General features: G+C 57.9%; 100 protein-coding genes and 8 pseudogenes (1 of these 108 running past the window's edge). 60 read left to right on the top strand and 48 right to left on the bottom strand.

The features are described from left to right. The 3 genes from AC2TCY_RS19110 to AC2TCY_RS19100 all read right to left on the bottom strand — a co-directional run. Positions 1–17 carry the 5' end (the start) of an acyl-CoA thioesterase gene (locus AC2TCY_RS19110; protein WP_480849828.1) on the bottom strand. It extends 397 nt beyond the left edge of the window, so 17 of the gene's 414 nt are visible here — the first part of the coding sequence; it begins with the start codon at positions 15–17; the stop codon falls past the left edge of the window. Positions 18–175: 158 nt separating this feature from the next. Beyond that, positions 176–1,708: an indolepyruvate oxidoreductase subunit beta family protein gene (locus tag AC2TCY_RS19105; RefSeq protein WP_480849826.1), complete on the bottom strand. Its 1,533-nt coding sequence runs from the start codon at positions 1,706–1,708 to the stop codon at positions 176–178. After that, positions 1,705–3,852: a thiamine pyrophosphate-dependent enzyme gene (locus tag AC2TCY_RS19100; protein WP_480849824.1), complete on the bottom strand. Its 2,148-nt coding sequence runs from the start codon at positions 3,850–3,852 to the stop codon at positions 1,705–1,707. The genes AC2TCY_RS19105 and AC2TCY_RS19100 overlap by 4 nt, the downstream gene beginning before the upstream one ends. Positions 3,853–3,968: 116 nt before the next feature. Here AC2TCY_RS19100 and AC2TCY_RS19095 point away from each other — a divergent pair, with 116 nt between their 5' ends. From AC2TCY_RS19095 to nuoG, 19 genes and pseudogenes are all read left to right on the top strand, one after another. Continuing rightward, positions 3,969–4,922: a LysR family transcriptional regulator gene (locus AC2TCY_RS19095; protein ID WP_480849823.1), complete on the top strand. Its 954-nt coding sequence runs from the start codon at positions 3,969–3,971 to the stop codon at positions 4,920–4,922. A gap of 277 nt (positions 4,923–5,199) precedes the next feature. Then, positions 5,200–5,698: pseudogene (locus AC2TCY_RS19090) on the top strand (IS6 family transposase); the annotation flags it as partial. Between the two features lie 183 nt (positions 5,699–5,881). Beyond that, on the top strand, positions 5,882–7,312 hold the full coding sequence (locus AC2TCY_RS19085; RefSeq protein ID WP_480849821.1) for an NfeD family protein: 1,431 nt from the start codon (positions 5,882–5,884) through the stop codon (positions 7,310–7,312). Positions 7,313–7,314: 2 nt separating this feature from the next. Next, positions 7,315–8,079: a slipin family protein gene (locus AC2TCY_RS19080; protein ID WP_480849819.1), complete on the top strand. Its 765-nt coding sequence runs from the start codon at positions 7,315–7,317 to the stop codon at positions 8,077–8,079. A gap of 7 nt (positions 8,080–8,086) precedes the next feature. Beyond that, positions 8,087–8,995, top strand: a complete 909-nt coding sequence (locus AC2TCY_RS19075) for a complex I NDUFA9 subunit family protein (protein ID WP_480849817.1) — start codon at positions 8,087–8,089, stop codon at positions 8,993–8,995. Between the two features lie 343 nt (positions 8,996–9,338). Beyond that, positions 9,339–9,827: pseudogene (locus tag AC2TCY_RS19070) on the top strand (NADH-quinone oxidoreductase subunit J family protein); the annotation flags it as partial. 8 nt (positions 9,828–9,835) lie between these two features. Then, on the top strand, positions 9,836–10,138 hold the full coding sequence (gene nuoK / locus AC2TCY_RS19065; protein ID WP_480806927.1) for an NADH-quinone oxidoreductase subunit NuoK: 303 nt from the start codon (positions 9,836–9,838) through the stop codon (positions 10,136–10,138). A gap of 2 nt (positions 10,139–10,140) precedes the next feature. Further along, entirely contained in the window at positions 10,141–11,601 is a 1,461-nt protein-coding gene (locus AC2TCY_RS19060; RefSeq protein WP_480849815.1) for a monovalent cation/H+ antiporter subunit D family protein, read from the top strand. Further along, positions 11,598–11,852, top strand: a complete 255-nt coding sequence (locus AC2TCY_RS19055; RefSeq protein WP_480849813.1) for a hypothetical protein — start codon at positions 11,598–11,600, stop codon at positions 11,850–11,852. The genes AC2TCY_RS19060 and AC2TCY_RS19055 overlap by 4 nt, the downstream gene beginning before the upstream one ends. After that, on the top strand, positions 11,845–13,605 hold the full coding sequence (locus AC2TCY_RS19050; RefSeq protein WP_480849811.1) for a Na(+)/H(+) antiporter subunit D: 1,761 nt from the start codon (positions 11,845–11,847) through the stop codon (positions 13,603–13,605). The genes AC2TCY_RS19055 and AC2TCY_RS19050 overlap by 8 nt, the downstream gene beginning before the upstream one ends. An 8-nt stretch (positions 13,606–13,613) precedes the next feature. Further along, positions 13,614–15,089 (top strand): NADH-quinone oxidoreductase subunit M, encoded by a 1,476-nt coding sequence (locus tag AC2TCY_RS19045; RefSeq protein ID WP_480849809.1) that lies wholly within the window; start codon positions 13,614–13,616, stop codon positions 15,087–15,089. Further along, on the top strand, positions 15,086–16,525 hold the full coding sequence (locus AC2TCY_RS19040; protein ID WP_480849807.1) for an NADH-quinone oxidoreductase subunit N: 1,440 nt from the start codon (positions 15,086–15,088) through the stop codon (positions 16,523–16,525). The genes AC2TCY_RS19045 and AC2TCY_RS19040 overlap by 4 nt, the downstream gene beginning before the upstream one ends. Before the next feature lie 202 nt (positions 16,526–16,727). Continuing rightward, complete coding sequence (locus AC2TCY_RS19035; protein ID WP_170763339.1) at positions 16,728–17,093, top strand: NADH-quinone oxidoreductase subunit A; 366 nt, start codon at positions 16,728–16,730, stop codon at positions 17,091–17,093. Continuing rightward, on the top strand, positions 17,081–17,575 hold the full coding sequence (locus tag AC2TCY_RS19030) for a NuoB/complex I 20 kDa subunit family protein (protein ID WP_480849805.1): 495 nt from the start codon (positions 17,081–17,083) through the stop codon (positions 17,573–17,575). The genes AC2TCY_RS19035 and AC2TCY_RS19030 overlap by 13 nt, the downstream gene beginning before the upstream one ends. Next, positions 17,572–18,123 carry an NADH-quinone oxidoreductase subunit C gene (locus AC2TCY_RS19025; RefSeq protein WP_480849803.1) on the top strand — a complete coding sequence of 184 codons (552 nt, stop codon included), beginning with the start codon at positions 17,572–17,574 and terminating at the stop codon, positions 18,121–18,123. The genes AC2TCY_RS19030 and AC2TCY_RS19025 overlap by 4 nt, the downstream gene beginning before the upstream one ends. Beyond that, a complete protein-coding gene (nuoD, locus tag AC2TCY_RS19020; protein WP_480849802.1) occupies positions 18,120–19,334 on the top strand; it encodes an NADH dehydrogenase (quinone) subunit D in 1,215 nt (404 codons plus the stop codon). The genes AC2TCY_RS19025 and nuoD overlap by 4 nt, the downstream gene beginning before the upstream one ends. Then, complete coding sequence (gene nuoE, locus AC2TCY_RS19015) at positions 19,331–19,822, top strand: NADH-quinone oxidoreductase subunit NuoE (protein WP_480849800.1); 492 nt, start codon at positions 19,331–19,333, stop codon at positions 19,820–19,822. The genes nuoD and nuoE overlap by 4 nt, the downstream gene beginning before the upstream one ends. Further along, complete coding sequence (nuoF, locus tag AC2TCY_RS19010) at positions 19,815–21,080, top strand: NADH-quinone oxidoreductase subunit NuoF (protein ID WP_480849798.1); 1,266 nt, start codon at positions 19,815–19,817, stop codon at positions 21,078–21,080. The genes nuoE and nuoF overlap by 8 nt, the downstream gene beginning before the upstream one ends. Continuing rightward, positions 21,077–23,554, top strand: coding sequence for an NADH-quinone oxidoreductase subunit NuoG (gene nuoG / locus AC2TCY_RS19005; protein WP_480849796.1), 2,478 nt, complete (start codon positions 21,077–21,079; stop codon positions 23,552–23,554). The genes nuoF and nuoG overlap by 4 nt, the downstream gene beginning before the upstream one ends. Before the next feature lie 22 nt (positions 23,555–23,576). Here nuoG and AC2TCY_RS19000 read toward each other — a convergent pair whose 3' ends face one another. From AC2TCY_RS19000 to nuoH, 3 genes are all read right to left on the bottom strand, one after another. Then, positions 23,577–24,017 carry a CBS domain-containing protein gene (locus AC2TCY_RS19000; protein WP_480849794.1) on the bottom strand — a complete coding sequence of 147 codons (441 nt, stop codon included), beginning with the start codon at positions 24,015–24,017 and terminating at the stop codon, positions 23,577–23,579. A 62-nt stretch (positions 24,018–24,079) separates the two neighbouring features. Then, positions 24,080–24,646, bottom strand: coding sequence for an NADH-quinone oxidoreductase subunit I (locus AC2TCY_RS18995; RefSeq protein ID WP_480849792.1), 567 nt, complete (start codon positions 24,644–24,646; stop codon positions 24,080–24,082). 8 nt (positions 24,647–24,654) lie between these two features. Next, positions 24,655–25,641, bottom strand: a complete 987-nt coding sequence (gene nuoH, locus AC2TCY_RS18990; protein ID WP_480849790.1) for an NADH-quinone oxidoreductase subunit NuoH — start codon at positions 25,639–25,641, stop codon at positions 24,655–24,657. 669 nt (positions 25,642–26,310) lie between these two features. On the opposite strand from nuoH, the gene AC2TCY_RS18985 reads away from it, so the two are divergent. Both AC2TCY_RS18985 and AC2TCY_RS18980 read left to right on the top strand, forming a co-directional pair. Further along, on the top strand, positions 26,311–26,628 hold the full coding sequence (locus AC2TCY_RS18985) for a hypothetical protein (protein ID WP_480849788.1): 318 nt from the start codon (positions 26,311–26,313) through the stop codon (positions 26,626–26,628). Positions 26,629–26,721: 93 nt separating this feature from the next. Continuing rightward, a pseudogene (locus AC2TCY_RS18980) lies at positions 26,722–26,904 on the top strand (IS6 family transposase); the annotation flags it as partial. Positions 26,905–26,930: 26 nt separating this feature from the next. On the opposite strand, the gene AC2TCY_RS18975 reads toward AC2TCY_RS18980, so the two are convergent. After that, positions 26,931–27,581, bottom strand: a complete 651-nt coding sequence (locus AC2TCY_RS18975; RefSeq protein ID WP_480849786.1) for a GntR family transcriptional regulator — start codon at positions 27,579–27,581, stop codon at positions 26,931–26,933. Positions 27,582–27,832: 251 nt separating this feature from the next. Between AC2TCY_RS18975 and AC2TCY_RS18970 the strand changes: the two genes are divergently transcribed. Genes AC2TCY_RS18970 through AC2TCY_RS18950 form a run of 5 tightly spaced genes read left to right on the top strand, consistent with a single transcriptional unit; the run spans position 27,833 to position 33,582 of the window. Then, the gene (locus tag AC2TCY_RS18970; protein WP_480849784.1) at positions 27,833–28,699 is read left to right on the top strand and encodes an isocitrate lyase/PEP mutase family protein; all 867 of its coding nucleotides are present in this window, start codon (positions 27,833–27,835) and stop codon (positions 28,697–28,699) included. Beyond that, positions 28,689–29,384 carry an isochorismatase family protein gene (locus tag AC2TCY_RS18965; RefSeq protein ID WP_480849782.1) on the top strand — a complete coding sequence of 232 codons (696 nt, stop codon included), beginning with the start codon at positions 28,689–28,691 and terminating at the stop codon, positions 29,382–29,384. The genes AC2TCY_RS18970 and AC2TCY_RS18965 overlap by 11 nt, the downstream gene beginning before the upstream one ends. A 58-nt stretch (positions 29,385–29,442) precedes the next feature. Further along, entirely contained in the window at positions 29,443–30,813 is a 1,371-nt protein-coding gene (locus AC2TCY_RS18960; protein ID WP_480849781.1) for an FAD-dependent oxidoreductase, read from the top strand. Next, on the top strand, positions 30,810–32,201 hold the full coding sequence (locus AC2TCY_RS18955) for an MmgE/PrpD family protein (protein WP_480849779.1): 1,392 nt from the start codon (positions 30,810–30,812) through the stop codon (positions 32,199–32,201). Before AC2TCY_RS18960 ends, AC2TCY_RS18955 begins: the two co-directional genes overlap by 4 nt. Beyond that, positions 32,191–33,582 (top strand): dihydroorotase, encoded by a 1,392-nt coding sequence (locus AC2TCY_RS18950; RefSeq protein WP_480849777.1) that lies wholly within the window; start codon positions 32,191–32,193, stop codon positions 33,580–33,582. The genes AC2TCY_RS18955 and AC2TCY_RS18950 overlap by 11 nt, the downstream gene beginning before the upstream one ends. Positions 33,583–33,663: 81 nt before the next feature. On the opposite strand, the gene AC2TCY_RS18945 is transcribed toward AC2TCY_RS18950, so the two are convergent. After that, positions 33,664–35,001, bottom strand: coding sequence for a nitroreductase family protein (locus AC2TCY_RS18945; RefSeq protein WP_480849775.1), 1,338 nt, complete (start codon positions 34,999–35,001; stop codon positions 33,664–33,666). 191 nt (positions 35,002–35,192) lie between these two features. On the opposite strand from AC2TCY_RS18945, the gene AC2TCY_RS18940 reads away from it, so the two are divergent. From AC2TCY_RS18940 to AC2TCY_RS18920, 5 genes are all read left to right on the top strand, one after another. Beyond that, the gene (locus AC2TCY_RS18940; protein WP_480849773.1) at positions 35,193–36,206 is read left to right on the top strand and encodes a TRAP transporter substrate-binding protein; all 1,014 of its coding nucleotides are present in this window, start codon (positions 35,193–35,195) and stop codon (positions 36,204–36,206) included. Positions 36,207–36,269: 63 nt separating this feature from the next. Continuing rightward, positions 36,270–36,779 carry a TRAP transporter small permease subunit gene (locus AC2TCY_RS18935; protein WP_480849771.1) on the top strand — a complete coding sequence of 170 codons (510 nt, stop codon included), beginning with the start codon at positions 36,270–36,272 and terminating at the stop codon, positions 36,777–36,779. Between the two features lie 45 nt (positions 36,780–36,824). Next, on the top strand, positions 36,825–38,135 hold the full coding sequence (locus AC2TCY_RS18930) for a TRAP transporter large permease (RefSeq protein ID WP_480849770.1): 1,311 nt from the start codon (positions 36,825–36,827) through the stop codon (positions 38,133–38,135). A gap of 14 nt (positions 38,136–38,149) precedes the next feature. Next, positions 38,150–39,538 carry an MmgE/PrpD family protein gene (locus AC2TCY_RS18925; protein WP_480849768.1) on the top strand — a complete coding sequence of 463 codons (1,389 nt, stop codon included), beginning with the start codon at positions 38,150–38,152 and terminating at the stop codon, positions 39,536–39,538. 207 nt (positions 39,539–39,745) lie between these two features. Beyond that, entirely contained in the window at positions 39,746–40,342 is a 597-nt protein-coding gene (locus AC2TCY_RS18920; protein ID WP_480849766.1) for a DDE-type integrase/transposase/recombinase, read from the top strand. A 233-nt stretch (positions 40,343–40,575) separates the two neighbouring features. Here AC2TCY_RS18920 and AC2TCY_RS18915 read toward each other — a convergent pair whose 3' ends face one another. Further along, complete coding sequence (locus AC2TCY_RS18915) at positions 40,576–41,472, bottom strand: AraC family transcriptional regulator (protein WP_480849764.1); 897 nt, start codon at positions 41,470–41,472, stop codon at positions 40,576–40,578. 163 nt (positions 41,473–41,635) lie between these two features. Here AC2TCY_RS18915 and AC2TCY_RS18910 point away from each other — a divergent pair, with 163 nt between their 5' ends. Genes AC2TCY_RS18910 through AC2TCY_RS18895 form a run of 4 tightly spaced genes read left to right on the top strand, consistent with a single transcriptional unit; the run spans position 41,636 to position 45,989 of the window. Further along, the gene (locus AC2TCY_RS18910; protein WP_480849762.1) at positions 41,636–42,451 is read left to right on the top strand and encodes an SDR family oxidoreductase; all 816 of its coding nucleotides are present in this window, start codon (positions 41,636–41,638) and stop codon (positions 42,449–42,451) included. A 22-nt stretch (positions 42,452–42,473) separates the two neighbouring features. Continuing rightward, positions 42,474–43,313, top strand: coding sequence for an SDR family NAD(P)-dependent oxidoreductase (locus tag AC2TCY_RS18905; RefSeq protein ID WP_480849760.1), 840 nt, complete (start codon positions 42,474–42,476; stop codon positions 43,311–43,313). Positions 43,314–43,348: 35 nt separating this feature from the next. Continuing rightward, the gene (locus AC2TCY_RS18900) at positions 43,349–43,810 is read left to right on the top strand and encodes a (2Fe-2S)-binding protein (protein WP_480849758.1); all 462 of its coding nucleotides are present in this window, start codon (positions 43,349–43,351) and stop codon (positions 43,808–43,810) included. 1 nt (position 43,811) lies between these two features. Next, a complete protein-coding gene (locus AC2TCY_RS18895; protein ID WP_480849756.1) occupies positions 43,812–45,989 on the top strand; it encodes a xanthine dehydrogenase family protein molybdopterin-binding subunit in 2,178 nt (725 codons plus the stop codon). Between the two features lie 101 nt (positions 45,990–46,090). On the opposite strand, the pseudogene AC2TCY_RS18890 reads toward AC2TCY_RS18895, so the two are convergent. The 16 genes and pseudogenes from AC2TCY_RS18890 to AC2TCY_RS18815 form a co-directional block, all read right to left on the bottom strand. Next, positions 46,091–46,771 (bottom strand): annotated as a pseudogene (locus AC2TCY_RS18890) (IS6 family transposase). 365 nt (positions 46,772–47,136) lie between these two features. Continuing rightward, positions 47,137–47,988 carry a cupin domain-containing protein gene (locus AC2TCY_RS18885; protein WP_480849754.1) on the bottom strand — a complete coding sequence of 284 codons (852 nt, stop codon included), beginning with the start codon at positions 47,986–47,988 and terminating at the stop codon, positions 47,137–47,139. Between the two features lie 21 nt (positions 47,989–48,009). Continuing rightward, complete coding sequence (locus AC2TCY_RS18880) at positions 48,010–48,564, bottom strand: TetR/AcrR family transcriptional regulator (RefSeq protein ID WP_480849752.1); 555 nt, start codon at positions 48,562–48,564, stop codon at positions 48,010–48,012. Positions 48,565–48,594: 30 nt separating this feature from the next. Further along, complete coding sequence (locus AC2TCY_RS18875; RefSeq protein WP_480849750.1) at positions 48,595–49,674, bottom strand: Gfo/Idh/MocA family protein; 1,080 nt, start codon at positions 49,672–49,674, stop codon at positions 48,595–48,597. A 24-nt stretch (positions 49,675–49,698) separates the two neighbouring features. Next, positions 49,699–50,538 carry a carbohydrate ABC transporter permease gene (locus tag AC2TCY_RS18870; RefSeq protein ID WP_480849748.1) on the bottom strand — a complete coding sequence of 280 codons (840 nt, stop codon included), beginning with the start codon at positions 50,536–50,538 and terminating at the stop codon, positions 49,699–49,701. Position 50,539: 1 nt separating this feature from the next. Beyond that, entirely contained in the window at positions 50,540–51,481 is a 942-nt protein-coding gene (locus AC2TCY_RS18865) for a carbohydrate ABC transporter permease (RefSeq protein ID WP_480849746.1), read from the bottom strand. Then, positions 51,481–52,545 (bottom strand): ABC transporter ATP-binding protein, encoded by a 1,065-nt coding sequence (locus AC2TCY_RS18860; protein WP_480849744.1) that lies wholly within the window; start codon positions 52,543–52,545, stop codon positions 51,481–51,483. The genes AC2TCY_RS18865 and AC2TCY_RS18860 overlap by 1 nt, the downstream gene beginning before the upstream one ends. After that, positions 52,542–53,477 carry an ROK family protein gene (locus AC2TCY_RS18855; protein ID WP_480849742.1) on the bottom strand — a complete coding sequence of 312 codons (936 nt, stop codon included), beginning with the start codon at positions 53,475–53,477 and terminating at the stop codon, positions 52,542–52,544. Before AC2TCY_RS18855 ends, AC2TCY_RS18860 begins: the two co-directional genes overlap by 4 nt. Then, entirely contained in the window at positions 53,467–54,267 is an 801-nt protein-coding gene (locus AC2TCY_RS18850; protein WP_480849740.1) for a 6-phosphogluconolactonase, read from the bottom strand. Before AC2TCY_RS18850 ends, AC2TCY_RS18855 begins: the two co-directional genes overlap by 11 nt. Next, positions 54,264–55,139 carry a sugar phosphate isomerase/epimerase family protein gene (locus AC2TCY_RS18845; RefSeq protein ID WP_480849738.1) on the bottom strand — a complete coding sequence of 292 codons (876 nt, stop codon included), beginning with the start codon at positions 55,137–55,139 and terminating at the stop codon, positions 54,264–54,266. Before AC2TCY_RS18845 ends, AC2TCY_RS18850 begins: the two co-directional genes overlap by 4 nt. 82 nt (positions 55,140–55,221) lie before the next feature. Further along, positions 55,222–56,502, bottom strand: coding sequence for an ABC transporter substrate-binding protein (locus tag AC2TCY_RS18840; RefSeq protein ID WP_480849736.1), 1,281 nt, complete (start codon positions 56,500–56,502; stop codon positions 55,222–55,224). Positions 56,503–56,945: 443 nt separating this feature from the next. Beyond that, positions 56,946–58,040, bottom strand: coding sequence for a mandelate racemase/muconate lactonizing enzyme family protein (locus AC2TCY_RS18835; RefSeq protein WP_480849734.1), 1,095 nt, complete (start codon positions 58,038–58,040; stop codon positions 56,946–56,948). Further along, positions 58,037–59,884 (bottom strand): ABC transporter ATP-binding protein, encoded by a 1,848-nt coding sequence (locus AC2TCY_RS18830; protein WP_480849732.1) that lies wholly within the window; start codon positions 59,882–59,884, stop codon positions 58,037–58,039. Before AC2TCY_RS18830 ends, AC2TCY_RS18835 begins: the two co-directional genes overlap by 4 nt. Continuing rightward, positions 59,881–60,810 (bottom strand): ABC transporter permease, encoded by a 930-nt coding sequence (locus AC2TCY_RS18825; RefSeq protein ID WP_480849730.1) that lies wholly within the window; start codon positions 60,808–60,810, stop codon positions 59,881–59,883. Before AC2TCY_RS18825 ends, AC2TCY_RS18830 begins: the two co-directional genes overlap by 4 nt. Beyond that, positions 60,807–61,754, bottom strand: a complete 948-nt coding sequence (locus AC2TCY_RS18820) for an ABC transporter permease (protein WP_480849728.1) — start codon at positions 61,752–61,754, stop codon at positions 60,807–60,809. The genes AC2TCY_RS18825 and AC2TCY_RS18820 overlap by 4 nt, the downstream gene beginning before the upstream one ends. A gap of 93 nt (positions 61,755–61,847) precedes the next feature. Then, on the bottom strand, positions 61,848–63,509 hold the full coding sequence (locus AC2TCY_RS18815) for an ABC transporter substrate-binding protein (protein WP_480849726.1): 1,662 nt from the start codon (positions 63,507–63,509) through the stop codon (positions 61,848–61,850). Positions 63,510–63,932: 423 nt separating this feature from the next. On the opposite strand from AC2TCY_RS18815, the gene AC2TCY_RS18810 reads away from it, so the two are divergent. The 4 genes from AC2TCY_RS18810 (at position 63,933) to AC2TCY_RS18795 (ending at position 66,891) form a co-directional block, all read left to right on the top strand. Next, positions 63,933–65,096, top strand: coding sequence for a M20 aminoacylase family protein (locus tag AC2TCY_RS18810; RefSeq protein WP_480849725.1), 1,164 nt, complete (start codon positions 63,933–63,935; stop codon positions 65,094–65,096). A gap of 12 nt (positions 65,097–65,108) precedes the next feature. After that, positions 65,109–65,303: a hypothetical protein gene (locus tag AC2TCY_RS18805; protein WP_480849723.1), complete on the top strand. Its 195-nt coding sequence runs from the start codon at positions 65,109–65,111 to the stop codon at positions 65,301–65,303. Positions 65,304–65,315: 12 nt separating this feature from the next. Then, positions 65,316–66,410, top strand: a complete 1,095-nt coding sequence (locus AC2TCY_RS18800; RefSeq protein WP_480849721.1) for an alcohol dehydrogenase family protein — start codon at positions 65,316–65,318, stop codon at positions 66,408–66,410. Between the two features lie 139 nt (positions 66,411–66,549). Then, the gene (locus tag AC2TCY_RS18795; protein ID WP_480849719.1) at positions 66,550–66,891 is read left to right on the top strand and encodes a hypothetical protein; all 342 of its coding nucleotides are present in this window, start codon (positions 66,550–66,552) and stop codon (positions 66,889–66,891) included. Between the two features lie 263 nt (positions 66,892–67,154). Here the strand turns inward: AC2TCY_RS18795 and AC2TCY_RS18790 are convergent, their stop codons facing one another. The 5 genes and pseudogenes from AC2TCY_RS18790 to AC2TCY_RS18770 form a co-directional block, all read right to left on the bottom strand. Then, a complete protein-coding gene (locus AC2TCY_RS18790; protein WP_480849717.1) occupies positions 67,155–68,141 on the bottom strand; it encodes a GlxA family transcriptional regulator in 987 nt (328 codons plus the stop codon). Positions 68,142–68,330: 189 nt separating this feature from the next. Then, entirely contained in the window at positions 68,331–68,723 is a 393-nt protein-coding gene (locus tag AC2TCY_RS18785; RefSeq protein WP_480849931.1) for a hypothetical protein, read from the bottom strand. After that, positions 68,724–69,170 (bottom strand): annotated as a pseudogene (locus tag AC2TCY_RS18780) (ABC transporter substrate-binding protein); the annotation flags it as partial. Continuing rightward, positions 69,136–69,573, bottom strand: coding sequence for a hypothetical protein (locus tag AC2TCY_RS18775; RefSeq protein ID WP_480849715.1), 438 nt, complete (start codon positions 69,571–69,573; stop codon positions 69,136–69,138). The gene AC2TCY_RS18775 and the pseudogene AC2TCY_RS18780, both read right to left, overlap by 35 nt. An 815-nt stretch (positions 69,574–70,388) precedes the next feature. Further along, entirely contained in the window at positions 70,389–71,267 is an 879-nt protein-coding gene (locus AC2TCY_RS18770; RefSeq protein ID WP_480849713.1) for a LysR substrate-binding domain-containing protein, read from the bottom strand. A gap of 353 nt (positions 71,268–71,620) precedes the next feature. Here AC2TCY_RS18770 and AC2TCY_RS18765 point away from each other — a divergent pair, with 353 nt between their 5' ends. The 6 genes from AC2TCY_RS18765 to AC2TCY_RS18740 all read left to right on the top strand — a co-directional run bounded on the left by AC2TCY_RS18765 (position 71,621) and on the right by AC2TCY_RS18740 (position 80,295). After that, positions 71,621–74,074 (top strand): GcvT family protein, encoded by a 2,454-nt coding sequence (locus AC2TCY_RS18765; protein ID WP_480849711.1) that lies wholly within the window; start codon positions 71,621–71,623, stop codon positions 74,072–74,074. 15 nt (positions 74,075–74,089) lie between these two features. Beyond that, positions 74,090–75,607 (top strand): trimethylamine methyltransferase family protein, encoded by a 1,518-nt coding sequence (locus AC2TCY_RS18760; RefSeq protein WP_480849709.1) that lies wholly within the window; start codon positions 74,090–74,092, stop codon positions 75,605–75,607. Positions 75,608–75,661: 54 nt separating this feature from the next. Then, the gene (locus AC2TCY_RS18755; protein WP_480849707.1) at positions 75,662–76,675 is read left to right on the top strand and encodes an Ldh family oxidoreductase; all 1,014 of its coding nucleotides are present in this window, start codon (positions 75,662–75,664) and stop codon (positions 76,673–76,675) included. A 16-nt stretch (positions 76,676–76,691) separates the two neighbouring features. Further along, positions 76,692–77,936, top strand: a complete 1,245-nt coding sequence (locus AC2TCY_RS18750) for an NAD(P)/FAD-dependent oxidoreductase (RefSeq protein WP_480849705.1) — start codon at positions 76,692–76,694, stop codon at positions 77,934–77,936. Positions 77,937–78,023: 87 nt separating this feature from the next. Next, positions 78,024–79,130 carry a mandelate racemase/muconate lactonizing enzyme family protein gene (locus AC2TCY_RS18745; RefSeq protein ID WP_480849703.1) on the top strand — a complete coding sequence of 369 codons (1,107 nt, stop codon included), beginning with the start codon at positions 78,024–78,026 and terminating at the stop codon, positions 79,128–79,130. A gap of 205 nt (positions 79,131–79,335) precedes the next feature. Then, positions 79,336–80,295, top strand: coding sequence for a GlxA family transcriptional regulator (locus tag AC2TCY_RS18740; RefSeq protein ID WP_480849701.1), 960 nt, complete (start codon positions 79,336–79,338; stop codon positions 80,293–80,295). 309 nt (positions 80,296–80,604) lie between these two features. Here the strand turns inward: AC2TCY_RS18740 and AC2TCY_RS18735 are convergent, their stop codons facing one another. Together AC2TCY_RS18735 and AC2TCY_RS18730 are read right to left on the bottom strand one after the other, a co-directional pair. After that, the gene (locus tag AC2TCY_RS18735; protein WP_480849700.1) at positions 80,605–82,116 is read right to left on the bottom strand and encodes an aldehyde dehydrogenase (NADP(+)); all 1,512 of its coding nucleotides are present in this window, start codon (positions 82,114–82,116) and stop codon (positions 80,605–80,607) included. Between the two features lie 91 nt (positions 82,117–82,207). Then, the gene (locus AC2TCY_RS18730) at positions 82,208–82,885 is read right to left on the bottom strand and encodes a GntR family transcriptional regulator (protein WP_480849698.1); all 678 of its coding nucleotides are present in this window, start codon (positions 82,883–82,885) and stop codon (positions 82,208–82,210) included. A gap of 164 nt (positions 82,886–83,049) precedes the next feature. Here AC2TCY_RS18730 and AC2TCY_RS18725 point away from each other — a divergent pair, with 164 nt between their 5' ends. Next, positions 83,050–84,066: an Ldh family oxidoreductase gene (locus AC2TCY_RS18725; RefSeq protein ID WP_480849696.1), complete on the top strand. Its 1,017-nt coding sequence runs from the start codon at positions 83,050–83,052 to the stop codon at positions 84,064–84,066. Here the strand turns inward: AC2TCY_RS18725 and AC2TCY_RS18720 are convergent. The 12 genes from AC2TCY_RS18720 to AC2TCY_RS18665 form a co-directional block, all read right to left on the bottom strand. Continuing rightward, complete coding sequence (locus AC2TCY_RS18720) at positions 84,063–85,106, bottom strand: trans-3-hydroxy-L-proline dehydratase (RefSeq protein WP_480849694.1); 1,044 nt, start codon at positions 85,104–85,106, stop codon at positions 84,063–84,065. The two genes, AC2TCY_RS18725 and AC2TCY_RS18720, sit on opposite strands and share 4 nt — an antisense overlap. 8 nt (positions 85,107–85,114) lie before the next feature. Next, complete coding sequence (locus tag AC2TCY_RS18715; protein ID WP_480849692.1) at positions 85,115–86,218, bottom strand: cis-3-hydroxy-L-proline dehydratase; 1,104 nt, start codon at positions 86,216–86,218, stop codon at positions 85,115–85,117. An 11-nt stretch (positions 86,219–86,229) separates the two neighbouring features. After that, positions 86,230–87,471 carry an NAD(P)/FAD-dependent oxidoreductase gene (locus tag AC2TCY_RS18710; protein WP_480849690.1) on the bottom strand — a complete coding sequence of 414 codons (1,242 nt, stop codon included), beginning with the start codon at positions 87,469–87,471 and terminating at the stop codon, positions 86,230–86,232. Positions 87,472–87,480: 9 nt separating this feature from the next. After that, positions 87,481–88,791, bottom strand: a complete 1,311-nt coding sequence (locus AC2TCY_RS18705) for a TRAP transporter large permease (RefSeq protein WP_480849688.1) — start codon at positions 88,789–88,791, stop codon at positions 87,481–87,483. Between the two features lie 3 nt (positions 88,792–88,794). Then, a complete protein-coding gene (locus AC2TCY_RS18700; protein WP_480849686.1) occupies positions 88,795–89,328 on the bottom strand; it encodes a TRAP transporter small permease subunit in 534 nt (177 codons plus the stop codon). A gap of 55 nt (positions 89,329–89,383) precedes the next feature. After that, positions 89,384–90,448 carry a TRAP transporter substrate-binding protein DctP gene (dctP, locus tag AC2TCY_RS18695; protein ID WP_480849684.1) on the bottom strand — a complete coding sequence of 355 codons (1,065 nt, stop codon included), beginning with the start codon at positions 90,446–90,448 and terminating at the stop codon, positions 89,384–89,386. A gap of 92 nt (positions 90,449–90,540) precedes the next feature. Next, positions 90,541–91,473: a 4-hydroxyproline epimerase gene (locus tag AC2TCY_RS18690; RefSeq protein ID WP_480849682.1), complete on the bottom strand. Its 933-nt coding sequence runs from the start codon at positions 91,471–91,473 to the stop codon at positions 90,541–90,543. After that, positions 91,464–92,423, bottom strand: a complete 960-nt coding sequence (locus AC2TCY_RS18685) for a dihydrodipicolinate synthase family protein (protein ID WP_480849681.1) — start codon at positions 92,421–92,423, stop codon at positions 91,464–91,466. The genes AC2TCY_RS18690 and AC2TCY_RS18685 overlap by 10 nt, the downstream gene beginning before the upstream one ends. Positions 92,424–92,460: 37 nt before the next feature. Next, positions 92,461–93,183: an amino acid ABC transporter ATP-binding protein gene (locus tag AC2TCY_RS18680; protein ID WP_480849679.1), complete on the bottom strand. Its 723-nt coding sequence runs from the start codon at positions 93,181–93,183 to the stop codon at positions 92,461–92,463. Beyond that, positions 93,180–93,842 carry an amino acid ABC transporter permease gene (locus tag AC2TCY_RS18675; protein WP_480849677.1) on the bottom strand — a complete coding sequence of 221 codons (663 nt, stop codon included), beginning with the start codon at positions 93,840–93,842 and terminating at the stop codon, positions 93,180–93,182. The genes AC2TCY_RS18680 and AC2TCY_RS18675 overlap by 4 nt, the downstream gene beginning before the upstream one ends. Positions 93,843–93,852: 10 nt before the next feature. Continuing rightward, positions 93,853–94,515, bottom strand: a complete 663-nt coding sequence (locus AC2TCY_RS18670; protein WP_480849675.1) for an amino acid ABC transporter permease — start codon at positions 94,513–94,515, stop codon at positions 93,853–93,855. A 64-nt stretch (positions 94,516–94,579) separates the two neighbouring features. Then, positions 94,580–95,380, bottom strand: a complete 801-nt coding sequence (locus tag AC2TCY_RS18665) for a transporter substrate-binding domain-containing protein (protein WP_480849673.1) — start codon at positions 95,378–95,380, stop codon at positions 94,580–94,582. 576 nt (positions 95,381–95,956) lie between these two features. On the opposite strand from AC2TCY_RS18665, the gene AC2TCY_RS18660 reads away from it, so the two are divergent. From AC2TCY_RS18660 to AC2TCY_RS18620, 9 genes and pseudogenes are all read left to right on the top strand, one after another. Further along, positions 95,957–97,540, top strand: coding sequence for an ABC transporter substrate-binding protein (locus AC2TCY_RS18660; RefSeq protein ID WP_480849671.1), 1,584 nt, complete (start codon positions 95,957–95,959; stop codon positions 97,538–97,540). 71 nt (positions 97,541–97,611) lie between these two features. Further along, positions 97,612–98,706 (top strand): M24 family metallopeptidase, encoded by a 1,095-nt coding sequence (locus tag AC2TCY_RS18655; protein ID WP_480849669.1) that lies wholly within the window; start codon positions 97,612–97,614, stop codon positions 98,704–98,706. Further along, positions 98,706–99,716 carry an ABC transporter permease subunit gene (locus tag AC2TCY_RS18650; RefSeq protein ID WP_480849667.1) on the top strand — a complete coding sequence of 337 codons (1,011 nt, stop codon included), beginning with the start codon at positions 98,706–98,708 and terminating at the stop codon, positions 99,714–99,716. The genes AC2TCY_RS18655 and AC2TCY_RS18650 overlap by 1 nt, the downstream gene beginning before the upstream one ends. Beyond that, positions 99,713–100,627, top strand: coding sequence for an ABC transporter permease subunit (locus AC2TCY_RS18645; RefSeq protein ID WP_480849665.1), 915 nt, complete (start codon positions 99,713–99,715; stop codon positions 100,625–100,627). Before AC2TCY_RS18650 ends, AC2TCY_RS18645 begins: the two co-directional genes overlap by 4 nt. Positions 100,628–100,631: 4 nt before the next feature. Further along, the gene (locus AC2TCY_RS18640; RefSeq protein WP_480849663.1) at positions 100,632–101,609 is read left to right on the top strand and encodes an ABC transporter ATP-binding protein; all 978 of its coding nucleotides are present in this window, start codon (positions 100,632–100,634) and stop codon (positions 101,607–101,609) included. Continuing rightward, on the top strand, positions 101,606–102,568 hold the full coding sequence (locus AC2TCY_RS18635; RefSeq protein ID WP_480849661.1) for a dipeptide ABC transporter ATP-binding protein: 963 nt from the start codon (positions 101,606–101,608) through the stop codon (positions 102,566–102,568). The genes AC2TCY_RS18640 and AC2TCY_RS18635 overlap by 4 nt, the downstream gene beginning before the upstream one ends. A gap of 90 nt (positions 102,569–102,658) precedes the next feature. Next, positions 102,659–103,368, top strand: a pseudogene (locus AC2TCY_RS18630) (IS6 family transposase). 197 nt (positions 103,369–103,565) lie between these two features. Next, positions 103,566–104,063, top strand: a complete 498-nt coding sequence (locus AC2TCY_RS18625) for a MarR family winged helix-turn-helix transcriptional regulator (protein ID WP_480849659.1) — start codon at positions 103,566–103,568, stop codon at positions 104,061–104,063. 204 nt (positions 104,064–104,267) lie between these two features. Continuing rightward, positions 104,268–104,977 (top strand): annotated as a pseudogene (locus AC2TCY_RS18620) (IS6 family transposase). 480 nt (positions 104,978–105,457) lie between these two features. Here the strand turns inward: AC2TCY_RS18620 and AC2TCY_RS18615 are convergent. Beyond that, positions 105,458–105,925, bottom strand: a complete 468-nt coding sequence (locus AC2TCY_RS18615; RefSeq protein WP_480849657.1) for an Lrp/AsnC family transcriptional regulator — start codon at positions 105,923–105,925, stop codon at positions 105,458–105,460. A gap of 153 nt (positions 105,926–106,078) precedes the next feature. Here AC2TCY_RS18615 and AC2TCY_RS18610 point away from each other — a divergent pair, with 153 nt between their 5' ends. From AC2TCY_RS18610 to lpdA, 5 genes are read left to right on the top strand one after another with little or no spacing between them, the layout of a single operon-like run. Next, the gene (locus AC2TCY_RS18610; protein ID WP_480849655.1) at positions 106,079–107,152 is read left to right on the top strand and encodes a Leu/Phe/Val dehydrogenase; all 1,074 of its coding nucleotides are present in this window, start codon (positions 106,079–106,081) and stop codon (positions 107,150–107,152) included. Beyond that, a complete protein-coding gene (locus AC2TCY_RS18605) occupies positions 107,149–108,384 on the top strand; it encodes a thiamine pyrophosphate-dependent enzyme (protein ID WP_480849654.1) in 1,236 nt (411 codons plus the stop codon). Before AC2TCY_RS18610 ends, AC2TCY_RS18605 begins: the two co-directional genes overlap by 4 nt. 3 nt (positions 108,385–108,387) lie before the next feature. Then, positions 108,388–109,401: an alpha-ketoacid dehydrogenase subunit beta gene (locus tag AC2TCY_RS18600; protein ID WP_480849652.1), complete on the top strand. Its 1,014-nt coding sequence runs from the start codon at positions 108,388–108,390 to the stop codon at positions 109,399–109,401. 3 nt (positions 109,402–109,404) lie between these two features. Next, positions 109,405–110,661: a dihydrolipoamide acetyltransferase family protein gene (locus AC2TCY_RS18595; RefSeq protein WP_480849650.1), complete on the top strand. Its 1,257-nt coding sequence runs from the start codon at positions 109,405–109,407 to the stop codon at positions 110,659–110,661. Continuing rightward, a complete protein-coding gene (gene lpdA / locus AC2TCY_RS18590) occupies positions 110,662–112,023 on the top strand; it encodes a dihydrolipoyl dehydrogenase (RefSeq protein ID WP_480849648.1) in 1,362 nt (453 codons plus the stop codon). Positions 112,024–112,254: 231 nt separating this feature from the next. Here the strand turns inward: lpdA and AC2TCY_RS18585 are convergent. From AC2TCY_RS18585 to AC2TCY_RS18575, 3 genes and pseudogenes are all read right to left on the bottom strand, one after another. Further along, positions 112,255–112,964, bottom strand: a pseudogene (locus tag AC2TCY_RS18585) (IS6 family transposase). Between the two features lie 68 nt (positions 112,965–113,032). Beyond that, positions 113,033–114,502, bottom strand: a complete 1,470-nt coding sequence (locus AC2TCY_RS18580) for a sulfatase family protein (protein WP_480849646.1) — start codon at positions 114,500–114,502, stop codon at positions 113,033–113,035. 150 nt (positions 114,503–114,652) lie between these two features. Further along, positions 114,653–115,207, bottom strand: a complete 555-nt coding sequence (locus AC2TCY_RS18575; RefSeq protein WP_480849644.1) for an IS6 family transposase — start codon at positions 115,205–115,207, stop codon at positions 114,653–114,655. Between the last annotated feature and the right edge of the window lie 136 nt (positions 115,208–115,343).

The raw sequence follows: 115,343 nt of genomic DNA, 5'->3' as shown, positions 1-115,343 counted from the left end.
CGGCGGCTGGTTAGCATGTCGGATCTCCCGGAATCGGCGCAATGGCCCGTTTCAGTTCACCATAGTTTCCCTAGCGTACGAGGGAAAATGACTTTTCATCGTATTTGGTTATCATTTCTAGCAACAAAGTGCAGCAACCTGACGCGTTTGGCATCGCTGTGAAGCAACGTTCACGCTAAACGGCCTGTTTCAGGTTGGGAATTGGGGCCGCGACCGGTGATCCATTATCGAGGGCCTGGTCGAGCTTGGCATGGCTGTCGTCGGCTAGCGCCGCGCCGATGGCCGCGCGCAGAGCTCCTGCAGCTTCGCGCTCGGTCCCGTCGCGCAAGGCGGGCAAGACGATTCCGGCCATGATCCTGTCATAGGCGGACTTACCTCTCAACAACGTGTCGGAATAGCCTTTTAAAACCCGGGGCAGCTCTGCCAAGCCCGCAGCAAACTCGGGGGCACGACCAAGCGCCGTGGTCATCGCGCTCATCCAGTTCTCGATGGCGTGCTGTTCGTTCGCAAACCGGTACGACCGCCGCCGCATCCGGCGGAGGCTCGCCACGCCGCGCAACATCCAATACCCGGCAATCCCGTTCGACCGGACATGAATACCCTTGCCGAGAAACGGAAAGGAGCCACCGTTTTCGACCCGTTTCATGACGCGCGCGCCCAGCGATACCGGCAGAATGTCGGCAATCTCTTCGGCGCGCGGCTTCATGTATTCGGTGATGGTCAACACTTGACCTGGTTTCAGCTGAGCCTCGGCATGGATGCGTTCGAACCGTTCAGGCCGGGTCTTCAGATCGGCAACCCGCGCCACATCCTCATACGCCATCCACAGTGCCAGACGGCGGCAACCTTCCTTGACCGCATGCAGGGCCTGGTGGTTCGACAGGTCGGCGGCCGTCAACAGCTGATCAACCCGATCCAGATATTCTTCGCCATACTGCGTGTCCTGATAGTCCGTACAGCGGTTATGGCCATGCCCGATCACGGCACTCAGGTCGTCAGGCAGGTGCGACAGGTCCCGAGGGCTAATCGGCCTCGGGGTGATTTCCGCCTCGGGCTGCACTTCTATCCTTTCTCCGGCTTGCAGCTTTCGTACCGCGGCACAGGCAGTGTCGAACCCGGCAAGGCTGGCCGCCGCCGATTTACCGGTGCCGAACACTTTGCGGGAATGATCCAGGTTCCAAGGCAGAACCCCACTGCCCGCCAGCGCGCCGAACATGGTGGCACTGACGAATGTGCCATTGTCCGTTGCCATCTGCCCCAGATCGAGCAAGTAGCTTTCTTTCGCCATCGCCTCGGCAGTGCGGCGCACGTTCTCTTCGGAATAGCGGCCATCGCCCATCGCGATCTTTTCTGCGGTCGAGTAGAACCGTGCGGTCGAGCTTATGAGCGTTGTGACTTTGGGCGAGACGTATCCCGCTGCCATTGCCCGCGCGCTTTCAACCAGTTCGCTGGACAGAACCACATCCACCCGACCCGGCATGGGAACCAGGCTGAGCACGGGCGTTTCTGCCGTCGCAGGGGCGATTTCGATGTAGTAACTGGTGGACCCGGTGCGCTGCGCCACTCCGGGGACGGATGTGGCCTGTGCGACCAACCCGGCGTCGCGCGCGGCACCGACAATCCAGTTCATCAGCACCCCGCCGCCTTCGCCGCCAAGAGCGGCCAGCAGGATACGAAGCGGCGGGGTCTGTGTGTATTGCATGCTCATGCGGCTTTCACTCCGGTCATCAGGCTGCGGAAGCGGGCTTTGGTTCGGTCCCACCAGTTTGGGTTAGACACGATCTCGGCCCGCCAGAACGAGGGGCACAGCGTGGCGGCATGGGCTACCTCACCGCACAGCCCGCAACCGACGCAGCCATTGTTCACGTGTGCCACCGGATCGGTTTTCAGCGGATCGGTCGATGATTTGATCGTCAGCGTCGGACAGCCCGACAGACGGATACAGGAATGATCCCCGGTGCAGGTGTCTTCGTCCACTCCGAACCGGGTACGCGCAACCCGTTCGCCGGCAGCCAGGGCCTTGGCGCGGATCGGCTTGATCCGGCGTTGGCGTTCCAGCTGACATTCGCCCTCGGCTACGATCACCTTGAGTCCATCGAATTTGGTGCTGAAAGCGTCCTTGAGCGTCTCGCGCATTTTGGACACATCGTAGTTATGCACCGTGCGAAGCCACTTCACTCCAACACCTTTCAATGCGTCTTCGATGGTGGTTTCGCCATCGGTGGCACTTTTCTCGGCCGAGGCCAGCTTCAGCGTCTTGTCCGGAGAAGAGATCACCTCCTGCGTGCCTGTGGCCGAGGTATAACCGTTCTTCATGATGACAAGGATACCGTCCCCGCCATTCAACAAACGCGACGTGACCCCGGACAAAAGTCCGTTGTGCCAGAACCCCCCATCGCCCATCACGGCGATGGGGCGTTTCTCTTGAAAGCTCGCCACTGACGAGTTGGAAGCAAGGCTCATACCGTAGCCCAAAATGGAGTTGCCGAAGTTGAACGGGGCAAAGGTGGCAAAGGCGTGACAGCCGATGTCGGCGGAATAGTGGACTTTACCGATCTCCTGCTCGGTCAGTTTCAGGGCTGAAAAGAAAGGCCGTTCCGGGCAACCGGTGCAAAAACCGGGCGGACGCGGCGGCACTGGATCGGCCAACAGTGCCTTCGCCTCAGACCGAAGCTCTGCGATTTCCTCGGCATAGCTTACGTCACCCAGGAGGTTGCCGACATTTGGCAGATGCTGACGCAGGAACTTGCCCACCCCGGCGCCCATGACTTCGGAAGTGTATTCCCCCGCCATCGGCAACACATCCTTCCCCGCCAGTATCACAGTCGATCCGGCGCGGCGCAGGATTGTGCCGATTTCATTCTCAATGTATTCAGGCTGACCCTCTTCCAGAACCAGTACCGCGCGTTTGTCTTCCGTGAACTTCAGGATCTCGTTGGGCACCAACGGATAAACCACGTTCAAGGCCAGGATCGGCAACTCACAATTACCGTGCGCATCCGCAAGCCCCATCTCGGCCAGCGCGCGGATCAAGGCGTTATATAGCCCGCCCTGCACGATGATGCCCACATCCTTTTGCGCCCCATCAAACCATTCGTTCAGCTTGTTGTCTCGGATGAAGTCACGTGCGGCCTGCATGCGCTCGCCTGATTTCAAACGCTCATGGCCAAAGGTGACAGGCGGGTGTGCCAGTTGGTCGTAGTTGTGCGGCGCAGGTTCCGACAAAACCTGCTTCATCGAAATCGCGGGCGCGATGTTGTCCTTGGTTTGAAACGCGCCTTGAACATGGCAGGCGCGGATGCGCAGCTCCATCATCACCGGCGTATTCGACGCCTCGGACAGTTCAAAGGACTTTTCGACACAATTAACAATGCTGGGCAGGTTCGGGCGCGGGTCCATCAGCCACAGGGTCGATTTCATCGCATACGCATGGCTGCGTTCCTGAATGACACTGGACCCTTCGCCGTAATCCTCGCCGATTACGATAAGAGCCCCACCCATGACGCCCGGCGAGGCCAGATTTGACAATGCATCAGCGGCCACATTGGTGCCGACGATGGATTTCCAAGTGACTGCACCCCGCACCGGATACATGATCGACGCCCCCAACATGGCGGCGGCTGACGCTTCGTTGGTGCAAGGCTCCACATGCACGCCCAATTCGGACATTTCCGGAGCTGCCTGAACCATCACGTCAATCAGGTGAGACACCGGAGAGCCCTGATAGCCACCGACATAAGAAACGCCCGATTGCAGCAACGCTTTGGTGACCGCGAGAATCCCTTCGCCGTGAAACGTCTCACCGTTGCCGAGTTTCAGCTTTTCAATTTCTTTGGAGAATGAAACTTCCACGGCTGTATCCCTTGTCGTCTGGCGTTTTCACTACCGGTCCGAAACCGGAGTTGCCGAAACTATCGCGACAAAGTAATTATGCGTCCAACGGATATTCCGAATGGACTATATTCACGATGTCAATAAATCTGCGTACACTGGATCTTAATCTTCTCCGCGTTCTAGTAGAGCTGGGTGAAACCGGTTCGGTTTCCGTAGCAGCAGCGCAACTTGGCCTAAGTCAGCCTGCCTCCAGCAATGCTCTGTCCAGGCTACGTCACGCTCTGGGTGATCCTTTGTTCGTGCGGTCACGTACAGGGATGGTGCCAACACCATTTGCCGAGCGGATCATTCCAGATGTCCGGCGCCATCTGGATGGGCTTTTCGAATCTCTTGGCGAGGGGAGCGAATTTGATCCTGCCAATTCCAAACGAGTGTTTCGCCTGTCGTTATCGGGATTGGGAGAAACTGTATTTCTGCCGCAATTGGCCATTAGGGCGCTGCGGATCGCACCGGGCATTAAGTTGTTTAATCACTCGACTCCGCTGCCAATGCTGGCTCAATCATTGGAGGATGGCGATGTAGATCTCGCGATTGGCATGGTCAATATCCGCGAGCGGGGTATTCGGACGGTTACATTATTTGAAGAAAACTATGTGGCGATTGTAGGCAAAGGGTTGGATCGACGCCCAAAAAGTTTGGATGAATTGAGGAAGGAAAAGATCGTTCTTTCTGTTCCCGAAGCAACTTATGCCAAAGATATCAACGATTCAATTTCACGCCTCGGTCTATCTGGCAGCGTCGTCCTGCGCGTAGGATACTTCGGAGCCTTGCCCCAATTGCTGTCGCAGCTTGACGTCGTGGTCATCGCTCCTCGGCAATATGCCAACGATCTCAGAAGAACACATCAGATAGAGGTTTTGCCGTTTTCAATTTCGAGGACAGCCGCAAGCATCAAAATGGTCTGGCACACAAGAACAGAGTCGGAATCCGCCTGCGTCTGGCTTCGGTCTCAAGTTGCCGACCTGTTTTTAACATCAAAGTCAGACCTAGAGGGCTCAGTACAATCACGCAGCGCTCGGCGACAGTAAGCAGTTGTGTCGAAAATTTCGGCTTCAGATTGACGAGAAAGGTATTTCGATAGTTTGCAATCGGATCTGTCCCGTTTCAGCAATTCGCAGAATTGGCTGTTTAACCCGTTAGCCCGGCGAAGTTTCTACGGTCAGCAACAAACTTCGCAACAGACCCTTCCGGTGTCTATGTCGCTAACTTTCGGCTCCGACGCCTCAGTGCTAACGGCGTCTCGATACTCGAACGAGGCGGGCAGTGACAATCTCATTCAAAGGCGCACCATTGATCGCAGACTGAGCATGTCGTCAGAAGCGTTGCTGCGAACGATTCTGGCGAATGGACTAAACCTATGCGCGCGTCAAAGGAGAATGGGTCTACCAATACTGAGCGGTCGACAAACTCGATAAGACTCTTGATTTCATGCTGTCTAAACGGCAGGAACAAACCTGCTGCGACGAAATTCTTCGCACTAATGTTGGAATGCAGCGGTCTTTCGCGAAATATCGTCATAGACAAGAACGGTGCGAACACCGCTGGTATCAAGACCATCGACAAGATGCTGAAGGGCTTTGGTTGCCCAATTCCAGTCGAGATGGTCAGGCGGAAGTATCTGAACAATCTCGTCGAGCAGGACCACCGTTTCATCAAACGGCGCACTCGACCGATGTTGGGGTTCAAAGCGTTTGCTTCAGCAGCGGCAACGCTGAACGGAATCGAAGTCGCTAACAAGGTCCGCAAAGGTCAACTCACGTCTGGACTCTGCCCGTTTCAGCAGTTCGCCCGATTGGCAGGATAATCGGCTCATCAACAGCAACTGTGCTGCTCTCAATAAAGTTTGCGACAAAACCCAACCAGACGGTACCCGCCAGAGAAACAACGAGGCGGCACAATCGGTTCCGACGCTGCCAACCGGCAGTAAGGGGGATCAGAATTTGAGCAAGAGGCGGATTGTGCTACCTTCTGTTGTGAGGAAGCAAATATGGAGACTGCGAAGCAACGGTTACAACTCCTCTGCCTCATCATCCTGAGCTTCCTGTCGGCGGACCGGTTAAACGGCCAGGTTGATATGGCAGACGTGCCTGAGAACCGGGTGTTGCACACGGTGATCGAGGGGCCAATTGGCCCGGCAACCGTGCATCATATTACGCGCGTGCTAGAGCATTCACGAAATTCGCCGACGTCCGCGGTTGTATTGCAACTCAACACGCCCGGCGGGCTCGCCGACGCAATGCGCGAGATAATATCGGAAATACTGCTGTCGCCGGTACCGGTGATCACCTATGTCGCCCCGCCCGGTGCCCACGCGGCCAGCGCGGGCACTTACATCATGTACGCAAGCCATGTCGCAGCGATGGCGCCGGGAACGAACCTTGGCGCGGCCACTCCGGTTGCGATTGGAGGTATGCCTGGCGGTTTGCCGGAACAGCCGCTCGACGAGGCGGATGAAAAGGACAAGAAAGCCAAGGAAGAGGCTGAGAGCGACCCGCTGGCGCCAAAGGATGCCATGTCGGCCAAAGCCACAAATGATGCCGCTGCCTTGATCCGCAGCCTGGCCGAAATGCACGGGTGCAATGCGGATTGGGCTGAACGCGCCGTTCGGCAGGCCGAGAGCTTGTCGGCGGAACAGGCACGCGAACTGAATGTTATTGATCTGATTGCCGCAGATCTCAGCGCGCTTCTGCGGGATGCGGACGGGCGCAGCGTGGTGATGGGTGAATCCCGACTGACTCTGGATGTCTCCGGTCAGCCTGTTGAACGGATCGAGATGGGGACGGTCACCCGGATTCTCAGCATTCTGTCGAACCCAAATGTGGCGCTGGTTCTGATGATGCTTGGTGTTTATGGCCTGATCTTCGAATTCTGGAACCCTGGTGCGATTGTTCCCGGCGTTGTCGGCGCAATATGTCTGACGCTGGGGCTTTATGCGCTTAATCAGTTGCCGCTCGACTATGCGGGGCTGGCCCTGATCGGACTGGGCATCGCCTTTATGGTGGCCGAAGCCTTTTCGCCAAGCTTTGGAGTGCTGGGTCTTGGCGGGATTATCGCCTTTTCGCTGGGGGCCGCGATGCTGGTGGACACGGATGTCGAAGCCTACCAAATCTCGTGGTGGCTGATCGGGGTCATGGCGCTGGTCAGTACGTCGATCCTGGCCGTGCTTCTGGGGTACACGGTCCACACCTACCGACAAGCGCCGGTATCGGGTTCGGCCCGCATGCTGGGGGCGCCGGCCCGTGTGCTGGACTGGTCCGATGGGACTGGCTTTGTCTGGGTCGAGGGTGAACGGTGGCAAGCCATGGGAATACCCGGTCTCCGGCCCGGACAGGACGTATGCGTTCTGGGGATCGACGGTCTCACATTACAGGTCGGGCCAGAGACCGGAAAGAAATCAGCTGCTGACGAAGGAGCATGATGATGGAAGTATTCCAGTTCGAATGGGTCGCCTATCTCATCGGGCTGGTGCTGGTGTTCCTGTTCCTGCAGGCGGCGATCTACATTTTCCGGGAATATGAGCGCGGGGTTCTATTCACGCTGGGGCGGTTCACGCGGGTCTCAGGGCCGGGATTTGTCCTGATCATTCCGGTTGTGCAGCAGCTTGTACGTACCGACCTGCGCATGTTCGTCGAAGATGTGCCCAGTCAGGATGTGATCAGCCGCGACAATGTTTCGGTCAAGGTCAACGCGGTCATCTATTTTCGCATCGTGGACCCACAGCGCGCGATCATAAACGTGGCCGATTTCCGGGCCGCCGTCAGCCAATTGGCGCAGACCACCTTGCGGTCGGTCCTGGGAAAGCACGAGCTGGACGAGATGCTGGCGGAGCGTGACAAGCTCAACGCTGATGTTCAGGAGATTCTGGATCGCCAGACGGATGCCTGGGGCATCAAGGTCGCGAATGTCGAGATCAAGCATGTGGATATCGATGAAAGCATGGTTCGCGCCATTGCCAAACAAGCCGAAGCTGAACGCCTGCGCCGGGCGCGGGTTATCAATGCGCAAGGTGAGTTTCAGGCGGCGTCGAAACTGGTGGAAGCTGGCAAACTTTTGGCGACCCAGCCAAACTCGATGCAGCTGCGCTATTTCAACGCCCTCAATGACATTGCCGCCGACGGTACGACGACGGTTGTGTTCCCGCTGCCCATCGATCTGCTTCCAAAAGCGCATAAGAAAGACGAATGAGGCGCATGTGACCACAGCGAAAACCGGAAAAACGGTGATTGTCCTCGGGGGTACAGGGTTCCTCGGGCGCCGGGTGGTTCAGCAATTGCAGGGCAGGGGGTTCGCCGTCGGCGTCGCAACGCGATGTCCGGACAAGGTCGCCCGGTTTGGCAATGATCCGGACGGTGGGGTCCGTGTGGTTCATTGTGATTTGAAAAGCCCCGATACAGTGCAAAGCGCGTTGCAGGGCGCTACTGTGGTCGTCAATTGCATTGGCCTCTATGTTGAAACCCGGACGGACACCTTTCGGGATGTGCATGTCGGCGGAGCCCGCACGGTCGCCGAAACAGCGAAGTCAGTTGGTGCCCGCTGTCTGGTGCATATCTCGGGGATTGGAGCTGACCGAGCCTCTCCATCCGCCTATGTTCGCGCCCGTGCGGAAGGCGAAGATGAGGTCTGCCGTGCCTTTCCGGAGGCCACGATATTGCGACCCAGTGCCATGTTCAGCCGCAGCGGCGCGTTTTTCGGGGAGTTCGACGCGATTGTTCGGCGCATGCCTGTTCTTCCGTTATTCGGTGACGGTAGCGTTCGGTTGCAGCCGGTTGATGTGGGCGATGTGGCCAAGGCGGTGGCTTCCATTTCGGAAATTTCCGGGCCCCGCGGACACGTTTACGAGCTGGGCGGGCCGGATGTGTTTACCTACAAGGAAATACTGCAACGATTGGAGCGGCGCGGTGGCAAAAATCGGTTGCTGCTGCCGGTGCCGTATTGGTTCTGGTGGTCTCTTGCCGCAGCGTTGGTCGTATTCCCCAGACCGCCGATCACACCTGCTCAGGTCGCGCTTATGCAGCGGGATAACGTGGTCGGCGGGAATGTTGCGACTTTTTCCGATCTTGCGATCAATCCGCAGTCCGCCGTCGGCTTGGGTCTGGTCTGAACGAACCACAGTGTCCGCACCATTGTTGACACCAGATCGGGGCCCTGTGCGGCGCGTAGCTTTTCACGGGAAAACCGTGAAGAACGGCGTTTCGGAGCCGCGGTTCCGACCGACCGCAAGAGAGCGCGATCCGCCGCTCCGGAGCTGCTAAAGGGTAGCTTGCATATTCGCAAAATGGGCATGAACAGATGGTTCGGGTTCGGCCCGACGACACCCAACACCGAGAAATCCTTGTTAAAAAAGGCCATTTGAGGCACAATTCATTGGTACATTGAACATTACCACAATCCGAATTCCGGCTGTATCGGGCCGGATTGAAAACGTACGTCGGGAGTCGACGTCGATGGAACAGGGGTTTTTTCTGATATTTGCAATTGGGGCCGTGGCGGCGGCCCTGGGGGTGGTGTTGGCGCGCAGTCCGATCCACAGCGCGGTGGCGCTGATGGCCTGTTTCGTCAATGTCTCGGCAATTTTCGTGCTGCTTCAGGCGCCGCTTCTCGCGGTTATCCAGATCTTTGTCTATGTCGGGGCGATCCTGGTTCTGTTTCTGTTCGTGACCATGATGTTGGATATCCGTGAAGCAACGCTGCGGCGGTTTCTACCAGGAAGCAACTTCGCTGCTCTCGGACTAGTGGCGTTGCTGGGGTTTGAGATGTTGGCACTGGTCCTGATGGGTCAGAAGTTTCCGGAAACCGTTGCGGGGACCTCAACCGGCGGTGAGATCCGCGAGCTGGGCACCACTCTGTTTGCCGATTACCTGCTGCCCTTCGAAGTGGCTTCGGTCATCCTGCTTGTCGCTCTGATTGGTGCCATCGTGTTGGCACAGAAGGAGTCGCGCTGATGGTGCCGCTGTCGTGGTATATCGTATTGGGCGTTGTCCTGTTCGTCGTCGGAGCAGCCGGGGTTCTGGTGCGGCGCAACATCCTGGTGGTTCTGATGTCGCTTGAGTTGTTGCTGAATTCGGTCAACGTCAACTTCATCGCTTTCGCCCATTTCCACGATGATTTCCGGGGCCGAATTTTTGCGATCTTCATCATCGCGATCACCGCGGCAGAAGTTGCCATTGCTCTGGGCATCCTTGTTGCTCTGGTGCGGAACAAGGCCACGCTCAAGGTTGATGAAATCACGATAATGCGGGGGTAGGGGTGGAGGCGGTATTATCCATAAGGCCGCTTCTGGCCATCGCAGTCGCCGGTCTTGCGTCAGGGCTGGTTCTCTATCTCCGTGACCGCGTTGGGCCACGGGACCTCGTGTCACCCGTTGCGTCCGTGGTGCTGTTCGCCTTGGTGGCTTCCATGGCACCCCGGGTTTTGTCGGGCGGAACCTACGAACTCGTTCTATTCGAAATCCTGCCGGGAATTAATTTTGCTTTCCGGGTGGATGCATTGGGGATGGTGTTTGCCACTATTTCCTCGCTGCTGTGGATTTTTGCGTCGATCTATACCATCGGTTACATGCGCAGCCTCGGTGAACATGCGCAGACGCGGTTCTACATTTGTTTTGCAGCCAGCCTTGCCGCCGCCGTTGGCGGAGCGTTTGCGGCCAATCTCTTTACGCTGGTGATCTTCTACGAAGTGCTGAGCCTCGTGACTTATCCGCTGGTCTATCATCACGAAGACGACGAAGCCTGGGAGGGGAGCCGCAAATACCTCGTCTATCTGATGGGTGCATCAAAAAGCGTTTTGCTGGCAGCTATCGCGTTGACCTACCATCTGGCAGGCACGCTGGATTTCGTGCAGGGCGGCTTGCTGTCCGGGGTTGAGGCCACGCCGATCCTGCTGACGATTGTCTATTTCTGCTACCTCTTCGGGTTCGCAAAGGCGGCGTTGATGCCGTTACATGCCTGGCTGCCCGCCGCGATGGTGGCCCCGACCCCGGTCAGCGCGCTTCTGCATGCCGTGGCGGTGGTTAAGATGGGGGTCTTCTGCGTATTGCGTGTGGTGTTCGATGTTTTCGGCACCGGGTTGATGGAGGCGCTGGGGCTGGCAATCGCTACGGCCTATCTGGCCTCTTTCACCATTCTGACAGCCTCGATATACGCCCTGACCCGCGACGACCTGAAGGCGCGGCTGGCCTATTCCACCGTCAGTCAGCTTTCCTACATCATCCTCGGGGCAGTTCTGTTTTCACCAATCGCAATGGTCGGCGGTGTCATCCATATCGCTGCGCATGCCTTCTCCAAAATCACGTTGTTCTTTTGCGCGGGGTCAATCTATTGCGCCACGGGCAAACGGAAGATCAGCGAGATGGGCGGCATCGGGCGGCAACTGCCCTGGACCATGGCCGCATTCTTTGTAGCGTCGCTCGGCATGATCGGCGTGCCACCGGCCGGTGGATTTGTGTCTAAATGGTATCTGGCATTGGGGTCTGTCGAAGGGGGGCAATTCGTATTTCTGGTCGTGCTGCTGGTCAGCTCAATCCTGAATGCGGCCTATTTCCTGCCGGTCAGCTATATTGCCTTCTTTGGCAAGGAGCCGGATGGGGAAAACCACGTCCGTGAAATCCCGCTGGTCACGGTTCCGCTGATCGCAACAGGGGTTCTGTCGCTTTTGATGGGTATTTTCCCGGGTTATTTCATCACATTGGCAGAGGAGGTGGTCAGATGATCGCTCGTATCGTCGGATTCTTCGGCAATCCGAAATATGCCAATCTCCGCCTTCGCCTGTTCTATCTGGTGCTGAGCCTGATCGTCGCGGCGGATTTCCTGGTTCCTCGTGAACATGTTGAATACCTGTGGGAACGGCTGCCGGGCTGGTCGGCTGTGTATGGGTTCGGCTCCTGCGTGGTGATCATTTTCGTTTCCAAGTTCCTCGGTCATCAGGGCGGGCTTATGCAGCCCGAAGATTACTATGACTGAGTTCCTGCACCCAACAATTCTGTTCTTTACCGGAGCTCTGGTGATTCCGTTTCTGAACGGAACGATCCGCAAGCTCTGGTTGCTGTTGATCCCGGCCCTTGCCGTTGCCGCCGTTGCGATGTCCCAATCAGGCTCTTATGGCGAGGTCCGGTTTCTGGGGCAGGAGTTGTTGATTGCACGGGTCGACAAGCTGAGCCTTGTCTTTGCAACCGTTTTTACGATCATGGCGCTGATCGGCATGATCTATGCCCTGCATCTGACGCGACCGGGCCAGCATGTCGCAGCCTTCCTCTATGTCGGCTGCGCCCTGGGGGTAGTGTTTGCCGGCGATTACCTGACGTTGTTCGTGTTTTGGGAGGGCATGGCCTTTGCTTCGGCCTATCTCATCTTCGCCGCAGACGGTGAACAGGCGGTGCAGGCCGGGTTCCGCTATCTGATGGTGCATCTCACTGGGGGTGTCGCGCTTTTGGGCGGGGTAATCCTGCACGGGGCGGCGACAGGCTCGGTTTTTTTCGGCCCGATCGGGGGACCGCTAGGGGCCGCTGCCTATCTTATCCTGATAGGTTTTACCCTGAACGCCGCCGTGCCGCCCTTGAATGCCTGGCTGACGGATGCATACCCCGAGGCCACCGTCACCGGCGCAGTGTTCCTGAGCGCCTTCACCACCAAGACCGCCGTCTATGTGCTGGCGCGAGGTTTTCCGGGGACGGAACTTCTGGTCTGGTTCGGCACCGCGATGGCGATATACGGGGTGATCTACGCGGTGATGGAAAACGATTGCCGCCGCCTGCTGGCCTATCACATCGTCAGTCAGGTGGGATACATGGTGGCCGGTATCGGTATCGGAACCGAAATGGCGTTGAATGGCGCGACCAGCCACGCCTTCGCCCATATCCTGTACAAGGCACTGCTGTTCATGGGCGCGGGCGCGGTGATCTATGTCACCGGGCGGCGCAAACTGACCGAGCTTGGCGGGCTCTATCGGACCATGCCTCTGACTGTGATGCTCTACATGATCGGAGCTTTTGCGATCTCGGCCTTCCCTTTCTTCTCGGGTTTCGTGACCAAGTCGATGGTGGTGTCTGCTGCCGGGTACGATCATCGGGCGGCCGTAATGTTGCTGCTGACTCTGGCGTCGTCGGGGACATTTCTGCATACCGGCCTGAAACTGCCCTATTACATGTTCTTCGGCAAAGATTCCGGCCTGCGCCCGCCTGAGCCGCCACGCAACATGTTGGTCGCCATGTCCATCGCCGCGGTGCTGTGCATCTGCATTGGCGTCTACCCCGCGCCGCTTTATGCGCTGTTGCCGTATGAGGTTGATTATCACCCCTATACATGGGCGCATGTGAGCGAAAGCCTCGGCATCCTGATGTTCACAGCGCTTGGCTTTGTGTTGTTCCTGAAGGCGCTCGATCCCGAGGATACGGTCAGCATCGACACCGACTGGTTCTATCGCAAGGGCGCGCGGGCGTTCATGCGCTTCGCTGAAAAACCGTTCGCGCGCTATGAACAGGCGGTAAGCACGGTGTCGGAAAAATCGCTACTGCCCTTCATGCACCGCTCGGCGCAGGCAGGGCTTCGAGCCGATCTTGGCGGGGTCGATGCAATTGTGAACGGCGTTGCCCGCAGTGTCCTGCGCAGCGGCGAGCGGCTGCGCAGGGTCCAGACCGGCATCGTGACCCATTACGCGGTGGGAATGATCGCGGGCGTCATCGCTGCCATCGCCATTTTCGCCGTTGTGTGGCTTTAGGGGGTGGCATGGGGTTTCCGCTGCTCAGCCTCATCATCTTCCTGCCGGTGGCGGGGGCGGTTGCTGTTCTGTGTATGCGGGATGTGAAGACGATAAAATGGACCGCGCTTGCCGTCACGCTTGTCGATTTTGCTCTCTGCCTGCTGTTGCTGCTGGGTTTCGACACCACCACGCCCGAGATGCAGTTCGCCGAGCAGCGGAATTGGATACCCGCGTTGGGGATCAAATATGCGGTGGCGGTTGACGGGATATCGGTACTGTTTGTCTTTCTCACTGCGCTTCTTGGCTGGATCTGCGTTCTAGCGTCATGGAACGCCATCGAGACGATGGTCAAATCCTTCATGGTCAGCCTGCTAGCGATGCAGACACTGATGCTGGGAGTCTTTTCGGCGCTCGATCTGTTTCTGTTCTACGTGTTCTGGGAGGCGATGCTGGTGCCGATGTACGCGATCATCGGCATTTGGGGTGGCGAGCGGCGCGTGTATGCGGCGTTCAAATTCTTTCTTTACACATTGGCGGGCAGTGTGCTGTTCCTGATAGGAATCATCGTGCTGTATTTTCAGGGCGGCAAGACCTTTGACATTCTCGCCCTGATGAACGCGGATCTGGCGTTTACCACGCAAGCCTGGCTGTTCTTTGCCTTCCTCATCGCCTTTGCCGTGAAAGTGCCGATGGTGCCGGTGCACACCTGGCTGCCGGATGCCCATGTCGAGGCGCCGACCGCAGGCAGTATCATTCTGGCGGGTGTTCTATTGAAGATGGGCACCTACGGATTTCTGCGTTTTTCACTGCCGATGCTGCCCGAGGCGTCGGTGTATTTCTCCACCTTGATGCTGGTTTTGTCTGCAATTGCGATTGTCTACGGAGGTTTGCTGGCGCTGGCGCAGGATGATCTGAAAAAACTGGTGGCCTATTCCAGCATCTCGCATATGGGCTTTGTCACGCTCGGTATCTTTGCCTTGAACAGCCGGGGGGTGACGGGTGGTATTCTGCAGATGTTCAACCATGGCATCACCACCGGGGCGCTATTTCTGTTTGTCGGGCTGATGTACGAACGCACGCACAGCCGCAGCATCGCTGATTATGGCGGGCTGATGAAAATCGCGCCGCTATGCTCCATCTTCCTCGGGTTGTTTACGTTGTCATCAATGGCGCTGCCCGGGTTGAATTCTTTTGTCGGCGAGTTGCTTATTCTGTCAGGCGCCTTCGCCGCAAATCCGCTGCTGGCGGGTATTTCGATCCTTGGCGCCGTTCTGGCAGCTGCCTATCTGCTGAGCATGTTCAGGCGCGTGGCTTTAGGCACTGCGCGGGTCGGCGAGCGGTTCGATTTCTGGGATCTTGACCGGCGCGAGATTACCGCGATCCTGCCCCTTGCCATACTGGTGATCTGGATTGGGCTTTATCCGAAACCGTTCCTTAGCATCATCCAGCTTTCGGCCGATCACTTGCTGACGCAGGTGTTTGGAGAGGGGGGTGCGGAGTGAATCAGACCCAACTCCTCCAGTCGGTTCTGGCCAGTCTGCCCGAGATCGTGGTGATCACCGGGGCCTGTGTTCTGCTGATCCTGAGCCTGTTCGTTCGGCCCGAACGCGGGTATTTTCTGGATCTGGCCGCGATTGGTGTGGTTCTTACCGCTGCCGCACTGACCTGGGCCTTGGCGGATCAGAACCTGTTGGTCTATTCTGGTATGTTCGCGTCCGATCACTTCTCGGCCTTTTTCAAGGCCATCTTCTACATCGCCACCGTGCTGACCCTTTTGCTGTCGCGCCGCTATGTCGAGATCGAGCGGGTCCAGCGCGGAGAATACAATGTGCTTCTGCTGTTCGCGCTGTCCGGCATGATGATCATGGCCTCGGCCACCGATTTGCTGTCCATCTATGTCGGGCTCGAGCTGATGGCGCTTTGCACTTATGTGCTGACCGGGCTGCTGCGGCGCGACGTACGTTCGAACGAAGCGGCGCTGAAATACGTGATCCTGGGTGCGGTTTCGACGGGTGTGTTCCTGTACGGCGTGTCGTTGATCTATGGATTGACCGGCACCACGGATCTCGATGGCATCGCCGCCGCCGTAACCGGCAGCCAGCGCGATCCCGGTCTGCTGTTGGCGGTCGTGTTCATCGTTGCCGGATTGGTTTTCAAGGTCGGCGCGGTGCCGTTTCACATGTGGGTTCCTGATGTTTACGAGGGCGCACCTACTCCCATTACCGCCTTCATGTCCGTGGGGCCCAAGGCGGCAGGGTTTGCTGTAATCCTGCGGGTAGTCCTGAACCCGTTGCTGGCGTCGACAGAGGTCTGGATCGTCGTTGCCGTGATTGCTGTCTTCACAATGGCCCTCGGCAGTTTCGTGGCACTGGTGCAGGACAACATCAAACGCCTGCTGGCCTATTCCAGCATCGCCCATTCCGGTTTTGCGCTGTTGGGTATCGTAGCAGGCGGCCCGGACGGTGCGGCAAGCGTGATGCTTTACTTGTTGATTTATACCTTCATGAATATCGGTATGTTTGCCGCCATAATAGCTATGCGCTCTGAGACAAGCCGGGGCGAAGCCATCAATGACTATTCAGGACTTTCTACATCGCATCCCGCGCTTGCCTTGTCGATGTTACTGTTTCTGTTCGCATTGGCCGGTATTCCGCCTACGGCTGGGTTCTTTGCTAAATTTTATGTGCTGATCGCGCTGATTGAACATGGGCACGTGGCAGTCGCAGTAATTGCTGTGCTGCTGAGCGTGGTAGCGGCCTATTTCTACATCCGTATCGTCATGGTGATCTACATGCGCAAACCGGCGGGAAAGTTCGAACTGGCGTTTACGCCCGGTCTGAAGCTGACGTTGGCGATTGCCGCCCTAGGGACCATCGTGATCGGCGTTCTACCCGCGTGGTTCCTCGAACTGGCACAAGTGTCGATTCCGGGTGGATAAACTGGGGCCAGACACATTGGCGCAAAGTACCTTCGATACTGCTTACTGACATACACACACATGTTTTTTATTTGAAAAACAGACGTCGACGGTTATCATTTCAGCTACAAGGAAAGCTTTCGAACTTTCCCTGGGGTTGGTAAGCCCTTGATATTTGGGCGGGTATTACGAGCGCAAGGTCCGGAGCACTGGGTTTTGCGATATGACTGGACTTGAATTTCTACCTGTTCTCATCATGGTCGCCGGGGTAATCCTCGTGGTGACGGCGACACTTTTTGTCTCATCATTGCTGCGCCCTTCCAACCCGTACCCCGCCAAGAATATGCCTTATGAATGCGGCATGGACCCGGCAGGCGAGGCCGCCGCAGGTCAGTTCAAGGCGCAGTTCTTCCTGATTGCGATCCTGTTCGTCGTTTTCGATGTCGAGGCGATGTTTCTCTTTCCATGGGCCGTCGTGCTGAAAGAAATCGGCATCGTCGGCTATATCGAGATGTTCGTTTTCATCGTCCTGTTGCTGGTGGGATTTGCCTACGCCTGGCTGAAAGGAGCGTTGGAATGGGAAACGTAATCCGCGACAGCGTGTTGTTTACCACAACCGACCAGATCGTCCGCTGGAGCCGCAAATCGGCACTCTGGCCAGAAACCTTCGGTATCGCCTGCTGCGCGATCGAGATGATCTCGGCGGGATGTGCACGCTATGATCTGGACCGGTTCGGGATTGTGTTCCGGCCATCACCGCGCCAGTCCGATGTGATGATCATCGCTGGCACGGTGACACGAAAATTCGCCCCGGTGATCCGCCGCCTTTACGACCAGATGCCCGAGCCGCGCTGGGTCATCGCTATGGGCACCTGCGCCATTTCCGGTGGAGTTTACAACACTTATGCCGTCGTACAGGGGTCCGAGACCTTCGTGCCGGTAGACGTGCACGTGCCCGGTTGCCCGCCGCGACCCGAGGCGCTGATGCACGGGTTTCTACTGCTGCAGGAGAAAATTAAGAAATCCGAGGCGCTTGCGGATACACCGCTTGGCCGGGTTGCGGGTCCATGACCGGTGCTGCGGTCCCCTTCATAGCCCGGCTCGAAAAGCGGTTCGGCGATACGGTTTCCTACACCGGCGTGTCACATGGCATCCACGTTTTCACCACTTCACCCGAAACCATCGTCGATCTCTGCCGGTTTCTGAAAGACGAATTGGGTTTCAATTTTCTCTCTGATATATGCGGGGTCGATTACCTGCCGGACACTCCCAGATTTGAGGTTGTCTACCATCTGTATTCCCTGTCCGACAAATGGCGCGTCCGCCTGAAATGCCGGTTAAGCGAGCCACCACATATCGCCAGTGTCGCCGGTGTCTGGCGCACTGCCAACTGGCACGAGCGCGAAGCGTGGGACATGTATGGCATCACCTTCGACGGCCACCCGGATTTGCGCCGCATTTACATGTGGGAGGGGTTCGAAGGGTTCCCGCAGCGCAAGGACTTCCCGCTCAGGGGCTACAGGGATGAGCTGAACCCCTTTGGCGCAGAAGGCGTGCCACCAACACGGCCGGATCTTGAGACCAAAGACATCCCCGGCGGCACCGGAGGAAAACCATGACCGAGGCCACGGAACTCAGGCCGCCTCCGGGCGGGCCGCCGGATACCAAGGAGGTACTGCTGAACCTCGGGCCGCAGCATCCCAGCACGCACGGGGTTCTGCGCCTGGTGCTGGAAATGGATGGTGAATATGTCGAGCGGGTTGATCCACATATCGGCTATCTGCATCGCGGGACGGAAAAGCTGTCCGAGAATTTCACCTACACTCAGATTTTTCCGCTGACGGACCGGCTGGATTATGTCTGCCCGCCGTCCAACAATCTGGCCTTCGCGCTGGCGGTGGAAAAGCTGCTGGAAATTGATGCACCTGTTCGCGCGCAATATATCCGGGTCATCATGGCCGAGCTTGCCCGGCTGTCGGGGCATCTGCTGATCACTGGCGCGTTGCCGATGGATCTCGGTGCGATGACTGCGCTGCTTTACGCGATGCGCGAACGGGAAATGATCATGGACCTGATGGAGATGGTCACCGGCGCGCGGATGCATACCTCGTATTGTCGGGTGGGTGGCGTGCGAGAGGATCTGCCCGAGGAGTTCGCGGGCAAGATCAGAGAGTTCTGCGACATCTTCCCCAATCGAATCCGCGATTACGAACGCCTGGTCGAAAAGAACCGGATGTTCATCAAGCGTACCAGGGGCATCGGCGTGATTGAGCCCGAGGATGCGATCGACCTTGGGCTCAGCGGCCCAAATCTAAGGGCATCGGGCGTGGATTGGGACATTCGCCGGGATGAACCCTATGAGATTTACGATCAGGTCGAATTTGATGTGATTACCCGTGAAGAGGGCGATTGCTACGCCCGGTGGCGTTGCCGGGTTGAAGAGATGCGAGAAAGCGTCAGGATTATCGAACAATGCCTCAAGCAGATGCCCGAAGGTCGATTTCTCGCGGATATTCCCACGGTGGCCTTCCCGGTCGACAAGGACCGCGTGCACAGCTCCATGGAGGCGCTGATCCAGCATTTCGACCTGTCGGCCTATGGCTTCAAGGTTCCTGCGGGCGAGGTCTACTCGGCCATCGAGGCCCCCAAGGGTGAACTTGGGTTCTACATTGTCAGCGATGGTAGCCCAAAACCATTCCGGATGAAGGTTCGGGCGCCGTCTTTTGTCAATCTTCAGGCACTCTATGGGACCAAAAACGCCCATTACCTTGCCGATATGATCGCAGTTCTGGGCAGTTTGGACCCTGTGATGGCGGAGGTGGACAAGTGAACGCGCCAATGGACATGCGCATGCGGATTGAGGCGGCGGCGGCGCGCTATCCCGACCAGCGTTCGGCCATTATGCCGGCGCTGTATATCGCGCAGAAGGAGCACAGCGTTCTGACCGGCGAAGTGCTGGAAGAGGTGGCCGACATTCTGGGCGTGGAGCGGATCTGGGTCTATGAGCTGGCGACTTTCTACACGCTCTACCACACCAAACCCGTGGGCCGGTTCCACCTGCAACTTTGCAACAACCTATCCTGCATGTTGCGCGGGTCCGAGGCATTGCAGGCGCATATGGAACAGGTACTGGGCATCGCAAAGGGCGATACGACCGAGGACGGGTTGTTCACTCTGTCCACAGTGGAATGTCTGGGTGCATGCGAAATGGCACCGGTGATGCAGGTTGGCGACGATTATCACGGCAATATTGATACGGCGCGGATCGACGACTTGTTGGCGGCATTGCGGAACACCGGGAGGACAGGTGATGACTGAGGCTGTCCTTCTCAGGAATATCGGCACCTCCGACAGCCAGAGGTTGAGCGTCTATCGGACCACAGGCGGATATTCGGCGCTTGCGAGGGTGTTGAAGGACTATACTCCCGATGAAATCATCGAAACAGTCATGGACTCGGGTTTGCGCGGGCGGGGCGGAGCGGGATTCCCGACCGGGCTCAAGTGGAGCTTTGTTCCGAAGGGCGGAGAGAAGCCGAAATACCTCTGTTGCAATGCGGATGAGGGTGAGCCGGGCACATTCAAGGACCGGATCATCATGGAGGAGGATCCGCATCTGTTGATCGAAGGGATGGCCATCTGTGCCCGCGCGATAGGAGCTGAGACAGCGTATGTCTATGTGCGTGGTGAATATGTGAAGGCGATCCGGACATTGCGGGCGGCGATCTCTGAGGCGCGGGAACAGGGGTATCTCGGGGGTCGAATATTGGGGTCGGATTTCGATTTCGACGTCCATATTCACGAAGGCGCCGGTGCCTATATCTGCGGCGAGGAAACCGCGATGCTAGAATCCCTTCAAGGCCGTCGCGCGCAGCCAAAACTGAAACCGCCTTTTCCGGCGGTGGCGGGGCTTTATGACTGCCCCACGGTGATCAATAATGTCGAGACGCTGGCTTGTGTGCCCGCAATCATCGAACGCGGCGCATATTGGTTTCGCGGGATCGGGCCCGAGAAAAGTCCGGGACCCAAGCTTTACTGTCTGTCCGGGCATCTGCGCAAACCCGGCCTTTACGAGCTTCCGATGGGCATTCCATTGCGAGAATTGATCGTAGAACACGGGGGCGGACCGCCTGAAGGCCGCCAGATCAAGGCGGTTATCCCCGGGGGCGTGTCGGCGCCGATGATCCCTGAGAGCGGGCTGGACGTCGGCATGGACTTTGACTCGCTGGCTGCTGTCGGGTCCATGCTTGGTTCAGCAGGTGTAATCGCAATTGATGACAGCACCTGCATCGTCAAGGTTGCGACCCGGATCATCGAATTTTTTCATCATGAAAGCTGCGGCAAGTGCACGCCCTGCCGAGAAGGACTGGACTGGGTGGTGAAGATTCTACGCCGGATCGAAGCGGGCGAAGGCGAACCGAAAGATCTGGATCAGTTGGAGGGGCTGTGCAACGGCATTTTCGGCAACACGTTCTGTGCTCTGGGTGATGGCGCGGCAATGGGGTTGCGTGCGTCGCTGGAGCATTTTCGCGATGAATTTGTCACCCATATCGACGAAGGGAGGTGCCCGTTTCATTGAGCGATACCAGCGATATCACCACCCTGACTATAACCATTGATAACCACGAGGTGCGCGTACAGCAGGGAACCACAATCCTGAGCGCTGCCGAAGGGTTGGGCATCGACATTCCCACTTTCTGTTTCCAGAAGCGGCTGCCGGTATTGGCCTCGTGCCGGATGTGCCTCGTTGAGATTGAAGGACAGGGTAAGCTGCAGCCCGCCTGTGCAACGGCGGTCATGGATGGCATGGTGGTGCGGACGACAACCGAGCAAGTCGCGGAAACACGTTCGGTCATGCTCGACATGTTGCTGGCCAACCACCCGCTCGACTGTCCGATCTGCGACAAGGGCGGCGAATGCGAATTGCAGGACATGGTGATGGAATACGGCCCTCGGGAAAGCCTGTTCCGCGATCCCAAACGGGTGTTTCATTCCAAAGACATACAGCTCAGCCCGGTTGTTATCATGAACGTCAACCGCTGCATCCAGTGCCAGCGCTGCGTGCGTATGTGCGAAGAGGTGGTCGGCGCGGTGGCCCTAGGGACGGTCGAAAAAGGCATGGACACCGCCGTGACCGGGTTCGAAGGCAGCCTTGCCAGTTGCGACCAATGCGGTAACTGCATCGAAGTCTGCCCGGTCGGGGCGCTGATGAGCTTTCCTTACCGCTACAAATCGCGGCCCTGGGATCTGGTCGAAACCGACACGATCTGTGCCCATTGCGGAACCGGTTGCCACCTGACGGTGGGTTCACGTGATGGCGAATTCATGCGGGTGCGGTCGAAATGGGATACGGGACTGAACCTGGAAACTCTGTGCGTGCGCGGGCGGTTCGGAATGGACGTCTTCGCCAGCCCGGACCGGATCAAGCGTCCGATGATCCGGCAGGGCGATGCCTTGACACCGATGTCCTGGGAAGACACAGGCGCCCATCTGCGCGCGCGGCTGGCCCGGACCGGGGGCCGCGCGGCCGGGATAGTCTCGCCACGACTAACAAACGAGGCGCTGTTTCAGTTCGGGAAGCTCATGCGCACAGCCCTGGACAGCGATCTGGTCACTATATCCTCGCGTTTCGACTTCCCCGGTGCGCTTGGTCCGTTGCTGCGCGATTTCTATACGCGCGCGCCCTTCGAAGAGGTCATCAGGACAGATTGCACGCTGGTCATTGGCAGCAACGTGACCGAGGAAAACCCGGTCAGCGAGTACCTTCTGCGCGGCGCGGCGCGACAAGGTGCGACGCAACTGTATCTGCTTTCGGCGCGCCCGTCCCGGCTTGATGCCGACGCACGCGTTGCTTTGCGCATGCTTCCGGGAACAGAAGCCTCCTTTTTGTCGGCGATGCTCGAAAGTCTGCATGATCAGCGCGAAGGGTCGTCCGACCCGATCATCTCTGAAATAGAGGCGGGGAGTGCGCGCGGTCAAAACGAGCAGGCGAAGGTGGGGCTGGGCGCTCTGACTGCGGCTCTGTCCGCCGCCCCAGGTATAACGGTTCTGATCGGTATGGACCTGTTCAGAACCCCGGATGCCGAAGCAGTCGTTTCTTTGCTTCGTTGTCTTTTGCATCGCTTGCGGGGCCTTGGAAAAACTGTTGCATTGCAGGGACTTTTTGACCGTCCCAATCAGATGGGCGCGCTGGACATGGCCGCGGTCTCGGACGGGAAACCGCGTGTGACGGTCGATGGGTTGCTCGATCTGTGCGCCGAGGGGCGGATCGGCGCGCTCTATGTTGCGGGTGCGGATCCCGTCGGTTCCTACCCGGATCGTGCCCGCGTTGTGGATGCGCTGAAGAAGGTGAATCTGTTGATCGTGCAGGATTGGGTTCGGACGGACATTGCCGGGCTGGCCGACGTGGTGCTGCCTTCGGCGGCACATGGTGAAGAGGCGGGAACATTCACCAATAATGAAGGGCGGGTCCAGACCGTGCGCAAGTTCCGTACACCGGTATTCGGAGCGCGGAGCAATCTTGAGATATTCGGATGGTTTGCGGCGCTTGGCGATACGCCTCTGAAACTCTCGGATCACGCGGGGGTCTTTGGCGAAATCGCCGGCACGTACCCCGCCTATTCCGGCCTTTCGATGGAAAAAATCGGACCGGATGGGGCATTCACGTCCGCGCTGAAACGGCCCTTGGATAGATCGCTCAAAGCACCGGAACCGGCCAGAATTGCAAGCGGGGACGGGCTGGCTCTGATTACGGGCAACGGGCTGTTTTACGGGGGGAATTTCTCTGAACACTCGGCCACGCTCGCCACGGTGGCGGAAGAGCCTTACGTAGAGATGAGTGCCCGGGATGCCCAGGAACGGGGACTTGCAGCCATGCAGATGGTGGTTGTGACATCACCTGCGGGGCACCTGACGGCCCGTCTAAAGATAAGTCCGCGGTTTCCCGATGGGCTGGTCTTTGTTCCGGAAAGTTATAGGAGCTTGCGGCTCAACAGCCTGATGAAGAAAGGTGAATATCCGTGCCGCGTCGAGGTCCGCACAGCGGACGGCTGAAACTGTTGCGACAGGTTGCAGGTCAGTGATATCCGGTCCCTGCGATATATTCATGCAGTTCCTTCTGCGTCCTCAATGCTTCGTCCAGACGCGCCTTGACCACGTCGCCGATGCTGATCACCCCGGCGACCGTTTCGCCGTCCATCACCAGAACGTGCCGTGTCCGCTGTTGAATCATTGTCGCCGAGACCTTTGGCAGCACGTCATCCTTGGAACAGGTGGAAATATCGCCCCGCATGATGTCCGACACCGGCAATCTGGCGACCTCGGCGCCCCGCTCGGCCACGGCATTGCAGAAGTCGCGTTCCGACACCGTGCCAAGGGCGTGCGCCGGTGTCGTGCCCACGACGGCCAGGCCAATCCGTCTTTCCCTGAAGAGTCTGAGCACCTCGACCATCGTCGTGCCCGGGGTTACCGAAATCACCTCGGAATTCTTCGATTGCAATACGTCAGAAACGAACATCCATACCTCCTTGGCGATGTTCCCGCCAGTTGCCACATGCGTGTCTCCGTCCTCTAGCAACTTCACTTGCGCCGAATGTTCCGCCACCAGTTGTATCCCGCGTCCTGCGCGGTCTGCACGCGTACACCGTCTGTGGTTTCCAGCCGGGCGTTGACCACGCCGCCACCGGTTTCGGCCTTGCCGGGCATCGTCAGGAGCGTATCCCGGTCCACTACCAGAAGGGCCGAGTCGTAGCTGGAGAATTCGTATTGTTGACCCAGCGCGATGGCGTCCGCCGGGCACGCGTCCTCGCATAGGCCGCAAAACAAGCACCGCGCGGTGTCGATGTCGAACACCTTGGGGTGGCGCGCGCCGTTTTCATCCTCGTACGGAACCACGGTGATGCAGTCGCAGGGGCAGATCTTGGCGCAAAGTTCACAGGCGACGCAGTTTATTTCGCCTTCTTCGTTGCGCTTGAGGAAATGGTGGCCGCGATAGCGCGCATAGGGCAGCCATTTTTCCTTGTCGGGATATTGCTGGGTCACCGGTCGCGACAGCATGTAGCTGAACGTCAGCATCAGCGCATCGCCAAGGTCGGCGAAGAACGCCCACCCGATCCAGCCTTGCCGTTTGTTTTCGACGTCAGTCATGGTTGCCCTCACAGGAAAACAACCCCGGTTATCATTATGTTCGCGAGAGACAGCGGAAGCAAGACTTTCCACCCGATCCCCATCAACTGATCATAGCGGTATCGCGGGAAAGTGAAGCGGAACCACATGAAGACATAGATGAAAAAGGCCACTTTCAGAAAGAACCAGAGGATCGGCGGCAAGGGGATCAAAATACCGTTCCAGCCGCCAAAGAACAAAATCACCGTCAGGACCGAGACCAGTACCATCACCACATATTCGCTGACCATGAAGAAGATGAACCGGATGCCGCTGTATTCGGTGTGAAACCCCGCACCCAGATCGCCTTCGGCCTCGGCAAGATCGAAGGGAATGCGCTGCGCCTCGGCCAAACCGGCGACGAAGAAGACGAAGAACCCCACAGGCTGATACACCACGTTCCACATGTCGGCCTGCGCGCGCACAATATCGACAAGGCTCATGGACTGCGCCAGCATCACCACCCCAATGACGGCAAATCCCATCGGAATCTCATAGCTGATCATTTGGGCGCAGGTCCTCAGCCCGCCCAGAACGGAGTACTTGCTGTTTGAAGCCCAACCGCCGAAGATGACCCCGTAAACTTCGATCCCGATCACCGCGAATACGAAAAGAAGGGCTACGTTCATGTCTGAAACATAAAGCGTGATCTCGTGGCCCAGGACCGAGACGCTTTCGCCAAAGGGTATCGCGACAAACACGACAAACGGAGGCATCATCGCCAGAACCGGGGCGAGTTTGAATATCAGCCGATCCGCGTCGGCGGGAATATGATCCTCTTTGGTCAGAAGTTTGATGCCGTCCGCCAAAGGCTGCAACACTCCATGCCAGCCAACCCGCATCGGACCCATGCGTTGCTGAATGCGCCCGGCGATCTTGCGTTCAAGCCAGACCAAAGGCAGCGGCAGCAACAGCAGCGCCGCGATCAGGATGGCGACCTTCAGGACGATCAGACCAATAGCGATAACGAGTTCCATGACTATAAGTTCGTTCAAAGTCGGGACCGAGGCGCTCGGCGGCTGCTATCCCGGAAAAAAAGCACACAGCCAACACTAGCATATTTTCGGAGATCTTGTCAGAGCAGCTTGCTGGGTGTTGTCACGTCAACGGTTCTGTTGTGAAGCTTTGAATGCGACGCGTTCTATCAGCGATCGGATCGTACTCACCCGACGAAGGTCAATAATGAGCTGCAAGGCGCAAACATCAAAAGGTTCGGCACCCTTGCCCGTCTGTCGCCGAGTGACATGCAAGGCATGATGCTCGTCCGCCGCGCGGAACTTCCAGTCGAAATTGTATCCTGTTCAGGCTTTCAACACTGTCCTAAATGCACGCAAAAAGTGCCTGGAATTTCCCTGCGTCATTGGCGCTACGCTTGGTCTTTGATCTGCAAATCCTGCGGTTCTAGCCTATTACCTCTCGGCACCTCACCAAGCGAAGAGTTTCGAACTCCCACACGGTTGGAAGCCCGAGCTTCAATGGGCGCAGCGTGGTTGGAGCAGCTGTATTGGCGCGGAAGTCAGCATGTTGGTCGGCAATTGGACTTGGCGCTACAAGTCATCCGAGTTCTTGTGCCAGAGCTTTGTCAAGCTGGACTCTGCTCCAAGACACGCCATGATTAGTATTTTATGCTCGCAGCGGTGCATCTAATGATTGCGAGACCATTGGCGGCTGTATCTATTGCAATGCGTCGTGATCCTACCGCACAAGAAAGGTTAGGCATGGCATTCCCTAGTCAACGTAATTTATTGGATCACCTGATTCACTTTTCATGCAGTTCGACGACACTGGCGAAAGATGATCACAAAACTCAGAAGGCTTGGTTCCCGGCACGAAAATCCGACAACACAACTAAACCCGATTTTCTGGTGGCGGCGAAACAAGCAATCGAACAACTCGGTGTAAATGCGGACCGTGCAGAGTTGCTCCGACGTGCTGACCGAACGCTTGAAAAAAGCCGCCGCTAGCCTGCCGATAACCGAGAATTAAGGGCGCAAATTCGAGGCAAGTGCACCAGGAAGTATCTGCGTCCAGCAATTAAAGGCACAATGACAAATGCAAATGGATTGCCGAGGAAGATTGTGATCGACTAGAGCGGGGCCAACACCGCGAACCTCAAGGCCATCAACAAAATGCTTGCGGGCATTGGCTGTCCGATCCCGATCGAGATGGTGAGACGGAAATCCCTTAATAACATTGTGGAACAAGATCACAGGTTCATCATGAGACGAACTCGACCAGTGCACTTAATTTTTGCTACAGAGCCTATCTAAAGACTTTTCAAGCTGTTTTCTCGAGCTGCACGAATATGTTCGCGCATCGCTTCCTCGGCTCCATCCGGGTCGTGCGCCGCGATACGGTCGAAAATCTGGTAGTGCTCCTTCAATGCCTGATCGGCGCGACCGGGGCTTGTCGAGGATCGCAGGCGGTGAATGCGAAGTTGGTAGTACACTTCGTTCAGCAACAGACGTTCAATATTTGCACATGTCGATGCTTGCGCGATAGCAAAATGGAAGTCCTCGTCCGGCGTCTTTTGCAGATAGATGCGTTTTCCAGACTCCTCCACGCTCGAGGTGTGCAGTTTGAGGAGGTTCTCCAGTTCCACCAATCGTTCATCCGAAATATGTACGGCCGCTAGGCGTGCCGCCATGCCTTCCATGGCCTCCCGTAAGTAGAACAGTTGGCGCATTTCTTCTGCGCCAAATTCAATCACGCGAACACCGATGCGCGGTACACGGGATACCAGGCGCCCTTCGAGGCGATGAAGCGCCTCTCTCAAAGGACCGCGGCTGATCCCAAGCTGACGAGCCAATTCCGATTCCGATATCTTTTGCCCGGGTTCGAATTCGCCTGAGGTTATAGCTTCAACCACACTTTCGAAAGCCTCTGAGACCAAAGAGGTGCTTTTTATTTGTTCCATCGTCTACCTTTGTTTGGATCGACACGATTTCGAGCATTTGCCTAGCCAGCGTCACTTTTTATCGCTCTGTCGCGGAAACCCGGCAATTACAGTTCACTGAAGAACATACTGGCTGACGCGCAGATCTGTCGAGACAGTAAATCGTAATCTGTTTTCCGTCAACTGTTGACAGTTGTCATGTTTATGAGTTAGCCAAGATGTCAAATAGGATTAGCGGGGCCCACCCGCTTACCCCGGAGATTTGTTTGACTATGAAGAATACGACAAAGCTGAAGGTGCTTATTCAGGCTCGCGAGGCTGTTACAGTGCCGGGCGCGGCCAATGCTATGTTTGCCCGCGTTGCTGAGGAACTTGGCTTCCAGGCAATCTACGCTACAGGCGCTGGAATCGCGAACATGAACCTCGGCGCCCCCGATATTGGCCTGACCACCATTACGGAGGTCGCACAAGCGGTCTCGGCAATGGCTGAAGCGGTCGATGTACCAATCATCGTCGATGCGGACACCGGCTTTGGCAATGCGGTCAACATGGTCCGCACAGTCCGAATGCTGGAGCGTGCTGGCGCTTCGGCGATACAAATCGAGGACCAAGTCTTCCCGAAGAAATGCGGCCACTTCAACGGCAAGGCCGTCATTCCGCAATCGGAAATGGTCCAGAAGGTGAAGGCGGCGGTGGACAGCCGCGTGGATCAGGATCTCTTGATCATCGCGCGCACCGACGCACGCGCAATCGAAGGACTGGACGCCGCGCTTGAGCGTGCCAATGCCTATATCGAAGCAGGCGCAGATATGACGTTTGTTGAGGCGCCGCGCAGTTTCGACGAGCTTGCCAGGATCGGCAAGGAGTTACCGGTCCCGCAGGTCGCAAACATCGTTTTCGGTGGTAAGACGCCCGATCCCGGGCGCGAAGAGTTGGCTAAACACGGATTCGGGGTCGTGCTTTACGCCAATGCAGCACTTCAGGCTGCACTCAAAGCCACGCGCGAGGTACTGGGCAGCTTGAAAGATGAAGGATCTCTCGAAACGGTCGCCAACCGTTTGGCGTCCTTCGAGGAACGTCAACGTACCGTCTCCAAGGCACGTTGGGACGCTCTAGAGGAGAAATACAATGACCAATAAAACTGTTTCGCGCCCGTGGGATGGCATCATCAGCGAGGAAGAAAAGCGCGCTTACGCAGCGGCAGGTTTCGGCGCACCGACCGGGCTCGGCAAACGCCCGGCCTTGTTGATCATAGATGTGCAGTACCGCACTGTCGGCACAACGCCCAAACCCTTCTTCGAAGCCGTGAAGGAATTTCCAACCTCTTGTGGGCAAGTCGGTTGGGATGCGGTGGCCAATATTGCGCGCCTGGTGAAGGTTTTCCGCAAGAACAACTGGCCAATCCTTTACCCCTACGTTGCACCCAAGCAATCTTTCGACGTCGGGCGCCTGGCCGAGAAGGTGCCGGCACTGATGGGGGTTTCGGCAAAAGGCTACGAATTCGTTCCGGAAGTTGCGCCAACTGAAGACGACATCCTGTTGCCCAAGAAACATCCAAGCGCCTTCTTCGGCACTCCGCTCGCCAGCTACCTGATCGATCTCAACGTTGATTCCCTGATCGTGACAGGCTGCACCACCAGCGGCTGCGTTCGCGGGTCGGTAGTCGACGGCTTTGCCTACAATTTCCATATCACCGTACCCGAAGATGCCTGTTATGACCGATCGCAGACCTCGCATGCGGTGAACCTGTTCGACATGGCGTCCAAATACGCCGATGTCATGCCGACAGATGATGTGGTTTCGGTTCTGGCGGATATCGCCTGACTAAGTTGGCCACGCTTTGTCGTGCGTGGCCTCAATTTTCTAGCTTCAAGGAGAGCCCATGGCCAATGATGTGGATTTCTTGGTAATCGGAGCAGGTGCCTGCGGTTTATGTGCGGCGATTGCCGCATCAGATGCCGGTCTGACTACCGCTATTGTCGAAAAGACCGACCGGCCCGGCGGCAATTCCGCCCTCAGCACCGGGTCCGTTCCTGCGGCTGGAACCCGTTTCCAGAAAGAGGCTGGGTTGAAGGATGATCCTGAAACCTACTTCCGCGACCTGATCGCCACAGCCGGCGAAACCGACGACGAGGCGCTTGTGCGACGGATGACGGACATTTCGGCGGAAACCGTCGAATGGCTGGTCGACACTGTTAAGGCGCGGATCGAACTCGTCACTGCTTACAAGCACATCGGCCATTCCGTACAGCGCCTGCATGCGCCGAAATCTCGCCGCGGCATCGACCTGGTCAACGATCTTGTTCGCGCGGTCGAAGAGCGTGATATTCCGCTGGCGGTGGGCAACAGCGTCAAGCGATTGATCATTGAGGATGGCGCAGTCCGAGGCGCTGTCGTGGACACTGGCGATGGCGAGCCTGTGGAGATCCGCGCCGCCGCGACACTGCTGGCCTTGAACGGATTTGGCAACAATCGGGCGCTTGTCGAGCGGTTTTGCCCGGAGATTGCGGCAGCCCAGTATTTTGGCGCCGCAGGCTCCGATGGCGAGGCCGTGGAATGGGGCGAAGAACTGGACGCGCAATTTGACAATATGGCGGCCTATCAGGGCTATGCCGCTGTCGCAGATCCACATGGCAGCATCCTATCCTGGACGACGATCGAAAAAGGCGGTGTTCTGCTGGGTGAGAATGGCGAGCGGTTCGGGGACGAAAGCCTTGGCTATTCTGGCTATGCCAAGAACGTACTGGCACAGGGAAAATATGCCTACGCGATTTTTGACAAGCGTATCTTCGACATCGCCATGCAAGAAGAAGAATTTGCCGAACTCTATGAACATGGTGGGCTGAAGCAGGGTGACACCGTGGCTGAAGCCGCTGCCGCCCAAGGGTTGGACGGAGCTAGAGCCGAGGCGTCGGTCGCCGCGTATCAGGCGGCCGTCAAGGCCGGCGGCTCCGACAGCTTTGGCCGCACGAATTTTGGGATCGCCCCATTGCAGGCGCCGTTCTATTCTTGCCGGGTCGTGCCCGCATTATTCCACACCCAGGGCGGACTGCATGTTGATGCCGACGCCCGGGTCCTGCGCAATGATGGCACACCGGTTCCCGGTCTATTTGCAGGTGGGGGCGCGGCCGCCGGCATCTCCGGGCGCGCCGGGGCCACAGGATATGCGTCAGGCAACGGCTTATTGACCGCCGTAGCATTGGGAAGGCTGGCCGCGCTTGCCGCAGCCGTGGACCTGAAGGCTCTCGCATGACTTTGCTTGAGCGATTGTTGGACAAGGTGGCGTCGATCACGGAACTGCCATCTAAGGTCGAAAGCTGCGCTGCTTTGCATTTGATGGATATCGTCGGTGTAGGGACGGCGGCGGCCACCACATTGGCCGGGCGTCCCTGGCTGCATTATGCCGAACAACACATGTCTCCTAATGGCTTGTCCACGGTTCTCGGACTCGACGGTGGTACGGTTCCAGCGGAGGCCGCGCTGGTCAACGGTGGGCTGATGCATTCGCTCGAGTATGATGATACCCACACCGGTTCGATCGTGCATGGCAGTTCGGTTCTGGCGGCCACTGCGCTGGCCATGGCCGAGGCTACCGATTGCTCAGGTTCGAAGATGATCCGTAGCTACGCGATCTGGTACGAGGTGCTCATCCGCATCGGACTTTCCGCTGCAGGTGGGTTCCAAGGCAGGGGCTTTCAGGTCACCTCCGTCGGCGGTGCCTTGAGCGCAGCTGCAATATCAGCGGACCTGCGCGGGCTCGATCGCGAAAGCACAGGAAACGCCATCGGCATTGCCCTGTCGCAGGCGTCGGGCGTTTTTGCTTTCCTGTCGAACGGAGCAAATGTGAAATCTATGCATCCCGGCTGGGCCGCCCATGCCGGAATCAAGGCCGCCGAGTTGGCCGAAGCCGGGATCACAGGCCCCGACCGTCCTTTCGATGCTCCCTACGGCCTGTTCAGTGTTTTCGCCGGGGATCGCGCCGCCGCAGGGCGTTTCGAGCAAAGCCTCGACGATCTCGGCTCCAAGTGGCACCTGTTGGATGCGGCTTACAAGTTCCTGCCTTGCTGTCACTACATCCATCCGTTTGTTGAGGCTGCGCAAATCCTGTCCGACGGAATTGCCCCGGCAGACATCGAAGAGATGTGCTTTTTTGTGCCACAAGGAGCTGCGGCCATCATATGTGATCCTTGGGAAGCCAAGATCCGCGCAGAGGGGCATCAGGCGCGTTGGAGTCTACCAGTCGTGACCGCGATGCAGATGGTTGAAGGCGCGGTCGGCCTTGATCAATTCGACCGTCCGGTGGCCGACGGAGTGCATGATCTGGCCGCACGGAGCACTTGGGAGATTCTGGAAGACAGCGCTTTTCCAGTCAAATTTGACGCCCGGTTATGCCTGCACCTGAAAAATGGCGAAAAACACAGCCATAGTATCGATGATGTGTTCGGTAATTATACGCGCCCACCATCCGAAGCAGCGATCCATCAGAAATTCGAAAACAATGTTAAGCGAATGGGGGGTACGACCGGCGCGACGAGCCTCGTAGCGCCTCTTTGTAACCTCACTCGCCTGCCGACCCTCGAGCCGGTGACGCGGAGTCTGCGCGCTGCCGCTAGTAACATGGAGATATCTTATGTCCTATGATCTTATCATCAGAGGCGGTGAAGCGGTCTTACCGGATACTGGCAGGACGCGTTGCGACATCGGTGTGACGGACGGAAAGATCACCGCGATCCTCGAGCCCGGCACCGAGGCCCGCGCTGTCAAGGAACTGGTCGCGGACGGAAAAGTCGTTTTGCCCGGCGTCATCGATGGTCATCTCCATCTCGGCCACGGAAAGGACATCTCGCGCCCTCGTGTGGCGGAAGATGCGGCCCGCGAATCTGCGGCGGCGGCGATTGGTGGGGTCACTTGCATGATTCCCTACCTGTTGAGCAGCGATCCCTATGAGAAGATTATCGAAGACGTGATCGAGGTTACCGAGGCCGGGGCGCGTATCGACTTCGGTTATCACTTCATCATCTCGACCGAAGACCAACTCGCCTCGGTGCCCAGCTATATCGTTGATCACGGCGCGCCAACGCTGAAAATATTCATGAACAACCGTGGCGGCGAAGGCGAACGGCTCGGTCTGCCCGACATCGATGACGGTTATCTCTTTCGGCTTGCCGAGGCGGCTGCTGAACACGGAGGCATGGTCAATCCGCACCCGGAAAATATCGAAGTGGCCTGGGTTATGCGGGAGCGGACGATGAAAGCTGACCCGGACGGGACCGGCGGCCTTGACTCGTGGGATGCTTCCCGCCCGGGATTCATTGAGGGTGAGGCGGTGCAGCGCGCCTCTTATATTGTAAACCAGGCCGGTGCGCCGCTCCACGTTGTGCATACCTCGTCGGTCGAAGCGGTGGAGGCCGCGCTAACCCGGCGGGCATCTGGCGATACGGTTTACCTTGAAACCTGTCCGCAATACCTGACGCACGACACTGACTGGGAGGGTGGGGTAGTCGGCAAGATCAACCCTCCGCTGCGCCGCGCCGAACATTGTGAGCGCCTGTGGCAGGCGATCTTTGATGGAGACATCGACACGGTTGCCACCGACCATGTGCATCGCGACATCAGCAGCAAGAATGGAGGTATCTGGAAAGCTTCACCCGGTTGCCCCGGGATGGAAACGCTGCTGCCTGTCATGTTGAGCGAGGGCTATCACAAGCGCGGGTTGCCGTTGGAGCGGGTGGTGGAACTGCTGTCTGAAAATCCCGCTCGCCTCATGGGGCTATCGCATCGCAAAGGGCGTATTGCGCCAGGGCTCGACGCTGACTTTGTCCTTGTAGACCTGGACGCGGAACGCGAGTTGCGGCGCGAAGATGTTGTTTCCTCAGCGGGTTACTCGATCTACGAGGGCTGGTCGCTCAAGGGGGTGGTTACGGACACCTTCGTGCGTGGTCGGCATGTCGTTGTCGACGGAACACTCGTCCAAGATGCCGTTGGGAGCGGCTGTTACATGCACCGCAAGCTGGACTTCTGACATACCGCGCCAGTGTGGCGCAGGCCCAGAAATACTTGTGAGGCAGGAGCATGGTTCCTGCCTCACTCACATCTGCACCATTTAACTTTTCCGTCCCAGCACCGCGTAGATCCGGCGCCGGTACCGCGGCCATCCCCGGCTGACTTCGGTGTCATGTGTCGCCTCCGCACCGATTCCAACCGCGTCCGCGACTTTGAACCGGGTCCCGATCATCTCTGCCAGGCGCCGCGCTGTCAGCGGCGTGAATGGCCCCTGAAGTGGCACCTGTCCGCGACTTTCCTCTTGCTGCCACAAACGCCCGTATCGAGAGCACAAATTCCGGCTGCTGGCCAGAACAGCCCCACCCGGTTTCAAAATGCGCTGGACTTCATCAAGAACTGTCTCGGGATCCGGCATCTGTTCCAGAACTTGTGGCATGTAGACGGCGTCGAGAGCAGCATCTTCGAACGGTAGGCGCCCTCCGGCCCAAAGGTGATAATCCGAAGGACGCGCGCCCAGCCCCTCGTTTTCGAGGCGGGTGCGGATGAATTCGAGATTGTGCCGCGACAACTCCACGATTTCCAGCCGAGCAGTCTCGGGCATCGCTCTGCGCAGAACGACGGTCGACGTACCGCCCCAACCCATCAGTTCGGCTACCCGGGCCGAGGCGGGCAGCTCGGGCATAATCTCCATGTCGCATTCGAAAGCCATACCGTTGCGCTGAGAACGGTAAACCCCCGCCAGCGGCGACTTGGCCCAGACAGCGAAGGCCCGGTAATCGGCAAGCTGCGCCCAGCTCCAGCGCGTAGGGTCCCATTCCGCAAAGGGGTTGTCGTCATTCCCGATCTGCGCCATCGGGTAAGCTTCGGCGGGCTTGGCCGGATAGATCGTGTGAGCCGGACGGACAAACCGGTTGACGGACATTATGCTGTCGGGATCGCGGCGCGGGGCCTTGAGACGCGGTGCGTCCGTTCGGGCACGCCCGATCGCCAGTGCACCTTGAATCTCGAACAGTGACGGCACACCAAGCATATCGCGCAATGCAGAATCCGACCCAATCCCGGCGTTCCAGATCGTCGCGAAGCCGCGCAGATGTGCGCTGAGAATCATGTGGTAGCCGGCAGCGGCGACCGACTGGATCACCGAGTAATTGCGGTGCGCCCAGCCTTTCTGGAAACACAGGTAAACCAGTGCACCGCATTCGGCGAAATGTGGGTTGCCTCCCGCAATCCGAGCAGCCTCTTGTAGAAGAGTGCGATCGGTCACGATTACAAAATGCCAGTGCTGCTGATTACAGGAGGATGGGGCTTGGGTCCCGTCCGAAACGATCTGTCGCAAGACGGCTACATCTATACTGCTTCCATCAAATGCGCGGCAGGATTGTCGTTCCGCAATTTTTTTAAGGATGTCGGTCTGCAATGTGTTGTCGGAATTCCCCATGAATTACAGGCCTCTTTCTTGTTTTTTCATTCTCATCGGATTATTGAGCACGTTTTATCGCACTTTTGTAGAAAGTAAACTGTTGACAGATTGCAGATTTGAATGCAATTTGCCCAAAGCAATAAGATGAAGGGCTAGACACGTCGTTCGCGGCACAACCAAAGCAATTCAAGACAAGGACCAATGAACTCATGAAACTGAATACACTGGTGCTCGGCGCCGTCTCAGCTATCGCTCTCGGATCGGCCGCCCAAGCCGCCGACTATCGACTGAATTGGGGTCACTACCTCGCAAACGGTCCCTTCCTTGAAGTCGAACAGCAATTCATTCAGGCGGTCGAGGAACGCAGTGAAGGCCGTGTCGAATTCAATGTGGTCTATTCGGGCGGCCTCGGCTCCGGCGGTGAACTTTTGCCTCTCGCCGGTCGCGGTGCCATTGACCTGGCTGCCGTCGTGCCCGGCTACTATGCCGACCAGCTGCTATTCGCCAAGGCTCTGCAGCTGCCCTTCGTCTTCGACAGCCCGGCCGAAGCGATCGCCGTGGCGGAGTATTCCTATAACAACATCCCGGCGTTTGAAGATGAGTTGAAGCCGCTGCGCGTGCGTCGACTGTTCCACCAACCGATTGGTTCGTATTACCTCGCTGGCCCTTCTGATGAATGCAAGACCGTCGAAGGCCTGCGGGGCAAAAAGGTTCGAACCTTCGGTTCCGACATTCCTAAAGTAATGGCCGCTGCCGGTGCCGTTCCGCAATCGGTGGGCGCGGGCGATCAATACGAAGCGCTTGAGCGCGGAACGCTCGACTATGCATTCGTCAATATCGGCAACATCGAGGCTCTGCGCCTAAGCGAACCCGGCCCAAACCTGTGCGGCCCTGGCATTTCCATTTCGGGCCACATGATCGTCATCGGCGAACGCGCATGGCAGCGTCTGCCTCAGGACATCCAAGAAATCTTCTTGGAGGAAGCGAGCAAAGCGCAGCAACGCTACGTGGAATGGGTCGACGCGAGCGAAGCTGCAGCCGCTGAACGGCTGGTCGACGAAGGCGTGACAATTCACACGTACACCAACGAACAGATCAAGTCGTGGCACGCCGCCGCACCCGACATTCTTGAGGCATGGGTCCAAGAACTGGAAGGCCGAGGTCACGGTGAAGCAGCCGCAGCCGCTGCAGAGGCTTGGCGCGCGCAGACCGCCGCAGAATAGTCGACGAGCATAGATTGTAACGGGGGCTGCCCAAACGCCCTCGTCCATCAATGGAGGAGTCCGATGCTAGACAAAGTACAAAATGCCTTGGAGAAACTTGCGTTCTTCGCAGTTCTCCTCGGCGCATTAGGGCTTCTAATCTCCATGTTTTTCGGGGTTGGGGATGTTGTTGGCACTTTGTTCAACCATCCGTTGCCCGGCGCCCTTGAGGTCACAGAAAGCACGATGGTGTTGATCGTCTTTGGCGGTCTGGCCCTTGGCCAGATTCGCCACCGGCACCTACGAGTTGAACTGGCGTACCTGAAAGCCGGACCTCGGCTGCGGTCTGTCATGGACGTGGTGGCCTCACTGGCCGGAATTCTCTTTTTTAGTCTGCTGCTCTGGCAAAGTTACGACGAAGCCATGTTCAGCTATGCCATCTCGGAAAAAACATCCGGCCTTGTGCGGATGCCGCTTTGGCCCGCCCGCTTTGCCCTCGTCGGCGGCACCGCGATTATGATCCTGCAACTCGTCCTCGATCTGATCCGGAATATCGTCAGATTTGGTGTCGAGAAGGAATTCGAGCTCGGCTGAACCGACGAGTTCTTCCCTGCTCCTATAGTTAAAAGGAAGCAAACTTTGCTTGATCCAGCCTCAGCCGCTCTCCTTGTTATCGGCCTCGTCGCTTTTCTCCTGCTGTTCGGCGCGCATATCGGTGTGTCGTTGGGCCTGGGAGGTCTTCTGGGGATGTATCTGACCGCCGGGCCTGACGCGTCGCTCGCGCAGTTGGCGACCGTTCCATTCAGCACAACCAACTCCTTCACGTTGGCGGTAATCCCTCTGTTCATTCTGATGGGGTCGCTCGCGACCCAAGCCGGGCTGACAACTGAACTCTACCGCGCTGCCTACAACTGGATCTCGCGCTTGCCCGGTGGCCTGGCCATGACCACGACCATCGGCTCGGCTGCTTTTGGCGCGGCCTCCGGCTCAACCATCGTGAACGCGGCTGTTTTCACTCGCATGGCGATGCCGGAAATGACCGCCTTGGGTTATGACAAGAAACTCAGCGCAGGGGCCATCGCCGCTTCTGGCACGCTGGCTGCAATGATCCCGCCAAGCGTTTTGATGGTCATCTACGCGCTGATCACCGAACAATCGGTCGGCCGGCTGCTGGTCGCAGGACTCGTACCTGGCGTTCTGACAGCTCTGGTCTTCCTCGCTGGCATATACGTAATGGTAAAGCGCAAACCCGAAATCGCGCCTATGCCGACCACCCCGATTCCGATGTCCGAAAAGCTGGGATCGCTCAAGAACGTTTGGGGCATCGTCGCTCTCTTCACGCTGGTCATCGGCGGCATCTACGGTGGCTACTTTGTGCCGACCTATGCCGGCGCTGTCGGTGCATTCGGGGCCTTCCTGATCGTTTTCCTGAAACGCCGGAGCCAAGGGCCAGTGCTGGCGGAAACCTTTCGCGACGCCGTAGTCACCTCTTCGACCATCTTCACGGTGATCATCGGCGGTATGCTCTTTGCGCGCTTTCTTACCTACACCGGCCTGGTGACCTCTATTTCAGAGATCGTACTGGCCTACGAGCTTCCCCCATTTGCCTACCTTCTGGCTTTTGCGCTGCTCTTCCTCGTCCTCGGCATGTTTATTGAGCCGATTGCGATCATGATCATGACCTTGCCAGTCATGTTCCCGGTAATGACCGAGGTCGGCTACGACCCCATTTGGCTGGGGGTCATCGCGGTGAAGATGGCGGAGATCTCACTGATTACGCCACCGGTTGGTCTCAATGTCTACGTCGTACGATCAGCCTCACCCGTGCCACTGCAATTGGGCGACGTGTTTCGAGGGGTGACGCCGTTCATCTTCATGGAAGTGTTGATCCTGATCCTGTTGATCCTATTCCCCGAAATCGTGACCTTTCTGCCATCAATGGCAGCCTGAGGCGGAGCACTGCCATGAACGTTCTACCGGAGCAAACCGCTGATGCGCTCGAAAGATTAACCGAATTCACTTCGGCGCTTACCTGGACAAAAGTGCCTACAGAGATCCAGCGTCGCGCAGGGCTGATCTTCCTGGATGACTTTGCCGCAATGGTCGCCGCGCGAAATGAGCCAGAGCTAATCGCCTTGCGCCAACAGTTGGCGGGAAGTGCCGGCACCGGAATGTCCAGTGTTTTCGACGGATCGGGCGACCGGCTAGATCGATATAGTGCAGCGCTCGGCAATGGCGCCGCGGCGGATTGGTGTGAACTGGACGGCGGGTTCCGCCCTGTTGTCTGCCATGCTGCTCTCTACTGCCTGCCAGCCATATTGGCGGAGGGAGAAGAGACGGGCCGGACGTTGCAGGAAATGCTGTTGGCACTGGTCGTTGGCTACGAAACAGTCGCCCGGATCGCTATGTGCTATTCCTTTCCGCATTTGCGGCTTCATCCCCACGGTGGCTTAGCAACGATAGGTGCCGCCGCCTCAATCGCCAAGTTGAGAAGGCTCTCTGGGTCGGACGCGGCACTGGCCATCCAGACAGCGTCGACCATGGTCTTACCGGGGCCTTTCAATCATGCCGTTGAAGGAGCATTGGTCCGAAACGTGTGGCCCGGTCTTTGCGCCCAAATGGGTTTGCGCGCCGTCGATTGGTCGAGCGTCGGCATTTCCGGCACATCCAACAGCCTTGACCTCGTGCTCAGCAATATCTTGGGGGCGACCTCGACGCCACCTGCCCTCGACAATGCGCTCGGGGTAGATTGGGCCATGGCCCACGGATATCACAAGATGCACGCGTGTTGCCAATACGGACACTCTGCGGTCGAGGCTATTCTTTCGGCGCTGCAGCCGACGGGACCTCTGTCGGCGACGGACGTGCAGCGCATCGAAATTGAAACTCATGCACATGGGCTCAAGCTCGACAATGCGGCGCCAAAAACGACGCTGGCAGCAAAATTCTCGATGCAACATATTGTTGCCGCGACAGCGGTCTTTGGAAACGCTGGCGCGCCAGCGTTTCATGCTGACACACTTTTGAATCCCGACTTGGCCGCTCTGCGTGCCCGCGTCGTTCTGAAATCGTTTGTACCGGAAATGCAGCCTCCCAATGATCGACCTGCCCGCGTCTGCGTGACACTTTCAGACGGGAGCAGCCTGACCGGGGAATGCCTTAGCGCACCTGGCGCCGCAGATAAGCCGTTTTCGACCGAGGCAATTGTGGGAAAGGCAAGGAGTAACCTTAGCGTGGCGTACCCCGCAGCACTGGACGTCTTGCGCGGATTGCCAACCGCGGATTCAACTCTGCTCGCGAAAAGTTGGGCTAAACTTGTCGAGAAATTCAGCACAAGAGTGGTGTCACGTTAACTCTCCCGCCCAATGAGATTGAAGGTGTCGCAAACTCTGGACTTTGATTGACTAGAATGCCTCTATCGGTGCCGTTTGCCGCCACAAACACAATGAGCAAGCTTTAGTTTGTTCTCCTTCAAGGGCGCGCACTTCCCAATGACGCGATCCTGTATGCCGTATTTTTTTCTCCGGTACACGGCGTCCTATCGTGATTTGGAAGAGATCATGGCCGAACGCGGTGTGCGAGGTGACCGCTCAACTTTGATTGAATGGGTTGTGAAGTACCCGCCGACAGTCGCTGCACGGACGCAATCTAGAACGCGCCCAACACTGAAATCCCGGCGTATGGACGATACCCGTCTACTGTTCGTGACAGACAAGTGGATGTACCACTATCGAGTGGTCGACAAAGCGGCAAGCGCCCTTGATTTCGTGCCGTCGGAGCGAAGAAGTAGTCCGGTTGCAACCAAGTTCTTTGCCAAAGCACTGTCAACAAACGGAATCCCAGACAAGATCGTTATCAACAGAAGCAGGGCCAATACGGCAGGTTTTCATGAGATAAACAAAATCCTGAACCGTTCCGGTTGTCCGACCAAAAGTGCAGACGATCAGGTCCAATTACGTAAACAACATAGTGGAATAGGATCACAATTTTACTGGTCGGCGCATGCGACACATGTGTGGGTTCAAACCCTCGCTTCTGCGTCGGCTACCCTGGATGGTATCGAAGTCGCCACCATGAGCCGTCGAGGCAACTCCGTGAAGCGACAAAGTTCGGCTTTCGACTATTTCGACAATTGGCGGGATAGGTGTGCCGGGTGAAATGATAGAACAGGCCGTTCCAAAAAGATTGCGGCATATCGGATTGCTTTCGTAGGCGGAAAGTGGAGTTTCGCCGCGTATGTACGATGTACTCGCTTTCAAAAAACTCGTATCCGTTCAGGTTTTGGATCGCAAACAATGAAGCTGGTAGGCAAGTACATCCAGACAGGCCAAGACCATCCCCACCTGCCATTATTAAAAATGCGAAATAGGGGTCTTGCTGTTTTTCACATTCACGAAACGGCAATGAGAGGAGAGGCTAATTTTTCGTCACTGGGAGAGAGGCCGAATTTGCGGGAGTATTCCCGGCTGAACTGGGTCGGGCTCTCATATCCGACTTCGAACGCCGTTGACGCAACGGACTGGCCGCCGGTAATCAAAAGCCGCCGAGCCTCCAGCAGGCGCAGTTCTTTCTGGTATTGCAGCGGCGTAGTCGAGGTCACCGACTTGAAATGCCCATGAAAGGCCGACGGGCTCATCCCGGATTCGGCCGCCAGATCGGCGACCGGGATGGGCCTGCGAAAATCACTGCGGATGAGGGCAATGGCCTTGGAAATCCGGCTGGCCGGGCTTTCGTGTTGAAGCAGCTGGCGTAACATGCCGCCGTGTCGAGCACGCAGCAGGCGGAAATGGATTTCCCTCATCACCAGCGGAGCCAGCGCATGTGCCTCGACCGGATCGCGCGACAGCCGGAAAAGCCGAGCCACCGCGTCGACCAAAGCCGCGTCACTGGCTGCAACATCCAGAGAATGCAGATTGCGTTCCGTTTCTTCCATTTCACCGATCTCGTCACACAGGCTGCGTGCCAATGCCAGATCCAGCCTTAGGGCAAGCGAAGTATATGGGGCCTCGGGGCTGGACTGGATAACCGCTGCGTCCACCGGAACCGCATGGCTGACGATCAGGGTCTGGCCCGCGCAATAGCGGATAACGCGCCCGCCCATATGCGCCTCTTTCGCACCCTGAAGCACCAGACACATGATGGGTTCGTAAAAGGCTGCCGAGCAGGCGGTCGTCCCCAGATTGCCAAAGGCATATAGACCGTCAACTCCCGTCTCGCACCCAGTTCCCAAGGCGCCTTGCGCTTTCACGTGGTTGAAAACATCGGTTACCAGATCTTGCGGTATCATCGGCGGGCCTCCCATTGTCAAACAAATATAGGTGGGACAGTGCGGATCATGAACTCAAAAACCCGCGCATTTGGAGGATTAGGCAGATCATTCGGAGGATAAGGCAAGGCGGGATGCGGCCCTGTTGCTAGTTAAATAGACACAAACGAAGCAGGAGTTCCCCATGCCTCAGACCATACTCATCACCGGCGCGTCTACTGGTATCGGCAAGGCTACGGCCCGGTTTTTTCTGTCAAAAGGCTGGAACGTTATCGCCACGATGCGCAACTCGGAGGACGGTCAGGAATTCGAAGCCGCCGAAAATGTGATTGTCGCTGCGTTGGATGTGACCAAACCAGATACGATTACCGCAGCCGTTGCCGAAGGGATCGCGAGATTTGGCGGCATTGACGTACTTCTGAATAACGCAGGCTACGGGGCCTATGGCCCGTTGGAGGCGTTTTCGATGGCACAGATCGAACGGCAGTTCGACACCAACGTGATCGGGTTGCTGGCAGTGACTAAAGAGGTGCTGCCTCATTTTCGCGCCCGTAAGTCAGGCACCATCGCCAATATCTCTTCTATCGGCGGCCAGATGACCTTCCCGCTAGGCACTCTTTATCACGGTACAAAATTCGCCGTGGAAGGCCTCTCCGAAGCGCTGCATTTCGAACTTGAGCCTTTTGGTGTGAAGGTCAAAATCGTCGAGCCCGGCATGATCAACACGGATTTCGGCGGACGGTCGTTCGAATTCGTGGTGGATGAGACCATGGCTGAATATCTGCCTACTGTCGCAGGGATGCAGGCGGCCATGGGAACCTACGCCGCTTCGCCGTCCGAGCCCGACCTAGTGGCCGATGTGATCTGGAACGCAGTGACGGATGGCAGCAAGCAACTGCGTTATCGCGCTGGTGCAGATGCCGAAGCGCTTTTGGACGCGCGTAAGGCGCAGGACGATGACACTTTCATCACTTCATTAAAGCAAAACATGGGGCTTTAGCCCCTGACAGGGAGGACGCCAAATGTACACACAAACACTCGAACACGGTGGATTAGCCGTCGTAACCGGTAGCGCAAGTGGAGTCGGTCTGGCGGCGGCGGAACGTTTTGCCAAGGCCGGGCTGGGCGTGGTTCTGGCCGATCTGCCAGGCGAGGCGCTCGACAACGCAGCCGCCCGAATTACCGAACTGGCATCTGAGGGAGCAACGGTTCTGTCCGTTCCCACCGATGTCAGTGACGCGGCTGCCGTTGGGGCGCTGGCAGACGTCGCCTTCGCGGCCGGTGAGGTCGCGGTTCTGATGAACAACGCGGGTATCGGCCGCCTCAGCGGCAGTTGGACCAACCCCGAAGCCTGGCGGGCAACGATCGAGGTCAATCTTTTTGGTGTGATCAACGGCGTGCAGGCTTTTCTACCCCGGATGATGGCCGCAAACCGACCCGGCGTCGTCATCAACACCGGATCAAAACAGGGGATCACCACGCCACCCGGCAACCCGGCCTACAACGTATCAAAAGCCGGGGTTAAGGTCCTGTCCGAGATGCTGGCCCACGACCTTCGCGAATCCAAAGCCCCGATCTCAGCGCATCTTTTTGTACCGGGTTTCACTTATACCGGCATGGTCGCCCGTCATATTCCCGAAAAGCCGGCCTCCGCCTGGACTTCAGACCAGACGGTCGATCATCTGATCGACCGCATGTCTGCGGGAGATTTCTACATTCTGTGCCCTGACAATGACGTAACGCCCGAACGCGACAGATTGCGGATTGAATGGGCCTTGGGCGACATCCTTCAAAACCGTCCCGCATTGTCGCGCTGGCATCCCGATTTCGCGGATGCTTTCGCAAAACACGAACAATCCTGAGCCAAAACAATCAGCCAAAAGGGAGGCCCACAGCCGTGGCAATATCTCTGAAACTCAACGGCCAGACACATTCTGTCGAAGCCGAGGCCGGAACCCCGCTTTTGTGGGTGATCCGGGATGAACTGAAACTGACCGGTACCAAATTCGGCTGCGGCGTGGCATCCTGCGGGGCCTGCACCGTGCATTTGGACGGAGAGCCCGTGCGCTCCTGCCAGACCTATATCGAAGATTTGGAAGGCTCCGAGGTCACCACGATCGAAGGATTGAATTCCAACGTGTCGGCAGCAGTTCAGGCGGCCTGGGTCGAGCTGGACGTGGTGCAATGCGGGTACTGCCAGTCAGGGCAGATCATGTCTGCCGTTGGCTTGCTCAGCGAGAACCCCAGACCGACCGTCGAAGAAATCGACGATTACATGAACGGCAATGCCTGCCGCTGCGCCACCTATCAGCGTATCCGCGCCGCTATTCAGCGCGCATCCGAAATCATGGAGGCCTGAAATGATACTCAACCCATCCCGCCGCGGTTTTCTGAAAGGCGCTGCTGCAACCGCCGCAGTTCTCTATGTTGGCACCCGCCCGAACGGATCGCTCGCCGCCGGGTCCGCGCCCGCGCACCTCAATCCCTTCGTCAAAATCGACGCTGATGGCACCGTAACGGTTATCGTCAAGCATTTCGAAAAAGGGCAGGGGCCCGCCACGGGCCTGACCACGCTGATTGCAGAAGAACTGGGTGTTTCGATGGAGGACATCCAGTACGAATTCGCCCCCTCCGACCCTTCCATTTATAACAACCTGGCCTTCGGGCCATTTCAGGGAACCGGCGGGTCGACCGCCATGGCCAACTCTTTCCTGCAATACCGGCAGGCCGGTGCTGTTGCGCGCGAAATGCTTATTGCCGCCGCAGCGCAGGACTGGGGTGTCGCCCCGGACGTGTTGGTGATCGAAGACAGTGTTATCAAGGGGGCCGGGCGCTCTGCGCCGCTGGCCGATTTCGTAGGGGCGGCTGCCCAACTGGAGGTTCCAGCAAAACCACGTCTCAAGGACGCAAGCGATTTTCGTCTGATCGGCAACGCCTCGGTTCGCCGCAAGGATTCACTGCCCAAAACAAATGGCACCGCAAAATACGCGATGGATCTGCACCTGCCGAACCAGATGGTTGTGGTCATCGCCCGCAGCCCGCGCATGGGCAGCGTCGCTGTAGGTTTCGATGACACAGAGGCCAAGGGTGTGAAGGGGTACATTCGCGCCGCTGTTCTGCCCAACAAAGCCGGTGTGGCGGTCTATGCCGAAGACACGTGGTCCGCGCTTCAGGCGCGTGAAGCCATCTCGGTGGACTGGGATTTCTCGGCCGCTGAAAACCGGAGCTCCGATCAGATTCGCGACGAACTGATTGCTGCTGTGAATGCCGATCCGCAGTTTAACGTGACCGGTGCGGATCAGAACGCGACCGCCGCATTGATCGACTCGGCGGCGAAGGTGGTCGAGCAGACTTTCTATTTCCCTTTGCTGGCGCATGCCCCGATGGAGCCGTTGACCTGCACGATCGAAGCGGATCAGGACGGTGGCGTCACCCTGCATGACGGGGCACAGATGCCCACCGGCCCGCACATGGCGATGGCGGAAATCTTCCAGTTGCCGATGGAAAAAATCCGCATCAACACGATGTTCGCGGGCGGCTCCTTCGGGCGGCGGGCAACGCCCACTGCGGATTATCAGGTCGAAGCCGCGCTGGCCTTTGCCATGACTGATCGCTCGCGTCCGGTGAAACTGGTTTGGTCGCGCGAGGATGACATCACCGGCGGATACTACCGCCCCGCCGTGGCGCATCGCGTCCGCGCAGGGCTGGACGGGGAAGGTAATATCATTGGTTGGGATCACCGGATCGCCGCGCAGTCAATCATCAAAGGAACCGCCTTTGAACCGATGTTGGTGCATGACGGAGTCGATCACAGCTCAGTCGAGGGTGTTACTGAAAATCCCTATCAAATCCCCGGTCAGTTTATCGGATTGTCCGATGTGGCAAAGGCCACGACAGTTCTTTGGTGGCGGTCGGTCGGGCATACTCACACGGCTTATGTGATGGAAAGCATGATTGATGAGGCCGCACGGGCAGCAGGCCGCGATCCGGTCGAGTTCCGCATGGCACTTCTGCAGAACGGCGGCAAGGATCAGGATCGGCTTGCCGGTGTCCTTAACCTCGCCGCCGAAAAAGGCAACTGGGGCAACGCACCCGACGGCCGCAGTCAGGGGATCGCCGTACACAAGAGCTTTGGCAGCTACGCCGCAGAAGTCGTCGAAATTTCGGGCACGGCTGAGGATGGCGTCAGGATTGATAAGGTCACTTGCGCTGTGGACTGCGGTCTAGCGGTGAACCCAGATGTCATCAAGGCTCAGATGGAGGGAGGTATCGGCTATGGTATCGGTCACGTGATGCGCGATGAGATTACTCTGACGGGAGGTGTGGTGGATCAATCGAATTTCCCCGACTATGAACCCCTGCGCATCGGTGACATCGCAGCGATTGATGTTCATATAGTTGCCTCAGCAGAACCTCCGACCGGTGTCGGTGAACCCGGCACACCGCCTTCTGCCCCAGCACTGGCAAACGCCATCGCGCAACACGGACCGCGCGTCACCCAATTGCCGATGAACACCAACGGGGTCGACTTTTTCTGATGCCTCATCAGCGCCGGAGTGTTATCTCCCGGCGCTGAGTTTTCTGGGGATCTGTTACGAAGTTTTGAACGCAACGCGTCGTTTCAGTGATTGGATCGTGCTTAGGCAGCCAGTTCGGCGAATTGTTTGAAAGAACAGATTCCGGGCGAGAATTGGCCTTTGCGGACCATCTGTACCACTTCGATTCCGTCGAGCGTTGCCGCCGCTGAAGCGAAGGTCTTGAACCCCAGCATTGGCCGTGTGCGCCTCTTGGTGAAACAGTCGTCCTGTTCAACGATGTTGTTCAAGTATTTCCGCCTCACCATCTTCATTGGTATCGGGCAGCCGAAGCTCTTCAGCATTTTGTTGATGGCCTTGAGGCCCGCGGTATTGGCGCCGCTCTTGTCGATCACAATCTACGTCGGCAAACCATTGGTCTCCAACATCCGAGCGAAAAACTTCGTGGCGGCTGGCTTGTTTCGGCTTTGGGAAAGCATGAAATCAGGTGTCCGGCCTTACTTATCGAATGCGCGGTAGAGATACACCCACGCTCCTTTCACGCGGATGTAAGTCTCATCCATTCTCCAGGAGCGGTCACATAGACGATTGCGGCGTCACTCTGTCTCTGCAATCGCGCCGGAATACCGTGTGACCCATCGGTTCAGCGTGGTGTGATCAATAGAAACGCCTCGCTCGCGGATGATCTCTTCCAGATCCCGTTTTGGCACGCCGTATCGGACATAGAAAATCATCGCGAACAGGATCACTTCCCTGGGATATTGTGCAACTTTGAAAGAGATCATGGGCTGACTTTCGACTTGACGATATCGAAATTCAATCATCCGCTGGCGATGCGGGCGTCAATGGCCCAAAACTTGCAGCGGATCCCTATGGATTCAATGGATCAGGATGGCTAGTCTTCTGCGCGGGGGAGATTGGGAAGGGTACGACGCCTTGCCACTGATTTGAGTATTGACGCCGCAGTTTGCTGAGAACGTAGGATAATTGACCCAATAAAGACGCTCACTCTGGTCGTTCCAATAATTTTCGACACGCCCCTTTTTTCATAAGAACGCTTACCTGAACCCAACAAAATACGCATCGGCCCAAAAATTTTGATGGAACCCGTACCGAAAATCGTACTTCGGTCCGGGTTCCAATTCACCAGTTAAAGTTCGGGCGCAACGCCAAACACAAACTTTGTCGGGGTGGCGCTGGTGTTGTGGTATTGATGTTCGAACCCTTCAGGAACAAAAAAGCCGTCACCGGGCTTCAGTTCGAACCACACTTGCCCATCTGCACCGGGCGCATAAACATTCAGGATGCCCTCCGTCACGTACAGACATTCGTCACCCTTATGTGTCTCCATTACTGTTTTGTGACCCGGCAATACTGTCATCTCGCCCGAGGTCAGATGCTCGGTCGAGCAGAATATGCGCGTGAAGGCTCCGTGGCTTTCCGCATCCAGCGTCCAGATGGCATCTGCTGGCGAAACCGGGATTATGGTGCGCTCCGCTTTTTGTTCCTCAAGACCCATCGGCCAGTTCCCCAGCCATTTGTCCTGACAGTAACGGCTGTCTGCAGGCTCCAGAAACGGTTTTGTTCGTGCATAGGGGCCCGACGTTCCCTGCGACGGGGGCGGCGAAAAATACTCCAGGATACGAACCTGATCGTTCCCGAGATTGAAGCCGTGGTGCCAGGTGCCGGCACGGAAGAACAGCGTGTCGCCAGGTTTGGCGACGTGAAACTCACCGGTTTGCGGGTTAGCAAGGCCAAACGTCCCACTGATGACGTACATCAACTCGTCGGCACCAAAAATCGTGCGAAAGCTCTCGCTGTGGGTAAATTTCCCGCCGGGTGCCAGCCCAAAGAGCAACTGGTGAATTTTGTCGGTTGAAGCATAGATCCAGTCATCGACCTGACCAGCGTCCGGTTCGCCCCAAAGGTGTCGGGTGACATCTTCGTAGGCGATCTTGCTCGGCTGATCAAAGGTTGGCCGCGGTGAGGCTTTGTATCCCATATTTACTCCATTTCAGGCGATTTAATCACCAGTCGTCATGGCGATGAGTCTTTCGATCACATCGCGTTTCATTTGCGGGTTCAGTTTCATTACGTCGAAAGCTTCGGCCAGCCACATGCCTTCGGCGGCCAGCCGGATGATGGTTGCCAGAACCGGGTCCAGCCCGTCATTTTCAACACCGTGCTGGCACCGAATATTCTGTTGCCGCACAATCTCGAGATAGTCCGGGAAGGATGACAGGGCAGTCGTAATCGGAGCGCCGAGCCGATCGAAATCTGCTCCGGTGGTAGCCGCCCCGCCAAAGGTCGCGCGCAGATAGGCCCTTGAAAACCGGCCCTTATCCGTGTCGTCGGCTTCTTTCAGCTCGTCGATACCGTTTTCGAACCTGGACACGAACTGCTCGACCATCGCCTTGATCAGCTCATTCTTGCTGGCAAAGTGATAGAGAATGCCGCCTTTGCTGAGACCGGACACCTCTGCGACTTTGTCGAAGGTCAGGCTGCTGACACCGTTCTTCGCAACGATGTCTTCGGCGGTTTTCAGAATAAGGGTTCTGGCGTTCGGTTTGCGTCCCACTTCGGTCTCCCTGAATTGAAGGCAACTTTCCTAGCTGCGATTCATTGCTTCGGCAATCTGCGCCAGCAGAACAAGATCTTCGCGCGAATCTGACAGAGATGTCTTGGGCGTCGTGCCCTCGGTCACATGGCCGTGGAACACGTCGAGCTCGACCTGAAAAGGGTCAAGGAAGTCCGGACCGTGCAGCGTGGTTCTGGTTTCGTCGTCATCAGACGTGACCACTTTCAGTTGGGTCGGCAGGTTTCGGATATATGGCGTGTCATAGCTGACCTCGAGGTGTTGGCGGTCAGACAGCACGTCGATCCGCGCTTCAAAGCGGGCAATATTGTCGATCATGGCCTCGTAAACTGCCAGGAAAGGGCCGTAATCAAACACCACAACGATCGATTCACCGCCCTGCCGCCAGTTGGCGGAGATCACACGTTTTGGCAGACCAATCAATTCGCGCATTGCCGACAGCGAATGCGACGACAGTCCCGTCAGCACCTGATACGCGCGTTTCAAACCGTCCGGTGCGTCCTCTCCGACAACTGTGCGTAGCAGGGCATCCGTTTCGGCCCTCCCCTGTGCGATGATCTCGGGATCAACGTCGCTGGAATAGTGAATCCGACGCGATTGCCCGATGAAGAACGGCCCTTCAGCAATCAGATCGCGAACCCGTACCGTGCGGATTTCAGAAGGATCCGGCATCATGTCCCTGGCCTTGATAAACGGCCGTGAGTAGCGGCGCATATAAGCGACGAAGAGTGTTTTGTTGCTCTGCTCTGCCAACGGCGCTGCCGCGTCGATTTCGCCTACGGTCAGGCACGCAGGTTTCTCCAGAAAGATGTGCTTGTCGGCTTTCAGCGATAATTCCAGTAGGCGGCCATGCGTGTTGTCCGGCGTCAGAATGAAGACAGCGTCGATATCCTGGTCGGCTATCAGCGCTTCTGCGCTCTCGAATGCTCTGGCGGTGGGGTAGCGCGCGCAGGCGTTGTCGATTGCGCTTTGTGATACGTCGAAGACACCCGCGATGGTGAAATTGTGGGCGTTATCCGCCAGGATCGGCAGGTGCATCAACTGACTTACTTCACCAAGTCCGAGGATGCCGACGCGAATGGGATTTGTCATATTATTCTCCGATGAGATCGAGGGTCAGCCTTTTACCGCACCTGCTGTAAGGCCAGCCATGATGCGCTTCTGGAAGATGAGGGCGAGTATAACCAGCGGGACGGTAACGATCGTCGACGCCGCCATGATCGCGCCAAACGGTGTCTCAAAGCGACTGTCGCCAGAGATAAGGGCGATAGCCACCGGAACAGTCCGGTTTTCGTCCGTAAGGATGAAGGTCAACGCGAACATAAACTCGTTCCATGCGGCGATGAACGCCAGCAGGCCGGTAGAGATCATGGCCGGGACCATCATCGGCAGGAAAATGTGAGTAAGGATTCGCAGCGGTGAACAGCCGTCCATGATCGCTGCCTCTTCAACCTCTTTCGGAAGGTTGCGCATGAACGCCGTCAATACCCAGATGTTGAACGGCAGCGTGAAGATCATATAGGCCACGATCAATGAGCCGATATGGTTGTACAGCCCCAGCCAGGTGATCAGTTCAAACAGGCCGGACAGCAACGCGACCTGAGGGAACATAGATACTGCAAGGACTGTCATCATGATCGAGCTGCGGCCGCGAAAATTAACGCGGGCCAAAGCATAGGCCGCTCCAATGGCCAGTCCCAGCGAGATGAAGACGACCGACGTGGCCACAATGAACGAGTTCAGGATCGATCCGACAAAGACCTTGTCTTCCAGCATGATCTTGAAATTGGTCAGGTCGAAATCCGGCAGAAAGCTGGAGTCGAACAAGGCCTGGCTGGATTTCAGCGCGGATGCGATCATCCAGTAGAATGGAAACAGGGTGTAGAGTGCTACGACGCCGAACAGGACGTAAATCGCGATTATGCGGGCGCGCTTTGTACCTTTTCCTCTTACCATCTCAGGCCCCCATGGTTTTACGGTTGACGCGGAAGATGGTCAGATAAACGACCGTGATGAACGCCAGCAGGAAAAACACCGCAGTCGAGGCGGCCGAGCCGTAGCCCATTTCCTGAAAGTTCACCAAAGTTTCGCGCGCGTAGATCGATACCGTTTTGGTGTCGTCACTGTTGGCTGAAAGCACATAGGCCAGATCGAACATCCGAAGTGCATCGAGCATCCGGAAGAGTGCTGCCACCGCAATGCCCGGCCCGACCAGCGGCAAAGTGATCGAGGTGAATTGCTTCCACGCGGGCACACCATCGACGGCGGCCACTTCGTAAAGGTTGCGGGGCAGCATTGTCAGCGCAGCCAGGATCAGCAAAACCATGAAGGGCGTCGTGATCCACACGTCAACGGCAATGATAACAGGCATGGCAAGGCTGGCCTTGGCAGTCCATGCGATCCCGCGCTCGATCAAACCAAGATTGATCAGGATGTTGTTGATAACGCCAAACTGGTCGTGCAGCATCCATTGCCACATCCGGGCACTGACGACGACAGGGATAGACCAGGGGATAAGAATGATCGCCCGCATCAGGCCACGTCCGCGCAGGTGCGACGACAACAGCAACGCAATCGCCAGCCCCAAAGCGGTTTCAATCGTGACGGAGACACTGGTGAAAATCAGTGTATTGCCGACCGATTTCCACCAAAGGGCGTCCGTTGCAAGGGCGTAGTAGTTGTCGAGACCGACCAGCGAGTAGTCTCCCGGGAGGGTGAGAATGGCATCCGTAAAAGAGAAATAGATGGTCCGGACAAGGGGCCAGAGGGCGACGGCCGACAGCACAACCAGGCTGGGCAGCAGGAAAAGCCAGGCCGTCCGGGTTTTCTTGCGGGCCAGCACGCTGGGGGCGTCATCCGCCAATGTGGGTTCTGCGGGAATTTGCTCGGTCGCGGCCATCAGCCCAGCTCCCGCTTCGGCCAGATCGCTGTATCGTCAGCACCAAAGACATAAGAATTGGCAAAATTGGCTCCGACGGTGATCGTTTCATCTTCGGCAAAAGCCGGCATACCGGTGTGGCGCGCCACAAGCTTCTGACCGTCATGAAGTTGGAGGTGGACCAGTGCTTCTCCGCCCAAAGGCTCAACAAGAACCACTTTGGCACCAAAGTTGATGTCCGCTGGCCCAAACACAACGGACTCCGGGCGGATTCCGAAATTGACCGTGCCTTGGTGCAAGATCGGGAACTCGCGGCTCTCACCGGCGACCGTGATCTGTGTACCTTCCATTTCGGCCGTCAGAAAGTTCATTCTGGGTGATCCGATAAAGCCGGCGACAAACTTGTTGGCCGGAAACGAATAGAGTTCCATCGGTGATCCGACCTGAGCGACCTGACCGTCCTTGAGCACAACGATACGGTCGGCGAGTGTCATCGCCTCCATCTGATCGTGGGTCACATAGATTGTGGTTGCATCAAGCCGTTCGTGCAGTTTTGCGATTTCAACACGCATCTCCATCCGAAGGTCCGCATCCAGATTGGACAGCGGCTCATCGAACAGAAACAATTTCTGACTGCGAACCACTGCGCGCCCGATTGCGACGCGCTGTTGCTGCCCACCCGAAAGCTGGCTGGGTTTACGTTTCAAAAGATGTTCGATCTGCAAAATTTTGGCTGCGCGGTGCACCCGATCTTGAATCTCACTTTTCTCCATTCCGGCGGTTTCAAGCGCAAATCCGAGGTTTCTCTCGATATTGAAATGGGGGTAAAGCGCGTAGGATTGAAACACCATTGCGATGCCCCGCTTCGACGGTGGCACGTCATTTACACGATCTTCGCCAATCGCAAGGTCGCCGCCATTGATTTCTTCTAGGCCAGCGATCATCCGCAACAAGGTTGACTTGCCGGAACCCGATGGTCCGACGAATACGATGAACTCACCGGGGCGGACATCCAGATCAACGCCTTTGATTACGTCGACTCCACCGAATTTCTTCCGGATCTGCCTGAGCGTCAAAGAAGTCATTTGCTAACATCCTTTTCTTGAAGTTCGGCTAGAAAGACAGCGCCAATTGCAGCAGCGTTGCCGTTAAGATTGCTGGCGGCGATGGGCAGGTTGCGCGCGCCTTCCGCCCAGATAAAATCTCTCGTCCGCCGAGACAGACGGTCAAAAACATCTGGCCGAGTGCCCATTCCCCCACCAATCACCATCGCGGCAGGATCAAGAGTATTGATCAGCTGACCGAGATAGGATGAGAGGGAATCTATGACCTCATCGACTAATTTTCGGGCACCATCGTCATTTTGGCTGGCTTCGAACAGGTCCCGGGCCGAGAGATCCGGGTTGCCTTTCAACTCAGCATACCGTTCCCCTAGCGCCCGGCCTCCGGCAAAAAGTTCCAGATTAAATGGCGACAGGGTTTTGCACGTGTCGCATTGGGTCAGCAGATCACTGCCGGCAAAATGGAGGGCGTAACCGTTGGCTCCAGCATAAGGCTTTCCGTCGATCACCAGAGTATGGGCAATGCCCGTGGACAAGGTGACGTACAAAAACGGATCGGCATCTGCCAGCCTGGACAGGCGGCTTTCAGCGAAGGCCGCGGCGCGGACATCGCTGACAATACGAACAGGCAGGCCTAGATCGAATGCGGTCTCAGGTTCCAGACCCCGCCAATCGAAATTCCAGTCAGAAGCGGGCTGGCCATTGTTGTCGACAAGTTCCGGTACAGCTACCCCAAGACATTGAACTTTCTGATCTGTCTCAGAGCAAAGTGTTCGGGCAAGTTCAGACGCCTGATCCAGAACCGCCTGTCCCCCTTCGCGCCGGGCTGTTGGCCAGGTGATCGACTTGACCGGTGCCTGCATGTCTCCGTCGAAAAGGCACCCCAACATCTTAGTGCCACCGATATCGATGCCGATGCTGACGCCGTTTCGCTCTTTGCCATAATCAAGCGCCATTTTGCACCTTCCCGGCGGCAGCGCGATCAGCATGGATCGCCGCGCGTTTACAAACGCTGGCTATTGTGGCGGGCCAGCTCGGTTCATAGGCTTTCGCTCGGGTGATCCTTTGAAAGGCGTCCGTTTTGTCAGCACCCCAGAGGATCAATCCGACTTCATGGGATTGGTCTGCAATCGTTCCGATACCGACAGTCAATCCGTGTTCGGGCACGTCGTCGACGCTGCAAAATTCCGGAAACGTGCTGAGATTGTCGATCTGAGTTTGGCGGGCAAGCCGTACTACGCGCGTCCGGCTGGCACGCTCCGCACCGGGAGGATTAAATGCAATGTGCCCGTCGCCAGCGCCAGATGCGAGGATGAAGTAATCCACCCCGCCCGCATCAGCGATCTTCTGGTCATAACCCAAAGGGTCGGAAAGATCAGGCAGCCAAAGGTTCCGTGCTGGTATCTGACACGATTCCGGAAGGCTGGCATTTATGAGCCCCAGAATGTCCCGCTCACCGAAACCACGGCAGGAAAAATGCGCGTTTCGGTCCGGTAGCTTCTGATCATCATCATGGCCGAGAACGTATTCATCCATCATGACAATGATCAGGTTTGACAGATCCAGACCCTGTTGGGCTGCCTTGTCGGCCAACGCATTGTAAACGGGTTTAGGACTGCGCCCGCCCGGGCACCCAAGCAGAAACGGCTTGCCGTGCCCCTTGGCTTCCAAAAGCAAGAGGATACGATCTGCAATCGCTTCACCGGCCATCCCGGGAGTGTCATGTGTGAATACAGCGGCAGTCACAGCTTTGCCTCCGCGGATTGCGGAGTGGTCAGAAACGCCAGGTTTGATCTGGCGATCACTTCCGGGCTGCGGGGGTTTTCGTCCGACAGGTCCTGCTCGACAACAACAAGACCTTGGAAATCCGTCTTTTTCAGCGCGTCAACGACTGCCCTGATGTCGACACTTCCTTTATCCAGATCGGTCATTACGCCGATTTCAAACGCAGTGTCGCAGTGTATGTTTTCCGCGTGAACGCGATCCAGTACATCCGGATCGACGTTCTTCAGGTGAACGGCAGAAATACGGTTGCGATGTTTGTCGAAGAATGCAATCGGGTCAGCGTTCCAGTAGGCGTGATGCCCCGTATCCAGACACAGTTTCACCAGATCCGGATCGGTGTCATTCAGCAGCTTTTCGATCTGAAGTTCCGTTTCGACACAAGTTCCGACATGTGGATGGAACGAAAACTCAAGCTGGTGATCGCGGGCAATCTGAGCGGCTTCATTGACCTGAGTAACAACGTTTTTCCATTGCTCCGCAGTGACAACGCCCATTGCGTCCTTAGGATAAAACTCGGATTCGTCCATCAGAATGAATTGCGACGCACCGCAGGCAGAAAGCAGTTCGCACAATTCAGTCGTCTGCTGGCGCAGCTTCTCCATTGTTTCAATGTCGGCAAGTGTGTGTACATGCGCTGCGGCAACGATTTCGATACCCTTTGCCTGGACAGAAGACTTCAGTTCATCTGCACTGGTTGGTCCGAAACCCAAAGGGCCCAGTTCAGTTTGCCGGTATCCCGCCTCGTGGATTTTCGACAGATACTCTTCCCAGGTCAGAGTATTGCCTTCAGGCCAGTAGACACCCCAACAGCAAGGAGCAATCGCAAAATTCATCGCTATTTCCACCTGATTAAAATAGAGTTTTTTAGGGTGCTCCGGCCATCACGACGGCGGCCAGAGCACCCTCTGGGAGATTCTATCTCCAGCCGCGCGACTTGATGCGCTCCAGATCGCTTTCGGCCTGCTCAACACCTTCAGCAGCCGTCACTTTACCGCTCAGAATATTGTGGACAGCGTTAAAGATTCGCTGTGAAGAACGGTTATAAGATGCACCAGTCACCTGCGAGGGCCGCGAAGCACTTTCAGCATAGGCCTGTTCCGCATCCTTCAGGAAAGGATTGGTTTCGAGAATTTCCTCGTCCTGATAAAGCGCCTCGATCGTTGGGCTATAGGCTTCCATTGCGCGTCGCTTCTGCTCGCGCGCGTTGGTCAGGAAAACTGCCAGGCTCGTCGCGGCTTCTGGGTCTTTCGAGTATTTCGAAACGCCCAGCATACCTGCGCCGTAACAACCGCTGGATTTTTCCCCTTCCGCTCCTACCGGCAGGGCCATTACGCCGACTTTATCCTGCAGCAGCGCGCCGTCTTCCTGCGATGTGCCCCAGACATAGCTCCAATTCCTGTGGAACACGGCATTCCCGGTTTCGAACACGCCGCGCGACGCTTCCTCATCATAGTTCAGAACGCCTTCAGGGCTGATCGTGCCGACCCATGAAGCCGCGAGGTCTAGCGCCTCGATGGCTTTAGGGTTGTTGACAGTAATGTCGCCATCCGGCGAAACGAAGTTACCGCCGCCAAAGGATGCAACCAGTTCGAGCGCATCGCAGGTCAAACCTTCATAGGCACGACCCTGCCAGACGTATCCCCACATATCCGGGTTTCCGTCTTCGCGCTCAGCATTCTGTATGAACTCAGCGGTCTCGGTCAGTTCCTGCCAGGTTGTCGGCACCGGCTTGCCGTGCTTTTCCAGCAGATCCTTGCGATAGAACATCATCCCTGCGTCGATGTACCAGGGCATAGCCAGCAATTCGCCGTTGATCGTCGCGTCCGCAAGCGCGGAGTCAAAGTGTTGGTCCAGCTCTTCTGCTGGGACGTGTTCGCGAAGGTTCAGAAGATGCGGCGCAAGCGCGCCAACCCAGATATTGTCTAGCGTCATCAGGTCAATGTCACCGGACTTTCCCGCCAAAAGTTGCTGGTAAAGCGGTAGCGCTTCGCCCCAGCTGGCCGGCATCTTGTTGATCTTGACCGTGTTGCCGGTTTCTTCAGCCCATGCCTTGGACGCAGTTTCACAGAGCTCAAGCTCTGTGCCCGCAGAGCTGCAAAAAATCGATACTTCGGCCGCCGATACAGCGGTGCCGCCGGTGGTCAGGGCGACAGCTCCGGTGACCCCCCACAGAATGTGCTTCGCCTCTGGTCTCATCTGAATTCCTCCCTTGCTGAAACTTGGCGCCTCCTCTGCCAAGTTGATTCTTTACTATACCGTCTGGACGGTATAGTCAATCGTAAGTAATCGCGCTGTTCACTCCCGCTGCTGATGTGGTCGTGCATCAAGCGGTGAGGGAGAAGTTATCGGGGGTTCTGATGGAAAGGACATCCCCTGATCTCTCCTCTGGTAAGTCTTGGAGATGGAGGCCATCAGGAGGTTAGCAAAAGGTTCTAAAGGTGTAGTCGCCCCTGCAGGCCCCAATGTGCTGCTGTGGGTTTGCAAACAGCCTAAATGAGGGCGTCTGTACCTTCAGAACCCGTCTACCATGAGTGTCGCCGCCGGCCCTAATCATGTCTTAGTTGGGGGAACAGGCGACCGCGCCAGCGCCCGGCGCAGTCACCTGTTTCACAGCGGCCGGTGGAGCTGCAGCCGAAACCTCAGCTGAATACCGCAATCGGTTCGCCCAGAACCTCAAGGATCGGACGGGTGCCGATGCCGGGAAGATCAGGCGCGGAGACAAAACGGCCCTCGCGGCGCGGGGGGTTGGTCACGGTTTCCTTCTTTATTCCCATCGGCATCAGGGCTGTCATCAAGCTGCGCGACGGGGTCGCCTGACCCATGTGGGCAACCACAGCGCAGGCCAACTCGCTCCAGGAGGAATCCTGCAGGTCCATCGGCACCTTAAGCGCCGAGCAGACATCACGGATCACCCGCATCTTGGAAACACCGCCGACTTTGGCCAGCTTCAGGTTCAGCCCGTCCAGCACCCCGTCTGCCTTGGCGCGCAGCACAACATTCAGGTCGGAGGCACTTTCATCCAGGATCAGCGGTACGCCACTGCTGCGGCGCACGTCGCGGCATTCTTCGTAGGTGGCACAAGGTTGTTCGAACAGGACATCCACCTGCCCCGCCATGCGGGCGATCCGCAACGCTTCATCCACGCGCCAGCCGGCATTGGCGTCATATTTCAGGGACTCACCGGGGCGCATCAATTCACCAATGGTGCGCAGGTATTCGATATCTGCTTCCGGGTCGCCGCTGGACTTTGACGAGAACCGCTTGTGGCCTTCATCTCGCAGCCGTTCTATCGCTTCGGCCAGTTCGGGGCCAACCGTGGGCGGAGCCGACCCGTAACATCCCAGTTTGGGCGTAAGCTTGCCGCCCAGAAGCATGTACAGCGGCGTGTTCAAGGCATGCCCCAGAATGTCCCAGCACGCCACATCCAGCGCGGTTTTGACATAGGGCTGCCCGGTCATTTCCGCGTCCATCAGCTCGTTGATGGCTCCGGTCATGCGGGGGTCTTTGCCTATAAGCCCGGGGGCTAGCTCCATTAGGCCTGCACGCGCGCCAGCAGCAAAGGCCGGAATGAAATTTGACCCCCAGGGTACACTGTCGCCCCAGCCTTCGATCCCGGAGTCTGTCTCGACCCGGACGATGGTCTCATCGAAGTTCTCCATGACCCGCCCATGGGAGATCTTGAAGGGCTCGATCGGGACATCGATCTGGTAGATGCTGATACGGGTAATTTTCATGCGATCTCGGTGCTTTCTTGTAGGTTGGAGGCGAGGCCGTTCAAGTCCTCCGCCTGGAGGTGGCAGGCAATTGCATGTCCGGGGCCTGTTGCCCGTTCCGGCGGCACGGTGCTGTCACAGGTGCCTGGGATCGCCAACGGGCAGCGCGCAAAGAACGGGCAGCCCGCCGCGTTGAGGTCAACTCCCCCGGAAATGCCCGCCTGGCTTTCACGCGACGCCATGGTGTCTTCCAACCAACCGGTGCGCATTTCGGGGACCGAGCCGATCAAAAGCTTGGTATAGGGGTGGAAGGGCGGTGCCAGAACCTGGGCGACCGGCCCCTTTTCTACCACCCGTCCGGCGTACAAAACCACGATTTCTTCCGCAAAGGACGCCACGGTGCTGAGATCGTGACTGATGAAGACGAAGGACACTCCGGTTTTTTCGCGCAAGCCCGACAGCAGCTTGATCACCGATGCGCCCACTATCGTATCCAGCGCCGAGGTCACCTCGTCGCAGAGAATGACCTCCGGATCCGCCGCCAGGGCGCGGGCCAGGTTGATCCGCTGTTTCTGCCCGCCCGACAACTCTCCTGGAAGGCGGTTGGCGAAACTGGGCGGCAACTCCACCATTTCAAGTATCTCTCCCACCCGCTGCTTGCGCTGACGGGCATTCAGGCCGGCATAAAATTTCAGCGGGCGGCCGATGATTTCGCCGATGGTCTGATGCGGGTTCAGCGCGGTATCGGCCATCTGGAAGACGAACTGTACCCGGCGCAGTTCTTCTCGGCTGCGGTTTTTCAGGTCAGCGGGCAGCTGCCTGCCCGAGAGCGAAACCGTACCATCCGCTGCAGGCAGCAGCCCGGCGATTACCCGCGCCAAGGTGGACTTGCCGCAGCCGGATTCTCCGATTACTCCGACCGCCTTGCCACGTCCGACAGTGACATTGATGTCCTTGAGAACCGGGAACTGCGGCTGGTGGTCGGTGATCGCGCCATATCCCGCAGTGACGGCTTTCACATCGAGAGAATCCTCGTCTCCTCCGCCTGAGTCATTTGCGCTGTCCTTTGACTCCGGCATTGGATGCGCAGCGGCCATCAGCTTTTTCGTATAGGGGTGGCGCGGGTTGTTGATGATCTGTTCAACCGGCCCCTGTTCCATCACTTCGCCGCCATACAGCACGACGATATGGTCAGCGATCTGTGCCACAACGGCCAAGTCGTGGGTCACGTAGATCGCCGCCGAACCTTCCTCGTGGATCACTTTTTTGAAGGCCTTCAAAACCTCGATCTGCGTGGTGACGTCCAGCGCGGTCGTCGGCTCGTCCAAAACCAGGAGGTCAGGCTTTTCCACGAGTGCCATGGCAGCCATCAGCCTTTGCAACTGCCCGCCAGAGACCTGATGCGGGTAGCGCTCGCCAATGCCCTCCGGGTTAGGAAGTTCCAGCGCGCGGTAAAGCTCCAGTGCGCGGGCGTCGGCCTCTTCCTGGGTCATGGTGCCGTGCAGCATCACGCTTTCGGTGACCTGCTCGCCGATTTTCAGCGAGGGATTGAATGTAGCCGCCGCGGATTGTGCCAGATAAGCCACGTGCTTCCCGCGCATCAGGCGGCGCTCTTCGCTCTCGACCGTTAACATGTCGGTACCGCGCAGCAGCGCTTTGCCGCCGGCAAAATGCAGCCCCGGTTTGGTGTAACCAAGCGAGGACAGCGAAATGGTAGTCTTGCCCGACCCGGACTCGCCGATCAGCGCCACGACCTGACCTGCGGGCACATCAAAGGAGACACCTTTAACAATCGGAACTGGCGGCACCCCGAACGGCCGTGCTTCGATTTTAAGGTCTATGACCTGAAACAGCAGTTCGTTCATGTCATCTTCTCCGCCAATGCACCGCCGCTTTGGGCGGAAATGTCATCCACGATCAGGTTGATCGAAATGGTCAGGATCGCGATGGCGGCAGCCGGCGCTAGACAGGCGATGCCACCGTTCCAGAACCCATTGCCGAGGCCAGTCATGTTCTCGCGCATCATTGTGCCCCATTCGGCAAGGGGCGGACGCACACCCAGCCCAAGGAAGCTGAGGCTGGTGACGAAAAGGATTACAAAGACCAACCGCAGGCCAAAGTCGGTGGCCAGTGGCATGATTGCGTTGGGCAGCACCTCGCGAGTGATGATCCACCACAACCCTTCGCCGCGGGCGCGGGCAGCCTCGACAAAGTCCTGCACCATGATGTCCAGCGCCAGCGCGCGGGCGATGCGGAACACGGCGGCGGCATAGACCACCCCGCCCAGAACGATCAGCAGCGGGATCGATGATCCGATTGCAGCAATCATGACAAGCGCCAGCATGATACTGGGGAAGGCCAGCACCGCATCATCGGCACGGCTGAGGATGGAGTCGGTCCAGCCGCCGGCCACAGCGGCGCCAATTCCCAGGGTAATTCCGATCAGGTAGGCCAGCACTGTGGCGGCCAGGGAAATACCAATAGTTGTTCTTGCGCCGAAGATCAGCCGGGACAGCGTATCGCGGCCAAGATAATCGGTTCCCAGCCAGGCTTGTTCATTGGGTGGGCGATAGCCCGGGTCCAGAATGAACTCGCCAGTCAGGGTCTCTTCAATGAAATAGGCCTGATCGTAAGGAGCAATCATCGGGCCAAAGATCATCAGGAAGACAAAGCCCAGCAGGATACCTGCGCAGACCTTACTGGAATGAGAAAGGCGGATGCGTTTTTTGGGCGGTGCATCGGGTAGATCACCGAATTGCGCTGCATCGTCTGTACGTGTCGGTTGGGTCATTTCGGATGCCTCAAACGCGGGTTGGATAAGATGGAAGCCATATCGGCGATCAGGATGAGGACGATGTACGAGACGCAGAAGATCATCGCGCAGGCCTGAACCAGAGGCAGATCGCGCGACAGCACCCCATCAACCATCAGTTTCGCCAGACCCGGATAGGCAAAGATCGTTTCGACGATCACCACGCCGGACACCAGATAGGCCAGATTTAGGGCAATTACGTTCACGATTGGCCCGACGGCATTCAGCAGCGCGTGGCGCAATACGATACGTCTGCGCGGAATACCCTTGAGGATCGCCATCTCGATGTAAGGAGAGCCCATGACGTTCAGCACACCCGCGCGGGTCATCCGGACCATCTGGGCAGAAACTACGATCACCAGCGTCAAGATCGGCAGTGACAGAACGTAGAGAGATTGCCAAAACCCTTCGGTGCCGCTGAGATAGCTCACCGCAGGCGTCAGCCCCAGTTGAATCGCCAGCACGAAGATCAGGATCGTGGCGATCAGAAAGTCAGGCACCGAGATCAGCCCGAGGGTGGTGAGCGTCACCAGACGGTCAATCCGCCCGCCGGGGTTCATTGCCGCGATCAGGCCTAAGGATACGGACAGCGGAATGGCGATCATTGAAACCACCAGTGCCATGAAGGCCGTATTGCCGATCCGGTTGGCGATAAGGCTGGAAACGGTCGCCCCGCCGGCTTGGGAAATGCCTAGATCTCCGGTCAGAAGGTTACCCAGCCAGCCAAGATATTGTAGGGCCAGAGGCCGATCCAACCCCAGTTCTGCTCGCAGCGCCGCCAGGTTTTCCGCAGTGGCCTGTTGGCCTAGCCGGATTTCGGCAGCGTCGCCCGGCAGAATCTGGGTTGCGATGAAGATCAGCACCGACACAACCCAGACAAGAAGGGCGGCAATGCCTATTCGTTTCAATATCAGTCCAAACATTTCCCTGACCTAAAATAGATCATCCATGCCGCTGGCGGCGCGGATAAAGACGGTCGCAGGACTCTCCTGCGACCGATCGGATTTTCAACAGGTTCAGCTGTCCAGCCAGGCGAACTCGGGCCATTCGTTGCCGCCAACCGGGCCGAGCGGCACCTTGGTCAGGCCGCGAACGTTTGAGGCAACGGCATCCTTGTAAGGAATATGCGCCGGAATGACCGAGCCGGAGCCATCCGCACACAGACGCTGCAGTTCGCAGTTCATCTCATAGCGTTTGGCAGGATCGGTGACGCCCCGCGATTCTATCAGGAGCTTATCGAACGTCTCGTTCTTCCAGGCGGATTCATTCCACTTCGCGTCCGAGATATTGCCCAGCGACATCATGATGTTGGCGGTCGGGCGTGCGTTCCAGTTCGTCACGAACAGCGGCTCTTTATTCCAGACAGCACCCCAGAAGCCATCGACTGGCACACGTTTCAGCTGCAGGTCAAACCCGGCCTTGGCCGCTTCGCGCTGAAGGATGACAGCCATATCCGTGAGGCCTGCGCTGACTTCCGCGACATTCAACTCAGCACCGGTTATCCCTGCTTTCTTGAAGTAGTGCTTGGCTTTATCGAGATCATAGGGGTGCATGACCGGGTCGTTGATCTCTTTGCACCAGGACGCGCCGTAGGCGGGACCAATGGGCTGATCGTTGCCGATATCGCCAAGCCCGCCGCTCGCAACCTGTAGGATTCGGTCGCGGCGCTGCAGGTGCTTCAGACCCTTGAGGAAATTGTAATGCTCCTTAGTGCCGCCGGCCGGGCTGTTGTCGTAGCGCGCAGCAATGCCGATATACTGGCCCGAGCTTACAACATAAGGCTCGACACCGGCGGCGGCCTCAATCTGGGGCACGGACTTGGTGTCCAGATTGGTCATGATCTGGACGTCGCCATTGATCAGCGCATTGACGCGGGCAACGGGATCGGTGATGCCGAACGTTTCGATCTCGTCCAGATAGGGGCCTTCGGACCCCCAGTAATTGTCGTTGCGCACCGCAACCGAGCGCACGCCGGGGACAAATTCCTTCAACTTGAAAGGACCGGTGCCGTTTGCGGTCGAGAAATCGGTGGTGCCGTCTTTGATGATCTTGAAGTGGTAGGTTGCCAGAATGATCGGCAACTCCGCCTGCGGTTCGCTCAGCACGGCTTTGACCGTGTGTTGGTCAACCTTCACCCATTCAGAGACCGGTTTTACCAAGATTGCGGCAAGAGATTTACTTTCGTCGCCCATGTGGCGATTCATCGAATAGATCACATCGTCAGCGGTCAGTTTGGAGCCATCGTGGAACTCCACGTCGTCGCGCAACTGGAAGGTCCATTCGGTGGCTCCCTGGTTGGCTTCGAAGCTATGCGCCAGCTCCGGTCCGGCAGTCAGGTCGTCCTGCATGCGGGTCAGGCTGTTAAAGTGCAGGCGCCCCCGGATATAGTCGATCGATCCGTTCTGCAGGATCGGGTCCAGCGTGTCAGCCGGGCCGTGCTGGGCAAAGGCCGCACGAATCTTGCCGCCGCGCTTGGGCGTTGCGGCCACGGCTTCAGTGGCACTGGCAACAATAGAACCAGCGCTGGCGGCCGTTGCGCCCATCGCCATCAGCCAGCCCATTACCTGACGCCGCGATGCGCCTTGTTTCAAGGACCGACCGGCAAACTCCCGGTCCGCCTCGCCCATGTCCCCAAAGCGGATACTGCTGGAGATGTCTTTCCCAGGTTTAATAGTCATTCTGCTTGCTCCCTATGGTCTGCTGTGTGGCACCGGAAGCCCTATGATTAAGAGCCTCCCGCATGCCGGGTCCCTCTTAATAGGGGCGGGGATAAGCTGTTCTATCTACCCTTTTTGCGCGAAAATTTACCCCAAAATGGGTGCTCGAATTAAGAATCCGGAGCATTTCTTGCGGCGCGTTTCATTGATCTGCGCTCTTGTGACGAAGGTGAAACACCGCACTGCCGACGTTTTCAGATGGTTCCTGTTTCCGCTGGGCTGAGGTGAATTTTTTCCTAAAAAGGAAACTTGTCAGCGCAATTGGGGCAGCGGGAAATCTGGTTCGGCAAAAGGGTACATTATGGATTGAAAGCGGTCTGATCCGCCGCGGTTGAAGAAACGGCACCACACTTTGGGCGTGCCGGTTTTTTGGAGTTCCTGATAATGCCTGTGAAAAACAGATTTGCCGAATTGCACGATGAAATCACTGCCTGGCGGCAGGACTTCCACAAGCACCCGGAACTGGGCTTCGAGGTCTACCGCACCGCAGGCATCGTCGCCAAAAAGCTGCGCGAATTCGGCTGCGACGAAGTGGTCGAAGGCATTGGCGAAACCGGCGTTGTTGCTGTTATAAAGGGCAATTCGAACAGCTCTGACATGGTCATTGGCCTGCGCGCCGACATGGATGCACTGCCGATTCCAGAGGAGACCGGAGTGGACTATGCCTCTATCCACGAAGGCAAGATGCACGCTTGCGGTCATGACGGCCACACGGCGATGTTGCTGGGAGCTGCGAAATATCTGGCCGAAACCCGCAACTTCGACGGCACCGCAGTAATGATCTTTCAACCCGCCGAAGAAGGCGGCGGCGGCGGCGAGAAGATGGTGCAGGATGGCATGATGGACCGTTGGAACATCCAGGAGGTCTACGCGATCCACAATATGCCGGGCTTCCCCTTGGGGGAGTTCCGTTCGCGAACAGGGCCGGTTACGGCCGCGGGGGATTCGTTTGAGATCTATCTGGAGGGCAAGGGGGGCCACGCCTCAGAGCCGCACAAGTCGGTCGACACCATGATGATCGCCTGCCACATGGTGCTGGCGCTCCAGACCATTCCGGCGCGCAACATCGATCCGGTAGACCCGATAGTGCTGTCAATCACCTCGATCGAAAGCTCGTCGAAGGCGACGAACGTGATCCCGCAGAAGATCACCGTCAAAGGTACCCTGCGTACCATGTCACGCGAGACCCGCGCTGTGGCCCGCCAACGCATTAGGGAACTGGCCGAAGGCACTGCCGCCATGTTCGGCGGCACCGTGACGCTGGATATGCCGTTGGGCTATCCGGCATCCATCAATACCGCCGAAGAAGTCGGCCACGCCGCGCAGATGGCGGAAATCGTCAGTGGTCAATACACTGAGTTGCCGTTGCTTATGGGATCCGAGGATTTCTCTTACATGCTGGAGGAACGCCCCGGTGCCTTCCTGTTCATGGGTATCGGCGACGGGGCGGCGCTGCACCATCCGGAATACAACTTCAATGATGAGGCCATTCCCTATGGCTGTTCCTGGTTTGCAGAGATGATTGAACGCCGCATGCCGACGGCTTGAAGAGACAGCCGTATGAAAATCAAAGAGAGTCATATCTACGCCCATGACCTGCCGGTCCGGGACGGCCCTTACACGATGGCGAGCGGCACGGTCTGGTCTTTGGATACGACCCTTGTGAAGCTGATTGCCGAAGACGGTACATCCGGCGCCCGGCTAGGCGTTGTGCGGGACGACAGTCTCTTTGGCGCCCCTGTGGCCTCATTCTAAGAAGGAAAAGAAATGATCCCTGAAACGATGCATGCGGTCCAGCTGACCGGGCACGGCGGTCTGGAAAAACTTGAGTACCGCACGGATGTACCTGTACCCCGCCCCGGACCGGGAGAAGTCCTGATTCAGGTCACTGCCGCCGGTGTGAACAACACCGATATCAACACCCGCATCGGTTGGTATTCCAAGGCCGTGACCAGTGACACCGACTCGGGCGGTGCGGGCGGCTATGACACATTGAACGATAATGATGCCAGCTGGTCTGGCACGCCGCTGACCTTCCCGCGCATCCAGGGGGCCGATGTCTGCGGCTATGTGGCCACGGTAGGCGAAGGCGTGGATCCGACCCGGATCGGCGAGCGGGTGATCGTGCGCAACATGCTGCGGACTTATGTGGACTACCGCCCCTACGAGTGCTGGACGATTGGTAGTGAATGCGACGGCGGTTTCGCACAGTTCACAGTTGCACCCGCCCGCGAGACACATACCGTTGCGTGCGACTGGGAGGATGCGGAATTGGCGGCGATCCCCTGCGCCTATTCTACCGCTGAAAATATGCTCCACCGGGCGCAATTGAAGGCTGAAACAGTTCTGATCACTGGGGCGTCGGGTGGCGTGGGGTCGGCTGCGGTGCAGTTGGCCAAGCGGCGCGGCGCGACAGTTATTGCGCTCTGCTCTCCGGCCAAAGCAGAGGCAGTCCGCGCGCTTGGCGCCGATAAGGTGCTGGATCGCAACGCCGATCTTGTGGCTGAACTGGGCGAAGGCAGCGTCGACGTTGTGATCGACCTTGTTGCCGGTCCCGGCTGGGGAAGTTTGCTGGACGTGCTGCGGCGTGGCGGACGTTATGCCACCGCCGGGGCTATCGCAGGGCCGATCTGCGAGATCGACATCCGTACTCTCTACCTCAAGGACTTGACCCTTTTCGGGTGCACCTTCCAAGAGGACGAGGTCTTTGCCAATCTGGTGAAGTATATCGAAGCCGGAGAAATCCGCCCGCTGGTCGCCCAAACCTACGCGCTGAAGGACATCGCTCGGGCGCAGGAGGATTTCCTGGCGAAATCCCACACCGGCCAGTTGGTTCTGCTGCCGCCGCAGGCCCAGTCATGACACCGAATAGGGCATGATGCTCTGATCTCTTACGGCCGGCGGTATCGGAATGACTCCAACCGCCGCCCGCAAGGAGCGACGAAAGAGGCAAGCCATGTGCGAATATTTTTGATTTCTGCTCCTCAAGGGCTTTTCTCATATGGCCTTTTCTTGCGCGGTCGAGCCGCTGCGCCTGGCCAATCATGTCAGCGGGCAGGAGCTTTATCGCATTCGCCTCGCCTCGGAAGACGGTCGCTCTGCCGTCTGTCTTCAGGGTCTAGAACTCGCGGTTCCCACGAGTTTTGCAGACCTGCCGAAATCCGACCAACATGCGGCGCGCAGTGCAAAGCGGTGGTACGCCCAGAGGTTTCTGTCTGCGCATGACCGGATCAACTTAATCTTCCGTCTTCGCCGATACCAACTCACCGCAATCTCGTACCGCCACACACGCTCAAATGCGTTCATTCTCTGGGAATGTTACACAGCAGAAATGGAACCCTGAGAGCCGCGCAATAACACTTTTCATACAGCCTCAATTGCCTTGTCTATACTCCTTCGACAGCAGAGTTTTCGAGCGCGAACGGACAAAATTTTTGCACTAAAACTGCGGTGCACACTGATGCCAGTGGGGATAAAGAAGGAATCCGTGACCAACCCGCCGCGAGGGCCGCTTTGTCTCCGCGCCCGATCTTCCTGATTTCGGCACCCGTCCGATCCTCGAGGTTCTGGGCGAAGCTATTGCTGTCTTCGGCTGAAGCTTCGGCTTCAGTTCCACCGGCCGCTGTGCAACAGGTGGCTGCGCCGGGCACTGGCGCGGTCACCGGTTGGAGAGCGGCCGAACTTCTTTCTATAAGCCGCGGAAAACTTTGATGCACTGGAATAGCCGCAGGCCGCGGAAATTTCCGCGAAGGACATTGTGGTCTCTGCCACAAGATCTTTCGCTTTGTTCAGCCGCAGGGTGAGGTAGTAGACCTTTGGGGTCATTCCTGCGCGTTCGGAAAACAATTCCTCTATCCGGCGACGGGACAGGCCCGCGTGCTGGCAAAGCGTTTCGATGCTCAGGGGTGTTTCGATGTTGTCTCGCATCAGTGCAACCACCGTCTGCAACGCCGTTGGAAGCGACTGCTGCAATTGCTGTTCGCCCAGCGGGTCTTGTTGTTTGTTGCTGCCCGGCAGCCCGCCGTGAAGTACGGTACGGGCTACTTCATCCGCGATGCGTTGGCCCGAAATTGATGCCAGAAGGTCGAGAGCAAGGTCAATTGTCGCCAGCCCGCCCGAGCTGGTCATAATATTGCCGTCGGCCGTAAAGCCCGCGGCGGTGACCTGCACTTTGGGGAACATCTCAGCAAAGGGCGCCAAGAAGTCGTAATGAACGGTCGCCTGCTTGCCGTCCAAAAGCCCGAGAGCGCCGAGGATGAAACCGCCCGAACTGATGCTGACCAAACGGGTACCACGCGACAGCCACCGGGTCAGCAGCGGACGGAGCCTGTCAGCAGGAAAATGGTGCGGCACAAGGCTCGCGGAAAGGATCATAATATCTGGCCGAACGTCCAACCCGTCAATCGCACAGGTCTCAACTAGAACCCCGCTGGAGGCCTTCACTTGCCCGCCGTCAAGTGAGACAAACTCCCACGCAAAAACTTCCCGCTCGGAGCGCAGGTTGCAGATCCGGAAAGGATCAACAAAGCCGAGCGTGGTGAAGAGGTTGAACTCAGGCAGCACTAAGATCGTAATTCTGGTTTGTTCTACCATTCAGCTCCACATTGGCAGGCTATTGCATGGGTCTGCAGCCTATCGAAAGGGGGCTGCAACTGGAAGCACGCAGCTACCCTGTTTCTTTCGCAGATTTTCCACTGCTTCCGGCTCGAAGTGAACTTAGTTAAAGAAGTTATGTACTGTGAGTATATTTGCACTGCGCAGGTGGCTAGGTTTTGATGGTAATCAGCAGAGCCAATGGTGGAATTGCGTGATGATGTTGGATCCCAAGAAGCCTTCTGCAGTTTTAGTGTAGCGAGGGGTACTGCCATTTGTGGACGGCCCCGATTTTGCAAGAGCAATCGAAGTGATGATGATCAATGCAGCCTCAATCGGAACACCCCGTGGTATTGCCAGGGCGTAGCAGCCCGTCAACTTGATAGGGATCCGGTCTGCGGACTTCATCAAGGCCAGCGGGCATATGCACCGCGTAAACAGGTCGGACAAATGAGGGCTAGCTAAAATCTCAGGCACTAACAAAACTCTTGCAAAATCGGGGCCGTCCACAAATGGCAGTACCGGTTCAACATCTTCCGCGGCCTTTATCTGTTCTACGGATTTCGGATCGAGATCTGCCATTGCCTGAATGTCGCCAGAAATAAGTGCGTTTACACGGGCAACCGGGTCTTCGATGCTGAAAACTTCGAACTCCTCAAAATAGGGCCCGCCATTTTCCCAATAATTGTCATTGCGGGTCTGAACAGAACGAATTCCTGGTTTGAATTCTCTCGAAATGAAGGGCCCGGTCCCGACAGGTGTTTGGAACTCGGTTTCGTCTGCCTTGTGCACCTTGATGTGGTAAGTGCCTAGGATAATAGGCAGTTCGGCGTTTGGCGAATTCAGCTATGCTTTAACTGTATGGTTATCGACCTTGATCCATTCATCAACATCCTTCACCAGCGAATTGGCTAGGTATTTGCTTTCCTCACCCAAATGGCGAGACATGGAGGCAACAACTTCGTCTGCGGTGAGTTTGGATCCGTCGTGAAACTCAACATCCTTGCGGAGCTTGAATACCCATTCCATCGCGTCTGCATTGGCTTCGAATGAAGCCTGCAAGCTCAGGCGAGGCGGTCAAATCATCATTCAACCGGCAAAGGCCGTTATACATCGCTTTTGCGCGCGAGTAGTCTTGGGCCCCGTTTTGTAGAATGGGATCCAATGTGTCCGATGGACTTCCGCCGTTGTTGGCAAACTGGACGCGTCCACCAAGTTTGGGCGTGGCGGCAATAGCATTGGTGGCGCCGGTTACAATGGTGCCGGCCGTCGCAATTGTTGCCCCCATCGATATCAACCAGCCCATAACTTGCCGCCGGTTTGCACCTTTCTTGAGAGCATTGACTGCAAATTCTTTATCTGCTTCGGGCAGACTTCCGAATTTTGGTGTATCACCTATCGGCGCACTTGTTTTTACTTTCGTCGTTTTCACTTTTCTTCTCCCTGTACTTTTACCCAGTTTGAGCAAGGCTCTTTCTCAAAGTCCGGTTCTGGCGCTCCCACGATAGAGTGGTTTGTTCGACGGTGTGCCCGGGGCACTAGTTGTGCAGCAGAGGAAATTGACGCGCTCTTGGGGTACGTATTCACCGCCCGCGAAGATCCAGTCACAGTTATCCGCTCCTTGATTGTTTGAGAGCGCATGGAGGTGTCTGGAAAAGCGATGTCAGGTATACCGTCCGCTAGGAGATCATCGGTTCCGTCAATGATTGTCGCATTGCCGATGGCTCTGTTTTTGTTACCATAACGTGCATTTAGGTCCGTTTTTTTGCAAAGAAAACAGCGGCCCGCGGCGAAACGCACACCTCACCTGGTACCGGCGGCGGGACAACTTCTGGGCTAGTCGGCACCTCATTTCCGCTGTTTGAGATGGAGCTCACAGAGGTTACTTTTTGGGGGGCATACTTCGCCGCTCACTTGTCGGCGCTCCAAGGGTCATTGACAACGACAGCATCGGCCATGCGTGAATTCTCACGCAAACGATGTTTTCTCCGGTCTTTAGGCTTAAAAAAGTAATACAACACCCTAAACCTGTGCGTTCGAATGAACCCTCAGAAATTGTTTTTCAATCTGCGCTCGGCGCTGATTAATAAGTATTTGGTATCAATGCGTTAAGAACACGATTTAGGCATCTGAAGGATGCGAAATACAAATCGACGCCAAAAAACGGCAACCAACCCTATCTAAGCTCAAGCATATCGCCCCACCTAAATTCAATGGATACGCCGACCCGTGCGAAGTGGTGAAGTGTTACTTGGAATTACTGCCTGAATCCCGACCCGCGGTCTCTGACAACCACCTGAATAGAACCCTCGTTCGATCAGACGCTTGATTGTGTAACTTGACGTAAAAATCCAAAGGCGACGACACGGTTTCTGGTAACAGCTTAACCAGCTTGCCTGAGGCAACCAATTCCGAGGTCAATCCTTCCCAGCCGAGCACGGCACCCATGTCATCTCGCGCTGCTTGAAGCGCAATCACGTAGTTGTTCACACGGTGCCCAGATCGCAGTTGAAGGGATTGGCCCAATGCGTTTGCCCAAGCTTGCCAATCCGTCCAGCCGGATTCAGCTGCATCGAGATGGATGAGCGGAATGCGCGCCAGGTCCTCGACGCTGGCAGGCTTATGCTCACGGGCAAATCGTGGGCTGCCAAGAACCATTATCCGATCATGAAACAGGGCACGACAGTTGCTCGAATCTTCATCCATTCGACCATAATGAATGCTTAGGTCGCAATCCGCCGCGTTTGTGTTCAGGTCGCTCACCACCTGCGCCACAGAAATGTGGGGGTGGCGCTTCCAGAATTGCGCCAACCTTGGAGTCAGCCAGAGTGAACTGACGGCGGTTGTAGATCGTATGGTGACCGAACTACGCCCGTGCTGAGCGCGCAGTTGTCCAATCGCTTCATTGATCCCCTCAAAGCCACGTTGCAGCGCTACGAGCAAATATGCCCCACTTTCCGACAGTTCGACTCCGCGATGGAAACGGTGAAACAGGCTGCATTGCAACTCTTGTTCTAGCGCCTTGATCTGATGGCTGATCGCAGCGGACGTGACATTGAGCTCGTTGGCGGCTGCCTTGAAACTGACATTACGCGCTGCAGCTTCGAAGCTGACCAATGCAGTCATTGGAGGCAGGTCATATGGGTGAGAACGGCGGCCGTTGGACAATTTATTCTCGCATGACATTTTCCAGTTTGACCGCTTTTCAGTACAAACAGGAAGGTTTGGGTTACTTCAAATAATTCATGCTGAATTTTTTTGCAATTGTGTGATGAGCCAATTGATACAGAATAGCCTGATTCGAGATCTGGTGCGCGAAAAGGAGCCCGCTGGTTATGAGTGTTACTCCAATCCGGCCCCAATCCGTCCCAGAGGAAAAGTTGACCGAACTCAAAAACAGGGCGGTCGCCCTTAACGCGGCAAAAACGGAAACACTAAACGACGATGCCGCCCACCGGCATTCCTGAAGGAAAAACACGATGAAGTCACATTCGAGAGTTGTGGTTGTTGGCGGAGGGTGCGTTGGAGCATCTATCCTCTACGGTCTTACGGAACATGGTTGCTCGGACGCGGTGATGCTGGAACGCACCACCTTGACCTCTGGTTCGACCTGGCACGCGGCGGGTCTTTTGGTGACCTTCGTGCGTTCGCACAATGTCTCGAAGATGACGATGGAAACCATCCGCATCTACACAGAGGTCGAGAAAAAGATCGGCAACTCGGTGGGTTTGCGCAAGGTCGGGCAGCTGCGGGTCGCCAACACCGAAAAGCGCTGGGATGAGTTTCAGTCCTATATTTCTATCGCCGAAGCCGCCGGGGTACCGTGCAAGCTGGTGACGCCGGAAGAGATTGCCGAGATTCATCCGCTTCTCAACCAGTCAGAGAGCATTCGCGGCGGGATCCTGCACACGGAAGACGGCTATGTGAACCCGGCCGATATCACCATGGCGATGGCCAAGCTGGCGCGCGATGCAGGCGCCCAGGTCTATCAGAATACCGAAGCCCAATCCTATGAAAAGCTGGAGAACGGTCATTGGAAGGTGACCACCAACCAAGGCGAGATCACCTGCGAGCATCTGATCTTTGCCACCGGCAACTATGCCCGTGAAAACGCTCGCCGGGTTGGCCTAGACCTGCCCTGCATTCCGATCGTCCACCAATACTGGACCACGGATCACGTGCCGCTTCTTTTGGAGCGCAAAAAGCAGGGCCTGCCAGAATTCCCGATCCTGCGTGACGAAGATTATGGCGCTTACCTGCGTGAGGACGTGGGCGGCATCCAGTTCGGCCCGTACGAGTTCGAAAAGGACCTGAAGCTTTTTGCCGAAGACCGGGTGCCACCCGATTTCGGTGCCGACCTGCTGCCCGAGGATTTCGAAGCAGTGGAAACCCAATGGGAACGTGCGCTTGAGCGCGTCCCGGCGCTGGGTGAAGTGGGCATCAAGGCCAACACGCGCGGGCCGTTCCAGATGACCCCCGACGAGCTGCCGCTGGCAGGTCCCGCGCCGGGCCATGACAACCTGTGGCTGGCCGAGGGCATGCCCGGTGGCATCCTGTGGGGTGGCACCGTGGGGGAACGTCTTGCGCGCTGGATCGTCAATGGCGATCCGGGCATGGACATGTCCGAACTCGACCCGCGTCGTTTCTCCGACTACGCCTCCAAGCGCTGGACCATGGACAAGGTGCGCGAAGCCTGGGGAGTGCACATGCACGCCCACGTACCAGGCGAAGACCGTCCCTCGGCGCGCCCGATGAAGACCATGGGCAGTTACGACCTGCTGACCGCACAGGGCGCGGTCTGGACCAGTTTCAACGGCTATGAATTCCCACGCTGGTTCGCCAAATCACCGGAAGAGGCGATCCCCGAGCATTCATTCCGACGCACCGACCACATGGAGCTGGTGCAGGAAGAGGTCCGACGCACCCGTGAGGAGGCCGGGTTCATCGAAATGTCGCCCATGACCAAGTTCATCGTGCGCGGCCCCGGGGCAGCTGCGTGGCTCGACCGCATCATGGCCAACAAGCTGCCCAAGGTGGGCCGCATGACGCTGTCACTGATGCTGAACGAGAAGGGCGGCATGGACGCGGAATACACCATCGTGCGCTATGCCGAGGATGATTTCTATCTGATCTCGACCCCGAACTGGCGCGCCTACAACTGGGATCAGCTGCAACGTCTGGTACCCAAGGACGGCTCGGTTGCGATCGAGGATATTTCGGAGCAACTAGGCGTGATCGGGCTGGCCGGGCCGAAATCGCGTGAGATCCTGCAACCCCTGACCGACAACGACCTGTCGAACGAGGCCTTCCCGTGGTTGTCGGCGCAGATGGGCGAAGTGGGTTACGCCAAGGATGTGCACCTTTTGCGCGTCTCCTATACCGGCGAGTTGGGTTGGGAACTGCACCACCCGGTCGGCTACAACCGTCACCTCGTCGATCTGCTGCTGAAAGCGGGTGTGAAGCCCTTTGGTTTGGAAGCGCTGGAATCCATGCGGCTTGAGAAATCCTATCGCGCGATCAATCGCGAGATCTGCAAGGACATGACCCCGCTTGAGGCCGATCTGGATCGTTTCGTGGCCTACCGCGAAAAGATCAATGGCGAATTCACCGAGCGTGACTTCATCGGCAAAGAGGCCCTGCTGGAGCAGAAAAAGGCGGGCGATCATCATACGTTGGTCACACTGAAACTGCCCTTCTGCGACACCTCGGTGATGTTCGATGAAGGCGTCTATGCAGACGGCAAGCTGATCGGGCGCGTCACTTCGGGCGGGTTCTCGTACTACTGCTACCACGACATCGCCATGGCGCTGGTGCCGCAAGGCATGACCGCACCGGGGACCAGGATGCAGGTGCAGGTCCACAACGAAATGCGTGACGCAGAGGTCATCGACATCTGCGCTGTCGATCCTTCCAGCGCCCGCGCGCGCGCCTGATCAGAGGTAAGTCACATGGCTGAAAGAAAAGCACGAGGCGGCCGCGCCGCACGGGTCAGTGCCCGGACCAACCCGCCCCCTGTCTACCTGCCGCACCTGAACTGTCAGGTCGGCCCGATCGATCTTCTCGGTCCCGAAGGGGTCGAGAGAATCCACAACGCGGCCATGACCATTCTGGAAACGACGGGCATCGAGTTCCGCGACCCGGTCGCCCTGGCCGACTGGAAGAAATACGGCGCCGATGTTCAGGGCGAACGGGTGCGTATCGGTCGCGACATGCTTATGGACCTGATTTCGACCGTGCCGTCGGAATGGGGTTACGCAGCGCGCAACCCCGACCGCTCGTTGCGCGTGGGCAACCGAAACTCGGTTTTTGCCAACGCATATGGCGCCCCTTTCGTCTATGATCTGGACGGTAAACGCCGTCCGTCGATGCTCGAGGATGCCCATAACTTCTTCAAGATGAGCCAGATGAGTCAGTCGATGATGGTTCCGGGCATCCTGCCGGTCGAACCGCAGGACGTCCCGGTCCCGGAGCGCCATCTGGATCTGGTACATGCGGCGCTGACCCTGACCGATAAGCCGATCAAGGGGTCTGTGCTGTCGGAACAGGCGGCGATGGACACGGTCGAGATGGTGCGCATCGTTTTTGGCGAAGAGTTTGTCGACAACAATGTGGTGCTTGCAGCTCTGCTGAACTGCAACACACCGCTGGTTTGGGACGAAACCATGCTGGAAAGCCTGCGCGTTTACGCCAAGGCCAACCAGCCTTGCCTTTTGTCGCCCTTTGTTCTTGCTGGCGCGTCCACGCCTGCCAGCCCGCAAGGCGGTGTCGCGTTGTTGATCGCGGAATCGCTCGCTGGCATGGCCTATAGCCAGATCATCCGCCGTGGCGCACCAATGGTGCTGGGCGTGGCGATCATGGGCGTCTCGATGAAGACCGGTGCACCGATGATGGGTTCGCCAGAACCGGGTCTCATGAACCTGCTGGTGGGTCAGATGGCCCGTCACTACGGGGTGCCCTGGCGCACCTGCACCATGTGGACCGGGTCAAAATCGCCAGACATGCAGGCCGCTTTCGACACCGCCAACACCATGTGGCCGGTGCTTTTGGGCGGGGCCAATTATATCGTGCACTCGGCCGGATTCCTCGAAGGCGCGCTGGGGGTAAGCTATTCGAAATGGGTGCAGGACACCCGACAGCTGGAAAACTTCCACCGTTTCTTCTCGGGGCTGCAAGCGGAAAACCTCGACGCCCTGCTGGCCGACATCGAAAACATCGGCCCCGGCGGCCACTTCCTGGGCACCGACCACACCCGCGAAAACCCGATGCACATGAACCCGCTTCAAAACAACGACAGTTTTGAACAGTGGGAGGCAGAAGGCTCGAAAACCGCCGAAATGGTCGGCACCGAAGAGGCGCAGCGGATGCTCGATAATTACGTCCAACCACCCATGGACCACGACATCCGAGGAACCCTCGACGAGTTTGTCGAAAAAAAACGGATGGAATACCGCCCCGACGCGGCTTGACACCAATAAGGGGCGCTTGCGCCACCGACCCCTATACAAGGACAGGGATGGTCCATGACTAATATCTCGACGAAAACGCTCTCACTCGACGAGGTCCGAGACCTTGCCACCTCTGTCCTTGTGAAGGCGGGAATGAATAAGGAAGGCAGCGCAGTTCTAGCCGACATTGTCACATTGTCGGAACGCGATGGCCCGCGCAGCCACGGCCTGCGCATGTTGCCAGTCTACGAGCAGAGTTTCACCTCGGGCTATGCCAATCCCATCGCCAACCCAACAATAAAACGCCTGGCCCCCGGTGTACTGCGCGGTGATGGCGACAATGGTTATTATCAAATTGCTGCCCGGCAGGCCCACAAACAACTGATCGACATGGCCCGCGAAAACGGTATCGCATCCTTTACCTGTGCCAATTGTCACCATCTGTCAGGTCTGCGCTTTGACGTAGAACCATTGGCCGAAGCTGGGCTGGTCGCAATCGCTGTCATCAATTCGCTGTCAATGGTCGTGCCCAAAGGTGGCGTGCGCCCTGTGTTCGGTACAAACCCGATGGCCTTTGCCTGTCCGCGGGATGGGGCCGCACCAGTGGTCTGGGATCAGGCAGCCTCAGTTGTTGCACTAATGGACGTGAAAATGGCCGCAGCAGAAGGTCACGACTTGCCGCGGCCAGGCGGCATTGACCCGGATGGGAACGAGACCACTGATCCCAACGCCATTCTGGAAACCGGTAGCTTGCTGCCCTTCGGTGAACACAAGGGCGCATCCATCGCATTTCTGGTCGAAGTTCTTGGCGCAGCGCTCGCTGGTGGCACGCTATCCGTCGACAATGACGAACGTTTGTCCCACGGCGCTCTTAACATCAAAGGCGGTGCCACGCTGATCGTCATTGATCCGACAAAATTCGGCAACGGCCAGTTTGGTGAGTACGTCACCCGCATATGCGCGGAAATCGAAGGCAACGGTACCGCCTTTGTGCCTGGTGACAACCGGCTGTCTGACCGTGCTCGCGCAGAACGGGACGGGGTCGCCGCCAGCACGGATTTACTTGAACAGCTCGGCTTTCAGGGTTGAAGAAAGGCAAGAGGCGATGGTTGATGTGTTGGTGATCGGCGGGGGCATCGTTGGAATATCCTGCGCGCTTGCGTTGCAGGCCGAGGGGCATAGCGTCACCGTGATCGAGCCCGGCCCGGTAGGAGAAGGCGCCAGTTGGGCTTCGTGCGGCTGCATTGCGGTAGGTGAAATCGTGCCGCTGTCACAACCCGGCATGTTGACCAAGGTGCCCGGCTGGCTGCTGAGTCCCGAGGCACCGTTGGCCATGCGTCCCGCCTCTTTGCCAAGTATCCTACCCTGGGTGACGCGGTTCGCCCTCAACGCTCGCCCCAGCAAGATGCGCGCTATCGCTGCCGACCTCGCGCGGCTGACGTTTTCCGCCACCGAGGATTTCAGGGCGCAGCTGGTCGATATCGGTGCGCCCGAGCTTTTGGTGGAACGCCCTGTTCTCAAGCTGTTTGACGATGATCAAGACAAGGCCACTATGGGCGCTGCCTTTGGTCTTGCACGCGACCTCGGCTGCACCATCGACGAGATTTCCGGTCCAGAGGCGCATGAAATAGAACCGGCCATCGCGCCCGATTTCAAACATGCGGCCGTGCTCAGGGATTGGAGCTATATCACTGATCCCAAGCGATTGGTCGAAGCACTGCATCAAGCATTCCGCGCCCGAGGCGGCACGGTCGAAAATGGGACTGCGGTCGGGGTCAAACGCGAGGGGCGCGAAATTCGCGCCGTACGTCTCGCCGACGGTCGAGAGCTGAGCGGCACTGAGATCATTCTGGCAGCGGGGACGCATTCGCGGGCACTGGCCAAAGGTATGGGCGTGCCTCTGCATCTTGAAGGGTTGATCGGGTACTCTACCGCGCTCAGCGACGCGGGTGCGGATCTGACCCACACCGTATTCTACCCCAAGGGTGGCTTTGGCATTACCCCCTATGACGGCGCGCTGGCTGTGGCTGGAACCATCGAGTTTGCAAGCCTCAATGCCACACCAAACTGGAAACGCGCTGAAGTTCTGGTCAAACGCGCACATCGGGTGCTGCCGGGACTGAACGCAAGCAGGGCTGAGCGTCGCATGGGCCGCCGCCCCTTTACGCCGGACACAAGGCCCATCATTGGTCGCAGCGCACACTTGGCAAACGTAACTTTTGCCACTGGTCATGGCCAGTTGGGCCTGACGCTGGGCGCCACAACAGCACGCCTCGTCGCGGCGGAAATCGCAGGTCGTGCGCGGCACATCGATATCCAGGCCTTCAGCCCGGACCGTTTTTCGCCATGATTAACCGCATCAAGAACAGAAGCGAAGTCTCAAAATAAGGAAACCTGTGCCGTCCTTGAAAGGCACTCGAAAACCAGGTTGCGCGCGATGAAAATCAAAGAAATTCACATCTATTCCCATGGACTTCCCGTCAAGAACGGTCCCTACGTAATGGCCAGTGGTGCGGTTGATACGCTTGATACCACTCTTGTGAAACTGGTGGCTGATAATGGCAAAGTAGGCTGGGGGGAGACCTGCCCCATCGGTTCGACCTACGCCGAAGCGCATGCAGAAGGTGCGCGGGCCGCGCTAAAGGTTCTGGCCGCGGGGCTGTTAGGTGCCGACCTCTGGCCTGTAGCACTTGGGCGAAAGATGGATTCAATCCTGAATGGGCACAACTACGCCAAGGCAGCGATCGACATTGCAGCACATGACCTGATTGGGAAATCGCTCGGGGTGAGTGTGGCAGACCTATTGGGAGGTGCGATGAACGACCGCATTCCATCCTATTATGCAACTGGCGTCGGAGCGCCGGATGACATTGCTCTGCTTGCAAAAGAAAAGCTCGCCGAAGGATTTCCCCGCCTTCAGGTTAAAGTCGGAGGTCGTCCGGTCGAAATTGACATCGAGACAATTCGAAAGGTGTGGGAAGTCGTAAAAGGCACCGGAATGCGCATTGCGGTGGACGGAAACCGCGGATGGCCAACCCGCGATGCGCTGAGGGTCAGCCGCGAATGCCCGGACGTTCCCTTTGTTATGGAGCAACCCTGCAATACCATTCAGGAACTTGAAAAAATCCGCCCACAGATTCAGCACGGAATCTATATGGATGAAAACGGCGTAGACCTAAACACAGTGATATCCGCAGCAGGGACAGGTCTGGTGGATGGGTTCGGTATGAAGGTCACTCGAATAGGCGGTTTGCAGAATATGCGTGCGTTCCGCGATATCTGCGAAGCACGTAGCCTGCCGCATACTTGCGACGACAGTTGGGGGGGCGATATCATCGCAGCAGCATGCACTCAAATAGGCGCCACAGTGCGTCCCGACCTCTGTGAAGGTGTTTGGCTTGCCGCTCCCTATATCGACGGAAACTACGACGAGGAAAACGGCATCCGAATTGAAGGAGGCTACATCAAGCGACCGACTGGAACTGGCCTTGGTGTGACCCCGGATGAGGCCAGATTTGGTGTACCGGTCGCATCTTTCGGGTGATGTCTGAAACAGGTTGAGGGTGTGCGAAGTCTGACTTGGATTGAAACTAGAGAAAATGCGTAAAGAACAATTGGGTCACTCCCAAGTCACGAAAACAAATGACGCGGCAAGGTAGACATGTTCCAAAAGTCGGTCAATTTGGCAGGCTAAACCAGGTTTTTTGTTTGCGCCCATCATAAGGTGAGGCTCGGAGGTCCCAGTCGCTTTGAAAAGTGAAGAAAAAAGTCAGCGATTTTGCTTTTTGCTTGTCGACGGGTTTTCCCATCTCGCCTTTTCTTGTGCGATTGAGCCATTGCGACTTGCTAACAGGATCAGTGGAGAAAACCTGTATAGCTATAGCCTCGCTTCCGAAAGCGGTGCCTCTGCAACCTGCTTGAGCGGTTTCGAATTGGCAGTCCATTCGAGATTTGACAATCTGCCCTCCTGCGACAGGCTGTTCGTGCTGGCGAGCCAATCTATGAGTGCGCGGGCTTCCCGGACACTCATAGCGGCACTGCGTCGGGAAAGAGCACACGGGATACCGGTCGGCGCGCTATGCTCAGGTACATGGATTTTGGCCGAAGCCGGTTTTTTGGACGGCCGCCCTGCGGCAATCCACTGGGAATACCACGAAGGTTTCAAAGAAAAATTTCCCGAGGTAGACCTCGTTGAAACGGTTTTTGTTGACGATACAAAACACCCAACAGCAGCTGGTGGTACGGCAACCGCAGACTATATGCTACATGTGATAGAACAGGATCACGGACCAGACTTGGCAACAACAGTCGCTGATCAAATGGTCTACAATTCTGTACGCGGTTGTTCCGCAGAGCAACGTGTTTCATATCAGACGCGAATAGGCATTCGTAATTCTCACATCGACAAAGCAATAAGGATAATGCGCAAAACCATTGAAACACCGGTTTCACCCTCTTCGATTGCTGGACAAATTGGGATTTCCACACGCCAACTTGAGCGCTTATTTGCCAAATTTCTAGGCGCCACTCCAAAAAAACACTATTTGAAGATGCGGCTGGATCGAGCCAATAAGCTATTGCTGCAAACTGAATTTTCGGTAATCGAAGTTGGTCTTGCTTGTGGCTTTAACGATCCCGCGCATTTTTCGCGATTGTATAAGTCCCAATATGGTGTCTCGCCGGCGCAGCAAAAAAACAAGATCACTTGATTATTTGCGCGCTGATCATCAGCCAAGTTTGGAAGTGAGTTTTGGTTTACTGGTGAATTTCGCAAGTTCTTGCTCGTGCCATGATTGCGATGGGTAAATTGTTTTGGTCGAAATGACCGAAAAACTCAGGGACATGATCAGATTCAGTTTTCCAAACGACGCCTGAGTAATTTCGGGTGAAGAATTCGTTACAGAGACACACCGTACAAATCTTTGGAACTCTTGGAGAGGTATTGCCAAGTTACTCGAGGCGCGACATCTCCTCGGGAAAGATCATGCTCCGCGCCTAACTCACTGCAAACACGTAATCTAGATGGCAATATCCGACAGCAGGGCGGGGTCGATATTCTGATAGCAGACGGGTCGCAGGAAGCGTCTGATCGACAGGGTTCCGACCGAGGTTGCGCCAAAATTGGTTGAGGCCGGATAGGGGCCGCCGTGGACCATGGAATCCGCCACTTCGACCCCGGTGGGGAAACCGTTGGCGAGGATCCGTCCCGCTTTGCGTTCGAGGATCGGCATCAGGGATTGCGCGGCCTCGATATCTGCCTCGTCCATGTGGATCGTGCAGGTCAGCTGCCCAACGAGCGATTTGGCAATGGTGCGCATCTGGTCGAAATCGTCGGCCTCGACGATGAGACCCAGCGGTCCGAAAACCTCTTCGGCCAGCGCTTCGTTGGCCAACCAGTCGGCGGCCGAGACCCGGTAGAGATAAGGGGTGGCGTCGCGTTGGTCGCACATAGTGGTCAGAACCTCCTGCACACCGGTACCTTTGGCCACGCGGGCCTGGCCGTTGCGGTAGGCGGCGGCGATGCCGTCTGTCAGCATGGTCTGGGCGCCAGTGACCTTCAGGGCAACGGCGGTGCTGGCGGCGAGCGTGTCGGCCTGCTCTTTCAGCACCACGGCGATGCCGGGATTGGTGCAGAACTGGCCTGCGCCCATGGTCAGCGATCCGGCCCAGCCGGTGCTGATCTCGGCGCCGCGCGCCTCCATGGCGGCGGGTAGCAGGAACATCGGGTTGACCGAGCCCAACTCGCCGAAAAATGGGATAGGCTCGGGGCGCTGTGCGCAGAGATCAAACAGCGCCCGGCCCCCGGCGAGGCTGCCGGTGAAGCCCACGGCCTTGATCAGCGGGTGCTGCACCAGTCGGGTGCCCACTTCGCGCTTGCCGCCCTGCACCAGAGAGAACACGCCTGGGTGCACGCCGCATCTGGCGATAGCTGCTTGGATCGCCTCGGCGACGATCTCGCCGGTGCCGGGATGGGCGGAGTGGCCCTTGACCACCACCGGGCAGCCCGCGGCCAGCGCGGCGGCAGTGTCGCCACCGGCGGTCGAGAAAGCCAGCGGGAAGTTGGAGGCGCCGAACACGGCGACCGGGCCGATTGGGCGCTGGATCATTTTCAGATCCGGGCGGGGCAGGGGCGCGCGATCCGGCAAGGCTTCATCATGGCGCTGATCGAGATAGTCGCCCGCGAGGATATGCGAGGCAAACAGGCGAAGCTGGCCGGTGGTGCGACCGCGTTCGCCCTGAAGCCGCGCCTTTGGCAGGCCGGTTTCGCTGGTGCCGATCTGGGTGATCACCTCGCCGCGCGACTCGATCTCGTCGGCGATGGCGTTGAGAAAGTCGGCGCGGTCCTGACGCGAGGAATAGCCATAGGACCAGAATGCCTCTTCCGCAGCTTCGGCGGCGGCATCCACATGCGCCGGTGTGCCGACCGAGAACTCCTGCGCCGCGCCATGCGCCGGCTCAGAGGTGAATGTTGCTTCGCCTGCGACCCAGTTGCCGGCAATCAGGTGGTGTCCGCGTGGTGTGTAGGTCATCAGGGTCTCGCTGTGTCAAGAATCATTAACTGGATAATGTATCCAAAAATCTTCCTTGACAAGCTTTCTGTCGGCAAAACCTGCCGCTTCTTCAGTCGTCCTTGGCCCGTTTGGCTTCAACCATCTGAAGCAACTGGTCCTTTGTACGTTGAATGTGGTTGGAAAGCACTTTGCAACCTTCATCCACCCGACCTGTTCGTGCGTATTCAAGCAGTTTTCGGTGCTCTTCCTTGGCCGGTTCGCGCTGTTTCATCACGCTCAGGTGCAGACGGACATACCTGTCGGCTTGAAGGTTGATCCGGTCCAGAAGCTCTTTTGTCAGGCTGCGCCCAACGGAGGAATAGAGGGCCGTGTGATATTCGTGATTCAAAACCCCCCAGCGCGCCACATCGTCTTCGTCGTAGGATGTTTCCATCTGTTCCAGAATCGACTCACATTTGTCGAAATCCGTGCTTGTCATAAGGGGGATTGCTCGGCGGAACAGATCGACTTCGATCAGGATGCGAAGATCGAAGATCTCTCCGATTTCATCCAATGAGTGTTTCGTCACCGACCCGCCGCGGTTGTTGGCCCATTGGATCAGGCCTTCGGCATTCAGCCGCTTCAGGGCTTCGCGGACTGGCATCCGCGACACTTCGTATTCGTCGGCCAGAGCTTCCTGGCGGATCGCCTCGCCTTCGGCCATTTCGCCGCTCAGAATGCGTTCACGCAGATCGTCAGCGATGATTTCCGGCAGACTTCGTCTGGATACCGCCCGTTTGCCAACCATGCCCAACCCTTATGTGATGCGTTGAATTTTGGATACGTTTACTCTTTGCGCCCTGTTTTTCAAGGTCCTTGATATCAGTCGGGTCGAAAGATTTGAATTGAATGTCTAGGTTTGCTAAGTGTATCCAGTATCCAAAATATGACAACCGGCACGGAGAATTCTGGATGACACCTACCGTTCAGGTCGCTTTGGAAGATGTCAGGACGTTAGCGGATCGTGTGCTGATTGATGTGGGGTATGGGTCCGAACACGCACGGGCAATCTCGGATATGCTGTACACCTGTCAGCTGGACGATTGCCATTCGCACGGGCTGTTCCGGTTGTTCATGTGCTGCGAATCCATGAAGGCCGGAAAGATCGACGGCCATGTGCAGCCAAAGATGCAGGACACGGACAGCGCCGTCGTGCGGGTGGACGCAAGAGGTGGCATGTCGCTGCTGGCCGTGGACAAGGCCATGCCCGCCCTGATCGACAAGGCGCGGCGTTTCGGCATGGCCGCGATGGCGGTGAACAACTGTTTCCATTTTTCCGCTCTGTGGCCCGAGGTTGAACGGCTGTCGGTCGCAGGCCTGGCCGGTTTGTCCATGGTGCCGAGCCACGCTTGGGTGGCGCCGGCGGGTGGCGCGCGTGGAACGCTGGGTACGAACCCGCTGGCCTTTTCCTGGCCGCGAAACGGCAAGTCCCCCTTTACCTTCGATTTTGCGACCAGCGCCTTTGCGCGCGGCGAAATCGAGCTTTACCTGCGCGAGGGAAAGCCGCTGCCGGACGGGGTGGCCGTGGATGCCGACGGGAAACCGACCACAGATCCGCAGGCGGCGCTGGGTGGCGCTATGCTGACTTTCGGAGGCTACAAGGGTTCGGCCCTGTCGATCATGATCGAACTGCTGGCCGGCCCCCTGATCGACGATCTGACAAGCCAGGAGAGCATGACCTTTGCCGAAGGCCACGGCGGAGCGCCTTATCACGGCCAGATTCTGCTGGCCTTTGATCCGGCGCATCTGAGCGGTGGGCGGGTTGCCGAAAACGATGCCCGCGCGGAACGGCTTTTTGCCGACATTCTGGATCAGGGTGCACGGTTACCCTCGCAACGCCGTTTCGAGGCGCGCAAGCGCAACCTCGCGCGGGGGTTTGTCGAGGTGCCGGAAGCGCTGCACAGGGACTTGCTGATGCTTCCGGCCTAAGATGTGGGCTTGTTCCCCAGGCCCCAGGTATCGCTCAGGCGGTAGCCGCCGGGCCATGGGTCATCGGGGTCCAGCATGTGCTGATGAATGCCGGTAACCCAGCCCCTGCCGCTGATCTCGGGTATGATGGCGTCGCGATCGCCAACTTGGGTGGTGCTGGCAATGCGCCCGGTAAATCGCGAGCCGATGATTGAAACCGCCTCGAAAACCTGACCGGGCTGCATCTGGCCTTTTGCGGCCATCAGCGCCAGACGTGCGGATACGGCTGTTCCCGTGGGCGAACGGTCAACCTTGCCGGGTTGGATCGCTACGGCGGATTTGCCGGTAAGCCCGGTCTCGGTCTCTGACAGCGGCCCGCAAAACGCGCAGAACGAAATGTGGTCCCAGTCCGGGATTTCGGGATGCGAAAAGCCAAGCTGCTGATTGGCGGCATTGGTGATCGCTACGCCCAGGCGGGCAATATCCCTAGCCTCGGACTCGATGATTTCAAAACCCAGCGACGCGGCATCCACGACCACGAAACTGTCGCCGCCATAGGCCGTGTCTACGATGATCGTGCCCAGGCCCTCGACCTCAAGCGACACGCCGATGCGGTCGGCAAAGCTGGGTAAGTTCTGCACATGGATACGCTCGGCCTTACCGTTCCGGCATTCGGCCCGCACCCGCACCAGCCCGCCGGGGGCTTCCAGCGTCAGGTGGGTTTCGGGTTCCTGCATTGGGACCAGCCCGCCATCCAGCAGCACGGTCGACACGCAGATCGAGTTCGATCCCGACATCGGCGGCGTGTCCTCGGGCTCCATGATGATGAAGGCGGCATCGGCCTGCGGGTTCTTGGGCGGTACCAGCAGGTTTACATGGCGAAATACTCCACCGCGCGGTTCGTTCAGAACGAAATTTCGCAAGGTTTCGTCGCGGGCGATGAAGCTGCGCTGCTCCCACAGGGTGTCGCCGGGTGGTGGAAGAACCCCCCCGACGATGACGTCGCCCACTTCGCCCTCGGCATGGGCCGAAATCACATGGATTGTCTTGTTGCTACGCATCATGCACCTCAAGAATAGCTTGCGACCGGCGCACCCAGCGCATCAAAGACCGGGCTGATCCCGAGGCCAGGGCGGTCAGAGGCCGTCATGCGGCCGTTGACCCGTTCCGGTGCACCCTCGGCAATAGTGATCGTGCCATATGAATTGAAATCCGTCGCTGAGAAAGTGAAATCGGACGGTGTGGAGCGCGCCAGATGAGCGATCGTGGCCGTGGTGATGTCGCCGCCCCAGGTGTCCTCGATGGTCATCGGGATGCCGTGGGCAACGCAGAGATCGCGCATCAGCCGGGCGCGACTCAGCCCGCCGACTTTGGAGATTTTCAGGTTGATCACGTCCATCGCATCCTCGGCAATGCCGCGCACCAGTGTGTTGGGAGTGTCGATCACTTCGTCCATGACAAACGGCAAGGCGGTGCGGCGGCGGATTGACACGCTTTCCTCGTAGGTCAAGCAGGGCTGTTCCACATAGACATCCAGTCCCGAGATTGCACCGACAACGCGGGCGGCCTCGTGGCGGGTCCAGCCGGTATTGGCGTCTGCTACCAGCAGGTCGCTTTTCTTCAACACCGCGCGGGTTGCGTGGATCCGGTCAATATCGTCATTGGCATCACCGCCGACCTTCAGCTGGAACTTGGTATAGCCCTCTGCGGCATAACCTTCGATCTTGGCGGCCATGATCTCGGGCGCTTCCTGGCTTATGGCGCGATAGAGCACCACATCATCCTGCGCGGCGCCTCCCAGCAGCGTGTAAACAGGCTGCCCCGTCGCTTTGCCCAGCAGGTCCCAGCAGGCGATGTCAACCGGCGCTTTGGCATAGGGATGCCCGCGCAGTGCCGCATCCATCGTGCGGTTGATACCGCCGATATTCAGCGGGTTCTGCCCGATCAAGTGCGGCGCAAGCTCGGCCAGTCCTGCCCGCACGCCGAGCGCGAAGGAGGGCAGATAGGCCGACCCCAGCGGGCAACATTCCGCGTATCCTTTCAGCCCGTCGTCAGTAACGACTTCCAGAACCGTGCTGTCGAACACCTCGACGAAATTGCCATTCGACCAGTTGTAGCGGCCTTCTTTAAGGGGAAGATTGACCTGATAGACATTGAGTGCGGAAATTTTCATGCTGGTTCCTTTCAGAAACGTGTAGGAGAGTAAGCTTCGACCGGCAGGGCGGGGGGTTTGCCGGTGATCAGATCGCACACCAGTTCGGCGGTGCCTGCCGACTGAGTCAGGCCAAGGTGGCCGTGGCCAAAGGCGTAAAACACCGATGTCGCGCGGGGCGAGCAGCCGATCACCGGCAGGCTGTCGGGCATCGAAGGGCGAAAGCCCATCCACTGACGGCCACCATCGATTTTCAGCCCCGGCATGAAGCGGGCCGCTTTGTTCAGCAGGACCTCGGCGCGCTTGTAGTTGGGCGGCAGGTTCAGACCGCCCAGCTCGACCGCGCCGCCGACACGCACGCCGTCGGCTATTCTGGTGACGACAAACCCGTGGTTGCCGAATGTCAGATGTGTGCGCAGATCAAAGGCGCCTGGCGGCAGGGTGGTGTTATAGCCACGTTCAGTTTCCAGCGGGATGCGGTCCCCCAGCGTCCGGGCCAGGTGATGCGACCACGCGCCGGCGGCAATCACGACCTTGTCGGCGACGAGGCGCCCGCCTTGCGTGGTCAGAACAGCCTGACTCTCTGCCTGCGACACGGCAGTGACATCCGCCTGTTCGATCGTGCCGCCGCCCTCGCAGAACCGCCGGGCCAGATGTTCCGTCCAGGCCTTCGGATCAGTGGTGTTCATCCAGCCCGGGGTAAAGGCGGCGTGGGTAAAGCGCGGGTCCAGCCCGGGCTGGATTTCACCAATGGCTCCGGCGCTTTCCAGCAGGGAAAATGCGATGCCGTGACGTTTGCGCAACTCCCAGCCCTCAAGGCTGGCGCGGAATTCCTTTTCGCCTTCGTATAGCTGCATCTGCCCGTCACGCTGCATCAGCTCTTCACCGCTCACGGCAATGATCTGGCGCTCCAGCGCTTCGCGGGACAACTCCATCAGCCGGGTTTGCGCCTGCACGGATTTCTCTAAACCGTCACGCCAGCTCGCGCGCCAGAAACGCAACATCCAGGGGGCGATCTGCAAGGCATAGGCCGGTGGCACGGATAGCGGCCCCATCGGGTCAAGCAGCCATTTCGGCGCCTTGCGCATTACTCCCGGCGTCGCCAATGGGACGATGTCGGTAAAGGCAAAGGCTCCGGCGTTGCCTTCCGAGGCCTCGGCTGCCACGCCCTTGCGGTCAAGGACCCGTACTTTCATACCCCGGGCCTGCAATTCCAGCGCCGCGCTGATACCGACAATTCCGGCGCCGACGATGATGATGTTTAGCGGTTTCATTGATTACCTCTAAAGCCCGACAAGGATCGACGGTAGCCAGGTGGCCGCTGCCGGAAAGAGAAGTAGTACGACCAGCACCAGCATTTGTGCCGCGACAAAGGGCAGAACCCCGCGATACATTTGCCCATAGGTCATGCTGCGCGGCGCGATGGAACGCAGGTAGAAGATCGACGGCGCCATTGGTGGGGTCAGATACGAGGTCTGGATCACCACCAGCACCAGCATGGCAAACCAGATCGGGTCGATCCCTGCGCTTTTGACGATGGGCGAGAAGATCGGGGTGAAGATCAGCACGATCGACACCCAGTCCAGAACGAATCCGGCAAAGAACACCACCAGCAGGAAAAAGGCGATCACGCCAGCATTGCCATATCCGACCGCAGCGACCGTATCGCGGACAAGGTTGCCGCCTCCGGTCACCGCGAAAATGCTGGTGAACATGGTTCCTCCCGCGACGATTAGCATGATCATCGAGGTGACGCGCAAGGTGACCCCGAGCGAATCCAGCAGCAGCTTGAAGTCGAGCTCGCGGAACAGCAGCGTCAGAACGATGGTGCCCGCTGCTCCGACGGCCGCGGCCTCGGTGGCGGACGCAGCACCCGCCAGCAGTGAGCCCAAGACCATTACGATCAGCGCCAACGGCGGCAACATGGCTGTCACGGTAATCCGCAATTTCTGCGGCAGCGGCACCGCGCGTTCAGCAGCCTGCAACGGGGGCGCATCCTGCGGTGACCGCGTGCTGCGCAGCAAAACATAGCCTACGAAGAACACCACCATCAGGGTTCCCGGCAGGATTGAGGCGGCGAACAGTTGTCCGATGGAAAGCTGGGCGATGGACGCATAAACGACCACGATCACCGAGGGCGGAATGATCGTTCCCAGCGACCCGCCCGCACAGATCGTCCCGGCGATCAGGTCGTTCTTGTAGCGCGCCTTGGTCATTGCCGGAATCGCCATCAGGCCGACGACGATCTCGACCGCACCGACAACGCCCGAAGCAGCGGCGAAAATCGCGCACATGGCAATGGTCGACAGGGCCAAACCGCCGGGCAGCCCGCCCAGCCAGAGCTGCAGCGCCTGAAACAGGCGCCTGGCGATGCCGGAGCGTTCCAGCACCGCGCCCATGAAGATGAACAGCGGGATCGCGGCCAGAACGAAGTTCGACGCGGTGTGCAGCAACGGGCCGTAAAGCTGCAGGAAAATCAGGTCTCCGAACACCGCATAGCCGAACCCAACGGCCACGATGATCAGCGAGAACGCAACCGGGATGCCGGAAAACACCAGCACGAAAAGGGCAGCGAACATCAGAAGGGGGATCATGTATCAGATCTCCAGCTCTTGAATTTCGGATTCGGTATCACCGGGAATTCGTTCTCCCAGCAGGTATTTCAGGGCCTCGACGGCGAATTGCAGGGCAAAGGCCAGCAGCCCGATGGCGATCGCCGTGTAAAACGGCCAGACCAGCGGCGCCCAAGGGCTGACGCTTTCAACCTCGCCCGTGGTGAACGCCTTGATTGCCTTGGAGCCGGAGACCCAGGCGAAGGCGAGCCCGATCGGGGACATCACCAGCAGATAGACCAGACCGTTCAGGACCTGCTGTACCCGCGCCGGTAGTTTCTGTGACAGGAAGTCGATGCGCACATGGGCGTCGTTACGCAGGGAATAGGCTGAGCCCAAAAGGAATATGGACCCGTTAAGCATGTAGGAGATGTCAAAGGCCCAGAGCGTCGGCGCACCGAACGCATACCGCGCGATCACTTCGTAGAGCATGGCGACGATCAGCGCGAAAATGGCCAGCCGACCAATACCGCCAAGGATCGTCGAAAAACCCTCGATGCTGTTCCTGATTAAAGTCATGACGCCCTCCGGTACGGGATGGCGGGCAGACGCCGGCCACCCCGATTGCCTTGTGTTAGTTAGCGCTGTCGCGCACCAGGTAGCCTGAGTTCTCGGCCCAGTTCGCCTGATAGGTCAGGTAGCTATCCAGAACGGTCTGCATGCGCGGGTTGCCGGCATCTGACAGCTCTTTCGCCTTGGCCCGCGCCCAGTTGCGGCCAGCCTCGCGGATCTTTTCGGATTCGGCGCGCTCCATCAGCACCAATTCGACCTTGGTGTCGCGGTACTTTGCCATCGCCGTGATGTCGCTGTCGCCAAAGTGGGTGTAGCTTTCATAAGTGCTGAGCTTGGCGGCGGCCTCGATCAGGTTTTGCAGATCTTCCGGCAGCGCGTCCCAGGTTTCCTGCTTGACGAAGACTTCCCACAGGAAGGATGGCTGATGCACGCCGGGCATGATCATGTAGGGGGCCACTTCGTGGAAGCCTTCGGTGATGTTTGCACCCGGTGTCGACCATTCGATTGCGTCAACGCCCTTGCGTTGCAGCAAGGTGTAGATCTCGTTGCCCGGAACCACGGTGGGGACCCCGCCGAACTCCTCCTGCAGCACGGCGGCAAAGGCTCCGGAGGTTCGGTATTTCACGTTGTTCAGGTCCGCGACGGTTTCGATCTTGACGTTGGAATGCGCCATGATCTCGGAGGTGCCGATGCCAACCACGAGGCTGTGCAGTCCCATTTCAGCGCTGCGGAATTCCTGCAGAAGCTCTTCGCCGCCGCCCTCATAGACCCAGTGCAGGGTCGCCTCGGGCGACATGCCGCCGGGGAAGCTGGCAAAGATCGCATTGGTCGGGTCCTGGTTCACCAGGTAGGAGGGCGTAGAGTGACCGGCTTCGACGATTCCGTCCTGCACGACCTCGAACGCTTTGAACGCGGGGGCCAGAACCCCGGCACCAAAGGGCTGGATCTCGACCCGGCCCTGGCTGATCGTTCCGACATTGTCGGCAAAACGCTGCATGAAGTTCTCGTACAGGAAAGAGCCTTCGCCAATGGCAGCGGTCATTTTCCATTCCACCTCTGCGGACAGGACAGGTCCTGAGACAGCGGTGGCGAGAGCCGCCGCGGCAATTGTTGAAAAAAGTTTCATTTTCTTCCTCTGTTTTGGATATGACGGACCGACCCGGTCACTGGAAAACATATCGAAGGGGTGACCCGGTTTGGCCGGGTTCTGTGGTTTCTTCAGGGAACGATGCCGTTCCTGAATGGATCACGATCACCGAAAATCAGTTTGCTTTCGGCCATCACGAAGGCCTGCCCGGTGATCGACGGGATCACACCGCCATTTGGACCAAGCTGGTAAGACAGGCGATAAGGGCTGCCGATCACGCTTTGCTGCACGATCTCTTCGCCTGGCGTCAGCTTGCCGTCCGCTGCCAGGCACGCCAGCCGTGCCGAACTGCCTGTACCACAGGGCGAGCGATCATAGGTGTCATCAGGGCACAGCACGAAATTCCTGCTATGTACCGCGGCATCGCCGGATGCATCCTGAAAGATCACGTGATCCACGGGCTCGCCGTTCTCACCGCCCAAGCCCGCTGCGAGGGCTGTCTCGCGCACGGCGATGGCGGCATCGATGAGGCTCTGGATGTTGCCGGGCTTCACCGGGATCGGGCTGGGATCAACGATGAAAAACCAGTTGCCGCCATAGGCCACGTCACCGGTCACGATGCCAAGCTCGTCGACATCAATGGAGGCCGCGCCCAGAACCCGGCGGCATTCGACATTGGTCACGGTCACGGTGGCCGCGTCGGTCAGTTCTATCGTGACCACTCCGGCAGGGGTATCAATGCGCTGCCGGCCGACATCAATCCGGCCCAGATGCGCCAGCGTCACGGCCAACCCGATCGTGCCGTGACCGCACATCCGCAGGACCGCTTTCGCATCAAAGAAAATCACACCGGCGGCGCAATCCTCACCCTGCGGCTCGACCAGTAGGGCGCCGACCATGCCGGGCTGCCCGCGCGGTTCCAACAGGACGGATTTCCAGAACCCTTCATGCTCCTCCGCCAGTCGGCGGGCGCGTTCGGCCAATGACCCCGACCCGAGGTCGGGTCCCCCGTCGAGGATCACCCGCGTGGGCATGCCACCGGTATGGCTGTCGATCACATGCATTCAGCGATGATCCCGCCCTGCGCGGACCAATCGGCGAACCAAGCGCGGAACAGCGCGTATTGCTGTTCGCAATAGTTGCGCTGTGCGTCTGTCAGGGCATCACTTTCGTTGAAATGCAGGCGGTACTCTTCTTCACCGTTCAGCACCAGCAGGTACTTGTAGTAGAGGACCAGGTCAGTGCCTTCATCGAAACTGGCCAGAACGCCAAAAGCTTCCTCCAGCTCACGCGCCCGCATACGGGCTTCGGCGTGACCGGCGGCGGCCTTCTGGGACAAGGCTGCCAGCAGCAGGGCTTCCTTGGGCAGGGCCGTGCCTATACCGGTGATCGACCCTGTCGCGCCGCAATTGACAAACCCGTGATAGACTTCGGTATCGACGCCGACCATCAGCGTGACCTGATTGTCCTTCGAGGTGATGTGTTCGGCGGCGTAGCGCAGATCGCTCTTGCCGCCGAATTCCTTGAACCCGATCAGGTTCGGGTGTTCAGCGCGCAGCGTCAGGAACAGGTCGGCGCGGGTAGCAAAGCCATATACGGGGCTGTTGTAGATGATCGCGGGGACATCAGGGGCTGCCCTGAGGATGGCTTTGAAGTGGTTCTTCTGCGCTGTGGGCGAGGACCCGCGCGACAGCACACGGGGGATGACCATCAGGCCGGCAGCGCCGATCTTTTGTGCATGGGCCGCGTGGGCAACGGCCGATTTCGAGTTGATCGCACCAGTGCCGACCACAACCGGAAGACCGGCGGCGACCAGTCGTTCCACGCCCTCCATGCGCTCGGCATCGGTTAGCAGCGGCCAGTCACCCATCGAGCCGCAGTAGACAACGGCGGACATGCCGGCCTCGATCATTTCGCGGCCCTTTTTCACAAGGGCGTCATAATCCGGTGTGCGGTCGGCCATGCAGGGGGTCATGAGCGCCGGCATGGTGCCGGTAAAGATGTTCGTGATCATTGTTCAGGTCCTTTGAATCTAAGTGCGGGCCGCGGGATCAGCGCACGTTGGCCAGGAATTTGCGGGTATGTTCGGATTGCGCCTCGCCGAAGATTTGTGCGGGCGGGCCGATCTCTTCCATCACGCCCTGATGGAAGAAGGCCACCCGGTCGGAAACATCGCGGGCAAAGCCCATCTCGTGGGTGACGCAGATCATCGTCATACCTTCCTCGGCCAGCATTCGCATGGTCTCGAGCACTTCGCCAACCAGTTCCGGGTCCAGCGCCGAAGTGGCCTCGTCGAACAGCATGTATTCCGGCTCCATCGCCAGCGCGCGGGCAATGGCAAGCCGCTGCTGCTGGCCGCCGGAAAGGGCCGAGGGATAGACATCCAGTTTTTCGCCCAATCCCACGTGGCCCAGTTGCCGGGCCGCAATTCCAAGCGCTTCGGCCTTGGTCTTGCCCTTGACGATACGCGGGGCAAGCGCGACGTTTTCCAGCGCGGTCAGGTGCGGAAAGCTGTTCCATTGCTGGAACACCATGCCCAGCTTTTGGCGCAGCTTGTTGATGTCCGTTCCTTTGGCGTGGACGTCGGTTTCATCGACGACCACATGCCCGCTCTGGATCGGCTCCAGCCCGTTGATACAATAGAGCAGGGTGGATTTGCCCGAGCCGGACGCGCCGATAACCGAGAGAACCTCGCCTTTCTCGACGTCCAAATTTATACCTTTCAGCACGTGCAGCGCGCCGAAATATTTATGCAGGTCACGAATTTCGATCATTGGGCCCACTTTCTTTCAAGCGTCGCGGCATAGCGCGAAATGGGGAAGCTGAGTGCGAAGTAGAACGCACCGGCAAGAGAGAGGATGAGGAAGGGTTCCTGAGTGCGGGTGATCAGGATCTGGCTGGCCTTCAGGAGTTCGACATAGCCCAGAACCGAGACCAGCGCGCTGTCCTTCATCACGCCGAGCGCCACGCCGACCCAGGCCGGGAACACCGCGCGGCCACCGATCGGCAGCACCACATATCGTAGATCCTGCCAGTAGCTCATGCCGAGGCTGCGCGCGGCGCGGCGCATTGGGGTGCCGACGGCTTCGATGCCGCCGCGGGCCACGTTGGCAACGAGAGCTGCGGTATAGATCGTCAGGATCACCACGCCAGAGGCAAACGGGTCGAGGTTCAGCCCGACGATAGGGGCGAAGTTGTAGAACAGCACCAGCTGGATGATCAGTGGCACCGAACGGAACACGTCGAGGATCGGTGCAACGGTCAGGGTCGCAGTCAGTTTGCCTTCGTAGAGGATCCAGCCGAAAACGGCCCCCAGAACGGTGCCGATCGAGATCGACAGGACGGAAATCCAGAGTGTGCGCAGTGCGGCCTCGCCCAGAAACCACAGGTCATTGATGTTGAAGCCGCTGAAAAAGCTGACAGAGGGTTCCATTTGAGCTTCCTCAGTAGCGGAACAGCCGGGCCGCCATCAGGCGTGAGGCTATAAGGATGATTTTGACGATCACGTAGTAGATGACTGCGGTGACCGCGAAATATTCGAAGATGCGGAAGGTGCGGCTGGCGAAGAACTGGGTCTCGCCCGAAAGCTCGCGGAAGCCCACCAGCATGCCCAGCGAGGACATCAGCACGGCCCAGACCATCTGGTTTGTGATCGGGTGATAGACGATACGGAACACCTGCGGGATCACGATGCGGGTGTAGGCCTGCCATGCGGTCATGCCGAGCGAGCGCGACGCGCGCAGCTGGGTTTCCGGCACCGCCTGAAAGCCGCCGCGGAAGTTTTCGGCGAGATACCCGGCGCAGTTGAAGGTCAGACCTGCCAGCACGATCATGTAGGGCGACAGGTGCAGTCCGAACGCGCCTAGCCCGAAGCCGAAGAAGAACAGCTGGAACAGGGCGGGCGTGTTGCGAGCCAGTTCGACCCAGGTCGAAGCGAACCAGTAGAGCGGTCCCTTTAGATGGAGCCGGGTCAGCGCCAGGCACAGGCCGATGATGATGCCCAGGATCATTGCCAGCACTGCCACCTGAAGCGTCAGAAAGGCCGCATCTATCAGGTCCGGCAGGCTCTTAAGTACCGGCCGCCAGTGGAAGTTATAGTCGAACATGAGTTCTGTTCCCGTAGCCCCCGCTCGACAGGCGAGCAGGGGCAGGTTCCGTGAGTGGGTTAGATCAGTACATCACGCCGGGGATGCGCAGTTCGGGCGCTTCGCCGCCGACATACTTGCCCCAGAGCTCGGCGTAGCGACCCGAACGCGCCTGATGGGTGACAAACAGGTTGAGGAAGTTCAGCCACGTTACGTCCTCACGCTTGCCGACGACCGAGGTATAGTCGGTGGTCCAGGGCATACGCGGCCCGGCATCGACGGTGTCATACTGCTGAGTGATCGGCAGCACGGCGGTGTTGGTGGTGATGCCAATGTCGGCCTTGCCCTGTGCCACGGCCAGGAACACTTCATTCTCGGACTGGTAGCCCTGATAGTTGCCTTCCTCGCCCCATTCTGCCGCGATCTTCAGCCATTCCTGTTCCGGTACGGTGCCGATGGCGGCGGCAACGCGTTTGCCGCGGATGTCCTCAAAGCTTTCGATGCCGCTGTCTTTGTTCACCACACCCTGGGCGTAGTATATTGCGTAGGGAATGGTGAAGCCGACCGTGCGGGCGCGGGCCAGGCTGTCCGAGGTGGCGCCGAACACCACGTCTGCACGCCCGGTGACGATCACCGGCAGACGTTCGGCCCAGGTTACCGGCAGGATTTCGGGCTCGACTTCAAGTGCCGCGGCCAGATCGTTGCAGTAGTCAACGTCAAAACCGGCAGGTTCGTTGTTTGCATCGCGATACCCGATTGGCGGGAAATCCAGAACGACGCCACAGCGCAGGGTGCCGCGGTCTACAACGTCGTCCAGCGTGTCAGCCAGTGCGGGGATGGCCGCAAATGTGGTGAAGGCCGCGGCCGCGGCGAGTTTCTTGAGCATGGTTTCCTCCCGAAAAAAGATGATGTACCGTGCTATAGGTCATTTTGTATCCAAAATCCAATATAAAAAATAGAAACGCACAGCATTGAGTGATCTTCGCGGAAAGAAGAATTGACTAAGACGTTGTAAAAGGGGGGAAATCGACTGAGGTGAGTGTAAGTGTGCTGCTAGCCGAATAGTGCCCGGCTGGTTGTGGTAATCCGAATTTGGGTCCGAATCCCCCGGAATTGAGCACCTCGCGGCCGCTCATTTTTCCCGAATTTCTCTTACGAGTCGCGTGCTGCGCTGTGGAGTTCCAAGGGGGTATGCCTTCGTGGTTCCACGCGGGGCGCGAAATACTCAACAAACAGAGTTTCCTCGCAAGTGTCAGAAATCAAACAACTTTACGGAAAGTGGTGCTTAGTCTGAGGTGCGTCGCATGGGTGCTTTTGGTATTGGTCCCGGTTTCGAGCGGTTGACTGGCAACGCGCGATACGGATATTGTATCCAATATATGAACCCACACGTTCATACGCCTGACCGTTCGGCGAGTGGGGACATTCTTAAGAAGCGAACGGGTCCACTTGGGAGGAAATAATGAAATTCACAATGGCAGTGGCAACTGCGGCGATCGCGTTTTCGGCGACGACGGCATTAGCCGGCAATCTGGTATATTGCTCGGAAGGATCGCCCGAGGGGTTTGATCCCGCGCTGTTTACAGCGGGAACGACTTTTGATGCTTCTTCGCATCCGATCTACAACCGGTTGCTCGAATTCGAAACCGGTACAACCAACGTCGTTCCCGGTCTGGCAGAAAGCGTCGAAGCCAGCGATGACGGACTGGAATACACTTTCTCCCTGCGCAAGGGCGTCAAGTTCCATTCCAACGACGATTTCACCCCCAGCCGCGACTTCAACGCGGATGACGTCGTCTTTTCCTTCGCACGTCAGCAGGACGAGGCGCACCCCTACCATTCAGTGTCCGGCGGTACCTGGGAATACTTTCAGGGCATGGGGATGCCCGGCCTGATCAAGTCGGTGGAAAAGATCGACGACTACACTGTGAAGTTCACGCTGACCAAGCCCGAAGCACCATTCGTCGCCAACTTGGCCATGGATTTTGCTTCGATCGTTTCAGCGGAATACGGGCAGGCGATGCTGGATGCCGGCACGCCCGAAAAGGTGAACACGGCACCGATCGGCACCGGTCCGTTTGAATTCGTTGCTTATCAGAAAGATGCCGTGATCCGCTACAAGGCCAATGCCGAGTATTGGAAGGCACCGGCCGAGATCGACAACCTGATCTTTGCGATCACGCCTGACGCCTCCGTTCGCTACCAGAAGCTGAAAGCGGGCGAATGCCACGTCATGCCGTATCCGAACCCGGCTGACATTCAGGCAATGACGGATGATCCTGACATCAACATGATGGAGCAGGAAGGACTGAATGTCGGGTATCTTGCCTACAACACCACCATCGCGCCCTTTGACAATCCGAAGGTCCGCAAGGCTCTTAACATGGCGATCGACAAGCAGTCGATCGTCGACGTCGTGTTCCAGGGGTCCGGGCAGGCTGCCAAAAACCCAATCCCGCCGACAATGTGGAGCTACAACGACTCCATCGTGGATGATCCCTATGATCCCGAAGCGGCCAAGGCAGCGCTCGAAGCCGAAGGTGTCAGCGACCTGAGCATGAAAATCTGGGCAATGCCCGTTCAGCGACCCTATAACCCGAACGCCCGCCGTATGGCCGAGCTCATCCAGGCGGACTTCGCCAAGGTCGGCGTGGGTGTCGAGATTGTCTCCTACGAATGGGGCGAATACCTGTCCCGCTCTAAGGCGATGGACCGTGACGGCGCCGTGCTCCTGGGATGGACCGGTGACAACGGCGACCCGGACAACTTCCTGGCCGTTCTGCTGGGTTGCGACGGTCGCGAGGCTTCCAACCGCGCCCAATGGTGCCACCAGCCGTTCGAGGACCTTATCCTGAAGGCAAAGCAGGTTACCGATCAGGCAGAACGGACCAAGCTCTATGAAGAGGCGCAGACCATCTTCAAAGAGCAGGCACCCTGGGCCACCATCGCACACTCGGTCGTCTTCATGCCGATGCGCAATGAAGTGAAGGGCTACAAGGTGCATCCTCTGGGTGGCCACATCTTCTACGGCGTAAGCGTCGAATAACCCTCCCCTCCCTGCCGGGGCTACCGTGTTCGCATGTGTGGCCCCGGACCTTTGTTGAATACGAGGCGCTGATGTCTTCTCTTTCCGAATACCGCCAGGTGGCCCGCGCGCTTTCCGTGGACGCCGTGGCGCTTGTGCCGGGGCCGAACTTCAACCGGGCCTTCGGCAAACCCTTCATGAGCCACGAGCGCCCGTTTCTTGTCATCTTCCCCGCCGACGGAGAGCCCGCCGCCATCGTGCCGAACCTCGAACTGGGCAGCTGGGCGCTGGTGGATTTTGATGGCGCGGTTTTTGACTGGCGTGATCAGGATGGATACGAGGCTGCTTTTGATGCGCTGGCCGGGCACCAGAAGCTGAACTCGCTGGCCGTCGAAGGGCAGGTGATGCGCGTCTTCGTGCATCACGCGCTGAAAAAGGCGATGCCGGATCTGAAGATCATCGACGCAGAAAAGGAAATATCGGGCCTTCGCGCCATCAAGACCGAGCAGGATATCGCGGCGATTCAAATGGCGATTAACATTTCTGAACGCGCCTTGCTCCGGGTGCTGGATGGGGTCCGCATCGGACAATCCGAGAAACAGGTCGAACAAGCACTGATCCAGGCACTGTTTGCCGAAGGGGCGGACGACCAGGCGTTTTATCCCATCGTGGCGGCCGGCGATAACAGCGCCCGACCCCATGCCAAGGCCCGTAGCAATTATGAGATCCGCGACGGTGACGCCTTGCTGTTCGACTTCGGCGCGCGCAAGGACGGATTTGCCGCCGACATCACGCGAACCGTTTTTGTGGGAAGTGTCTCGGACGAGGGTCGGGCCGTCTATGAAACCGTTCTTGCCGCCAACCTGAAAGGGTTCGAGGTAGCGCGCCCCGGCGCGACGGCCCATGACATCGACGACGCGGTGACGAGCGTGCTTGAAAACTCGCCCTATGCCGACCGTATCCGGACCAAAACCGGTCACGGACTCGGGCGCGAAGTTCACGAAGCGCCCTATATCATGCGCGGCAACGACGAGGTTATGCAGGCCGGGATGGTTTGGACCAACGAACCGGGGCTCTATAAGCTTGGCAAGTTCGGCGTACGCATCGAGGATGACGTTCTGGTCACCGAGAACGGATGCCGGTCCCTGACCGCGTTCCCGAAAGACCTGATGGTTGTGGCGCGCTGATGATACGCTTTATTCTGACCAGGCTTGGGACCTTCATTCCGACCTTCATCGGCGTCACGCTGATTTCCTTCATGTTCATCCGCGTCCTGCCAGGTGATCCGATCATTGTCATGGCCGGAGAGCGCGGAATGACCGATGAACGCTATCAGGAGATGGTCAAGAAACTGGGCTTCGACAAGCCGGTGCTGCAGCAATATTGGGATTACCTTGTCGGCGTTCTCCAGGGCGATCTCGGGGAATCCTTCATTACCAAAAAACCGGTCTGGGACGAGTTTTTCGCGTTGTTCCCTGCGACGCTCGAACTGTCCATCTGCGCGATGATCTTCGCAATCATGCTTGGACTGCCAGCCGGTGTCATCGCGTCGGTCAATCGCGGAAAGTTCTTCGATCGCGCGCTGATGTCCTCTGCGTTGGTGGGGTATTCGATGCCTATTTTCTGGTGGGCGCTTCTGCTGATCATCGTGTTTTCCGGCAACCTGGGCTGGACTCCGGTGTCGGGCCGGATCGACCTGCTGTACTTTTTTGAACCTGTCACCGGTTTCATGCTGATCGACAGCGTGCTTTCAGGGCAGGAGGGGGCGTTCAAATCCGCCGTGCGCCACCTGATCCTGCCGACGATCGTCCTGGGCACCATCCCACTGGCGGTGATTGCACGGCAAACCCGCTCGGCCATGCTGGAAGTTCTCGGCGAAGACTATATCCGCACAGCCCGCGCCAAAGGGCTTTCTCCAACGCGGATTAATGGGGTTCATGCACTGCGCAATGCGTTGATACCCGTTGTCACCGTGATCGGCCTCAGCGTCGGCACGCTGCTGGCCGGTGCCATCCTGACCGAAACGATTTTCAGCTGGCCGGGCATTGGCAAGTGGATGGTCGACAGCATTTTCCGCCGGGATTATCCGGTCGTTCAGGGCGGTTTGCTGATGATTGCGGTCATTGTGATGATCGTGAACCTCACCGTCGACATGCTTTATGGCGCCATCAATCCCAAAATCCGGAGGCGGTCATGACCAGCCAAGCGGCAAGCCCACTGCAGACCAGCGGCCAGTCGCCCGCGCGCCCCAGCGCATTGCGCGAGTTCTGGTACTACTTCAGCGAAAACCGCGGGGCGGTAATTGGTCTGTGGTTCTTTGCGGCCTTCACCTTTCTTGCAGCCTTCGGACCGCTCATCGCGCCCTATGACCCGACCGAGCAGTTCCGGGATCACATCCTGCAACCGCCAGCCTGGCAGGAGGGCGGCAGCTGGGCCTTCCCGCTGGGGACTGATCCGCTGGGCCGCGACATGCTTTCGCGTCTGATCAACGGCGCGCGGTATTCCTTCTTTGTCGGGATCGTGGTTGTCGTTGTTGCGGCTTCGGGGGGCATCATTATCGGATTGCTGTCCGGCTTTGCGCCGAAAATGATCGACACCATCATCATGCGTGTGATGGACATTATCCTGTCCTTTCCGTCGCTTCTGCTTGCATTGGTTTTGGTCGCCATTCTCGGCCCTTCCCTGACAAATGCGATGATTGCTATCGCGATCGTGTTCCAGCCCCATTACGTGCGCCTGACCCGTGCTTCGGTTCTGGCGGAACGGCAGAAGGACTATGTGACTTCGGCGCGTGTGGCCGGTGCCGGAAAGGCACGGCTGATGTTTATATCTGTCCTGCCAAATTGCTTGGCACCGATCATCGTGCAGGCGGCGCTCAGCTTTTCGACCGCCATCCTCGATGCGGCAGCGCTTGGGTTTCTGGGGATGGGTGCCCAGCCGCCGACGCCGGAATGGGGCACGATGCTGGCCGAAGCCCGTGAATTTATCCTCCGCGCTTGGTGGGTCGTGACCTTCCCCGGCCTAGCAATCCTGGTCACGGTGCTGGCAATCAACCTGATGGGCGACGGGTTGCGCGATGCGCTTGACCCGAAGTTGAAGCGGAGCTGAAGACATGAACCTGTTACGTATCCGCAATCTCTCGGTCGATTTTGCCACGGCCGCCGGCAAGTTCCGGGCCGTGGACGGCGTGGACCTGACCGTGGACCGCGGCGATATTCTGGCCATCGTTGGGGAAAGCGGCTCTGGCAAGTCCGTCTCGATGCTGGCGCTCATGGGGTTGTTGCCCTGGACAGCGACGATCACCGCGGATGAGATGAGTTTCGAAGGCCGTGACCTGAAAACCATTTCGCCCCGACACCGACGAGAAATCATTGGCAAGGATCTCTCGATGATCTTCCAGGAGCCGATGTCGTCGCTGAATCCGTGTTTCACCGTCGGTTACCAGATTAAGGAGGCGCTGCGCATCCATCTGGGTCTCGACCGGGCCGCGCGCCAAGGGCGCGCCATCGAGTTGTTCGAACAAGTCGGGATCCCCGCCCCCGAAAGCCGGCTCAGGGTCTTTCCGCACCAGATGTCCGGCGGCATGAACCAGCGGGTGATGATTGCCATGGCCATCGCTTGTCAGCCCAAGCTGTTGATCGCCGACGAACCGACTACGGCGCTGGATGTTACGATTCAGGCGCAAATACTCGATCTTCTGGTGTCCCTGCGCGACGAGTTCGGGATGGGCCTGGTGCTGATCACCCACGACATGGGGGTGGTTGCCGAAACCGCCGAGCGGGTCTGCGTGCAATACGCCGGCCAAAGAGCTGAGGAACAGCCGGTTCGGGATCTGTTCGAGCACCCATTTCACCCGTATACGTCGGCGTTGCTCAGCGCGTTACCGGAACGCGCAACAAGCAAACTGCTGCCAACGATCCCCGGCGTCGTGCCCGGCCAGTTCGACCGTCCCAACGGATGCCTTTTTGCGCCGCGCTGCCAGTTCGCGGACGAAAAATGCCTCAAGACACCCCCTGCACCCTGCGGCCCTGAGGCAGGTCGGGCACGGTGCCATTATCCGCTCGCCAATGTCCAGGGAGATGCACGATGAAAGCTCCGATTGTCCGGGCCAGGAACCTGGCCCGCCATTATAACCTAGGCGGAGGATTGTTCGGCAGGGCCAAGACCGTGCGGGCCCTGTCCAACGTCGATTTCGAAATGTCACCGGGCAAGACCCTTGCCGTTGTTGGGGAATCCGGATGCGGAAAGTCCACGCTTGCCCGGCTGGTCACGATGATCGAAGAGCCGACCAACGGAACCCTAGAAATCAACGGTGCCGAAGTGACCCCGCGACACTGGGCGGGGCTGCGAAGTTCCGTGCAGATTGTGTTTCAGGACCCCTACGGGTCGCTCAATCCGCGCCAACGGATCGGTTACATCCTTCAGGAACCGCTGATCATCAACAACCCCGAGCTTTCGGCCCTGGACCGTGAAGTACGGGCGCGGCAGATGATCGAACTCGTCGGTTTGCGCGCCGAGCATTACGACCGCTACCCGCACATGTTCTCGGGCGGGCAGCGTCAGCGCATTTCGATCGCGCGCGCCCTTATGCTGAATCCCAGGGTTCTGGTGCTGGACGAGCCGGTTTCGGCGCTCGACCTGTCCATTCAAAGCCAGATCCTCAACCTGCTGGTTGAATTGCAGGATCGGCTGGGTCTAGCCTATCTGTTCATCTCGCACGACCTGTCCGTTGTGAAGCATTTCGCCGACGAGGTGATCGTGATGTATCTGGGGCGCGCGGTTGAACGCGGCAGCAAGGAAACCCTTTTTGCTGCGCCCCGTCATCCCTATACCAAGGCGCTTCTGTCTACGACTCCGCGCGCCGATCCAACGGCAACCAAGGAGCGGATCAAGCTCGAAGGAGAATTACCCTCGCCGATGGACGACCTCAAAGGTTGCGCCTTCGCCCCGCGCTGCTGGAAGGTCACCAGCCGCTGCCGGACGGACTTCCCTGAACTTGATAACAATCCTCACGCGGTTGCCTGCTTTCATCCTGTGAGTGATACCTGAACTGCGTCTCTTAATGGCGTTCAGGGTAGGGTGTAGGCCCGACGGCATTGCCAAGTTGTTCCCCGCGATGGTCTGGTCTAATCGATGCGGATGAAGATACCGACGACCATGCCGCGCCTGAAAGGCTTCCGTTTCCCTCGCGAAATCATCGCCTACGCGGTTTGGTTATATCACCGGTTCGCACTAAGCACGGCTGACGTTGAGGACCTGCTCGCAGAGCGCGGCGGGCAGTCAGTCGTGAAAGTGTCCGGCAATGGATCAATCGTTTCGGTTGCCATTTCGCCGATTGCATTAGGTGCGACCGGCCTGCGGCTGCCGACAATTGGCACCTGGACGAGGTTGTCATCTCTATGGGTGGTGAAAGCTATTGGCTCTGGCGGGCGGTTGATGCCAATGGCAGCGTGCTAGATTTCCTGGTGCAAAGGTAACGCAATGCGAAAGCCGCCAGGCGTCCTCTAAACCGACTGATCGACCGGTTCGGCGAACCGCGTGTCATCGTCACCGACAACCTACGCAGTTACGTCAAACCGATTAGAGAACTATGTCCGACCGCTGACCACCGAGCGCACAAGCGGTTGAATAATCGCGTTGAAGGATCGCACCGGCCGACCCGAAAACGCGAAAAACTAATGGGCCGCTTCAAATCTCCGAGGCAGGCCCAGTGGTTCCTTTCCGCTCACGACCAGATCAACATCATGTTCCGACCCTGCCGCTATCACCTCCCCGCTATCTCCTACCGCCACGCTCGATCGGATGCACACGATCTTTGGAATGGCTATGCCCTTGAGTTAACCTCCTGAACGCGCCGTCCACAGCGCTTTTCAACCGTTCTCAAACAACTTGGCAATGCCCCAGCGTTCCTTCGATATGCAGATGAAGCTCTGCCTTGGGCAGATTATCGATCAACGCTTGTGCGAGGTTTAGCATTTCGAAGCAGCTCCCAATTTACCTTTCTGCAAAGGTATTTTTGAGTTGAGTGCACCACGAAAGGACAAACATGGCGGACCGAGTCCCGATTCAGATGCTTCTTCAAGGTATCAAGGTCGACTGGCCGGAAGCGTTTTCTTCGGAAACCGACATCATACTTTCAGTGATCCGTTTGCATGAACTGATTAGGGCGAGGACTGAAGAAGCGTTGATTGAGTTCGACCTTATGCATTCAGCGTTTGGGGTATTGGTTGCGCTTCGGGCTCAGCCGAATCCGCGCCGACTTACGCCATCCGAGCTTTGCGGCTCCGCTCGCCTGACCACGGGTGGTACGGCCAACATCCTTATCGAACTAGAACGGCGAAACCTGATACTTCGTTCGCCAAATCCGAAAGACGGACGCAGCAAGATCGTGAAATTGACGGAAGTCGGCAAACGGTTGATTGAGCGCGCAATGAAAAGCGTTATGGAAAAGGACAAAATGCACTTTGAAGGATTTCACGAGTCGACTGAGACCGGGAAACTGCGGGATGTGTTCTTGTCGATGATGATAACGGTCGAAGCATAGTCTCGGCCCCTACGACGTGTTGACAAAAGGGATTCAAATCCGGCGAAAGACATGATTCAAGCTGGCATCTATGATGGAGACCAGCTTGGCACGAGACCTGGGGTCAGAATGCATTTTTTTCACTGCGCAGCGTGATTCACCGCTCGAAAACGGAGCGGGGTATTGCCAAGTTATTGACTGGGTTTGATAAAGGTATGTCAGCCCATGAATTTTCCAATTGATATGCAGCGCCTTAAGGGTTTCCGCTACCCGCGTGAGATCATTGCGTACGCTGTTTGGGCCTACCATCGATTAGCGTTGAGCACGGCTGATGTTGAAGACCTGTTGGCAGCGCGGTGTGTGATTGTCAGCCGGGAAGCGATCCGGCTGTGGATCGATCGCTTTGGTCGACACTTTGCAGATTGCATTAGGCGGGATCGTCCACGGCCGAACGACAAGTGCACATGGACGAAGTCGTGATCATCACACGTGGCAAGAAACACTGGCTGTGGCGTGCGATCGACGCCAATGGTGACGTTCTTGATATTCTTGTTCAAGCCCGCAGAAATGCCAAAGCGGCAAAAGCCATTTTCAAAATACTGGTTGCCAAGTACGGCGAGCCGAGAGTGGTCATCACCGACAAATTACGGAGCTTTATCAAACCGATCCATGCACTGGCCGCAGGCGCTGACCATCGCGCCCGTAAAGGCCTAAACAACGCGATCGAGGTCTCGCACCGGCCGACCCGAAAGCGATAGAAAATATTTGGCCGGTTCAAATCTCACCGGCAGGCTCAGAGGTTTCTATCCGCACATGACCTGATTAACCTGGTCTGCCGCCCTGGCCGCTATCAACTCACCGCAACATCATACCGCCACGCCCGCAACGACGCGTTTAGCCTCTGGGTCGATTACACTGCTGAAATGTCGACATGATCCAACCATTGCCAATGAAGAACAATCTGACGCCAACAACTTGGTAGAACCCATGTGTAGGTTTAAGTCATTCAGATCCGCTTCGGCCACGCTTGATGGGATCGAAGTCGCCAATATGATCCGGAAAGGTCAGCTCACGCCCGGAATCTGTCGGTTTCAGCGGTTCGCGGAACTGGCTGCATAACCAGCTAGCTCGGCGTGAGCTCTTCGGTCAGTAAGAAACTTTGCAACAAAACCTTCCGATACTCCGTAGGTCCGTCACTACTGCTTTAGATGTAGACTACGCAGCGCCAGATTCACTTAGCACAAAGGTAAAAAAAACTCGCAGCCTACAAAGTGTCGGTATTTAATGCCGATTGACAACTGTGTTTTCAACGGCGGCCGTGAATAACCTTACGCACTATTTTCTGAAGAAACTGGCGCGCAAAGAGCTGTCTTCTGATAGCGCTAGGTTTAGCGCAGGCGAAACTGGCTATGCTATCAATATGGGATGCGCGTTCGACTGATGAATTGGCGCAAAGCGAACCGTGAACGCACCACTCGCAATCCCGGTAGCCGCATTAGTTTTGTCTGTAGGAACGTCTCAAACTCTTCAAGGCTTTCAACCGCAATTTCCAACAAGAAATCCTGTGCGCCGGTCATCAACGTTCCAGTTACCACTTCGTCAAACAGCGCGACCTGGCGCTGGAAGTCGGCCACTTTTTCGGCGTCCTGCCTCTCCAATTCGACCGAGACAAAAGCTGTGATTGGAAAGCCTGCCGTTTTACGGTCAATTCGGGCGCTGTAGCCCGAAATCAATCCGGATTCCTCAAGGCGCGCCAACCGGCGTTTGCAAGGTGTGGCGGACAGGCCAATGCGTTCCGAAAGTTGGACCAATGACATGCGTCCATCCTCTTGTAGCGCGCGAAGAATCTCTCGATCTGCTTGATCAGTAGCGTAAGGCACCATGAATCCTTTAATTAGTAGTGAAATCCACTCAGGTTATCTCAAAATACCTTGGGAAAGCGGTTTTTCAACCCGGCACGGGGCCGTAAGCTGGAAGTGGTGATCCCGACGGATCGAATTGACTACATCCCTGCCATGCAAACGAATGGTGATACCATGCCCCTCATCATCACGGAAGAAAACCCGCCGCCCGGATATGAACGTCTGATCTTTGCCGAGGATTCCAGCAACGGGTTGCAGGCTTACATCTGCTTGCATTCGACAGTTTGCGGCCCGGCGGCGGGTGGCTGTCGAATGTGGGCTTACGACAGTCGGGAAGCTGCGCGCGAGGACGTGCTGCGACTGGCACGCGGCATGACAGCCAAGAACGTCATGGCTGGGCTCGGGCTGGGCGGTGGCAAATCGGTGATCATCGGCAATGCCCGCGAAGACAAAACTCCGGCAATGCTGCGCGCATTTGGCCGCGTGGTCGATGCGCTGGAGGGGCAGTATTATACGGCCGAAGATGTGGGCTTCTCGCCCGAAGACATTCGGATTGTAGCTGAGGAAACGGAATTCGCGGTTGGCCTAGAAGGGGGCGAGCATGGCAGCGGCGACCCGTCACCCTTTACCGCCGAAGGGGTATTCCAGTGCCTGAAGGTTGGCGCACACGACGTATTCGGAAGCGATGATCTGACCGGGCGCCGTGTGCTGGTTCAGGGTCTGGGCCACGTGGGCATGAGCTTGGCGGAAAAACTGTATGCTGCTGGTGCGTCGCTGATCGTATCAGACATCAATCAGGCCGCGCTGGATCTGGCCCGCGACCAGTTGCGTGCGGATGTCTGCCCTGTAGATCAGGTCTTTGACGCACAAATGGACATCTTTGCGCCCTGCGCTCTGGGTGGCATTCTGACCCATGACAGCGCGCAGAAACTGTCGGCGCGGCTGGTCTGTGGCGCGGCCAACAACCAATTGGCCGAAGACTCTGTTGCTGAGACCCTTAGCGCGCGGGGAATACGCTATCTGCCCGATTATGTGGTCAATGCAGGCGGCATCATCAGCGTGGCAGGTGAAATCCACAAAGCTGGTGAGGCATATCGCCAAGCCCGGCTCAAAGAGGTCGCGACGCGAATTGCCGAGATCCTGGAAACCTCGAAACGCACCGGCCAATCGACCACTCGGGTCGCCGATCAGATTGTCGGTGACATTCTGGATCGTGCACGTGGCCATCAACAGGAGGGGGCAGCATGAGCGAACAATCCAAACCGCTTTCGCTAAACGTACCTGAACCGGGCTGCCGCCCAGGCGATACGCCGGACTTCTCGGATTTCGAAATTCCCCGCGCTGGTGAGGTTCCACGGCCGCCGATCGATGTGGCCGCGGATGACATTCGTGACATGGCTTTTTCGATTGTTCGGGTTCTGAACAAAGAGGGCCAGGCCATCGGCGACTGGGCAGGTGCGTTGACGCCTGATGATCTGCGCACGGGCTTGCGCCATATGCTGACCCTGCGCGCCTTTGACAAGCGTATGCTGATGGCGCAGCGCCAAGGCAAGACAAGTTTCTATATGCAGCATCTGGGCGAAGAGGCGATCAGCTGTGCCTTTGCGCGTGCGTTGCGCCCCGGTGATATGAACTTCCCGACATATCGTCAGGCCGGTCTTCTGGTCGCGGTGGACTATCCGATGCTGACGATGATGAACCAGATCTATTCCAACGCCGATGACCCGCTGCACGGACGGCAGTTGCCCATCATGTACACCTCGAAAGAACACGGGTTCTTTTCGATCTCAGGCAATCTGGGCACGCAGTTCGTGCAATCGGTGGGCTGGGCCATGGCCTCGGCCATTTCGGGGGATACCAAGATTGCCGCTGGCTGGATCGGCGACGGTTCAACCGCGGAAAGCGATTTTCACGCGGCGATGGTATTTGCCTCAACCTACAAGGCGCCGGTGGTCCTGAATATCGTCAACAACCAATGGGCTATTTCGACCTTTCAGGGGATCGCCCGGGGCGGCGTCGGTACATTTGCCGCGCGCGGTCATGGGTTCGGCATCCCTTCGCTTCGTGTCGATGGCAACGACTATCTGGCCGTTCACGCGGTCGCCAAATGGGCCGCCGAACGCGCGCGTCGCGGGCTGGGCCCGACCTTGATTGAGTATGTGACTTACCGCGCGGGCGGGCATTCTTCGTCTGACGATCCCTCGGCCTACCGCTCGGGTGAGGAAGCCAGCGCCTGGCCGCTGGGCGATCCAATAGAACGACTGAAGCAGCATCTGATCACGATCGGCGAATGGTCCGACGAACGCCATACACAGGCCGAGGCCGAAATTATGGATGGCGTCATAGCAACGCAGAAACAGGCCGAGAGCGTCGGCACCCTAGGCGACGGCAAGGCACCATCACCCCGCGACATGTTCGAGGGTGTCTATGAAACGATGCCACCGCATCTGATCCGGCAACGCCAGCAAGCGGGGTATTGAGAGATGGCCCACATGACAATGATCGAAGCCATTCGCGATGCCCATGACGTGGCCATGGCGGCCGACGACCGTGTGGTGGTGTTTGGTGAGGATGTAGGGTTCTTCGGCGGGGTATTCCGCTGCACCGCGGGTTTGCAAGAGAAGTACGGCAAAAGCCGCTGCTTCGATGCGCCGATCAACGAAAGCGGCATCGTCGGCACCGCAATCGGTATGGCCGCATATGGCCTGAAACCGGTGATCGAGATTCAGTTCGCCGACTATGTCTATCCCGCCTATGACCAGATCGTGAGCGAGGCCGCGCGTCTGCGACACCGCTCGAACGCCGACTTCACCTGTCCCCTTGTCATCCGCATGCCCACGGGCGGCGGAATTTTCGGCGGCCAGACTCACAGCCAGAGCCCAGAGGCGCTGTTCACCCATGTGTCTGGCCTCAAGGTGGTGATGCCGTCCAATCCCGTGGACGCCAAGGGGCTGTTGCTTGCCTCGATTGCCGACCCTGATCCGGTGATCTTTCTGGAGCCAAAACGGCTTTATAACGGGCCGTTTGACGGGCACCACGACAAGCCCCTGACAACTTGGAAAAAACATGCCCAGGGCGACGTGCCCGAAGGCGATGAGATTGTGCCTTTGGGTAAGGCCAAGGTCACCCGTGAGGGGGCGGATGTGACCGTGCTGGCCTACGGGACCATGGTTTACGTGGCCGAGGCCGCTGCAAAGGAAACCGGCATTGATGCCGAGGTGATCGACCTGCGGACGCTCATGCCATTGGATCTGGACGCAATCACCGCCTCAGTGAAGAAAACCGGCCGCTGCGTGATTGTACATGAAGCCACGCGCACCTGTGGTTTTGGCGCAGAACTGCTGAGCCTCGTGCAGGAAGAATGCTTCTATCACCTCGAAGCGCCGATTATCCGGGTCACCGGTTGGGACACACCTTATCCGCATGCTCAGGAATGGCAGTATTTCCCGGGTCCCGCGCGGGTGGGTGACGCCCTCAACACCGTCATGGAGGACTGAGCCATGGGCGTGCACATCATCCGCCTTCCGGACATTGGCGAAGGCATCGCCGAGGCCGAATTGACCGAATGGCTGGTCAAACCCGGCGATCTGGTCAGGGAAGACGATATTCTGGCCGTTGTAATGACCGACAAGGCTGCGGTCGAGGTGCCGTCCTCTGTGGAGGGCAAGGTTCTGGAACTGGGGGGTGAGATCGGCGAGTTGATGGCGGTAGGCGCCACTCTGATCCGCATCGAGGTCGGCGGCGAAGGCAACGAAGGCGACGCGTCTGCTGTGGCCAAGGCGACCGATGTTGAGCCGGAACCAGAGCCAGAGCCAAAGGCCGAGCCCAAGCCTGAACCCGCAAAGGCACCCGAACGGGCCGCGCCTGCGGTGGCACGCGCCCAAGGCACCAAGCCGCTGGCCTCACCTTCGGTACGCGCCCGAGCCCGTGAAGAAGGGATCGACTTGCGCCAGGTCCCGGGGTCTGGTCCGGCCTCGCGGATCAGCCACAGCGATCTGGACCAGTGGATAGCCTCTGGCGGCATTCAGCAGGGCCAAATCACCCGTGGTGCCAATACCGGCATCGAAGAGGTGCGCGTCATCGGCATGCGCCGCAAGATCGCTGAAAAGATGCAGCTTTCAAAGCGCCAGATACCGCATATCACCATCGTTGAAGAGGTCGAAATCGAGGCACTGGATGCCTTGCGGGTGGCGCTGAACGACAAACACAAGGGCGACAGGCCAAAGCTCACCATGCTGCCTTTCCTGATGCGCGCGATTGTTGAGGCGGTGCGCGAACAGCCCGGACTGAACGCGCGTTTTGACGATGAGGCCGGCGTCATCCATCGCCATGGTGGGGTGCATGTGGGCATCGCCACCCAGACACCAAACGGGTTGAACGTGCCGGTGATCCGCCACGCCGAAGCGGGTAGCCTGTGGGACAATGCCGCTGAGCTGACCCGCCTGGCCGAAGCCGCCCGTGACGGCACGATCAAGCGCGAGGAATTGCAGGGTGGCACCATCACCATCACCTCGCTCGGGCCCTTGGGCGCGTTGGCCACCACGCCAATCATCAACCACCCCGAAGTGGCTATTGTCGGCGTCAACAAAATGCAGATCCGCCCAGTTTGGGATGGTCAGCAGTTCCAGCCGCGCAAGATGATGAACATCTCGTGCAGCTTCGATCACCGGGTGGTCGATGGCTGGGATGCCGCGGTCTTCGTGCAAAAATTAAAATCCCTGCTGGAAACCCCGGCAATGTTGTTTGTGGAGGGCTGAATGTCAGACCTGAAATGCAAGTTGCTGATCATCGGCGCTGGCCCAGGCGGCTATGTCTGTGCCATTCGTGCGGGGCAGTTGGGCATCGACACGATCGTAGTGGACGAAGCCAAGCCCGGCGGCACCTGTCTGAACGTGGGCTGTATCCCGTCCAAGGCGCTAATCCATGCCGCCGACGAGTTTCACCGGATCACTTCGGTGAATGACGGCCCGCTGGGCATCACCGCCCCAGCCCCGAAAATTGACCTTGCCAAGACTGTTGCTTGGAAGGACGGTATCGTCAAACGGCTGAATACCGGTGTCTCGGGCCTGATGAAAAAGGCAGGCGTCAGGTTCGTGTCGGGCTGCGCCCGGTTTTTGGATGGAAAGACCGTGTTGGTCAGCGAAACTGATGGCGAGGTCCGTGAAATCACTGCTGAATACATCGTCATCGCGTCGGGTTCGGCCCCGGTCGAACTCCCTTTCCTGCCATTTGGCGGCGATATCCTGTCTTCGACCGAAGCTCTGGCATTGGGTGACGTGCCTGAAAGCCTTGCCGTTATCGGCGGCGGCTATATAGGGCTGGAACTGGGCACGGCCTTTGCCAAATTGGGTGCCAAGGTCACGGTGGTCGAGGCCGAGCCCCGCATCCTGCCCACCTATGACAAAGCGCTGACTGCACCGGTGGCGAAACGTCTGGCGGCTCTGAATGTCACGGTCATGACCGGCACCAAGGCGCAAGGCTTTGCCGATGGTGTCTTGGCCACGGATCAGGGCAATGTTGCCGCCGACAAGGTACTGGTGACTGTCGGCCGTCGCCCGCGCACCCATGGCATCGGGGTCGAGGAATTGTCGCTGACTATGGACGGGCCATTCATTCAGATCGACGAAACTTGTCAGAGCTCAATGCGGGGCATTTATGCAATCGGGGATGTCACAGGCGAACCCATGCTCGCGCATCGTGCCATGGCGCAGGGCGAAATGGTAGCCGAACATATCGCAGGCCACGCCGTCGAGTGGGACAAACGCGCAATCCCTGCAGTCTGCTTCACCGACCCCGAGATCGTCACCTGTGGCGCACTGCCCGGCGAAATTGATGGCACAAAGGCCAGCGATTTTCCGTTGGCTGCCAATGGCCGGGCCATGACATGCGAACGAGAAGATGGATTTGTCCGCGTGGTCTGGCGCGAAAGCGACCATGCTGTGGTGGGCATTCAGGCTGTCGGCGCGCAGATGCCGGAACTCTCGGCGGCCTTCTCGCTGGCTATCGAAATGGGCGCCTGTCTTGAGGACATCGGCGCAACCATTCACGCCCACCCGACACAATCTGAAAGCTTGCAGGAAGCTTGTCTGAAGGCCTTGGGTCAAGCCCTACATATCTGAAGTTTAGGTTGAAGGTCAGTCAGCCCTGCATCGGTAGGGCTGGTCTTTTCTATGGAAACCAAACCAGGTGTTTCTTGACGCGATGCCGGCGCCCTGCAGAGTGAGCTACTTGGGTTTTGTGGACGGTGATAGGATTTGAGGTTCCAACCATTCATCGCCGTCCTTGCGTAGTTGACGGGGGGCACTGCCAAGTTATCTGCCATGGAATGGAATAAGCGTGAGCCCGCACAATCAGGCCGATAGTTCCGCGGCATAACCTTCCCACAGCTTGAACGCGTCGGCTCTGGCATGGCGGTAGGAGAGAGTGGAAAGGCGATAGCGGCGGGGACGAAAGATCGTACTGATTTGGTCGTGGGCGACGAGAAATCGTTGCGCCTGGCGTTGTGACTTGAACCGACCCATCATCGTTTCCCGCTTTCGCGTCGGCCGGTGTGACCCTTCGATCCGGTTGTTGAGCCCCTTGTGCGCCCGATGGTCGGTGCCCGGCGCGATGGCCTTGATCGGCTTGGTATAGCTGCGCAGCTTGTCCGTGATCACGACACGCGGTTCGCCATAGGCAGCAACTAGTCGGCTGAAGAAACGCTTAGCGGCTTTGGCATTACGTCGAGGTTGAACACAATGTCGAGTACATCTTCATTGCCATCGATCGCACGCCGCAGCCAATGTTTCACGCCGTTAATCGGGACAACCACTTCGTCCATATGCCATTTGTCGTGCGGCCGGGGCCGGTCGCGTCGGATACAAGCCGCGAACTGAGACCCGAAAGGGTTCACCCAGAGACGAACCGCTTCACGACTGACGAAGACGCCACGCTCCGCCAGGAGGTCCTCGACATCCGCCGTGCTGAGAGCAAGCCGATAATATGCCCGCACCGCATTGGCGATGACTTCGCGAGGAAAACGGAAGCCCTTCAGCCCCGGCAATGAGGTCGGTATGGTCATGGCACCGCGCTATCCGAGAAGGACAACGCGATCAACTTGGCAATGCCAATCTAACTACCGGCAATCAATCAAGGTTGAAAGCCAGCGGCCCAATCCTCGCCCCACGCATCTTTCCAGAGCCACGGCTTGTCGGAGTTAGATTGCGGTGCGCCGCCCCGCCAGAGGTCGTAGCGGGGGTCGGAATATTGGGCGAAAAACGCCTCAATTCGCCCCGTCAGTTCTCTTGAGGTCGCTGCATGTTCCGGCCGGTCGATTAGGTTGTGTTTCTCCAGTGGGTCGTTTCTGAGGTCATAAAGCTCGTCCGGATAGGGTGGCTTCGGTGCATTCTGGAAGCGGCGTTTGTAAAGCCACTCTTGGGTGCGGATGGCGCGGGTTTCTTCCTGCTCCATGAACACTTCGTCCGGTTTGGCAAAGACTCCAGTGCCAAGGGCACTTGCGAAACTGACCGCTGGGGAGTTGGCGTTGTGCCCATCCGGGGCGATCCCGGCAAGCTCCAGCAGCGTCGGGAACAGATCAATCTGGCTGACGTGGGTGGCAGTTCTTGTGTTCAGCATTCTGTCGCCGTGGCGAAATATCAATGGAATCGAGAAGGTTTGGCGATGGGTGTTTGACGGCAGCGTGGCCTGAGAATGCCCCCAAATGCCGTGATGGCCCAGCGAAAACCCATGATCGGTCGTGTAGACGATCAGAGTGTCGTCATAGAGGTTTAGGCGTTGCAGTGCAGCAAGAACACGACCGACACCGTCGTCCACCATGCTCATCTCGGAAAAATAGTTTCTGAGCGTGTCCAGATCGTTCGGAATGCGCAGTTCCGAGCAGTGATCCACCCCGCCGACGCTGTCGGATGCCTTTCGCAGGAATCGGGCGATTGCATTTTCGTGCAGCCCTTCGCGGGGGACGGAGTGCATGTCGACACTGTCATAGAAATCCCTGAACCGGTTTTTCGCTCGCCCCTTCAGCGCAGGCCAATGGCCATAAGGCGCATTGTAGGGAACGAAGGCAAAGAACGGCGCGTCGCTGGACTGGCTGTCGAGATATTCGATGGTCTTGTCGGTGTAATAATCGACGCTGTGGCCCGCATAATGTTTGCGTTCGCCATTCTCGATATAGTCGCCGTTCCAGAAATCGGTCACATGACCATGCGGATCGGTGATCCAGTGTTGAAACCCGTTCTGCGGCGCATCGGGTGCCCCCATGTGGTATTTACCGATCAGGGCGGTGTTATAGCCATGCGCGGCCAAAATCGCGGGCAGTGTCTTGAACTCGGCAATCGCATTCCAGCCCTTGGGCCAGAGGTGGCGCAGGCGGTCGTCGATCCAAGTGTGGATACCATGCTGGGACGGCATCAACCCCGTCATGACTGAGGCGCGGCAGGGCGAACACATCCCGTTGACGCAAAATGCGTTTTCAAATGTGAATCCCTCGGCGGCGAGGGCATCAATATGCGGCGTGCTGATCTCAGAGTTTCCATAACAGCCCAGCAGCTCTGCTGGCTGGTTGTCTGTCATGAAGAAGAGAATATTGGGGCGTTTTGACATCGAAGAAGTCTATCGTGTGTCAAGACAGTATGTAAGGGCCGTCCTGGCGATTTGAATGGGTTTTGTTGCGAAGTTTCCGACTGAACGAAGAGATCCCGCAGGACCGACGGGTTAAGCAGTCGGTTCCGCAAATTGACGAAACGGGCAGGGTCAGGGCGTGAACTGACCTTTACGGATCATGTTCGCGACTTCGATACTATCCAAAGTTGCTTCTGCAGAAGCAAAGGCTTTGAACCCCAGAATCGGTCGAGTGCGCCGCTTGATAAGTCGGTGGTCCTGCTCGACGATGTTGTTCAAGTATTTCCGCTTCACAATCTTCCCCGGCAATCCATTTGCCTCCAACATGCTGGCGAAGAACGTGGTGGCGGCTGGTTTGTTTCGACGTCGTGAAGGCATGAAATTAAGGGTCTTGCCGTGTTTGTCGACAGCTCGATAGAGGTAAACCCGCGCGCCTTTAACTTTGATGTAAGTTTCGTCCATTCTCCAAGAACGATCACATGGCCCATTGCGGCGACGTGCTGCCTCAGCGATTGCACCAGAATACCGTATTACCCATCGGTTTCGCGTGGTGTGGTCCACTGAAACACCGCGCTCGGCGATGATTTCTTCCAGAATCCGGTATGACACACCGTATCGGACATAGAAAAACACCGCGAACAGGATCACATCCTTCGGATATTGCGCGCCTTTGAAGGAGATCATCAACTGACTTTCGACTGATCATACCGAAAGCCATTCACCCGCAGCATCTGATCTCGTCAACAGCCAAAAGTTTGCAACAGATCCCCAGTTCGACCCCGACTATCTGGCAATGAACCCGGCCGCGGTGGTGCCAACACTG

This window comes from Ruegeria sp. HKCCD7181 (genome assembly GCF_057221055.1).
Note: the sequence above shows the minus strand (reverse complement) of the source record. Positions and strands in the feature narration are given on the sequence as shown.

Bases quoted from the DNA above. Each gene is read 5' to 3' on its own strand.
- AC2TCY_RS19105 (WP_480849826.1), bottom strand. From the start codon at position 1,708: ATGAGCATGCAATACACACAGACCCCGCCGCTTCGTATCCTGCTGGCC.
- AC2TCY_RS19095 (WP_480849823.1), top strand. From the start codon at position 3,969: ATGTCAATAAATCTGCGTACACTGGATCTTAATCTTCTCCGCGTTCTA.
- AC2TCY_RS19085 (WP_480849821.1), top strand. From the start codon at position 5,882: ATGGAGACTGCGAAGCAACGGTTACAACTCCTCTGCCTCATCATCCTG.
- AC2TCY_RS19080 (WP_480849819.1), top strand. From the start codon at position 7,315: ATGGAAGTATTCCAGTTCGAATGGGTCGCCTATCTCATCGGGCTGGTG.
- nuoK (WP_480806927.1), top strand. From the start codon at position 9,836: ATGGTGCCGCTGTCGTGGTATATCGTATTGGGCGTTGTCCTGTTCGTC.
- AC2TCY_RS19055 (WP_480849813.1), top strand. From the start codon at position 11,598: ATGATCGCTCGTATCGTCGGATTCTTCGGCAATCCGAAATATGCCAAT.
- AC2TCY_RS19050 (WP_480849811.1), top strand. From the start codon at position 11,845: ATGACTGAGTTCCTGCACCCAACAATTCTGTTCTTTACCGGAGCTCTG.
- AC2TCY_RS19045 (WP_480849809.1), top strand. From the start codon at position 13,614: ATGGGGTTTCCGCTGCTCAGCCTCATCATCTTCCTGCCGGTGGCGGGG.
- AC2TCY_RS19035 (WP_170763339.1), top strand. From the start codon at position 16,728: ATGACTGGACTTGAATTTCTACCTGTTCTCATCATGGTCGCCGGGGTA.
- AC2TCY_RS19030 (WP_480849805.1), top strand. From the start codon at position 17,081: ATGGGAAACGTAATCCGCGACAGCGTGTTGTTTACCACAACCGACCAG.
- AC2TCY_RS19025 (WP_480849803.1), top strand. From the start codon at position 17,572: ATGACCGGTGCTGCGGTCCCCTTCATAGCCCGGCTCGAAAAGCGGTTC.
- nuoD (WP_480849802.1), top strand. From the start codon at position 18,120: ATGACCGAGGCCACGGAACTCAGGCCGCCTCCGGGCGGGCCGCCGGAT.
- nuoF (WP_480849798.1), top strand. From the start codon at position 19,815: ATGACTGAGGCTGTCCTTCTCAGGAATATCGGCACCTCCGACAGCCAG.
- AC2TCY_RS19000 (WP_480849794.1), bottom strand. From the start codon at position 24,017: ATGTTCGTTTCTGACGTATTGCAATCGAAGAATTCCGAGGTGATTTCG.
- AC2TCY_RS18995 (WP_480849792.1), bottom strand. From the start codon at position 24,646: ATGACTGACGTCGAAAACAAACGGCAAGGCTGGATCGGGTGGGCGTTC.
- nuoH (WP_480849790.1), bottom strand. From the start codon at position 25,641: ATGGAACTCGTTATCGCTATTGGTCTGATCGTCCTGAAGGTCGCCATC.
- AC2TCY_RS18985 (WP_480849788.1), top strand. From the start codon at position 26,311: ATGATTGCGAGACCATTGGCGGCTGTATCTATTGCAATGCGTCGTGAT.
- AC2TCY_RS18975 (WP_480849786.1), bottom strand. From the start codon at position 27,581: ATGGAACAAATAAAAAGCACCTCTTTGGTCTCAGAGGCTTTCGAAAGT.
- AC2TCY_RS18970 (WP_480849784.1), top strand. From the start codon at position 27,833: ATGAAGAATACGACAAAGCTGAAGGTGCTTATTCAGGCTCGCGAGGCT.
- AC2TCY_RS18965 (WP_480849782.1), top strand. From the start codon at position 28,689: ATGACCAATAAAACTGTTTCGCGCCCGTGGGATGGCATCATCAGCGAG.
- AC2TCY_RS18960 (WP_480849781.1), top strand. From the start codon at position 29,443: ATGGCCAATGATGTGGATTTCTTGGTAATCGGAGCAGGTGCCTGCGGT.
- AC2TCY_RS18955 (WP_480849779.1), top strand. From the start codon at position 30,810: ATGACTTTGCTTGAGCGATTGTTGGACAAGGTGGCGTCGATCACGGAA.
- AC2TCY_RS18950 (WP_480849777.1), top strand. From the start codon at position 32,191: ATGTCCTATGATCTTATCATCAGAGGCGGTGAAGCGGTCTTACCGGAT.
- AC2TCY_RS18945 (WP_480849775.1), bottom strand. From the start codon at position 35,001: ATGGGGAATTCCGACAACACATTGCAGACCGACATCCTTAAAAAAATT.
- AC2TCY_RS18940 (WP_480849773.1), top strand. From the start codon at position 35,193: ATGAAACTGAATACACTGGTGCTCGGCGCCGTCTCAGCTATCGCTCTC.
- AC2TCY_RS18935 (WP_480849771.1), top strand. From the start codon at position 36,270: ATGCTAGACAAAGTACAAAATGCCTTGGAGAAACTTGCGTTCTTCGCA.
- AC2TCY_RS18925 (WP_480849768.1), top strand. From the start codon at position 38,150: ATGAACGTTCTACCGGAGCAAACCGCTGATGCGCTCGAAAGATTAACC.
- AC2TCY_RS18920 (WP_480849766.1), top strand. From the start codon at position 39,746: ATGGCCGAACGCGGTGTGCGAGGTGACCGCTCAACTTTGATTGAATGG.
- AC2TCY_RS18915 (WP_480849764.1), bottom strand. From the start codon at position 41,472: ATGATACCGCAAGATCTGGTAACCGATGTTTTCAACCACGTGAAAGCG.
- AC2TCY_RS18910 (WP_480849762.1), top strand. From the start codon at position 41,636: ATGCCTCAGACCATACTCATCACCGGCGCGTCTACTGGTATCGGCAAG.
- AC2TCY_RS18905 (WP_480849760.1), top strand. From the start codon at position 42,474: ATGTACACACAAACACTCGAACACGGTGGATTAGCCGTCGTAACCGGT.
- AC2TCY_RS18895 (WP_480849756.1), top strand. From the start codon at position 43,812: ATGATACTCAACCCATCCCGCCGCGGTTTTCTGAAAGGCGCTGCTGCA.
- AC2TCY_RS18885 (WP_480849754.1), bottom strand. From the start codon at position 47,988: ATGGGATACAAAGCCTCACCGCGGCCAACCTTTGATCAGCCGAGCAAG.
- AC2TCY_RS18875 (WP_480849750.1), bottom strand. From the start codon at position 49,674: ATGACAAATCCCATTCGCGTCGGCATCCTCGGACTTGGTGAAGTAAGT.
- AC2TCY_RS18870 (WP_480849748.1), bottom strand. From the start codon at position 50,538: ATGGTAAGAGGAAAAGGTACAAAGCGCGCCCGCATAATCGCGATTTAC.
- AC2TCY_RS18865 (WP_480849746.1), bottom strand. From the start codon at position 51,481: ATGGCCGCGACCGAGCAAATTCCCGCAGAACCCACATTGGCGGATGAC.
- AC2TCY_RS18860 (WP_480849744.1), bottom strand. From the start codon at position 52,545: ATGACTTCTTTGACGCTCAGGCAGATCCGGAAGAAATTCGGTGGAGTC.
- AC2TCY_RS18855 (WP_480849742.1), bottom strand. From the start codon at position 53,477: ATGGCGCTTGATTATGGCAAAGAGCGAAACGGCGTCAGCATCGGCATC.
- AC2TCY_RS18845 (WP_480849738.1), bottom strand. From the start codon at position 55,139: ATGAATTTTGCGATTGCTCCTTGCTGTTGGGGTGTCTACTGGCCTGAA.
- AC2TCY_RS18840 (WP_480849736.1), bottom strand. From the start codon at position 56,502: ATGAGACCAGAGGCGAAGCACATTCTGTGGGGGGTCACCGGAGCTGTC.
- AC2TCY_RS18835 (WP_480849734.1), bottom strand. From the start codon at position 58,040: ATGAAAATTACCCGTATCAGCATCTACCAGATCGATGTCCCGATCGAG.
- AC2TCY_RS18830 (WP_480849732.1), bottom strand. From the start codon at position 59,884: ATGAACGAACTGCTGTTTCAGGTCATAGACCTTAAAATCGAAGCACGG.
- AC2TCY_RS18825 (WP_480849730.1), bottom strand. From the start codon at position 60,810: ATGACCCAACCGACACGTACAGACGATGCAGCGCAATTCGGTGATCTA.
- AC2TCY_RS18820 (WP_480849728.1), bottom strand. From the start codon at position 61,754: ATGTTTGGACTGATATTGAAACGAATAGGCATTGCCGCCCTTCTTGTC.
- AC2TCY_RS18815 (WP_480849726.1), bottom strand. From the start codon at position 63,509: ATGACTATTAAACCTGGGAAAGACATCTCCAGCAGTATCCGCTTTGGG.
- AC2TCY_RS18810 (WP_480849725.1), top strand. From the start codon at position 63,933: ATGCCTGTGAAAAACAGATTTGCCGAATTGCACGATGAAATCACTGCC.
- AC2TCY_RS18805 (WP_480849723.1), top strand. From the start codon at position 65,109: ATGAAAATCAAAGAGAGTCATATCTACGCCCATGACCTGCCGGTCCGG.
- AC2TCY_RS18800 (WP_480849721.1), top strand. From the start codon at position 65,316: ATGATCCCTGAAACGATGCATGCGGTCCAGCTGACCGGGCACGGCGGT.
- AC2TCY_RS18795 (WP_480849719.1), top strand. From the start codon at position 66,550: ATGGCCTTTTCTTGCGCGGTCGAGCCGCTGCGCCTGGCCAATCATGTC.
- AC2TCY_RS18790 (WP_480849717.1), bottom strand. From the start codon at position 68,141: ATGGTAGAACAAACCAGAATTACGATCTTAGTGCTGCCTGAGTTCAAC.
- AC2TCY_RS18785 (WP_480849931.1), bottom strand. From the start codon at position 68,723: ATGGCAGATCTCGATCCGAAATCCGTAGAACAGATAAAGGCCGCGGAA.
- AC2TCY_RS18770 (WP_480849713.1), bottom strand. From the start codon at position 71,267: ATGACTGCATTGGTCAGCTTCGAAGCTGCAGCGCGTAATGTCAGTTTC.
- AC2TCY_RS18765 (WP_480849711.1), top strand. From the start codon at position 71,621: ATGAAGTCACATTCGAGAGTTGTGGTTGTTGGCGGAGGGTGCGTTGGA.
- AC2TCY_RS18760 (WP_480849709.1), top strand. From the start codon at position 74,090: ATGGCTGAAAGAAAAGCACGAGGCGGCCGCGCCGCACGGGTCAGTGCC.
- AC2TCY_RS18755 (WP_480849707.1), top strand. From the start codon at position 75,662: ATGACTAATATCTCGACGAAAACGCTCTCACTCGACGAGGTCCGAGAC.
- AC2TCY_RS18750 (WP_480849705.1), top strand. From the start codon at position 76,692: ATGGTTGATGTGTTGGTGATCGGCGGGGGCATCGTTGGAATATCCTGC.
- AC2TCY_RS18745 (WP_480849703.1), top strand. From the start codon at position 78,024: ATGAAAATCAAAGAAATTCACATCTATTCCCATGGACTTCCCGTCAAG.
- AC2TCY_RS18735 (WP_480849700.1), bottom strand. From the start codon at position 82,116: ATGACCTACACACCACGCGGACACCACCTGATTGCCGGCAACTGGGTC.
- AC2TCY_RS18730 (WP_480849698.1), bottom strand. From the start codon at position 82,885: ATGGTTGGCAAACGGGCGGTATCCAGACGAAGTCTGCCGGAAATCATC.
- AC2TCY_RS18725 (WP_480849696.1), top strand. From the start codon at position 83,050: ATGACACCTACCGTTCAGGTCGCTTTGGAAGATGTCAGGACGTTAGCG.
- AC2TCY_RS18720 (WP_480849694.1), bottom strand. From the start codon at position 85,106: ATGCGTAGCAACAAGACAATCCATGTGATTTCGGCCCATGCCGAGGGC.
- AC2TCY_RS18715 (WP_480849692.1), bottom strand. From the start codon at position 86,218: ATGAAAATTTCCGCACTCAATGTCTATCAGGTCAATCTTCCCCTTAAA.
- AC2TCY_RS18710 (WP_480849690.1), bottom strand. From the start codon at position 87,471: ATGAAACCGCTAAACATCATCATCGTCGGCGCCGGAATTGTCGGTATC.
- AC2TCY_RS18705 (WP_480849688.1), bottom strand. From the start codon at position 88,791: ATGATCCCCCTTCTGATGTTCGCTGCCCTTTTCGTGCTGGTGTTTTCC.
- AC2TCY_RS18700 (WP_480849686.1), bottom strand. From the start codon at position 89,328: ATGACTTTAATCAGGAACAGCATCGAGGGTTTTTCGACGATCCTTGGC.
- dctP (WP_480849684.1), bottom strand. From the start codon at position 90,448: ATGAAACTTTTTTCAACAATTGCCGCGGCGGCTCTCGCCACCGCTGTC.
- AC2TCY_RS18690 (WP_480849682.1), bottom strand. From the start codon at position 91,473: ATGCATGTGATCGACAGCCATACCGGTGGCATGCCCACGCGGGTGATC.
- AC2TCY_RS18685 (WP_480849681.1), bottom strand. From the start codon at position 92,423: ATGATCACGAACATCTTTACCGGCACCATGCCGGCGCTCATGACCCCC.
- AC2TCY_RS18680 (WP_480849679.1), bottom strand. From the start codon at position 93,183: ATGATCGAAATTCGTGACCTGCATAAATATTTCGGCGCGCTGCACGTG.
- AC2TCY_RS18675 (WP_480849677.1), bottom strand. From the start codon at position 93,842: ATGGAACCCTCTGTCAGCTTTTTCAGCGGCTTCAACATCAATGACCTG.
- AC2TCY_RS18670 (WP_480849675.1), bottom strand. From the start codon at position 94,515: ATGTTCGACTATAACTTCCACTGGCGGCCGGTACTTAAGAGCCTGCCG.
- AC2TCY_RS18665 (WP_480849673.1), bottom strand. From the start codon at position 95,380: ATGCTCAAGAAACTCGCCGCGGCCGCGGCCTTCACCACATTTGCGGCC.
- AC2TCY_RS18660 (WP_480849671.1), top strand. From the start codon at position 95,957: ATGAAATTCACAATGGCAGTGGCAACTGCGGCGATCGCGTTTTCGGCG.
- AC2TCY_RS18655 (WP_480849669.1), top strand. From the start codon at position 97,612: ATGTCTTCTCTTTCCGAATACCGCCAGGTGGCCCGCGCGCTTTCCGTG.
- AC2TCY_RS18650 (WP_480849667.1), top strand. From the start codon at position 98,706: ATGATACGCTTTATTCTGACCAGGCTTGGGACCTTCATTCCGACCTTC.
- AC2TCY_RS18645 (WP_480849665.1), top strand. From the start codon at position 99,713: ATGACCAGCCAAGCGGCAAGCCCACTGCAGACCAGCGGCCAGTCGCCC.
- AC2TCY_RS18640 (WP_480849663.1), top strand. From the start codon at position 100,632: ATGAACCTGTTACGTATCCGCAATCTCTCGGTCGATTTTGCCACGGCC.
- AC2TCY_RS18635 (WP_480849661.1), top strand. From the start codon at position 101,606: ATGAAAGCTCCGATTGTCCGGGCCAGGAACCTGGCCCGCCATTATAAC.
- AC2TCY_RS18625 (WP_480849659.1), top strand. From the start codon at position 103,566: ATGGCGGACCGAGTCCCGATTCAGATGCTTCTTCAAGGTATCAAGGTC.
- AC2TCY_RS18615 (WP_480849657.1), bottom strand. From the start codon at position 105,925: ATGGTGCCTTACGCTACTGATCAAGCAGATCGAGAGATTCTTCGCGCG.
- AC2TCY_RS18610 (WP_480849655.1), top strand. From the start codon at position 106,079: ATGCCCCTCATCATCACGGAAGAAAACCCGCCGCCCGGATATGAACGT.
- AC2TCY_RS18605 (WP_480849654.1), top strand. From the start codon at position 107,149: ATGAGCGAACAATCCAAACCGCTTTCGCTAAACGTACCTGAACCGGGC.
- AC2TCY_RS18600 (WP_480849652.1), top strand. From the start codon at position 108,388: ATGGCCCACATGACAATGATCGAAGCCATTCGCGATGCCCATGACGTG.
- AC2TCY_RS18595 (WP_480849650.1), top strand. From the start codon at position 109,405: ATGGGCGTGCACATCATCCGCCTTCCGGACATTGGCGAAGGCATCGCC.
- lpdA (WP_480849648.1), top strand. From the start codon at position 110,662: ATGTCAGACCTGAAATGCAAGTTGCTGATCATCGGCGCTGGCCCAGGC.
- AC2TCY_RS18580 (WP_480849646.1), bottom strand. From the start codon at position 114,502: ATGTCAAAACGCCCCAATATTCTCTTCTTCATGACAGACAACCAGCCA.